Source organism: Peptoniphilus duerdenii ATCC BAA-1640 (genome assembly GCF_000146345.1).
Taxonomy (GTDB): Bacteria; Bacillota; Clostridia; order Tissierellales; family Peptoniphilaceae; genus Peptoniphilus_B; species Peptoniphilus_B duerdenii.
The window spans coordinates 155,328-270,670 of sequence record NZ_GL397071.1; the positions used below are offsets into that span (position 1 = coordinate 155,328).

Here is a 115,343-nt window from a genome sequence, read left to right on the forward strand (position 1 = left end):
GTAGGTTTTGTCGACGAGACGTTAATTTCCTCCCGCCCCCTCGTAAAAAAAAGATTTGAAGAAGAAAGATTATATTTTAAAGAAGTGTAGGATATTTATTTACATTTATTATAATATTTTTAATTCATCACTGTTCGACCTCACCAAGGTTATACCCGTTCGACTCACTGCGTTCGCTCAGGGTGACTGTAGTTGTGAGATTTATAGTAGCCTCTCGGCTGTGGAAGCAAAATGCTTCCGCTACGGGTGTGGATAATAAGTACAGTTACACTTACGCCTTACGGCTAAGTTAGGAAAATTTAGTGTCAAGGCTGATGGAAGCTGGTAGCTTCCGCTACAGAAATAATTCATATCTATTTTTCCCCATCCATTTGCCTAAATTCCATTATTATTATAAAATATACTTTAGAATTTTATTTTATGAGGAGATTTATGAAGAGATTATATATTTTTATTTTATCTGTTATTGTACTTACTTCTACATTTATAAATGTAGATGCCCGCTCTTTTAGCGATGTAGCTGAAAACGACTGGTTCTATTCCACCGTTTCAGAACTCACCGACAGAAGGATTGTAAAAGGCTATGACGATGGTACTTTTAAGCCTTATAAAGAAGTGACTTATGCTGAATTTTTCACTCTTATGACCAATGCGACTGGTCATTCTCAAGAACCTTTTACCATCGTACAAAGAAAGTGGTACTTAAATACTTTTAACTTCCTTAACCACAGCGGTGTTCCTGCCGATGAAGCTAAGGCGGATATGCCTATTTCAAGGGCAGAGATGGCGAGATTTACTTCTCTTATCTTAGAAAAGGTAGTTGGATATGAGTTTAGCTCTGGTTCTGTCTCTTTCACTGACGAAAAGGATATCGACAAGGATTACATCCAATATGTAAAGAATTTGGCTGCTGCAAATATTATAACTGGAGATGATTCTGGTAATTTCTTGCCGGACAAATCTCTAAATAGAGCCGAAGCTTCCCAAGTTATCAAAAAGATTTTAGAGCTTGTGAGAAATTAAAACAAAAAATTAAACGACTAGTAATAGTCGTTTTTTTTGCGAATTTTTAATTTTTCAGTGATTGTTTTCGTTCAAAACTTTATATATCCAGAACCAACTCCTATATCAAGACCTTCTAATATCGCTTTTTTTGCGTTCTTTTGTAGGCTTGTCTCTTCCGGATAGAAGGATTTGTCTTCTAGAACTTTTGAAAAAATCCTTTCTTCCGCTTGAGGTATGTTGAAGCTCATTTCTATGTTGGTAAACTTATCCCTAAATTTTACTATGTTTGAATCTTTATTAAGCACTCGATCTAAATTTAAAGAAAGAAGCCAAGACTTGCAATAAAAATATTTAATCCCTTGGTCCTTGTAAAATTCTCTTGCCAAATCCAGAGATTTTTCCACATCTTTTGGATCTAGTTTGCCGTCTTCTGGAATGTGAACAGATAAAAACTCTTCCCCTTCTCCAATGGGACCGAGATTTTTCTTCGCCCTAGTTTTCTCGTACTGAAGTCTGCCGAGCCTTATGACTTTTAAATCTAAACTTTCTGCGAGCCAATCGTGTTCATCGATTCCCCATACTCCATGCTTTTTCTTATAATCATTCGCCCAAATTCTAATGTCCTTCATTGAGTCCACGTATATTTTTTCCGGTATTTTTCTATTCATATATTCATTATAAGTATTTAGTGCAAGTTCCAAGTACACCTTCAGCGCCAAAAACGGCCCGTCTTTTTTATTTCTAATTATTGATTTGAAGCGAGAAAAGTCCTCGTAGTAAGACTTCTTCAAATCTTCTAAAGTTTTTTCTTTAAAATTATATGACTCAAGTTCTTTTACAAGTTCTTCATCTAGCCCAATTTTATTTTCTAATTCTCTTAAATCCATTTTGTCCTCATTTCTCTATCTAAATTATATATCAACGGAAATAAATTTTTAACTCCGAATCTTTATTTGCAAATTTTATAATAAAATCCCTTTACTTACAAAAATCCAACAAAAAAAGCAATCTCTCGACTGCTTTTTCTCTTTATTAATTTTAGTGAGCGAGGACTACCACATAGACTTCCGATGCTCCTGCTGCTTTTAGTGCCTTCGCCGCTTCTTCCACAGTTGCTCCTGTGGTTAAGACGTCATCTATTAGTAGCACCTTTTCTCCTTGTAGTTTTTCGCTTTCAAATGCGTCTTTTAAATTTAATTTTCTCTCTATAAAACTAAGTCCTATTTGATCCTTGGTGTGTTTTTTCTTTCTTAGGACTTCTCTTACTTCGATGCCCGTCATATTTTCTATTTCTTCTGCGATGAGTTTCAGTTGGTTGTATCCTCTTTTTAGATATGCGGCTCTCGTCATTGGAATATAGGTTAAGAAGTCTATCTTTGTAGATAGTTTTTCTCTAAATATTTCTTCTATTATTATTTCTGCAAATGTCTTGTAGAAATGGGTTTCGTCGTTGAACTTGTACCTCTTTATGATTTCTCTTAGGAATCTATTGTAATTTAAACAGATATTTATATCTGTTATTCCGTCTAGTTTTATCTTCGGAGTATCAAAGTCGAGGTTTGAGTAACAATCTTTGCATAGACCGGCTTTATATTTTGGATTTGTACAATTTTCACATCTAGATAAATCCATAGATTTTCCTCTTCTCCCAGGTGGTGATGATTTTATCTTTGAGACCTGTGTACCTTCTCATGACGTGGTTGTTGTTGACCATGATTTCTAGATATTTTCTATCTCCAACTAGCACAACCATTTCAGATGCCCTCGTGATTGCGGTGTAGAGTAAGTTTCTTGAAAGGAGCATAATCGGTGCTGAGTGTAGCGGAATTATCACCGCGCGAAACTCTGAACCTTGGGATTTATGAATTGTGCTTGCGTAGGCTAGTGTGAGCTCCGATAGATTTTCCATAGGGTACTCAACTCTTTTTATTTCGTCAAATACTACCCACATTTCACGATTTTCTCTATCGATGGATTCAATCATGCCGAGTTCACCGTTGAAGACGCCCATTCCTTCTTCTTGGTAGATTTCCGATTCGGAACTAAATTCCAAATTATAATTGTTTTTGATCTGCATTACCTTGTCATTTTCTCTAAAAGTTCTGCCAAAGGATGTGATTTCATCTCCTGACTTTGGATTTAGCGCTTCCTGCAAGGTCTTGTTCAAGTTGTCCACGCCGACTATACCCTTCTTCATCGGGCTTAGCACCTGGATATCTCTTATGGAATCGAGATTTTTAAATGCTGGAAGCCTATCTTTTACAAGATCTACGATGGTGTTTAAAGTTTCTGTAGGATCTGGACTTTCTATAAAGAAAAAGTCTTTGGATTTGTTGTCCAAAATCGGTCTTATTCCTTTATTTATTCTGTGGGCGTTCTCGATTATAAGCGAGCCTTCTTCCTGTCTGAAGATTTCATTTAAGTAGACCACATGAATTATTTTTGATTCGATGATGTCTTTTAAAACATTTCCTGCGCCGACAGACGGAAGCTGATCCTTGTCTCCCACGAGGACGAGCCTTATCTTTTCTGGTATAGCTTTTAAGATATTGTGCATAAGAAATAGATCCACCATGGAGCACTCGTCGACTATGAGCACGTCGCAATTCAGTTCTTCCATCTCCTGAATGCTTACTCCCGGTTTTATTTCCAAAAGTTTGTGGAGGGTTGACGCCGGTCTCTTGGTGGCTTCTTCCATTCTTTTCGCCGCTCTCCCCGTCGGTGCTGCGAGGCTCACCTTTAGTCCTTCTTTTTCACAGAGATCGATGATGGTTGTAAGGGTTGTGGTCTTACCTGTTCCTGGACCTCCTGTGATGACTGTGACTCCATTTTGGAGCGCTTCTTCCACAGCTTTTTTCTGATTCGTCGCAAGATGGATACCCTTTCTATCTTCTATTTCTTCGATTTCTTCTTCGATATTTAATTTTATCGGATACTTCTTCGATGCGAGTTTTGTAAGCACTCCCGCCACGAAATTCTCTGCTTTGTAGTAGTTGGTGAAGTAACAGCTGTCCACATCATCGATTCTCTCTATGTAAAAAAATCTATCGAAGGCGAGACTATTTATCTGACTTTCCACCTGCTCAATGGTGACTCCCAAAACTTGGGCAGATTTCTTCACGAGGATTTCCCTTGGAAGATAGGTATGACCTTCCAAGTTTCCTTGGGAGAGGGTGTACTTTATGCCGGATTTGATTCTAAATGGATCGTCCTTTTCAAAGCCGAGACTCATGGCGATTTCGTCGGCAGTTTTAAACCCGATGCCCTTTACTTCTTCTGCCAAGATGTATGGATTTTCTCTCACTATCTTTTCGCTATCGTCTTTAAAAACTTGGTAGACCCTCATGGCGAGGTTTGAAGTCATGTTTAATTTTCCGAAGAACATGATTACAGATTTTGCTTCCTTGGTCTCTTGGAGAGCTTCCATCATCTTTCCAAATTTAACAGGCCCGATACCTTCCACTTCTTTTAATCTCTCTGGAGTTTCTTCCAAAATCTTAAATGTTTCCATGCCGAACTTGTCATAGATAGATTTTGCGGTCTTCTCTCCTATATAGGGAATGAGTCCAGAGGATAGGTATGCTATGACTCCGGACTTGGTGTCGGGAAGTATCTCTTCAAAATGTTCAAATTTAAATTGTTCTCCATATTTGTTGTGAAAGACCATGTTGCCGCTGAATTTGTAGCGCAGACCTTCCTTGATGGTCATGCCATTTCCAGTTACAACTAGATCAGTATCTTCACTTATGGTTCGAAGAACGCACCATCCATTCTCTTCGTTTCTAAAGATGATACGCTCTACGATTGCTTCTATCTCTAACATAGTATCACTTCGCCAATCTTATTTTACTTTCCTTGCCCTGGTAGACGTATATGACTTCCAATCCTCCGTCCACCTTCTTTACAGATTTTATCTTAAAGAATTCTTTGGGCACTTCAATAGTCTCTGCAACTTTTTCCTTTATATATTCTTCGGTCTTCAGTTTCTTTTCGTTTATATAGTCGGTTACAAATGGAATGGTCTTCGTGGTGTAGTAACTATAACCGCAATATAGTAGAAATACGAGGATTGAAAGTTTTATTAATAAAAAGAATAGTCTTATTCCATTAGATACGAATGCAAATAAGTCCGCCAACGCTCTAAACGGTCTAAATCCTCTTTTGCGTTTTGGCTTTCTATAGTATTCGTATTCATCATCGTCATCGTAGTAATCATATTCATCGTCAGAGTCTCTGACTAAATCATCTATATGAGATTCATCCCTGTCGCCTCTACTAAATCCAATGAACTTCTTTTTATTTTTATTTTTATTCTTTTTTGGAGATTTTGGTCTTTCTTCGTAGTCGTCTAAATCTTCTTCAAAGGATTCCTCTTCTGATTCAGTTCTCATATTTTCCAGTTGCAGCTCTTCGTTTAATTTCCTTGCCACTTCATCCATTGGAAGTGTATCTTCTAATCTATCCTTCATTGCACATTACAAAGTGGCCTTCCTCCACTTCTACTAGGCAGTTTTTGCTATTCTTTCCACTGCAGTTAACTCTATGTTTACAATTTTCTTTTAATTTTATAAGCTCTTTTGAATTATCCTCGAGTTCGATTTTTTTATCCCAAGGATTCTGTTTCGGTATAGCTGAAAGAAGTCTCCTCGTGTATGGATGGACTGGATTGTTAAATATTTTTTCCGTCTTCGCCATCTCTACTACCTTTCCATGGTACATAACCACCACTCTGTCAGCGATATGTTCTACCACTGCAAGGTCGTGAGAGATAAATATCATGGAGAGATTCATCTTTTCTTTAAGTTCATTTAAAAGATTTATTATATGCGCCTGGATTGAGACATCTAGTGCTGATGTAGGTTCGTCTGCAATTATTAGTCTTGGATGAGGTGCCAGCGCTCTTGCTATTGCAATTCTCTGTCTCTGTCCACCGGAAAATTCGTGGGGATATCTATCGTAGGTGAAACTACTAAGTCCAGATAGTTCCATGGTCTCAAGGACTCTTTCTCTCAGTTCTTTTCCTCTTAATCCGCTTATATTTCTCGCACCTTCTGCTATTATCTGCCCCGTCTTCATTCTAGGATTTAGAGATGAATATGGATCTTGGAAAATCATTTGAACCTGTTTTCTATATTCTACCAGTTCTATGTTGGTCATGTCGAAAATATTTTTATCCATGTAGAATGCCTTGCCTTCTACTCCTTCGTAGAGGTTCATGATGCATCTAGCCACAGTACTTTTGCCAGAGCCACTCTCTCCTACTATTGCCAAGGTTTCATTTTCTTTTAAATCGAAGGATACCCCGTCCACTGCGCGGACTTCTCTCCCCTTGGATTTAAATACCATTGTCAAATCTCTTACTTCTAAAATATTACTCATCATAATCACCATATAAAAAACAGCTTACTTTGTGTTCGCCACCGACTTCTCTAGGCATTTGCCATTTACAAATATCCATCTCCTTCGGACATCTGGAATGGAATCTACAGTTGTCGCTAAACTCTTTTGGACTCGGTACAGATCCAGGTATATTGTAAAGAGTCTTTTGATCCGCACCAATAACTGGACGAGATTTCATAAGTCCAATGGTGTATGGATGTTTTGGATTTCTAAATATCTCTTCTACTGGTCCAGACTCGATAACTTTACCCGCATACATTACAACCACATAATCTGCAATCTCCGCAACCACACCAAGGTCGTGGGTTATAAATAGGATTGAGGTGTTATAGTCTCTCTTTAGATCCACCATAAGCTTTAAAACTTCCGCTTGAATAGTCACATCAAGTGCAGTTGTAGGCTCATCTGCTATAAGAAGTTTTGGATTTGCAGATAGCGCCATGGCAATCATTATTCTCTGCCTCATCCCACCGGAAAGCTGGAATGGATAGCTTTTGTACACAGTCTCTGGATTTCTAATTTCTACTTTTTCTATCATCTCTATGGATTTTTTCTTTGCTTCTTCTTTATTCATATTGAAATGGGTTTTGAAGACTTCATCCATTTGATATCCAATCCTAAGGGCAGGATTTAGAGATGTCATCGGCTCTTGAAAGATCATTGAGATTTCTCTACCACGGATCTTCCTTAAATCTTCTTCCGATTTATTAAGTAAATTTTCGCCTAAAAATTCTATTCTTCCTTCGATCTTCGAGTTTCTTCTGTCCATAAGTCTAAGAATCGACTTGGCGGTTACAGATTTGCCGCAACCAGATTCTCCAACAAGTGCAACAGTCTTCTTCTCAGGAATTTCAAAGTTCACCTGATCCACCACTTTTAACCAAGAAGAGTCAGTTTTGAAACTTATGCTTAAGTCTTGTACAGATAAAATCATTTTGCCCTCCTTAGTTTTGGATCCATTGCGTCTCTTAATCCATCTCCTACAATATTTAAAAGTAGAATGGTAATTGCGATTGCAAGCCCTGGAAACATGGACATATATGGATAGTCTCTAAAGTACATACGAGATTCAGAAAGCATGGAGCCCCATTCAGGATTAGGAGGTAAGACTCCCATACCGATAAATGAAAGGGACGCCGCTGATAGGATAGAAGTCCCTACTCCGATGGTCGCCTCAACTATTATCGGTGCTATACAGTTTGGCAATATGTGCACAAAGAGGATTCTCATGTGGCTCGCACCAGAAACCCTCGCAGATTCGATAAATTCTTTTTCTTTTAAGGACATAACCGTTGATCTTACTATACGAGCGTACCTTGGAACTGATGAAAGACTGACAGCTATGATTAAATTTTTCATTCCATTGCCAAGAGATGCAGCTATTGCAATTGCAAGAACTAGAGATGGAATAGAGAGTACGATATCCATAATTCTCATGACGATTCTGTCGAAGGTATTTCCGAAATATCCTGCAAATGCTCCGATGAGTGTACCTATTGCTCCAGCTATGATTACAGAAATAAATCCAATCTTAAGAGAAATTCTCGCACCGAAGATAATCCTTGAAAATATATCTCTTCCAAAATTATCTGTTCCCATTAAATTTTTGATATTTGGAGAGGTAAAGGCAGCTTCTGGATGTTGTTCAGAAAAAGTATATGGAGCTACATAGTCTGCAAAGATTGCAAGAAGAATGATAACTATTAAAAGATCCATAGCAATCCTTGAAACCCTTGATTTTCTAAATTGTTTTAAAGTTTCCATATTAATCCCTACCTATCCTTGGATCTATAAATCCGTACAAAATATCTACGATGATGCTGATTAAACTATAACAGATTGAAATCAAAATAACTCCACCTAAGACCACTGGAAGATCCCTCGTCTTTATGGATTCAACCATAAGTCTTCCGATTCCTGGAATTGAAAATACGGTCTCAGTTAGAACAGATCCTCCAAGAAGACCTCCTGCTTGAAGTCCAATGGTCGTTATAATTGGAATCATCGCGTTTTTAAGGGCGTGAATAAAGATAATCTTTTGTTTCTTTAGTCCCTTTGCAGTGGCGGTTTCTATATAGTCTTGATTTAAAACTTCTAGCATAGATGATCTCGTCATCCTCATTATGATTGCTGATGATTGAAGTCCCAGTGCAAATGCAGGCATGATCATCGCCTTGAAGCTTGAAAATCCTGATGGAGGAAGCCATCTGAGTTTTACAGAGAAAAGTAAAATAAGTAGAATTCCCGTCCAAAATATAGGCATGGCAATCCCAGCCATTGAGAATATCATTACAAATTTATCTACAAATGTTCCCCTATTCACAGCGGATAAAACTCCCAGTAAAATTCCAAAAAATACTGCGATTAGTAGAGAAAATCCTGTGAGTTTCAAAGTGTTTGGAAATACTGCAAGAAGAGTTTTAGTTACACTTGAACCAGAAATATATGAAGTTCCAAGATCAAATTTAAATATAAGTCCTTTTAAAAATCTAAGATATTGAGCGAGGAATGGATCGTTTAGACCCATCTTCTCCCTTAGAGCTTCGATTACTTCCTTTGGGGCATTTGGTCCCGCCTTAGCAAGGGCAGCGTCTCCTGGACTCAAGTAAAAGAGAAGAAAAACTATGAAACTTACTCCTATGACTGTGGGAATAAGCATCAGTATTCTTTTAAGCACACGTTTAGTCATAATTCACCTTTATTTAAAGAAAAGAGGGGAAGTCCCCTCTTTTTATTATTTTTCTACAGCTTCGAATCCAACTTTTCCAAATTTTTGTGCATAGGTTGGTGCAATATCAAAGCCAGTTACATTCTTTTTCATGCCTACCACTGTTTCACCATAGCAGATGTACATCCATGGTAGTTCTTTATTTACAAGTTCTTGAGCTTCTTTGTAGATAGCTCCACGTTTTGCGTCGTCAAATTCACGAGCACCTGCATCGATTAGTACATCAAGTGCAGCATTTCCGAAATCGTTGAAGTTAGGTCCGTTGCCCTTACCATCACTGTGGAATGGTTGATAAAATTCGTAATGGGTATCCTCTGCAGGAGTCCAGCTCATGATGAACATATCATCTTCTTTGTTTTTAAGAGCCTCAACAAGAGCACCCCATTCTAGTTTTACAATTTCAAGATTGATTCCGTATTCTGTAAGTTGCTCTTTCATCATTTGAGCAACGTCATTTCTCTGTTGATTATCATTTACATAGATCTTTATAGTTGTGCCTTCTGTCATACCAGCTTCTGCAAATAATCTCTTAGCTTCTTCTTTATCAACCTTAGTAGGCTCTATAGAGTCTGCAATTGAATATTTGAAGTTAGGGTTTACGTTTGATGTTGCACGCTTACCAACGCCTTGGTACACAGTTTTAAAGATGGTATCCATGTCGATAGCCTTGGTCATTGCAAGTCTCGCATTTATATTGTCAAACGGAGGCTTAACTGTGTTAAATGACACGAAGTGAACAGAGTTGTCTAACTTTCTATCAAGTTTAAGATCTGGATTTTCTTCAACTTTTTTAATGTCGTTAGGAGCGATTTGGAAAGCCATATCTACTCCACCACTTTCAAGTTCAATTATTCTTTGAGAAGCCTCTGGAATAACTTTAAACACTAAGTTTTCTATGCTTGGTTTGTCACCCCAGTAATTTTCGTTTCTCTTAAAAGTAACTGAATCTAGTTTAGTCCATTTATCTAGTACAAAAGGTCCTGTTCCAATAGGATTTTCACGGAAATTTTCGCCTTTTTCTTCCAAATCTTTTTGTGAAATTATGCTGCTTGCTGGATGGGCAAGAGCTTCAAGGATTGTAGCATCCGGTTCTTTTAATTTAATTTCTAAAGTTGTATCGTCAATCTTTCTTAAATTGTCTGTATCAATATTTTTGAAAATATATCCAAATTGATCACATTCAGCTACCCTCTTAAGTGAAAATATTACATTTTCAACAGTTAAAGGATCTCCATTAGAAAACTTAACACCTTCTCTAATCTTTATAACTAAAGTCTTATTGTCCGGTCTTTCCAAAGATTCAGCAAGTCCATTTACAAGATCTCCATTTGGAGCCTTATCCAAAAGAGTATCAAAGATTTGCTTCAAAATATTTTCTGAGAAAACATCGTTGTAATCAATTGGGTCAAGGGATGTACCATCAGCAGAAACTGCAACCCTAAAAGTATTTAGATCCGCCTCTTTATTTCCGCAACCCGTCATAAACAATAACAATCCAAAAACAACGATTAATAACCTCTTTTTCAATTTTTACCTCCTATTTACGACTGATAATTGCACCAAGAGCAGTGAATTTTTCCTCAATATTTTCATATCCTCTGTCGATATGATAAATATTTGAAATAGTAGTCGTTCCATCTGCAACTAGACCAGCTATAATAAGCGCTGCTCCAGCTCTAAGGTCCGTAGCTTCTACTTCAGTGCCTACCAGACTTCTAGTACCTTTTACAATAGCTTCTCTATCTATAACATTAATATTTGCACCCATTTTAGCAAGCTCTGCAGCGTGCATAAATCTATTTTCAAACACAGTTTCCTTCATAACGCAGGTTCCGTTTGAAATAGTCATAAGAGCCATGAACTGTGCCTGCATATCAGTTGGAAAACCTGGATAAGGAAGGGTCTTGATGTCGAAAGGATTTACGATTTTATTTCCTTTTACCCTTACAGAATCATCGTCAACTTCCACCTCAGCACCAGCTTCGATAAGCTTTGCAATAATAGGTTTCATATGGGAAGGAATGCAATTTTCTACTAGCACATCTCCACCGGTCATAGCAGCTGCCACCATAAATGTACCCGCTTCGATTCTATCAGGAATAATTTGGTGAGTTGCACCGCTTAGACTTTTAACACCTTTAATTCTTATGCTAGAAGTACCTGCACCCATAATTCTCGCACCCATCTTGTTTAAAAAAGATGCAAGATCTACAATTTCAGGCTCCATAGCCGCATTTTCTATTATAGTTTCACCTTCCGCCATAGTTGCAGCCATCATAATGTTTTGAGTAGCACCAACAGAAGGAAAGTCTAAGTAAATAGTTGAACCTATTAATTTTTCAGCAGAAGCGGTAATCTTCCCAGGTTCTTCCACAATATCCACCCCTAGAGCTCTAAAACCCTTTAGGTGAAGGTCTATTGGTCTAGCACCGATATTACAACCACCAGGAAGAGGATTAATAACCTTTCTCATGCGAGCAAGAAGTGGTCCCATAACCACAGAAGAAGCTCTCATTTTGCTCATAAGCTCGTAGCTAGTTTCATAAGCATTTAAATTTTTCGCATTGATTTTAAGAGTATGTTTGCCAAGGTGTTCAACCTCAACTCCGAGGCTCTTAATAACCTCGATCATTATACTTATATCCTTTAAATCAGGAACACCTTCTAGAATGGTCTCTGTCGTTCCAAGAATAGTCGCCGCAAGAATAGGAAGAGCAGCATTCTTCGCTCCAGATACTTTTACAGTACCATTTAAAGGTCCTGATTTTTTTACATAAATTCTTTCCATATATATCTCCTAATATAATTTCAACATTAAAAAAGCTCACAAGAGCTATATAAATTATATCATAAATTATCGTTAAATATTACAATATCGGCAAAAGCTTGTTATCTTTTAATATATACCCAAGTGTATTTGTAATATATTTATTTGAGATGGAATTAAATTTATATGGTTTGATTTTGGGTTAAATGGAATTTTAAATAAATTTTATTAAATGAGGTTATACTTCGCGTAAACCTTAAGGAAGGTAGTCACCATGAGCGAGTATTAGTCGAAGGATCTCTTAAAAAAACCAATTGCAAAGGCTGGTTAAATATAGGTCAGATCCTTCGACTCGGAAATAAATTTCCTCGCTCAGGATGACCAAGTGAAAGGGTTGCCCCTAGATTTGCATCAATTACTTGTATAGTTTTAAGACTTCACGTCTTCGACTGTAGAAGCAAAATGCTTCCGCTATGGCAATAATATATTTTTCTGCATTAAAATAATAATTACATTTACATAAAATAAAAAGCTCCAAAAGAGATTCCGTCTGGAAGAAACTCGTAAAATTCAAACCTAAGGAGACCGGCTGCAAATCGCACTGTTTGAGAGAAGCGAGCCTCTATTTGCAGGTCGACGTGGTTTAGAATTTTTGAGTTTCTGTAATCGGAATCGTCTTGGATCTTTTATTTTTGTTATGACTGCAGTTGAGAAGTCTTATAGCCTTTGGCTGTGGAAGCAAAATGCTTCCGCTACGGGTATGTATTAATTTGGTTTTTTATACGCCTTACGGCTAAGTAAAGAAAGTTTAGTATCAAGGTTTATGAAATATGGTTGCTTCCGCTACATATCCCAAAAATAAAAAAAACCTATAGTCTTTCTATAGGGCATAGAAAAAAGCATAAATTAAAACCAGTGGATTGTTTTAACTTATGCTTCCTATTCTTTTTATACCAATTCTATTATTGCTTTTTCTGCTGCGTCTCCTCTACGTGGTCCTACTTTGATGATTCTTGTGTATCCACCATTTCTGTCTGCGTATTTTGGAGCTATTTCGTTAAATAGTTTGGTTACTACGTCTTCGTCGTATATATATGCTAGTGCGAGTCTTCTTGAGTGAAGGTCGCCTCTTTTTCCTAGTGTTATCATACGCTCTGCCATTCTTCTTGTTTCTTTTGCTCTTGTTAGAGTTGTTTCTATTCTTCCTTCTCTTAGTAGAGATGTTACAAGATTTCTTAGCATTGCTAGTCTATGATCTGTAGGTCTTCCAAGCTTTCTAAGCTGTGCCATATAATCCTCCTTACTCTTCTTCTTGCTTTAAACCTAATCCTAGTTCTGCAAGTTTATTTTGCACTTCTTCAAGTGATTTTTTACCGAGATTACGAACTTTCATCATTTCTGCTTCTGACTTGTCTACTAGTTCTTCTACTGTGTTTATGTTTGCTCTTTTTAGACAGTTGAAACTTCTTACTGAAAGGTCTAACTCTTCCACCGTCATTTCAAGCACTTTTTCCTTACGATCTTCTTCTTTTTCCACCATTATATTTACGTCGCTTACATGTTCTGTTAAGCCTATAAATAGTTTTAGATGTTCTGTTAGGATCTTAGCTGCTAGTGATGTTGCTTCATCTGCTTTCATTGATCCGTCGGTTGTCACGTCGAGTACTAGTCTGTCGTAGTCTGTTCTTTGTCCTACTCTTGTGTTTTCAACTTTCCAGTTTACGTGTCTTACTGGTGTGAAGTTTGAATCGATTGGTATTACTCCGATTGTGCTTACTTCATCTTTTTTGAGTTCTGAAGGAACGTATCCGCGACCTCTTTCTATTTTCATTTCTATATAGACGTCTGCGTCTTCATTTAGTGTTGCTATGTGTTCTTCTGGGTTTACTATTGTTACTCCTAGTGGACAGTTTATATCTTCTGCGGTTATTTCGCCTGGTCCTTTTTTCTCGATTGTTACTAGTGCTTCGTCTATTTCTGTCATTTGTATAACTACACTTTTAATGTTTAAGATTATTTCTGGTACGTCTTCTAATACTCCTGGTATGGTTGCAAATTCGTGTTCTGCACCTCTTATATTTACAAATGATACTGACGCTCCCGGCAGTGATGATAATAGTACTCTACGGAGTGAGTTGCCTATTGTTATGCCATATCCACTTTCAAGAGGCTCCACTACAAATATTCCTTTTTTGCCATCTTCGCTTAGTTCTTGTATTTCTATGCTAGGCTTTTCAATTTCTATCATGGTACCCTCCTTCTTGGGTAATTAGATGATTAAACTCTTCTACGTTTAGGTGGTCTACATCCATTATGTGGGATTGGTGTTACGTCCTTTATCATTGTTACTTCAAGTCCTGTTGCTTGAAGTGATCTTATTGCTGCTTCTCTTCCTGAACCTGGTCCTTTTACATATACTTCTACTGATTTTAATCCATGTTCTTTTGCTTTTTCTGCTGCTGTTTGTGCTGCTTCTTGTGCTGCAAATGGTGTAGATTTTCTTGATCCTCTAAATCCAAGTTGACCTGCACTTGCCCAGGAGATTACATTGCCGCTCATGTCTGTTAGAGTAACCATTGTGTTGTTAAAAGATGATGCTATGTGAGCTTGTCCTTTTTCTATGTTTTTACGCTCACGTCTTCTAACTTTTGTTACTTTTTGTTTTTTAGCCATGACTCCTCCTTATTATTTCTTCTTAGATACTAACTTCTTAGGACCTTTTCTGGTTCTAGCGTTGTTCTTCGTATTTTGACCACGTACTGGAAGTCCTCTCATATGACGAATTCCTCTGTAGCATTTGATTTCACGAAGTCTCTTGATGTTCATTGCTACATCTCTTCTTAAATCTCCTTCTACATGGTATTTGTCTATTTCGCTTCTTATGCGAGCTACTTCTGCTTCTGTTAGGTCTTTGACTCTTGTGTCTGGATTAACTTCTGCATTCTTTAGAATTTCGTTTGATCTTGATCTTCCTATTCCAAAGATGTAAGTTAGGCCTATTTCAACACGTTTTTCTCTTGGTAAGTCAATTCCTGCAATTCTTGCCATTATTTACCTCCGTTAGCCTTGTCTTTGTTTGTGCTTAGGATTTTCGCAAATTACCATTATTCTTCCTTTACGTTTAATGATTTTGCATTTTTCGCACATCTTCTTTACAGATGGTCTTACTTTCATATAATCCCTCCTATTTTATAGGACTTATTTCTTTCTCCAAGTGATTCTACCTCTTGTTAAATCATATGGTGATAGTTCAACAGTTACTTTATCTCCTGGTAAAATCCTAATATAGTTCATTCTCAATTTTCCTGAAATATGTGCTAGTATTATATGCCCATTTTCAAGTTCTACTTTAAAGTTTGTATTAGGTAGGGCTTCGACTACGACGCCCTCTACTTCTATTACATCTTCTTTAGCCACGAAATACCTCCGTTTCTTTTAGTCTTTGTCTTAAGTTCTTATCTGATGTTACTTCTTCTAAGTCTATCTTTTCTTTTGATATTATTAGATGTGATACTTTTTTTAGTTTTGGTTTTTCTAGTTTTCTGGTCTTGCCGTCTACTATTTTTACCATTTTATCGTCTACTATCTCTTTTATGACAAAGACTTTTCCTTCATCTCGACCTCTTGTAGCTTTTACTATTTGCCCTAAGGTTAGTCTAGTTGTTTTTTCCATCTAGTACTTCTACGATTTCTTTTCTTATTGTGTCTATGTCTTCTTTGCCGTCTATGTTATCTAGTAGTCCTTGTGCTTTGTAGTAATCTATTAGTGGTGCTGTTTGTTCGAAGTAAACTTTGATTCTGGTCTTTACTGTGGCTTCAGTGTCGTCGTCTCTTTGGATTAAAGGACCTTGGTCTTTGTCGCACACGCCGTCTTCTTTTGGTGGGTTGTATTTTACGTGGTAGCTTGCTCCACAGGTTTTACATACCCTTCTGCCTACTGCTCTTTCTACTAATATGTCTGTATCTACGTCTATATTTAGTACTGAGTCTAGGCTTTGACCTCTTTCTTCTAGAAATGCGTCTAAGGATACTGCTTGTGCTACTGTTCTTGGGAATCCGTCTAGTAAAAATCCTTCTTGTACGTCGTCTTTTGATAGTCTATCTTTTACGATTTCTATTACTAATTCGTCTGGTACTAGTAGGCCTTTGTCCATGTAGGACTTAGCTTTTTTTCCTAGGTCGGTTCCGTTTTTTATATTTTCTCTAAATATATCTCCTGTTGAGATGTGTGGGGTTTTGAAGTTTTCAACTATGAAGTCTGCTTGTGTTCCCTTACCTGCTCCAGGAGGTCCTAATATTACGAGTCTCATATATTCTCCTTATTTTAAGAATCCTTTGTAGTGTCTCATTAGTAGTTGTTGTTCTAGGACTCTTGCTGTTTCCAATATTACTCCGACTACGATTATTATTGATGTTCCACCGTAGTTAAATCTTAGTTTTGCTACTCTTGTTAGAATTGTTGGCAATACTGTTAAGATTGCTAGAGCAATAGCTCCTGGTAGAACTAGTCTATTTACTACTCTTCCAAGGTAGTCACTGGTTGGTTTTCCTGGTCTTATTCCTGGGATAAATCCACCGTTTTGTTGTAAACTCTTGGAATATTCAACTGTGTTAAATTGAATTTGTGTGTAGAAGAAAGTAAAGAATATTATCATTAGTATTGATAATAGTACGTAGATCACAAGTCCTGGTCCACCTTGTGGTGTTAGCCATTTGATTACAAAGTCTTTGAACTTTCCTTCTCCTGTAAACATGATTATTGTTGATGGGATTGCAAGGATTGAGTTTGCAAAGATTATTGGCATTACTCCTGTCATTAGTACTTTGATTGGTATGTGAGTTGATTGTCCTCCATACATCTTTCTTCCTACTACTCTCTTTGCGTATTGTACTGGAATTCTTCTTTCTCCTTCATTTAAGGTTACTACAAAGAATACTATTGCTATTGCTAGTACAATGTATAGGATTAAAAATGCCCAGTGTGCTTGTCCTGCTCTTACTAGTAGGAATGATTGATATAAGTCTCTTGGCATTCTTACGATGATTCCTGCAAAGATTATGATTGAAATACCGTTTCCGATACCTTTTTCTGTGATTTGTTCACCTATCCAAATTAAGAAAGCTGTTCCTGCTACGATTGACATTATTACTACTGATTTTTGTAAGAATGTGTGTGCTTCTACTGCTTTTCTAAAGATTCCGAATGTGAATCCGATTGCTTGAACAAATGCGATTGCGATTGCTAAATATCTTGTATACTTAGCTATTGCTTTTCTTCCTGTATCTCCTTCTTTTGCTAGTTGTTCTAGTGAAGGGATAGCTATTGTTAGAAGTTGAAGTACAATTGATGCTGTAATATATGGTGTTATATTTGCAGCAAATATTGTATAGTTGCTGAAGTTTCCTCCTGCCATTAAGTCAAGGAATGTTAATACTCCTGCATTTTGGCCTGAGAATAGTTGTGATATTGCCTCTTTGTTCATGAAAGGCACTGCTATATGGGATCCTAATCTGTATATTAGAAGCATAAATAGTGTAAATAACATTTTGCGTCTAATTTCAGGTAGTTTCCAAGCATTTTTAAATGTCGTTAGCATTAAATCACCTCAGCCTTTCCTCCTGCTGCTTCGATTTTTTCAGCTGCAGATTTGGTGAAGTGTTGTGCTTTTACTTCAAGCTTAACGTTTATTTCTCCATTTCCTAAGATTCTAACGCCGTCCTTAGCCTTTTTAACTAATTTCTTTTCTAATAATACTTCTGGAGTTACTACGTCTCCGTCATTAAAGTAATCTGCTAGTACTCCAACGTTTATTTCTGCAAAGTCTTTAGCAAAGATGTTGGTGAAACCTCTCTTTGGAAGACGTCTGAATAGTGGCATTTGTCCACCTTCAAATCCTGGTCTAACTCCTCCGCCAGATCTTGCATTTTGACCTTTGTGTCCACGACCTGAAGTCTTACCTAGTCCTGAGCCTATACCTCTTCCTAGTCTCTTCTTAGCTTTAACTCCGCCGCCTTCTGCTGGTCTTAAGTCATGTAGCTTCATGGTTTGCACCTCCTTATTACTCTGTAACCTCTAGCATATAATCTACTGTTCTTATCATACCTCTGATTTCAGGGGTATCTTCTTTTTCTACAACCTGTCCGATTTTTCTAAGTCCTAGAGCTCTTACTGTTCTCTTGTGGGACTCAATTTTACCGATAGGGCTTTTTACTAATTTTATTTTAAGCATTTTATCCCCCTTATCCTAGTATTTCATCTACAGATTTATTTCTTAGTCTTGCAACTTTTTCTACTGTCATTAAGCTTGTTAATGCGTTCATTGTTGCGTTTACTATATTTCTACGGTTGTTTGATCCGATGTTTTTAGTTCTGATATCAGATACTCCAACTAGTTCTAGTACTGCACGCACTGCTTCTCCCGCGATAACTCCTGTACCTGGTTTAGCTGGCTTTAAGAATACTTTTCCTGCTCCTGCAACTCCAGTGATTTCGTGTGGGATTGTGGTTCCTACTAGATCTACTTTTACAAGGTGTTTTCTTGCGTCTTGGATTCCTTTTCTGATTGCTTCAGGTACTTCTAGTGCTTTTCCTGTTCCTACTCCAACGTATCCGTTTCTGTCTCCAACTACCACTAGTGCTGTGAATCTGAAGTTTCTACCACCTTTAACTACTTTTGCTACTCTGTTTATTGCTACAACTCTTTCTTCTAGTTGAAGCTCATCAGGATTAATTAGTTTGTGTTCCAATCTTTTGCCTCCTTACTAGAACTTAAGTCCGTTTTCTCTTGCAGCTTCTGCAAGGGATTTTACGCGTCCATGATATAGGTATCCAGATCTATCGAATACTACTTCTTCTATTCCTTTTTCTACTGCTCTTTTTGCAATAGCTGCTCCAACTGCTGCTGCTGCATCTTTGTTGTGAGTGTGATCTAGGCCTAGATCTTTATCTAGAGTTGATGCACTTGCTAGTGTAACTCCCTTAGTGTCGTCGATAATTTGTGCGTAAATATGGGCATTTGATCTAAATACACATAGTCTTGGGCAAGATGAGGTGCCAGAGATCTTGTTTCTTATTCTCTTATGTCTTTTTACTCTTGTAGACTTTTTATCGATTTTATTTATCAAAGCGTCCTCCTATTACTTACCAGTTTTTCCGACTTTACGTCTTATGATTTCATCTGAGTACTTAATTCCTTTTCCTTTGTAAGGTTCTGGTCTTCTGTATCCTCTGATGTGTGCTGCGTATTGTCCAACTTGTTGCTTATCTGAACCTGAAATTATAATTTTGTTTGGTGCTGGAACTTCTACTTCTATTCCCTTTGGATCTTCTAGTTCTAGTGGATGTGAGAATCCTAGTGTTAGAGCTAGTTTCTTTCCTTGTTTAGCTGCTCTGTATCCTGTACCTACTATTTCAAGTTCTTTTGTATATCCTTCTGTTACTCCCACTACCATGTTGTAGATTAGAGTTCTTGTTAGTCCGTGTAGTGCACGGATTTTCTTTTCATCATTTGGTCTTGTTACTTCAAGTACTCCGTCTTCTAGTGAGATTGTTAAATTTTCATTGAATGTTTCTTTAAGTTCACCTTTTGGTCCCTTAACTGTAACTGTATGTCCGTCAATGGTTACTGTTACGTTTGATGGGATCTCTATAGGTTTTTTTCCAATTCTTGACATTTATAGCCTCCTATTACCAAACGTAGCAAATAACTTCGCCACCAACGTTAAGTTCTCTCGCTGTTTTGTCTGTTATTATTCCTTTTGATGTTGAGATTATTGCAATTCCTAGTCCTCCTAGTACTTTTGGAAGTTCTTGTGAATTTGCATATACTCTTAGTCCTGGTTTAGAGATTCTCTTTAGTCCTGAGATTACTCTGTCTCCGTCTTGTGTATATTTAAGTTCTACTTTTAGCATTCCTTGCTTGTTGTCTTCGATGAAGTCAAAGGATTTGATGTATCCTTCGTCAAGTAGAATTTGTGCGATTTCTTTTTTGATGTTTGACGCAGGTACGTCAACTGTTTTATGTTTTGCATTATTGCTGTTTCTAATTCTAGTAAGCATATCTGCAATAGGATCTGTCATCATATAGTTTTCCTCCTTCGCTAAACTTACCAACTAGCTTTTTTCACGCCTGGGATTTGTCCCTTGTAAGCAAGTTCTCTAAAACATATTCTACAAATACCATACTTTTTAAGAACTGAGTGTGGTCTTCCACAAATTTTACATCTTGTGTATGCACGTGTAGAAAATTTCGGTTTTCTCTTTTGTTTAGCAATCATTGATTTCTTTGCCATTTTCTACCTCCCTTATCTGGCAAAAGGCATTCCCATTTTTTCAAGGAAAGCTTTGGCTTCTTCGTCAGTATTTGCTGTAGTTACTATTACAATGTCCATTCCTCTTATTGCATCTACTTTATCGTATTCAATTTCTGGGAATATTAATTGTTCTTTTAATCCTAAAGCGTAATTTCCTCTACCGTCAAATGCAGTAGGTTTTACTCCTCTAAAGTCTCTTACTCTAGGTAGAGCAACGTTCATTAGCTTATCTAGGAAGTCATACATTTTTTCGCCTCTTAGGGTTACTTTTGTACCTATAGCGTGTCCTTCACGAAGTTTGAAGTTTGCGATAGATTTTTTAGCTTTTGTTATTATTGGCTTTTGTCCTGTGATGATTGTTAAATCATTTACTGCTGATTCTAAAGCTTTTGGATTGTCTTTTGCTTCTCCAAGTCCAATGTTTACTATTACTTTTTCAAGTTTTGGTACTTGCATTACATTTTTGTATCCAAATTTATCCATAAGATAGCTTATTACTTCTTCTTGATATTTTTCCTTTAGTCTGGAAGTCATCCTCTACCTCCTTATTTAATGGTATTTCCGTCGGATTTTTTAAATCTAACTTTTTTACCGTCTTCTATTCTATATCCAAGTTTTGTTCCTTTTCCTGTCTTTGAATCAAAGTACATTACGTTAGATACGTGAATTGGTGCTTCCATTTCCACGATTCCGCCTGGATGTTGAGGTCCCTTTGGTTTTTGATGTTTCTTAACCATGTTTACCTTTTCAACTACTACTTTATCTTCCTTTGGAAAAGTCCTTAAAACTTTACCGGTACTTCCTTTGTATTTACCGGCTATTACTTTAACTGTGTCACCTTTTTTTATTCTCATAGTTTCCTCCTAATTAAAGTACTTCCGGTGCAAGAGAGATTATCTTCATAAAGTCTTTGTATCTTAATTCTCTCGTTACTGGTCCAAAGATACGAGTTCCTACTGGAGACTTGTCATCTTTGATTATTACTGCTGCATTGTCATCGAATTTTATATAGCTTCCATCAGGACGGCTAATTCCTTTAGATGTTCTTACGATAACTGCTTTTACAACACTGCCTTTTTTAACAACGCCACCAGGTGTTGCATTTTTAACTGAACAAACTACGATATCTCCAATATTGGCGATCTTTCTGTTTGTTCCTCCTAGTACTTTGATTACTAAAAGTTCTTTAGCACCGCTGTTGTCTGCAACACGCATTCTGCTTTCTTGTTGAATCATTAAAGAAATCCTCCTTCCTTATTTTGCTCTTTCTAGAATTTCCACTAGTCTCCATCTCTTATCTTTTGATAGTGGTCTAGTTTCCATTAGTTTTACTTTATCGCCTACTTGGCACTCATTGTTTTCGTCATGAGCTTTAAACTTACTAGTCTTTTTAAATCTCTTTTTATAGATGGGATGTGCAACAAATGTTTCTATAGCAACAGTTATAGTTTTGTCCATTTTGTCACTTACAACTGTTCCGATTATTGTCTTTCTATGGTTTCTTTCCATGGATTATGCCTCCCTTCCTAAGTTTAGTTCTCTTTCTCTTAAGATAGTCTTGCATCTTGCAATGTCTGTCTTAACTAGCTTTATACTTGATGGATTATCAAGTTGACCTGTAGCGAGTCTAAATCTTAGATTAAATAGTTCGTTTTTTAATTCTTCTACTTTATTTACAAGTTGTTCACTTGAAAGGCTTCGAATCTCTTTAGTCTTCAATTGATTCACCATCCTTATCTTTCATAACAAATTTAGTTTTGATTGGTAGTTTCATTGCTGCAAGTCTCATTGCTTCTCTTGCAATTTCTTCTGATACTCCACTCATTTCAAACAATACTCTTCCTGGTTTAACTACTGATACCCAGTAAGATGGTGCACCTTTACCAGAACCCATTCTTGTTTCAGCTGGTTTTTCTGTTACTGGTTTATCTGGGAAGATTTTGATCCAAATATTACCACCACGGCGGATATATCTTGTCATCGCACGTCTTGCTGCTTCTATTTGGTTTGCTGTTATCCATGCTGGATCTAAAGCTTGAAGGCCGTATTCACCATAGGTAAGTGTGTTACCTTTTTGTGCTTTACCCTTCATTCTGCCTCTGTGTACTCTACGGTATTTAACTCTTTTAGGCATTAACATATTGTGTTCCTCCCTTCTTACTAAGCTTCCTTGTTAGTGTTGTCTTTTCTACGGTTTTGGAAATTTCCTTTTCCTCTTCTATTTCTACCGTCACGATCGTTTCTTCTTTTTTTTCTATTATCTCTTTCGCGAGGTTGTCCGTTTCTTGCTTGAGGAAGAACTTCTCCCTTGTATAGCCAAACTTTTACTCCTAGTTTTCCGTAGGTTGTATCTGCTTCTGCAAATCCGTAGTCGATGTCTGCTCTTAGTGTTTGTAGAGGAATGGTTCCTTCTGAATATCCTTCAGTTCTTGCCATGTCTGCTCCGCCAAGTCTTCCAGATACTGCTGTTTTAATTCCTTTTGCTCCAGCTCTCATGGTTCTTTGGATTGCTTGTTTCATAGCACGTCTGAATGAAATTCTTCTTTCAAGTGCTTCTGCTATTGATTCAGCTACTAGCACTGCATCCATGTCTAGGTTCTTAATTTCTTCAACATTTACTACTACGCTTTTACCAGTTAATTTTTCTAGTTCTGCTCTTAGTTCTTCTACTCCAACTCCTCCACGGCCTATTACCATTCCTGGTTTACCGGTAGAGATTGAAACTTTTACTCTATTTGCAGCTCTTTCGATTTCTACTTTTGCGATTCCTGCTGCATATAGTTTAGTCTTTATATACTCACGAATTTTGTTGTCTTCGATTAGAAGATCGCTAAAATCTTTTTTGTTAGCATACCATTTTGAATCCCAGTCTTTTATAATGCCAACGCGAAGACCGTGTGGGTTAACTTTTTGGCCCATTTTTACCTCCTTACTCTCTTTCTGCTACGACTACGCCGATATGACTTGATCTCTTTAAGATTGGATAAGCCATACCTTTTGCTTTAGGACGGAATCTCTTCATAGTTGGTCCGTCATTTGCGTAAGCTTCTTTAACATAAAGATCGTCAGCATCTAAATTCAAATTATTTTCTGCATTGGCTACTGCTGAATTTAATACTTTTAAAAGCTCTTTTGCTCCACGTTTTGGTGTAAACATAAGTATAGCTTTTGCTTCTTCAACGCTTTTGCCACGAATTTCATCACATATATAGTGAACTTTTAGAGGTGAAATTCTTATATATTTTGCAATTGCTCTTGCTTCCATTTAAAAACCTCCTTATTTTCCACCAATGGTCTTTTCGGTTTTTCCAGCATGACCCTTGTAAGTTCTAGTAGGTACAAATTCACCTAACTTGTGTCCTACCATATCTTCTGTTATATATATTGGAACATGTTTTCTTCCGTCGTGAACTGCTATAGTGTGTGTTACCATTTCTGGGAAAATTGTTGAACGACGTGACCATGTTTTAATTACTTGTTTTTCATTCTTTTCGTTAAGTGCATCTACTTTCTTTAGAAGATGCTCATCAGCGAAAGGTCCTTTTTTAAGTGATCTACTCATTTTTCCCCTCCTACTTAGTTCTTCTTCTTATAATAAATTGGTTAGATTTCTTGTTTTTCTTTCTAGTCTTAAGTCCTAGAGTCTTCTTACCCCATGGAGACATTGGAGATGGACGACCAATTGGAGCACGTCCTTCACCACCACCGTGAGGGTGATCTACTGGGTTCATCGCTGAACCTCTTACGTGAGGTCTTCTTCCAAGATATCTGCTCTTACCTGCTTTACCTAGAGTTATAAGTTCGTGAGAGATGTTACTTACTTGACCAATTGTTGCTTTACAATTGATTGGTACCATTCTCATTTCTGTAGAAGGTAATCTTAGAGTTGCGTATTTTCCTTCTTTTGCCATAAGTTGAACTTCAGCGCCTGCAGATCTTGCAAGTTGTCCACCCTTACCAGGTAGTAATTCAACGTTATGAACAGTTGTACCAACTGGGATGTTCTTAAGTTCTAGAGCGTTACCGATTTTGATATCAGCGTGTTCTCCAGATTCAACAACATCTCCAACCTTTAGTCCATTAGGTGCTAAGATGTATCTCTTTTCACCGTCTGCATATGCAACAAGTGCAATGTATGCAGTTCTGTATGGATCGTATTCTATAGTTTGTACTTTAGCTGGTATATTATCTTTATTTCTTTTGAAATCGATGATTCTGTATTTTCTCTTAACTCCGCCGCCTCTGTGTCTAGAAGTGATTCTTCCGTGAGCGTTTCTTCCGGCAGTAGTATTAAGATTTACAGTAAGTGACTTTTCAGGAATGCTCCTTGTAACTTCTTCAAATGTAGCTACTGTCATTTGACGTCTAGAAGGAGTTGTGGGTTTATATCCTCTAATTGCCATTACTTAATCCCCCTTTATTAGTTCAAACCTTCAAAGAATTCAATCGGTTTAGATGAATCTTTAAGGGTTATAATTGCTTTCTTCCAAGAAGCTCTGTATCCACTAGTAGCTCCTTGTCTCTTTAATTTACCTCTAACATGCATAGTATTTACTCTTTCAATTTCTACTCCGAAGATGCTTTCTAGAGCACTTTTAATTTCAGGCTTAGTAGCAGTCTTTTTAACTTTGAAAGTGTACTTATTATGTTCCATGTCAGCCATTGATTTTTCAGTTATAATTGGTTCTATAATAATATCAAACTTACTCATTATTTAAACACCTCACTAACTGTTCCTAGAGCAGCCTTAGAAATAACAAGATTTTCATGTTTTAAAAGATCATAAACATTTATAAGTCTTGCTTCAGAAGCTTTAACTCCAGCGATATTTCTAGCTGATAGATTAACATTTCTGTCATGTTCTGCAGTAACAACGTAAGCACTCTTCTTAACGCCAACAGCATTTAAGAAATTCTTGAAGTCCTTAGTCTTAATGTTATCCATCTTAATGTCGTCAATTACGATAATTTCGTTTAAGTTTACTTTAGAAGTAAGCACAGACTTAAGAGCAAGTCTTCTAACTTTCTTAGGAGTAGTGTATGAGTAATCACGAGGTTTTTTCGCAAATACGATACCACCTTTTCTCCATTGTGGTGAACGGATACTACCTTGACGAGCACGTCCTGTACCCTTTTGTCTCCAAGGTTTTCTACCTCCACCTCTTACTTCTGCACGAGTTTTGCAAGCGTGAGTACCTTGTCTCTTGTTTGCAAGTTGGTTTTTAACAACTAGGTAAACTGCGTGTCTATTAATTCTATTTTCAGTATCGAAGTTTCCTTCTTCAACTAACTTTTCGATTTCTTCTTCAGTTAGCTCTTCTTTTAAACCAAAGATGTTTTCATCTAGTTCAATTTCTGAAACCTCAGCTCCAGTCATATCGAATACTTTAACTTTTGTCATGAAAACCCTCCTTACTTACCTTGTTTAACTGTTTCTTTAACAGTGACTTTTCCACGTTTAGGTCCTGGAATAGATCCTTTAACGAAGATTAAGTTTCTTTCTTCGTCAACTCTTACAACTAGTAGGTTTTGAACAGTAACTCTTTCGTTACCAGTCTTTCCAGCCATTCTGTGGTTCTTCCAAACTTTTCCAGGATAAGTTGCAGCTCCCATACCACCAGGCATTCTGTGGAACTTAGAACCGTGAGTTTCACGACCACGTCCGAAACCGTGACGAGTTACAACCCCTTGAGTTCCCTTACCTTTAGAAGTTCCTACAACATCTACGAAATCTCCTTCAGAAAAGATAGTAACATTTAATTCTTTTCCGATTTCATAGCTATCTAAATCATCAGTTTTAAATTCGTTAAGATATTTCTTAGGCTCAACATTAGCCTTTTCGAAATGTCCTTTAGTTGGTTTGTTTACCCTGTTTAGCTTAACATCGCCAGAAGCAACTTGAACTGCATTATAACCATCAGTTTCAACGCTCTTCTTTTGAACAACGACATTAGGCATAGCTTGAATAACTGTTACAGGAGTAACTGTACCATTTTCGTCAAAAAGTTGAGTCATGCCGACTTTTTTACCAATTAGAAATTTCAAATTTCTACACCTCCTAAATTTTACAGCGGATTACATCGTAATCTTATAAAGAACAATTATTAAAGCTTAATTTCTATATCAACGCCTGCAGGAAGATTTAACTTCATAAGAGCGTCAACGGTCTTTTGGTTTGGACCAAGAATATCGATAAGTCTTTTATGAGTTCTTTGCTCAAATTGTTCTCTAGAATCTTTGTACTTATGAACAGCTCTAAGAATAGTTACAACTTCCTTTTCAGTAGGAAGAGGAATAGGTCCTGAAACCTTAGCTCCAGTAGCCTTAGCAGCTTCTACAATTCTCTTAGCTGAATTATCAAGTAATTCGTGATCATAAGCTTTAAGCCTGATTCTAATCTTTTGTTTGTTTGACATTTTTACCTCCTCTTTGCGAAGGGGGTTATGGATAAACGCATCCTGGTGTATCCAGTGCGTAGGAAAATAACCCAGCCCGATTCTTCGGACTTCTCCGTCATAATTACCCCAAGGTCCTTTTCCCGAAAATCTTAGGCAACCTATGACATCATCGCAATTTTTTCATTAAACAAATACTTAAATATTATACAATAAAACGGCTAAAATTTCAAGTAATTAATGATTTTAAAATCAAAATAATCAGAAATTTTCCCGCATAAAAAAGCCTAGGAACACCTAAGCTTTAGATATAATACCATATGATTTGCAAAAAGTAAAACAATTAAGATGAAATTTTTGTGAAAAATAAAAATTTTAGCAAATCTATCTCGAAAAATATTTTTCTTCTATAATAGATTAGATTTTTCTAATCATTCAGGCTTAATTTTCAATATAGCTTAATAATAATTTTTTTTGTAAAATTTCGTTACTCATACTATCTACAAGAAATAATTTTTAAACTCTCTTAATGATGTAAATAATTATGGATAATAAAAAGACCAAATAAGATTCCTCTTACCGGTCTTTTATATTTTCGCTTATCGTTTCAAATTGTTAGGAGTTTTATAAGCTTTTTATTATTCTAGTACTGCTCCTCTGTTTGCTGATGATACCATTCTTGCGTATCTTACTAGGTATCCTTCTTTTACTTTTGGTTCAGGCTTAACTAGATTGTCTAATCTCTTCTTGATTTCTTCATCACTTAGTTCTATATTTACTGTTCTGTTTGGTATATCGATATCGATGATGTCTCCATCTTCTATAATCGCGAATGGTCCACCTTCCATTGCTTCTGGTGATACGTGTCCTATTGCTGCTCCTCTAGTTGCTCCTGAGAATCTTCCATCTGTTATAAGCGCTACATCATTGGCTAGGTGCATTCCTACGATTGCAGATGTTGGTGTTAGCATTTCTCTCATTCCTGGTCCGCCTTTAGGTCCTTCGTACTTGATTACTACTACATTTCCCTTTTTAACTTTTCCAGAGAAGATTCCTTCTGTCGCTGATTCCATGCTGTTAAATACTACTGCTGCTCCTTTGTGTTTCATCATTTCTGGTCTTACTGCTGCTGATTTAACTACACATCCGCCAGGTGCTATATTTCCTTTTAGCACTGCGATTCCACCTTCGTCGTTAAACGGTGTTTCTATTGGTCTTATTACTTCAGGATCTCTTGTTGCTTTGCCTTCTATGTTTTCTTTTATTGTCTTACCATTAATATTTTTAAGTGTGTTGTTTAGTAGGCCTTTTTTGTCAAGCTCGTGCATTACTGCAGGGATTCCGCCAGCCATGTGAAGGTCAAACATAAATTTGTCTCCAGATGGACTGATGTGACATAGGTTAGGTGTCTTCTTGGATATCTCATCGAATTTTTCTAGCGATAATTCTAATCCGCATTCGTGTGCAATTGCTGGTAAGTGTAGAGTTGTGTTAGTTGAACCTGCTATAGCCATGTCTACTACTATTGCATTTTTAAATGCTTCTTCTGTTACGATATCTCTTGGTCTGATATCTTCTTTTACTAGTTCTACTGATCTTTCTCCTGCCATCTTAGCTAGAGCGATACGATCTCCATAGTATGAAGGGATAGTTCCGTTGTATGGTAGTGCTAGTCCTAGTACTTCTGATAGACAGTTCATACTGTTTGCTGTAAACATTCCTGCACATGATCCGCATGATGGACACGCTGCGTGTGCGTATGCTTCCATTTCTTCTTCGTTCTTTTCTCCAAGTTTATATGCGGCTATTTGTTCTATACAAGTTGAATAGTCAGCTGTTTTATCTTTATAATATCCTGTTGCCATTGGTCCACCACTTACAACTATTGATGGTATGTTTAGTCTAAGTGCTGCCATGATCATTCCTGGCACTATTTTGTCACAGTTAGGAATTAAAACTAATCCATCTAGTCCGTGTCCTTTAGCCATCGCTTCAATGCTGTCCGCTATTAGTTCTCTTGATGCTAGAGGATAGTGCATTCCTTCGTGGCTCATTGTTATTCCGTCACACATAGCTATTGCTGGGAACTCTACTGGAATTCCGCCACCTGCTGCTACTCCAAGTTTTGCAGCATCTGCAATGCTTCTTAAGTGGAAATGTCCTGGAACGATTTCGTTAAATGAGTTTACAACTCCTATTAATGGCTTTCTTCCGATATCTTTTTCTAATTTTCCTGTTGCATATAGTAGTGATCTCGCTTCGATTCTTTCTGGTCCTTGATAAACCTTTTGACTGTTCATTTGTTTTTTCATATTAACCTCCAAAATTTTAAACCTTTTAATTTCTAACTAAAAATTTAAACCTATTAATCCATATACAATAGTAGCAACTATTGTCATGACTAAACCTACACAAAATTCGAATGGTAATAGTCTAAGTTTTTCTTTTATATCCATTCTTATACTACCTGCACTTGTGTGGAAGAAACTTCCGTGTGGTAGTCCGTCTAAAGTATTACTTCCTGCATGTATCATAACCGCTGCTTGTAGTGGTTTTACACCAAAGGATAGTATTGTTTCTCCAAATACTTGAGATCCAACTGTACTTCCTGCTGTTGCAGATGCGGTTGCCGCCCCCATAACTAAACCAGTAATCGGTGCTAATAAAAATCCTGATAGCCCTAACACTTCAACTATGTGTATTAATGACTCTTTTAATCCTGAGTTTGCAATTATTCCTGATAATGCTCCTGTTCCTAAAAGAAGTAGAATAACACCTGACATCATAGTTAATCCCTTTGAAGAAAACTCAACGAACTTCTTAGAATCTCCAGTAAGAATACAAGTGATTAATCCTCCTATAGGTAGAGCTATTAAAGGATCTATTTCAATTCCTGCAATTGGTCTAAGTGCCAATAATAGAATAGCTACTATTGGACCTGTTATTGCCGCAAATAGACTAGGTCTTCCTAATTCTACCGCTCCTTCTTCTTCTACAATAACAACTTCACTTCCAATTCCTAGTTTATGTACCAATTTTGTAAGAAGTATTGTAGCTATAAAACCGAATACTGCTGGAATTATTCCTCCTAGCATTACGGTTGTAAGAGGAACTTGAAAATAATCTGATAGAGCTATTGCTTGTGGATTTGGTGACATTACATTACCAGCGTGTGTTCCTCCACACATAGCCATCATTATCACTGACTTAGAGCAATTTGTTTTTTGCGCTATTAGCATCGCAATCGGTGCAACAGTTAAACAAGCTACATCTGCGAAAACTCCAATTGCTGTCAAAATAAATATAGATGCGATTATTGCTATTAGAGAATTTGCTTCTCCTAGTTTCTCGACAATGTTTTCCGCTATTACATCCGCCGATCCGGAATTTATCAAAGCTCCTGCCAAGACTCCCGCTGCCATAATTCTAAGTAGAGTTGGTGACATTCCTCCAGCTCCGCCAAACATGAGCGCAACTACTTCTTTAGCGTTTACTCCTCCAACTATTCCTCCGATTAATGCACCGAGGATCATACCGTATGCTGGTGGAGCTCCCATAACAATTACTATAATAGCTATTGCCAACGCAATAAGAGCGCCCGTTGTAGAAACACTTACCAAAACTATTCTCTCCCTTCTTAAAAGATTTTTTCGTTTTGAAAACGATTTAATTATATTTTGCCATTTATTTTTTCATTATGCAACACCATTTATTTAAAATAAAAAAACCGTTTCATTTTGAAACGGTTAAATATTATATTTCTTCATTTTTCTCCATAATGTAGATCTACTAATCCCCAATATCTCGCTTACTCTACTCTGGTTATAGTTTTCTTTTTGTAGTTGATATAGAATTGCTTCTTTCTCCATCTGATCTAGACTAACATCTCTACAAGGCTTGGTATCTTCATTTTTAATTTTATATAGATGTTCTAGATAGATCTCCTTTGTTATCAAAAGCTCATCTTCTTCCAAAATGCATCGTCTTAAAACCATCAATAGGTCGTCTAAATCTTCTTCTAATAAACTTTCATCATTTTCAAACATGTCATCTTGGATTTTTAAAGCTGCTGTTCCATATTTTTCCCTATATCCAGTTATATAGTTGTTAAATATATTTATTAGATCATCTTTTCTCTTTATGGTCCTAGGTATCATAATAGTTTTGCTAGGATCAACACTTTCTAAAAGATTAGAGTTCTTATCTAAAACAATTATAAGTATTCCGTCATAATTTTTATTTTTATTAGAAATTCCTTCTATTACTTCATAGCTTTTAATGTTTTTTAAGATTATATTTTTTGTATCATTTTTTATTGATTCAAAGTAGTTTTCAATTTCTATTTTGTCTCCATCTATTAGAATGGTTTCCGATTTATTAAGACTTAGTATATAATTTAGCACCTCATTAAGAGTGTATTCATTGTCTTTTTCTATAAATATAGCTTCATTTTTTTCAACCAACTTCTGCAATTTCAGGTATAAATTCTTCATAGCCTTAGACTTTTCAACTGGAATAAAATTATTGCCAATTTCAAATTCGTACACCCCTATAGGAAGGTTATCCTCTTCTTCAATTTTTTTAAATTCAAATAGATAGTATTTGTCATTCGAAATATTGATTGAAGTTACTCTTATATTAATGTCATCAATTTTAGTTTTAATTTCACTTTTGTGATTTCTTATTTCTTCATATTCATATATTAGGTTTATACATTTTTCATAGGAAACTGGTATTTTTTCAAAATTTTCTAGTTTTGAAAAGAATATTTTATTGTTTAAAATTACGCAATAATTACTTATGGTATTTGTTAAAAACCTAGATCTGATCACATCCATTTCATTGATCTTCTTGGTTTGTTTCAAAATCATAATCGCATATCCCAAGAAATTTTCTAAAGTTTCATAGCTAGTCTGAAATAAAACAGTGTTGAAATTTAGATCTTTAGCAAGCTTTATTGCAAGGGAGTCTCCCAAAATTTGTTGATACCCTTCATTTTTCAAATCAATGAGAAGTGAACTTAGCCCAACTTTGTCATTTATATAGTGTACTTTAAAATTTAAATTTAAAAGTTCTATTATTTCTAGAGCTCCATCTGTTATATTTGAATATGCGATTACAGATGTTTTTAAATCATTGTTCTTTGCAATTAAAATACTTTTTAATAGGTCGTTTCCTGATGGCTTCGCATCTATTATAGGAATATCCAAATGTTTTCTTATTAATCTAGCTGTTCCACCTCTGGATATTATAGCTTCGTATCCTCTCTTTTTAGCTTCTGTGGCAAGTTTAAGTCCATCATCAAGCATCCCTACTCCATAATCAATGTCAATATTTCCGTATTTCTTCATCAGCTTTTTAATTGGATTTACCATAGCTTCATATGTCGCAACAATATAAATTCTCACAATACCACCCCCTTTTCTATATACTTCTTATAAATTAATCCATTCTTACTTACTATATATTTCTGCTCCGACAAATTTAGAGCTCTTATAAGGATCTTTTGTGGTTCCTTCGCCGTCGGAATATTCATACTTTATTAATAGAAGCTCGTCATTTTCTCCCTTGCATATGTCGGAGATCATATTCTTCTTTTCGTTTGCGATTTTTATGAAACAGTCTTCTTTTCTATTGTATATAAATTGTTCTCCTATTTCTCTATTCATTATGGTTGGTACCATGTAATCTTCTGTCACGTCTTGGGCGTAGATTGCATAGTCGTAGATGTCTTCCTTATCCTTTGGTACTGCTGAATAGATTTCTTCAAGTTTTAAATCTTCTGTTATTCTATAAAGTATTGTCTTATCTTCTCCTGGTGCGTATGCCATGATAAATCCTGTTGGTTCTGAATCCAAAATCATTAATCCTTCTACAGTTATCTTAGTTTGTCCATTTTCATCTAGCAGCGTATATTTGCCTTCTTCTTTTGCAAATGTGTATGATTTGCCGCCGATTTCTTGGTAGAATCCACCATTTATCGGTTTTGAAAATTCTTTCTTTTCTATATTGTAGACGCTTGTATAGGTGCCATTTCCGTCCTTGGTTGGTAGTTCTAGTGCCACATTTTGATCTGTGATCATGATTCTTCCGATGAAGAGATTTTTTTCTTTTATAAATTTCTTTAGTTCTTCTGTTAGTGGAACTTCTGTCACTGTTTTATCCTTTACATTTAGGATTTTAAATCCATCTTGCGGTTTCTTCACATTTGCAAAGACTGCATAGCTTTGTGATTTGTTTAGTAAGTCCGCACCTCCTAGGTCTACTTTTTCTTTTTCTCCGGTTTCTAAGTTAAGGTAGAATATCTCGTTATCCTTAGTTGCTAGTACATTTTTATCTTCCAAATACTTTATTACCAAGATTTTGTCCATGTCTTTTTCTGCAACTTTTACTTCTTCCTTTTTAAAGCCCATTTTTTCTGGTGTCTTTATAGCTTTGTCAAATGTTTGGGTCGCTTTTTCTGTCTTTACTTCTGTTGGTTTTGCTGAGCCTGTTATTTTTCCGCATCCTGCCACTAATAACATCAGTGCTACAAGCGCAAATATCTTTATCTTTTTCATTTATTTTTCCTCTTTATTTATTAATTTTTCAAAATCATCATAGATTTTTCTTTCGTAACTATCCATGTAGCCAAGCGCCTTTTTTGCTAGTTCTTCTGGTACTCCATAGTACGCTTCTGCTATGGAGCCCACTATCGCCGCCAATGTGTCCGAGTCTCCTCCTATTGAGATGGCTGTCCTTATTGCGTCTTCGAAGTCTTTCGATTCTAAGAATATATATAGAGCTTCTGGCACTGTGCCTTGGCAGGTTTCGTCAAAGCCGTAGTTTCTTACCAGGTCTTCGTATTTAAAGTCCAGGCTATAATATTTTTCCATCTCTGTTTTTATTTCTTCTTTGCTACATTTATTTCTCGCCATAAATATTGCAACTGCTGTAGCCTCCGCTCCCTTTATACCTTCTTCGTGGTTGTGGGAAACTTTGGTCACTTCCTTTGAAAGAAATTTGACTTCTTCTAAATTATTAGCTACATATGCAACAGGGCTTACTCTCATGGCGGAGCCGTTTCCAAATGAATTGTATGGAACAGGTTCTTCTAACCAGTATCTAAACCTAGTTCCGTAGCTCATGTACGGATATTTATTTCCGATTTCAACCATTCTAAGAATTGCATTTGCTTCCAGTTCTGTCTTAGGATTTAAATCGTCTGCATTAAATTTTTCTCTTATTAATTTTAATTTTTCTTCTGAGATTTCTCTAGATAGATTTTTAAATCCACTTTCATTTCCCGTTTCCAATGTATCCATTAGAGCTCTTGCAACTGCCAAGGTCATGACGGAATCATCGGTTAGTCCCATATTGTCTTGGAAAAATTCAAAATTCTTGGTATTTATATTGTCAAATTCGTAGATTGAACCTACTATATCCCCAATGATTGCTCCTAACATTTCTCCTCCAATCTCATCACTTCTAAAAGTTCGTCTATGCTATCAATTCTATAGCTTGCATCTCTTCCTTCCTCCGGCTTTCCGTATCCATAGTTGCAAAAGATGGTGGTCATGTTGTTTTTCTGTCCGCCAACCATGTCGAAGAATCTGTCCCCAACTATGTAGTATGGCGCAGGATACTTGTGCTTCACAGATTTTAAAATTTCTTCCTTTGGAAGTTCATTGTACATCTGTGAGGTCAAAAATCCATCGAAAAATCTGTCCAATTTATAATTTTCTTTTACCTTTTCATAGTAGGCGTTTCTTGCATTGGAAATATATACCAAGGTGTAGCCACGTTCTTTAAGCTCCATTAGAGTTTCTTCCGTCTTTGGATAGAGTCTTCCAAGACCTTTATCCAAGTTGGAATTCATCTCTCTTCCTACAATGCTTGAAACGAAGTGAATGGTCTCCTTGTCATTGCCACCCATGACCATCTTCCACATATCGTCTGCGTTGTAACCGAGATAGGTGTGGTAGAGGTTCTCTTCCAATCCTTGGTAAGGTATCTTGTGTTCATCTAAGTACACCTTTGCCATATCTAGTGCTGGTCCGTAGATGTACATGGTTTCGTGAATAGTTCCGTCGAAATCAAAAAATATAGTTCCTTTTTTCATTTATCTCCTTATCCTAAATCTAAAAAATTAAGTTGTCTTAGCGCTTCAAACAAGATTATATTAGCAGAGTTTGCAAGGTTTAGACTCCTTCCAAAGTCTTTCAGCATCGGGATCTTTATCGCCATATCGTAATTTCCAAAGATCATATCCTCTGGCAATCCTCTCGTCTCCGGTCCAAACATTATGAAGTCTTCATCTTGAAATTCAACTTCTGTGTAGAGTTTCTTCGCCTTAGTCGTCGCCATGAAAAATCTGCCTTCTGGATACTTAGCGTATAGCTCCTCTACATTTTTATATATATTTATATCTACTAGGTCCCAATAGTCGAGGCCCGCTCTCTTTAAATGTTTGTCGTCTATTTCAAATCCAAATGGCTCTATAAGATGGAGCCTAGTGTGGGTTAGTCCACATGATCTAGCTATGGCTCCTGTGTTCCAGTGGATTTCTGGTTCATATAGTACAATGTTTAGTGACATTTTTCCTCCAATATTTCAATTGCGCATTTCACTCCGTCGATGGCGGAACTTATAATTCCTCCTGCATATCCTGCTCCTTCTCCGATTGGATATACATTTTCTATTGAGGATTTCATGTTCTCGTCTCTTATGATTCTAACTGGTGATGATGTTCTCGTTTCGCATCCTGTCAGAACCGCACCGTCTAAGAATCCTTCCATCTTCCTATCCATTTCAATAAGTCCTTCTCGAAGGGCTTCTGATATTTCTTTTGGATATATTTTCCAAAGATTTTCTATTTTAAATCCAGGTCTGTAACTTGGTTTTACATTTTCAAATTCTTTCGTCTCTCTCTTCTCTACAAAGTCTCTTGCAAGCATGACTGGTGCATGGTATTGCCCTCCGCCAAGGTCATAGGTCTTCTTTTCAATCTCTCTTTGAAAATACATGCCGCCAAGATTTCCATCGCCAAAGTCTCCTTCGTCCACAGTTACAACCACTGCAGAGTTTCCATTTTCAAGATCTCTCGCGTGGTAGCTCATTCCATTTACCACCACGGTGTTTTCTTCGCTCATTCCTGGAACTACCACTCCACCGGGGCACATACAGAATGTGTAGATGGATCTCTCGCCAGATTTTGCTCTCAGAGTGTAGGACGCTCTCGGTAGATCTTTGTAGTGTTCTTTGTACTGGGTTTTATCTATATATTCTTGGAGATGCTCGATTCTAAATCCCACTGCAAATGGTTTTGATTTCATCTCCATCTCTTTATTTAAATATTCGAAAGTATCTCTCGCAGAATTTCCAAGGGCAAGTACGATGTAGTCACTTAGGTAGCTGTTCTTCGTAGTTTTTATTCCAACTACATTTCTTTCGCCTTTAGAATTTTTTTCGTAAATAAATTCTTCAAACTTTTCGTTGTAGAAAAACTTAACTCCGATGGACTCCATGTACTTTCTCATATTTATTATGACTTGTCTTAGGACATCGGTACCTGCATGGGGCATCTTTTCGTAGAGAATATCTTCCGGAGCACCATGTTTAACTAGCACATCGAAGACATAGTGGCTCCTCTTGTCCTTGGAGCGAGAAGTGAGTTTACCATCGGAAAATGTACCTGCTCCTCCCTCTCCAAATTGGATGTTGGAGTCGACATTTAAAATTCCATCTTCCATTAGCCTTTCCACTTCTTCTGATCTAACTTCAATGGAGCTTCCTCTTTCGATTACATTTACCTTCGCTCCGTGTTCCGCAAGGAAGTAGGCTGCAAATAGTCCAGAAGGGCCTGCTCCCACCACTGTGACAGTCTTACCATTTCCGTTGGATGATGTCTCGAAGTTTTCTTCTTCAAAATCTTCCCAATCAAGACCCTTTAGTTTGATTCTGTCTCCCTCTACAAGGACTTGGTAGTTGTGGTAGACTTCGCGCCTTGCATCTATTGAATGTTTATATATTTTGTAGGTGAAGTTTTTCGATTTCAGTTTCTTTTCAAGTACTTCTCTTAAATCTTCACCGATATTTACTTTTATATTTCTTATTAAAATCATATTGAAACCATCTTCATCGTCTCGTAAAGTTTTCTGTTAAATTTATTCTTCGTTCTTAGGGCGGTGCCAATAGGTTCAGAAAAGATTCTGCCACCTCTTATTCCTATCGCTGCCGATTTATTTTCTAGTAGGCTCTCCACAGCGACAACTCCCATGGATGTAGCCATGATTCTATCTGCAGGACCAGGACTTCCTCCCCTTTGAATGTATCCAAGAATTGTCACTCTAGTTTCGATTCCCGTAAGCTTTTGAAGTTCTCTTGCAACTTCGTGAGCTTCTCCCGCACCTTCTGCAACGAGAATGATGTGGTGTCTCTTGCCACGATTCTTTCCTTCGAGCATCTTCTTTGCGATTTCATCCATGTTCGTTTCCATTTCTGGTACGATAATGGATTCCGCTCCGCCGGATATACCTGCATAGAGGGCAATGTCGCCACAGCTTCTCCCCATGACTTCCACCACATTTGCTCTGCCATGAGCTTCTGTGGTGTCCCTTATTTTTGAAATTGCATCTGTAACCGTTTCAACGGCGGTATAAAATCCAATAGTCGATTCCGTATATCCCATGTCGTTGTCAATGGTGCAAGGTATGACTGCAGTCTTTATTCCTTTTTTCTCAAGAGCCAAGGCTCCCTTAGCACTTCCATCTCCACCTAGAACTACGAGTTTATCTATATTATAAATTTTTAATTTACTTACCGCGCTCTCTTGACCTTCTTCTGTCTGAAATCTCTTGGAGCGAGAAGTCCCTAGGATGGTTCCGCCCTTTTGAATGATATCCGCAACAGAGGACAGATTTAGCTTTTCAATCTTACCGTCAATCAGTCCTTCGAATCCACCGTAGATTCCGTAGACTTCCATCCCTTTATAAATAGAAGTCCTCACCACCGCACGAATGGCTGCGTTCATTCCAGGCGCATCTCCACCGGAGGTCATAACTGCTATATTCATAACACACCTACTTTACTACAAACTTGTTTGGATCATTGTCGATTAGAGGTAGCACTTCGTACTTTAGCTCCTCAACCTTGTCCAAATCTATATACAAATCTTTTATTATCTTAAATGGGGTCTTCTTATTTTCATCATAGATGATGATTGGATTATTTCCCCTATACTTTCTAAATATGCCTGTGAGGGCACGATTGATTCCTTCGTCAAAACTTTTAACTGCGATGTAGAGAGTTCTGTTGTCCGATTCTTTCAAAGGCTCGATGGTGTTCACCAAGATCTTTGGCTCCTCAACATCAGAAGCACTGACTGTTCCTGTTACAGAGATGACCTCTTCCTCTTCTACTAGATATCCATAGTTTTGAAATACATTTGGAAAGACGATGAGCTCAATAGTGCCGAAGAAATCTTCCAATGTGGCAAAACACATCATCTTGTTGTTCTTTGTAATGAGATTTCTCTTTTGCTTTATGATTCCAGAAATCTTTACATTCTGTCCGTTTACAGGGTTTTCAAAAATCTTTGAAGTGTTAGTGCTGCTGTTGTTTTCTATTGCATTTCTATATGGATTTAACGGGTGACCGCTGGCGTAGATGCCGAGCATTTCGTATTCCATGTTAAGCTTCGTCTTTTCATCAAAATCTTTTAAGTTAGGCAGATCATCTTCGTCTGTCTTTTCATTAAACATGGAGAACTGTCCCTTTACATTGTTTTTGATTCCAGATTGAACAGATTCCAAAATTCTCTCATAAACAGCCAGGTACTTCGCACGATTTCCCGGTAGAAAGTCAAATGCTCCAGCCTTTATAAGAGATTCCAAAGCTCTCTTGTTTATTGCAGATGAATTTACTTCCACCACCCGTCTTATGAAGTCTGTCATGGAGGTAAACTTCTTTTCCTTTCTTGCTTCTACGATTGCATCGATGAAGTTGTCTCCCACATTTTTAACCGCTTTTAATCCGAATCTCACCGCATCTTCTTCAACGGTAAATTTATTTCTAGATTCGTTTACTGAAGGTGGAAGAAGTTTTATATTTAACCTCTTTAGCTCTTCTGCATAGAGTGCAACCTGTTTTGGAGAACTCATAAAGGAACTGATTTGTGAAGCCATAAATTCCTTTGGATAGTACCTCTTTAAAAACGCAGTTCTATATGCAACCACAGAATATGCAACTGAGTGAGATTTGTTGAATGCGTAGTTAGCAAAATCTATCATCAAGTCGTAGATTTCGTTGGCGCTCTTTTCGTCGACACCATTTGCAAGTGCTCCCTTTATAAGCACATTTCCCTCTTCATCTTTAAGTCCGTAGATGAAATTATTTCTCTCCTCTTCCATGACGGACATCTTCTTTTTACTCATGGCACGCCTTACAAGGTCCGCACGACCTAGACTGTATCCACCTATCTGTTGCACGATCTGCATAACCTGTTCTTGGTAGACGATACATCCGTAGGTTACGTTTAGTATCGGTTCAAGGGACGGATGAATGTAGGAAATTTTGGACGGATCGTGTTTTGATTCTATGAATCTAGGAATTTGAGACATAGGACCCGGTCTAAATAATGCGTTCGCCGCTACCAGGTCTTCAAAGGCATCCGCCTTTAGTTCCTTAAGAAACGCCCTCATTCCAGAGGATTCAAATTGGAATATTCCCAATGTGTTCGCATGTTTAAAGAGATCTATAACTTCTTTGTCATCAAAACCTTGGTCTTTAAAATCTATTTCTATTCCATAATTTTCCTTGACCATGTTCACAGCATCACGGATAACAGTTAAAGTTCTAAGTCCCAAGAAGTCCATCTTAAGTAGACCGAGTTCTTCTAGCTCCGTCATATTGAATTGGGTTAAAAGCTGCTCGTCGGTTCTCGCAAGAGGCACGTAATCCGTTACATCTCTGTTTGAAATTACCACACCAGCTGCGTGGGTGGACATATGTCTTGGAAGTCCTTCGACTTTTAGCGCCGTATCTATTATCCCCTTCACCTGCGGATCGTCTCTCATTGCATTTCTAAGATCCTCAGACATTTCAATCGCTTTATTTATGGTTATATTTAATTCTTGAGGAATCATCTTGGCAACTTGGTCCACCTTTGAGTAGGAAATATCCATTACACGACCTACGTCTCTTATGGCTCCCCTCGCCGCCATGGTTCCAAATGTGGCTATCTGTGCCACGTGATCCTTGCCATACTTTCTATTTACATACTCGATTACTTCTTCACGTCTTTCGTAGCAGAAGTCGATATCTATATCAGGCATGGAAACCCTCTCTGGATTTAAAAATCTTTCAAAGAGAAGATCAAATCTCAACGGATCCACGTCTATAATTCCCAGTCCGTAGGAAATGATTGAGCCAGCTGCAGAGCCTCTACCAGGACCGACCATAATTCCATTTTCTTTTGCGTAATTTATAAAGTCCCAAACAATTAAGAAGTAGTCTGTGTAACCCATGGAGATGATGGTGTTAAGTTCAAAATTAAACCTCTCCATAATCTTTTCGTCTAGGTTTTCGTATTTTTCTCTAAGCCCTTTTAGAGCAAGTTCTTTTAGATATTCGTCGTTTGTGTATCCATCTGGCACGTCGAACTTAGGTAGATGATAGTTGTGAAACTCGATGGTCACATTGCATCTTTTTGCTATTTCGTAAGTATTTTCTATTGCATCTACAAAATCCGGCAGAGCCTCTTTCATTTCATCTTCGCTCTTTAAATAGAATTCATCAGAAGGAAACTTCATCCTCTTTCCATCGGATAGAATAGTTCCAGTTTGGATACAAAGAAGCACATCGTGGGCTTTTGCATCTGATTTTTCTAAGTAATGCACATCGTTTGTCGCAGCAAGAGGTATCCCAAGTTCTCCACTTAAATTTCTAAGGTGAATATTCGCTTCAAGTTGCTCCCTAATACCATGGTTTTGAACCTCTAAAAAGAAATTGTCCTTTCCAAAAATATCTTGATATTCTAGAGCAGCTTTCCTTGCAGCTTCGAAGTCCCTATCCAAAATCTTTCTTTGCACTTCCCCTTGAAGACATGCAGAAAGGGCGATGATTCCCTCGCTGTATTCTCTCAAAACCTTCTTGTCCACGCGAGGTTTGTAGTAGAATCCATCTACCCAACCCTTAGAGACAATCTTCATAAGATTTTCGTAGCCCTTATTGTTTTCCGCAAGGAGAATCAAGTGGTACCTCTTGGAAGTCCTGTCTTTCACATTTAAATTCGTGGACGAAACATAGACCTCGCATCCCATGATAGGTTTCACCCCTTCATCCTTGCAAGCTTTATAAAATTGTATCGCCCCGAACATATTTCCGTGGTCAGTTATGGCAATAGAATCCATGCCGAGTTCTTTTACCTTCTTCGGCAATTCCTTGATCCTAGTAGAACCATCGAGCAAACTATATTCAGTATGCACGTGTAAATGTGTAAACATAAACTCCCTCTTACTCTATATCTTTTATCTTTCTTCTATTATATAAAAACAAGTATATAAAGACAAAGTTTTATTAAACCTTCTTTATAAAATTATATAGCCGCAAAATTTAAATCTCGCTAAAAAAACAAAAGAGCTTATAAAAAGCTCTTAAGAAATTATAAATTTATTTTCTATTAAATTTGCAAGACTACTTATCGCTTCATCTTCATCTGGACCGTCCACCTTGATTGTGATCTCTTCACCTTCAAATGCTCCAAGCGACATAATCCCTATGATGCTCTTGCCGTTTACCTCTTCTCCATCTAAAGAAAGTGTAATCTCAGATTGAAATCTATTTGCAGTCCTCACAAAAAGTGCCGCCGCTCTAGCGTGAAGTCCCTCTTCATTTGTAAGTACCAAATTCTTAGTCACCATCATATTCCCTCCTTAAATCATCAGCTATGTTTCGTATCTTTTTCATCCGATGGTTGACACCGCTCTTCCCAACCTTTGGATTTAGAAGCTCACCTAAATCCTTAAGAGAAGCATTTCTATTTACGAGTCTTAGTTTAGCAAGCTCATAAAGAGAATCTGGAAGAGACTCAAGGCCAATCATAGAATCAATATACATAATGTCATTTACCTGTTCAATAGATGAATTTACTATTTTTTCTAAATTTGCAGTTTCGCAATTTACCATTCTATTTACATTGTTACGAGTTTCCTTCATCGCCCGCACATTTTCAAATTCCAGCACACTGCCATTGGCACCGATGACCGTCAGCGTATCCGAGATCATCTCTGCCCCCTTTATGTAGAAGATAAATTTGTCAGATCTCTCAATAATATTTCCTGAAATTTGGTATTCATTAAGAATATTCTTTAAAATATCCGCAGCGTCCCTATTGGCAAACACCACTTCAAAATGGTAACCTCTCCTCGGATTAGTAACCGAGCCTGCCCCAAGAAAACAACCCCTCACAAACGCCTGCTTAGATTTTGAATCCGAAAGGTCCGGAGAAATTTCGTTATAAATTGAGAAATCTCCCTCGCCGTAACAGAAATTCAACAGTTTTCTAATGGCAGCATCATCACTTAAACTAATTGTGTAAATGTTTCTTTTAAGTTTAACATTCTTCCTTGCACTGGCATTTACATCGTCGGAATAAAAACTCTTAAGATGAGTAAAAATTCTCCTCGCCACCGGTGCATTTTCGGTGCTCAAACTTACCACGAGTCTTCCTTGTGCAATGGAGATGGATCCACAGGTACTTAGTAGTCCACAAAGCTCAGCGTCGACTAGGTAGTCCTCTTTTACGCTTACCTTTGCAGCTTCATTTTTAACACTCATAGAAAAACTCATATAACACCTCAATATAAACTACTATCATTATACAGAAGTTAAAGACAAAATAAAAGTGTTTTTAGCAATTTAATAATTTTTTTGAAAAGGTTTTTCTTTACGCGGAAGTTTACCCGTTCAAAAATCTTTTGTGTTTATCAAATAATTCTTATTAAAAATATGATCCAAATCACATTTTTATAAATTTATGACAATGTTTTCAACATTTTAGACTTCATATCCAATGCTTTTTCAAGAATAAATTGATCGGCAATAGTTTTTAAGCTTATAAATTTAATCTTTTCTTAATCGATTTATTTTTATAAAATAACTAATAATATTTTTCAAAATATTTTGTTATCTCAAATATTTCTAGTATAATACCATTGGAGGAATTTTAAATGAATATAAATAGAAATGATTTAATAGATATTTTAAAGGAAGAAGAAATCGACGAAAGACTTCTTAAAGAAATCGACGATTTTAGAAAATTTTATAAACTAGATGATTCTGTAATGGACCGTGTGGCTAGCCCAAGGTTTATCTACTACGGCAGTGACGTTTGGAACAAGGCAATCACCGCTATTCTCTCAGGATTTCACATTCTCTTATCCGGACCAAAGGCTACTGGGAAAAACGTACTATCTGAAAATTTGAGTCTACTTTTTAATAGACCTATGTGGACTGTGTCATTAAATGTTAATACTGATGCGGAAAGTTTAATCGGTTCAGATACTTTTAAGTCTGGTGAGGTTACTCTTAAGAAGGGTCCTGTCTATGAATGCGCAGAGTTCGGTGGATTTGGAATTCTTGACGAAATAAATATGGCGAAGAACGAAACTCTTTCCGTTATTCACTCTGCCCTAGACTATAGAAGGGTCATCGATGTGCCTGGATATAATCGTTTGAAGCTTCACGAAGCTACGAGATTTATCGCAACTATGAACCACGGCTACATCGGTACTAGAGATCTAAACGAAGCATTGGTTTCAAGATTTCTAGTTATTAATATGCCGACTATCGAAAAGAAATATTTGAAAAAGATTCTAAAGGTTGAAGGTGGACTTAAAGACGAATATGTAGAATTATTCTCTCAATTCTTCGAAGATTTGCAAGAAAAGTCTCTAAATTCTGAAATCAGTTCCAAGTCAATTGACCTAAGGGGACTTATCTCCGCATTGGAACTTATGAAGCGTGGACTTAGCATCAAGAATTCTCTCGAAATGGGTCTTATGGATAAATCCTTCGACTCCTACGAAAAAGAAATTGTAATGGATGTGTTCCGCACATTGTTTAGCAGCACTATAAATCCTGGTGATATATTTGTTAGATAAGATAAGAAGACAGAACCTGGTGTGGACCGTGTCGGAGGACTATCTGGCAGAAGGTTTTGAAATTTTCGAGAGAAATAGTTTCTACGAGGTTTCCCTCATCGCCTATGCCTACAAAGTCTACGACTTTAAAGCTTTTATAAATTTTGCAAAGGAAAATATTTTAAATCTCACCAATAGATTTGATATCATGACCATCGCCTTTCTAATTCTAGAAGAAAATTTAAAGGATGAGCTTCTAATAAAAAGACCCGGTCTTAAATCTTATAGAGAGGATTTTAAATCTTCTGCTATTCGTAAAAATCCCAAGAGTTTCGCAGATGAAATTCTAAAATGGTACTACGAAACGGAAGACGGATCCTATCCAAGGATTCACGAAAATATTGTAGAGATCTTAAAGAAGATTCGCGGTGTAAAAATTAAAAGTATTATGGATTTAATAGATATGCTTCTTAGTATTTTTAAATCCTACTTCCACGTTGAAAATTCTACTTCCATTGAAAAAATGGAAAAGACTTTAAAAGAAGCGAAGAAAAATCCAGAAATTTTAAAATCCAAACCGACATCGAAGAATTATTTGGAAGATTTCCAACTGGAAAAATATAATATTATGAGTTCCGAGTTCTTTGAAGAATCCTACGAAAATCTAAAGGTGGTCATGGAGACTGTGGAAGGAGAAACCGGAGAAAGCGACTTTCAAAAGACTGTAGAAAAACATTTTGGCAAAAATATTTTGTCCATTACGGACGAGCATATTTTGGAAAGCCAAGTATGCACAGGCATCCACAGAGGAATCAAAATCCACATGACTAAGGGCGATTTTCCAAGTGAAAGCTACTACAAGAGTCTAATCGATGACCAGAAATCTTCTAATAGAGAATTCTTCGAACTAAATAATCTCACCTACAAGAGAGGAATCACCAGTCTAAAAGAGACTATTAAAAATTCCCTTTTAAAAGAGTCTGAACATTATAAGATAATTTCAAGCTCTGGAGAAGTGGTTCCATCGAAACTTTGGAAGATAGATAGAACTAGCGACAATCGCGTGTTCAAGAAAGAATTTTTAAATGACTATGGGGAGCTTCGTGTGGATATACTCCTCGATTCGTCCGCATCTCAACACGAAAGGGCATCTGAAGTTGCAACCCAAGGGTATATAATTGCCCAGGCGCTTTCTGAATTAAATGTAAAGACTCGGGTGGTCGGATTTAACAATCTCTTCAACTACATGGTTTTAAATGTGTTTAGAGATTATGAAGACTCACAATACAAAAACTCAGAAATTTTTAAATATTATCCTTCCGGCTCAAACAGAGACGGACTCGCAATAAAGACCATGATTCACCTGATGAAGAAATCTTCTGCAGAGAGAAAGATACTTATCGTACTCTCAGATGGTAAACCAAATGACGAAGTAAATATAGCAAGCTTCGGCAAGAAGAAGCTGGATGCAGAAGACTATTTGGGAAATATGGCAATTTATGACACAGCCATGGAAGTTATGAATGCAAGAAACATCGGCATCAATGTCCTCGGAGTATTCACAGGAGAGCTAGAGGATCTAAATAGCGAAAAGATAATCTATGGCAATGACTTCGCCTACATTACAAAGATGAGTAGATTCTCTCAAATTGTAGGACTATTCTTTAAATCCGTGGCAAGTAAACTTGAATAAAAACTATTGACTGTTTTACTATGAAATTTTATGGACTTGAAGTTTTTAAATGATTTATAGTTTAACAGTCTTTTTTTACCGCTTATCCCAATATTTCTACCACTTATCGCAAAACAGATGAAACTGATTTACTAGCAGTCTATAATAATCATTAGGAGGTGGCTATGAAGGTTGAAATAATTATCGATGAATCCCTAGACGAAACTTCCGTCAAGATCTTCGCCAAGGAATATTCTAAAGAGATTGAAAATTTAAGAAATATGCTAGACGAAAACCCAATTGATAAAGTAGTAGCTTTTCGCGATGAAGAGGTGTTCATCCTATCCTTTGATGAAATAATTAGAATCTACGCAGAAGATAAAAATGTATTCGTAAAGACTAAGAGCGGAATTTATAAATCAAGGTTAAATGTTTCTGAATTTGATGCAAGGCTTGATAAAAACAAATTTATAAGAATATCAAGATCTGAAATAGTAAATCTTGATTATGTAAAGAGACTAGATCTATCTTTTACAGGTACCATAGCCGTGGAGCTTAAGAATGGAGATATAAGCTATGTCTCCCGTAGAAATCTAAAAGAATTTAAAAGGGTTTTGGGATTATAGGAGGATGTCATGAAAAATATAGAAAGAATTATTAAATCATTTATGATTGGGATTGGTGTCGGAGCTCTGATAGAAGCATTTATATCCCTAGGTATCGGAGAAAATATAGTGGGAGTTCCTGAGTTTGTAGAAAGTTTAAAACCAGGAAGTGCAAAGATTGTTCAATGCATGGTCTATGGTGGTTTTGGATTGGTGCCTGAACTTTTTTCAATAATTTTAAAGCTTAAAGAAAATCATACTGTACCTAAACAAATTATCCATTTTGCAGTGCTAACTATCTACTTTTTATGTGCCGCACATTATCTAAAATGGTTCGATGGTACAAGAGCCCTAATCTACTCACTAATAATCTTTGTAATAGTTTACTTAGTAATTACTTTTATCTACTATATTTTAGCAAAGAAAACTATTGATGATGTAAATAGAAAATTAGCAAATTAAAAGATTATTTTTATTACTAAATCACAAAAGACGAGGAAAATAAATCCTCGTCTTTTATTTTAATTTTATCCAATAATCATATTTAATATTAGTAGCGCCACAAGTCCTACCACCCAGGCGATAGTTGTTGTGATTGACCAGACTCTTATCTGTTCTTTTGGATCTTCTATTCCGATGGTTCTATTTACAACGTTGAAGAAACTATCGTTGAAGTAACTGAAGAATAGTGATCCAACGCAGGCTGATAGGGTCGCCATAACTGGATTTACATTTAGACTTGCCATTATAGGTGCGGTTATAGATGCCGCTGTTAGCATTGCTACCGTTCCGGATCCTTGAATAAATCTTATTATGGTTGCAATTATAAATGGAAGTAGTATATGTGGTACGTTTAAATCTTTTATGATTTCTGCAATGTGGTTACCTACTCCACTATCTCTTAGCACTTGTCCTAGGGCTCCACCTGCTCCAGTGATAAGGATGATTATTCCTGCAGATTCTATCCCAACTTCCATTACCTTTATAACTTCTCTTCTTTCCATATGAGATGCAAGGGTAAAGATTGCAAGAAGTAGTCCAATGGCAACTGCAACTATCGGCGTGCCGAAGAATTGGAAAAATACGCTTGCTTGTCCTGTCACTCCCAAAGCTTTTGAAACTGTAGATAGAAGTATCAAAATAATTGGAATTATTATAGGCATAAAAGATTTTGTAGCTGAAGGAAGTTCTTCATCGAGTTTTACTTCTGCTGCTCCTAAATTTTCTCCTCCTGCAGGTCTTATCCATTCACCATCTTCTCCTGGAATTTGGTAAATCTTATTTCCAAGCCATTTTCCATATGCCAATACTGCTAAAAGCATAGGCACTGCTATAATCATTCCATAGATGATTACAAGGCCGACATTTGCTCCGAAGATTCCCGCTGCTCCAACTGGTCCTGGTGTAGGTGGCACAAGTGAGTGGGTAATTACTAATCCTCCTGCCAAACAAACTGCAAGACTTACTATGGATTTTTTGCTAGCCTTTGAAAGAGCTTTTATAAGTGATGCAAGGATTACGAATCCTGAGTCACAATAGATTGGAATTGAAACTAAAAATCCTGTGATTGCTAGTGCTTCTTCCTCTTTATTGACTCCAAGTTTTTTAATAAATGTATTCGCCATGGTCTTTGCAGCTCCAGTAGCTTCAAAGATCTGTCCCATCATAACTCCAAATCCAATTATGATTCCTATGGAACCTAGGGTTGAACCAAATCCGGAACTGATTGCAGAGATTACCATTTCTTGTGGCATCCCACCTGCAATTCCTACGAATACAGCAGTTATTATTAGCGCCAAGAATGTGTGTATCTTGGTCTTTAAGATCATAATCATCAGAAATACTATTCCAACTCCAAGAGCGATTAGCATTCTCGTACCGTCTAAAACGAAATTCTCCATATGGTCCTCACTTATTTTATATTTTATTTATGGTTAAATTTTGGGGCGTACTTCGCCGCAAGGATTACTGCTTCAATCATTGAAACGGCAGACGCAATATTCTTACCTGCAACTGGATAAGCCGTTCCGTGGTCTACAGAAGTTCTTAAAAATGGCATTGAGTTTGTGATTGCAATAGTTCTGTAGAAGTCGTATGTCTTCGTAGCTATATGACCTTGGTCATGGTATAGAGAAAGAACTGATGAGAATGTTCCTTCAAGTGCCATGTGAAATACTGAGTCCGCTCCAATAGGTCCCACTACATCATATCCAAGCTTCCTAGCTTCTTTAATTGCAGGTTCGATTTCATTTACTTCTTCGTATCCAAATAGTCCGTGTTCACCGCAGTGAGGGTTAAGTCCTGCAACAGCCATAGTTCCTTCTACGCCAAGTTTCTTCATAGCTTCAGAACATCTTATGATGTAGTCAAGGACTCTGTCGTACTTAACCATTTCGATTGCCTTACTTAGACTTACGTGTCTTGAAAGGAAGAACACTCTTAAATTGTTCACTTCAAACATGGTAAGAGGATCATGAACTCCTGATACTTCTTCGAGCATTTCAGTGTGCCCGATGTATGGAACTTCTGCCGCTCTTAGTGATTCCTTGTTAATTGGAGTGGTTGCCATTGCATCTAGTTTTTTCTCCATGCAAAGTTGAGCGGTCTTCTCAACATATTTAAATGAAGCAAGGCCGCATCTCGCATCTACTTTTCCAAATTCATAGTCTGAATTTACAATATCTAGATCGAGCATATCGATGGTTCCTTCTTCAAACTTAGCTTCTTCAACTGAAGAAACTACATTTACCTTTAGTTTTGAGTTTGTGATTTCAATCGCACGATTTATAACGAAAAGATCTCCCACTAAAAATGGTCTAGATACTTCCCAAACTTTCTTTTCTTCAAATGTCTTAACGGTTATTTCCGGTCCAATTCCAGCCGGATCTCCTAGTGGTATTCCAATAATAGGTCTTTCCATAATTCCTCCTAATTTTCTTCTACTTCAGTGGAAAGTTTATTTAGGCAGACTTCCATAGTCTTTGCGTCTCCAACCATTCCACCTTTAGTTACTATTCTCAAATCATCAAACGCTCCGCCGGTTAACCTTCCATAGGCAACCAGTGGCTCTAGTTCTTCTCTAATTGTAATTCCGGCAGAATTTAAAAGTTTCACAAGTTCCACCGTAATATCTCCTCCGCTGGTGTAGACTCCTGCGAAAGAATGTTTGCTATTTAAAATTTCCTTGCCAATTTCTCCAAGTCCACTTGAGATTAAAATGGAAATCTCATCTATGGTAATATTTCTCTCTTTAGATATTTCTACCAGGTCAAGCCTCTTATCTCCTTCTTCAAAAGGTGTTGTCGTCACTAGAAGAAGATTGTTGTCCTCTAAAATTAAATCAGCTTTACTCGTCACACTCTTTATCTCCAAATCCCTCTTGTCTTCGTCAATGAGGTTTTTTGCAGAGACTTTTATGACTTTTACATCCTGATTATTTAGTAGATCTCTAATCTGTTTAATAGTTATATCTGTGACAGAACCGCAGATCATAAGCACCTTGCTAAGTAGATTTTCCTTATCCAAAATAGATCTTGCAATATGCATTGAAAATGGTCCCGGATCCACAGAGAAGAATTTGATATGAGATTCAAACACTGCTTTTCCGATTATCTCCAAATGACTATCTAAAACCGCATCAAATACCAACAGACTTATTCCTTCGTCGTAGTATTTTTTAATAAGTTGGGATAGATGTGTAGCTCCTTTTTCAATGTCCGAAAGATTTATGGACTTAATCTTTCCATTTAGTCCATCCTTTAAAATCTCCTCCACATTGTCGCTTGATACTGGCATCTTCGGATCTCTTCCCGCATCCGTATTGGTCAAAAGATTTCCTTCTACAAGCATAGTTCCATTTATAACAATTCTTTTACTGCTTGGAAATGCAGGGACACAAATCCCCATATATCCTGGAAGCTCTTCAAAAAAAGCATTTATTTCGTAGGAAATATTGCCCCTCATAGTAGAGTCTATTCTCTTCGAATAAAACATAGGATTTAAACTTTTCATATACTTTAGAGCTTCTTTTACACATTGGTATGCTTCTTCAGGATGAATAGCCCTTGAAAGTGTACTATAACTTACCACATCTATGTCTTCATTTACTTCTTCTGCAAAATCAATCATACTAAGAGCATTTAGCCCCACCTTTTTCAGTAGTGAACAGGTGGCGTTAGATCCAGTAAGATCGTCTGCAATGATTGCAAATTTTACCATTTAACTCTCCATAATTGTATTTGCCTTAATTATACCATCTAAAGATATTCATCTTCAATACAGTTAACACTTCTCATGAGTCTATATATTTTGCAAAAAAAATAAAAGGGGTGTTCCCCCTTTATTTTGTAAAATTTGGTATATTTGAAATCATGGTTACAAATTCACATCTCTTTAGTTTATTTGTCGGCTTAAAGGTTCCGTCTGGATAACCGCTAATAGTTTTATTTGAAACTAAAAGTTCGATTTCATTTAAATAATTTATATCCCTTTCATCCTTAAATTTATTTACATTTTCTTTGCCAGTTTTGTAATTGAAGAAATGAGCCATTACATAGGAAATTTCATCCCTTCTAGCTTCTGTTTCCAAATCTACATTTTGTAAAATATTTTTAGGAAGTCTTGAAAGGACGAATCTCACATCATCATCTCCCCAAGTTCCTTTTACGAATTTCGGATTACTATTTTTAACTACTGAAAGACCAACCAAATTTTTATCTCCAAGTCTTTTAATCATGGATAGAGCCTCTCTATAAGTAAGAGGTCTTTCCGGTTTAAAAGTTCCATCAGGATATCCCATAATTATCTGTTCTTTTACGAATCTTTCGATATTTTTTTCTGCCCAATGACCTTTTATATCAGATAGATTGGCACTCTTCTTAACATCTACTACATTTTCTGTCTTGAAAGTGGTGTTCTTTTTATCTGCGTTGAAATCTTCCATTTTAATTTTAGTCCTTGGAAAATCTGTGTAGTGGAATGGATTTTTACCAAAGCCTTCTATACCTTTTTCTAGAACCAATGTGTTATAGGTCTTGTAAGTTGCAACCATGTAACAGTTGTCACATCCATCTAGAGGATATTCCAACACCTTGTCCTCTGCTTGGATTACTCTGGCATCTCTCTCATATGGAGTGTAGATTTTATAAGTCGCTTCCAAATTATTTGTCTTAGCTGGAATGGTAACGAACTTTCTACCTTCATGCATGTAAAATCTCACCTGTTGCAATGCATTTGACGCTTCATTTAGAAGATTAAATCCCTTATTTTCTTTAATTTCGATGTAGTCAGAGATGTATGCAAAGTCTGTCGCCACAGTTCTATTTCCGTTTTTAATCTTTACCATAGCAGAAGCTTCCACTAGGTCCAAATCTTTTTCTGTGAAGTAAACAGTCTTTTCAGTTTCGAATTTCAAATTCATTCTACCAGTTGATTTTGATTTTGAAACTTCTACTTGAAGCTCACCACTATATCCATTAGGTAGGTTTGGAGTTGTGATTTCATATCCGTTATCAGTCTTTTTAAATCTCACTTCAGAAGCAAGTCTTCTTACAACATCATCGTCCCTAGTTTGATAAAAATCAGAAGTGCTCTTCGTTTCTTTTCCAACATTGTATGTGACGCTGTCTGAAGAAAGTGTAGTTCCATCGAAAGAAACAGATTCAATACTCATCTTATATTCTCCACCGTAGTATCCATAGCCCACAAATATCTTTTGTTCCCTATCAGATGTGGTGAAGTTGCCCAAATCTTTGGAATCACCATTGCCATAGTAAGAAATACTAACCCTTGATTTAAAATTTTCTGAAGCCTTAGGAATGATTGCATAGACCTCTCCTCTTTCAACTATGAAGTAGAAACCGTCCACATATTTTGAAGAGCTTCTGCCCACCATTTCATTCTTTGCAAGCTCCACTAAGTATCTAGGGTTTGCCCTATTATTTTCTTGTAAATTTTTATTTTCTGTAAATTTAAGCTCGATCCTATCCGCTGCAAATGCGTCGGAAGGAATAGAAATAAACATAGCTAAAACTAGAAAATATATGATCTTTTTAAAATTTTTCATAATCCACCTCTTACATCATATTTACCTAATTTTATCAATTATTAAACAGAGGCGTTCTTAACCAGAGTCTCAAGAAATTTGTTTTTGTTTATTTTCTTTATCCACCCTATGCTATAATGAATTTAAAAGGGAGGTAAATATGAAGAAAAAATTATTTGTAAGCATTTTGTTCATTAACTTACTATTCGTAGGTGTGATGGCAAAATCAGATGTCAACCTATTCATCGATGGCAAGCTTCAAGATGGCGATGTCATCGTAAAAGAGTCCAGAACTTTTGTACCACTTAGATTTATTTCTGAAACCCTTGGCTACAAAGTTGAATACTTCGATGAAACCAAGGCTATTAAAATTTCAAACGATACTGACGTAGTGGATCTAAAGGTAAATTCCAAAGACTTTGCAAAAAATGGCGAAGCAAGCGAAATGGATGTAAAGACATTTTTAAGCAACAATTATACTTTCGTTCCACTTAGATTTATTTCTGAAGCATTTGGAAAAGAAGTTGGTTGGGATGAACCTTCAAGATCTGTTTACATCGGCAAGAAGCCTGCAGAATTTCCAAAACCTGCACCTAAGGTAAGTTCAAATTATGTGGTTAAAGACTATCCTCAATACGGATTTAAACTACTTGTACCTAAGGATGTAGATGCAAAACTAGAAATAAAACCTAGCGAATATGATGAAGGTGTATCAGTTTATTCTAAGTATGTAAATGTGGAAGGTAAGAAGTATGGATATGATAATACCGGATTCTTAGGTTCTTACTACTTTATAACAGAAAAAGATGAATATGACACGAATTTTAAAACTATACTTAACGGAGAAAAAGGTTGCGTAGTTAGAGTAGACGCACAAGATTTTATGGAACCTACAGGACCTCTTGCCGATGAAATGTTAAGATCATTTAAACTATTTGACAGGATCATCCTAGTTCCATCAGGAAATAAGGTTAAGGAAATGAGCGGCACAACTGCAACACTTGACGGAGGTAAGTTCATCTACACGTTTGGAAATCCAAAAGTAACTGCTACCATAAACGAAAAAGATCTTATGAAGCTTCAACTCGAATTCTCCAAAGATGGAATTGAATTCTATGACGTTGAAAATTTCAGTTTCGGTGGAAGTGTAAGATTGGTCTACCAAGATGTTGCAACTAATGAAGATGCTTGCACAGTCGCCAAAAATGGCAAAATGTTCTTGTTGACCGATGAAGCAAGAGACGTTCAATACGAAGAAAACAAAAAAGCTTCCTACGATAAAGCACGATCTATTGTAATAAATAATATTAAATTTAAAATCTCTTCCGGAGAAAATACTCTAAATGGATTTACAAAAGGAATACTTCAATAGTAGAAAAATAAATAGAAATTAAAATAGCGGCTAGTCCGCTATTTTTTATTTAATTTTTTCTTTTTAATTTAGAATTTAATTTTCAAATGTTTTCTATGAAAATTATATGTTTAATAACTCATATATCGGGTATAAATTATCTAACATAATAATGAACAATGTTCATATTTTAAGTTGCCACAAAAAATTTTTTTAAGGGGGATACATAATGGCAAGTTTAACTAATAAAATGGGACGCAAGACTGCAGAGAAAATAATCGATAGTTCTATAAAAAGTTTTAACGATGACCCTCAAAAGGCTATGCTAAAGCTTTTGGATTACGGTCAAAAAATGAAAGTCTTTGATGATAGAAAGTTTGAAGATGCTAAGAAAAACGTAGAAAATATGGATCACAAATGGGTAAAGATGGCATTCGATGTATATGAACACACAGATCCAAATATTTTAAAACAGACAGCGCTAAATGTAGGATACCAAGCAGGGTTATACGGATCCCTAGTTCAAAGAAAGATTCGTAAGCGCCTGGGCACCAATGTACCTTGGACAATATTATTCGACCCTACCAGTGCCTGTAACTTAAAATGTACAGGATGTTGGGCTGCAGAGTACGGTCATAAATTAAATCTAACCTTTGAAGAGATGGACGATATCATAACCCAAGGCAAAGAGCTCGGCTGTTATTTCTATCTACTGACTGGTGGAGAGCCTCTAGTTCGTAAAGATGATTTGATCCGCCTTTGCGAAAAACACAACGACTGCGGCTTCCATGCATTTACAAACGGAACCCTAATAGACAAAGAATTCTGCGAAGAAGTAAAACGCGTAGGCAACCTTTCATTTGCAGTTTCTCTTGAAGGATTTGAAGAAGCTAACGATTTTAGACGTGGAGATGGAGTCTTTGAAAAAGTAGTTAAAGCTATGGAGCTTATGCGCGAAGAAGGTTTACTTTTCGGAATTGCAGTATGCTATACCTCAAAGAATTATAAGACAGTAACCTCAGATGAATTCTTACAGTTCGTTCAAGATAAGGGAGCTCGCCTTGCGTGGTTCTTCCACTACATGCCAGTAGGAAAAGATGCAGTGGTAGATCTAATGCTTAAGCCAGATCAAAGAAAGTACATGATCCACCGCATTCGTGACATAAGAAAGGATCCTAACGGTTTTCAACTATTCCCTATCGATTTCCAAAACGATGGAGAATTTATAAACGGTTGTATCGCCGGAGGCAAAAACTATCTCCATATAAATGCAAATGGAGACGTGGAACCTTGCGTATTCATCCACTACTCCTCAGCAAATATAAGGGACACCAGCATAAAAGATGCACTTGCTCAACCACTGTTCCGTCAATATCAACAAAATCAACCATTTAACGAAAATCATTTCAGACCTTGCCCAATGCTTGAAAATCCAGAGTTTCTACGTCATATGGTAGAGACTTCACAGGCTCACTCCACAGATTTAATCGCAAGCGAAAGCGCCGAAGAACTCTGTACAAAATGTGATGCCTATGCCAAGGAATGGCGTCCAATGGCTGAAGAAATTTGGAAGGAATATAATTCCGATTGGAATCAAGAGAAAGTAAATAAAAAAGACCACACCATTGTGCGTTGATAATATCCTATATAAATAATAATTATAGCGGCAGTTTTCGGCTGTCGTTTTTTTATACTATTTTATAAAACTCCGTTTAGAAATCTTCAGTATAAGTTTAATTATTTTAATTTTTATGTTAATTTAATTAATATTTTTAATTTAAAACTTAATTTTTTTTAATATTTATATTGCATTTTTGAATTTTAGTAGTACAATTAAGTTAAAGATGAAAGGAGAATCTTATGGCAAATAAAATTCCAGGCACTTGTCCTTTCTGTGGCAAGCCAACCGTTGCAACTAGAATCGAATGTAAACACTGTAATATTTCCATAGAAGGAGATTTCTATTTAACTAAGTTTAACCAGCTTACAGAAGAGCAACTTAAAATGGTGGAACTTTTCCTTGTTAGTCGTGGAAGTATTAAAGAAATGGAACGCATGATGGGAATATCCTATCCAACTGTGCGTAATAAATTGGAAGAAATAGTGGTGGCTCTAGGTTACCCAGAAGATACAGAGATAACTCTTAGTCGTTCAGAAGTTTTAGATAAACTGGATAAGGGTGAAATCACTTCTGAAGAAGCTGTAAATTTACTTAAACAAAGGAGGGATTAATTTGAAAGAACAAGATCAAATTCTAGAAATGTTACAAAAAGGAAAGATTACAGTAGAAGAAGCGAAAGAGCTTTTAAATGCTTTGGACTACGAAGAACCGATAAATAAGAAGAATAAAAATGTCATCTCCTTCGATGTAGATAAGGCGAAGGAAGGATTCCAAGGTATAGAAAAAAGCGTAAATGATTTTATAAAAACTACATTCGCAACTATTTTCGATAAGGATTTTACTTTCCAAATCAAAGGAAAATTCGACCTTTTCCAAAAACTATTTAAGGTAGATGTTTCTAATATGAAAAACCCAGAACTTTTTATTTACAATAGAAATGGATCTGTTCAGTTGGAAGAGTCTGACGATGATGAGCTAAATATAAATGTTAAAGTCCACTACAAAAATATGGAAAACTTCGAAGAAAGTGACTTCTTCACCTTTGAAAATGATGGCGAACACATTTCTTTTAAATCAAAAAAACCTAGCGAAAATGAGCAGTTCTACCTAGAAGTAGTGGCACAAATTCCAAGTAGAGAATTTTCAAATATTGTGGTAGATACTACCAACGCACCTATTTTTGCAGAAGATATTTTCGCGTCAAAACTTGATCTATCCACCACAAACGGAAAGATAATACTTGAGGATTCAAATGTAGACGAACTATCTATAACCACATCCAACGGACCGATTAATATAGAAGACACAAAAGGCTCAGTGGCAAATGTAAAATCATCCAATAGCAAGATTATTATGGAAGATATTTCTTTTGATGATTTTAAAGGTACAACTTCCAACGGCAAGATAAATGGAGAGAACTTGGACTTCTCCGATTTGAATCTACATACCTCAAACGGTTCTATCCTTTTAGAAAATCTTTCTACAGATCGACTAAAAAAAGCAAGTCTCAAAAGCTCCAACGGAGATTTGTCTATGGAACTTGGAAGTCTAAGACGCAGGGCAAACTTTGACCTCGCAACCACCTCCGGAAGAATCAATTTAAATATTCCCGTTGAGATGAAATCAAATTCCCAAAAGGATACCTACTCCTATAACAAACACATCGTCGCATCCACTACCCATTTCGAAGAAGAAGGAAACGCTATTGATTTCGTACTAGCAACAGCAAATGCAAATATAAATATTGAAGACAACAAAAACATAGACTAAAAAAAAAATACAAAATAAAAAGCAACGATTTGAGAAAATTTAAAAATTCTCTTCGTTGCTTTTTTATTTTATTCAGTTCTTATTGCATCCAGTGCGGATAGTTTCATTGCACGTCTAGCAGGTAGGTATCCTGAAAGAAGTCCAATTAGCGTTGAAAATCCTAGTGCAGTTAGGATAAGTCCTACAGAAATTATGGAAATCTTAGGCTCGAAGTTTACTGTTTCTCCACCCAGCTGTCCCATAAAGTACCCGGCGAAAAATTTGTTCGCAAGTACAGAGATAATAAGTGAGTTTACAACTGCGATCACTCCTCCGATAAGACCTATAAGGCTCGCTTCTAAAAGGAATAGGTTTTGAATATCTCTTATAGATGCTCCTATTACCTTCATGATTCCGATTTCTTTGGTCCTTTCGTAGATGGACATGATCATTGTGTTTGCGATACCAATAGCTGCAATTATAAATGAAATTGCTCCGATACCGCCAAAGACTGCCTGTACGATTCCTATCTGTTTATTGGCATTATCTAAGAATTCTTTCGTCATATTGTAAGGACGAAATCCCTTATCTTTAAGCGATTTTGTTACTGCGTCTACATTTTTTATATCATCCACTACTACTTTTATATTGTTGTAGTTCTTGGATTTTAATTTTACTTTGAATTGACTCGCCAAGGCTTTATAAGTTTCGATGCTCATAAAGAGACAATTTTGTTTTTGGTAGTCGTTTCCTTCTGTCATTTCTCCAGATATTCTAAGTTGAACTTGTTTACCGTCGCTTTGATTGTTTTGATTTCCATCCATCTCCATGGATCCCATATCTGACATTCTATCATCGTCACTTGTTGATTTTGGTTCAAATTTTGTGATGTAGATCTTTCGATTCATCAAAGATTTCTTTTCTGAAAAATAGTTAGGACGACTTCTATCGTAGAATTGATACTTAACCTGGGAACCTAAAATTACCACAGGATTTTTTTCTCCTGGCGCTATATATTTCCCATTTGCAAGCTCAATTCCATAGTCTTCCATATATTGAGGTGGCATCCCAACTATATCCACATAGCTAGCTTCTTCTCTTCCCATTTTTAGACTGACAGTAGCTTCGTACATAGGGATTACTGCCTTTATATGTTCTATTTCAGAAACTTCATTTATGGTTTGATTGTTCATCGGTTTCTTCTTTGGCTTTTGGTATCCCGGCTTGTCCATCTCTGGATCAAATCTCGTGAATTGACTATTTAGCTCTAGGACCCTCATGTCCCCCATATCCTCATAGAATTTGGAGTTCATAAATTTAAAACCACGACCGATTGAAATAATTATAATTATTGCCGTTGCACCGATTATTACACCTAGAACGGTCAGGAATGTCCTTAGCTTCCTCGAAGCCAGGTTTCCCGCCGCCATTTTGAATAAATCGCTAAACTTCATTAGATTGTTAGATCCTCATTTTCTTTTTTCTTTTTCTTGTAGATAAAGAATGCTCCACCGATTGCTGCAGCCGCTACTGCAAGCCCACCGAGTATTTTGAAGATACCTTTAGATGAACCTCCGCCCATGTCTTGGTTGTTCATGTCATTTTCATCCATTTTAGGCATATCTTCTACGGTGAATTCATATTCTTTCTTTACCTCTTGGGTAACTCCCATTGAATCTTCGAAGGTCCAAACGAGTTCAACCTTCTTTTGTCCTGGAGTATCAGGAGTTACATTTACCATAAAGGTATCTTGAGAGCCCGGTGCAAAAGCTCCTTTGTAGTATGATGGTGTATCGAACTTCAATCCTTCGCCCTTGATCTTAATCATTACGTTTGAAAGATTTGCCTTACCAGTGTTGTAATAATCTATTGAAAGTGGAGTTTCCCCTCCTACCATAAATTCACCTTGTGGTAGCACGTCTCCCACTTCAAGTTTAGCTTGTTGAACTACAGGCACACCAATTTGAGCGGTGTCTGTATATTTATTTGCCTTTGCATCTTCGTATTCAAAGTTTGCAACTACTGTATAAGTTTTTGCAGCAGTATCAGGAACGGTTGTAAAAGTAATTTCCTTTTCAATCCTTGCTCCCGGCGCGATGCTTGCAATGTAGAAAGTATTAGAAGAATCCACCGGTGTAAATACGGACGCGGTTGGCATAGCTCCACCAGTTTGTCCTCCGTTAGAATCTCCAGAACCTACAGACTCTTGAGTATCTGAAGTAAGGAAGATCTTGATATTTTTAACAGTCTTCTTCGCATTAGTGTTGAAGAATTTTAAATATAGTTTAAATGGCTTGCCCGCTTCAATAGTTTGTGGTTCTAAATAATAATCTTCGATTATAAGTTTAGGTGTAGATTCATTTACAGGTTTGCCGTCATTCTTTTCAACTGGAGCCTTTACAAATACTCCCACGATTTGACTTGTAGATTGAGCTTCCGCCTTTGTATCGTCTGTGTAATCAACCTTTAGTTCCACAGGATAGTTCTTAGTTTCTGCAGAAGGTGTAACCATAAAGTCGTAGGAGAAGTTTTTCTTTTCTCCTGGTGCAAGTTCTTTTAGTTGAATAATTGAAACGGTTCTAGAAGCAAGTCCGTTTTGGTCTTGGCTATTTGCTTGTACCTTTAGATTCTTAGCAGTAACCTTTCCTGTGTTTACAAGATCAAAGGAAATGGTGGTCTTTGCATTTCTATATAGAATTCCTGATGGGAATTTGATATTTCTAAATTCTAGAGCTGAAGGCTCTTGTTGTGATTTAGTAATATTGAATGAAAATTGATATTTGCCAGTCTTAGGCGCTTGTTCAGAAGTTTTGTCTTGTCCTGGTCCATATCCTGAAAATGTATAGTCAAGGTCTAGCATGTACGTTCCAGGGGCTGTGGATTTATCAGACTTTAAATTAAAAGTGATGTACTTAGTTTCTCCCGGGTTAAGAGTTGTAATATCAACAGTAGAAAGTCCGCTTGCAAGGGTGATCTTTTGTGATTCAAGTTTATCAATGGATAGTTTTATATTATTTGCAGGAGCATCACCAGTGTTTGTAACTTGGAATGGAACTTGGAATTCCTTGCCCGCTTCTTGTTCGTTTATCCAGAATGTTTCAACCTTTTTAATTTCTATTGCTGGGTTAACAGGTTTTGAAGGCGCAGTTATTTTTACATAGACAGTTTCTTGTTGAGTAAGAGTTTTAGTTCCTACCTTATATTGTAAATCTAAGGTAACAGGAACAGTTCCACCTTGAAATCCACTGTCAGCAACAATATCAAAACTTCCTTCTTGTTCAGTATTATCTTTTAAATTAAAGTATATTGAATTATCGCTTTTATAGACATATCCGTCTCCTTGGATATATACTTTGTCCGGATCTTTTATAGACGCTTTTATAATAAGATCTGTTACATCTTCATTATAAGTTTTATCTTTTTTAATTTTTACTTTAACATTGGCACTGCCATTGCTTAAAATATTTGTTGTTTGATTTACAGATACAACAATGCAAGGATTAACAATTTGGTTTGCTCCATTTGCATAAGTATTAATCGTAAATAGCATTATTAATGCCAGTAATATAGAAGTGAATTTTTTCATACTATCTCCTTTCTAGGTATCTTTGCGTCATTTTCTTCTATGCTTGTTATCATCCCGTCTCTCATGTCCACTATCCTATCTGCGTAGATGGATGTCTCTACGTCGTGTGTTACTATTATCAGTGTTTGATTGTTCTTACGAGCCATTTCGCACATGAGGTTCATTACTTCAAATGATGTGTTGGTGTCCAGATTTCCCGTTGGCTCGTCGGCAAAGATAATCTTAGGTGCATCGACAAATGCTCGGGCTATGGATACTCTTTGTTGTTGACCACCACTCATCTCGTTTGGTTTGTGGTGGAGTCTTTCTCCTAGTCCTACCTTTTCAAGTATATCTTTTGCAAGTTCATCTCTTTTTTTCTTAGGAACTCCTTTAAATATGAGTCCCAAACTGACATTGTCCATGGCAGAGAGATTTTTTATAAGATTGTAGGATTGAAAAATAAATCCGACATTTAATCTTCTAAATTTAGTTACCTGGCTTTCGCTTAGCTTCTCAATATGTATCCCGCCGATGGAGATCGTTCCTGAGGTTGGTTTGTCTAGTCCTGCAACCATATTTAGAAGTGTGGATTTACCTGAGCCGGAAGTACCTAGTAGACAGAGGATTTCTCCTTCGTATATATCTAGATTTATTCCGCCGAGGGCTACTACTTTTTCTGTGCCCATTTTATAGATTTTCTTCAGGTCGCGAATCTCTATAAGCTTCATATTACCACCTCTTGTTTTAGTATAACATAGCTAAGATTTTAATAGTTTACAAAAGTATTAAATTTGAGAATTCCTATCTGAAAATTTTGTAAAATTTTTATATTTTTATGTTGATGCTATCAGCAGACTGTTTCAACCAATCGGCTACGCCTCTTGGGAAACAGGTTGCATCACACCTGCTAAGACTCACTACGTTCGTCTTTAGATGTAGACGTATAGCATGTGTTTTTATTTTTTTGTTTTTGATGCTATCCGGATATCATGTGTTATCATTGTTATTTTTTGTAGTGGAAGTACCAGATGGAGACAGTCACCCTGAGCGGAAATGACGAAGCCAAAGGCTGAGTCATTGGAGTCGAATGGGTATAACCATGGCGGGGTTATGTATGGATGATTTCACTTGCCTTGACTAGGTTAAATATAGCTTATACCCGTTCGACTCACTTCGTTCGCTCAGGGTGACTGCAATTGTAAAGGTATTTTGTAATATTTTTTTGGAATAGATGGGTTAAATATAGGTCAGATCCTTCGACTTCGACGGCAAAAGCCGTCTTCGCTCAGGATGACTGTAGTTGTGAGGTTCATTGTAGCGTCGAAGCCCTAGCCGAAATCTTTGATTTCGTAGCAGGTCTCGTGCATAGTTCCAAAGAAGACGAGCATTGCGAAGGCTGATTTGCAGAACTCGACTGCCTCTCAGGATGACCAAGTGAAGGAGTTGACCTCATAATTTATTTAAATTTATATAAAAAAGGAATGTCCCTATAGGCAACATTCCTCTTATTTTATAATTTTTATTTTTAAAATGTATATTGAACGCCCTTATCTTGTAGTTGTCCAATTCTAGTATCTACTGATGGTTTTGCAAATTCAAAAAGCTTTATTCTATGAGGTCTGTTGTACTGTTTAGTTAGATCTAAATACTCACAAAGTTCATATCCAAGTCCTATATCATTTATAAATTCATCCGCCTCATATGTCTTTTTATGCACAAAGGATTTTAGTAGTAGATTTGATATAAAAGTCCATACAGATAAACAAAGTAGGGTAAATAAGAATAACATCGCTCCATCTCCAGCATCTGATCCGCCCAAAAATCTCTTTCTTCTACTACCTGTTAATGCATCTATAAAGCCTGAAAACATTAAGAAAAGACTTCCGAAGAAGATTATAATATTATTTCCAAGCAGTAATAGTATTGTGGAAGAACCTAGGTTAAACATTTTAAAAAGCTCACTCTTTACTTTAGCTTCCATTAAATTTGGATATTCCAATAACCCAGTAGATACAACCAATGTTTTTTGTCCGATTGCATATGCAAATGGATATTCCATTTCAGATACATAGATGTTAATATCGTCACTTAACGCAACTTCAGCATTTTTTAAATCTTCGATATACTTTCTAATTGGCACCTCTATCAAACTTTTATATTCCGCTCTTTTTACTTGACTTGCGTTTAGTATCTTTCTACAAATAGCGCTACCAAAGGCATACATGAAAAGTGCTAATAACACATAGTTACTAAAGAGCATTTCAATGAAAAAGCCTGCATCATCGGTGTTATCTGGAGAAATACCTACTATAATGACAAGTGGTAGTAGTATATATGCAATCACGCCATAATATTTGTTAATCCAAAGGTGCTTTAGATAATCTTTAATTTTAATTTTCATTTTTCCCTCCGCTGTATTTTTCAAAATATTTCTGACTTTACTTTAACCCATTACCTATAAAAAATCAATGTTTGACCAATATATTCGAATTACCTTTTTCATCGGAATCGACTTTGAGCTTTTATTTTTGATTGGACCTAGATATATGTCAGATTCTTCGAAGCCCTAGCCGAAATCTTTGATTTCGTAGCAGGTCTCGTGCATAGTCCCAAAGAAGCCAAACACAGTGAAGGCCGATTTGAAGAACTCGACTGCCTCTCAGGGTGACTGTAGTTGGGAAGACTTTTGTAGCCTTCGGCTGTGGAAGCAAAATGCTTCCGCTACGGGATATTTATATGTGTTTAAAATTTCTTACGGCTTCGCCTGAGGAAAGTGAGTTTAGTTTCTAGGTTTATGGAAGCTGATTGCTTCCGCTACAAAATTAAACCCTCCATTTAAGTAAAAGATATTTATTTAAAATAAAAAACCCCTGTTAGTCCAGGGGTCTTATAAAAAGTTTTTCTAGTTCACTTTCTTTTCTTCTCTTATTCTCTCTGATAGTAATGGAAGTATGGTGAATAGATCTCCAACTATTCCATAGTTTGCAATTTTCATTATCTTTGCATCCTTGTCGCTATTTATGGCTATTATTAGTTCTGATTCTTTCATTCCATTGGTATGTTGTAATGCTCCAGAGATTCCAACTGCTATATATAGTTTTGGTTTTACGGTCTTACCTGTTACTCCTACTTGGAGACTCTTATCTGCCCATCCGTTATCTACTATAGGTTTTGTAACTCCAAATTCTGCTCCTAGTGCCTTTGCAAAGTCCTTCACAACTTTTAGTCCTTCTTCGTCTTTTACTCCCATTCCTGCTGCGACGATCACTTCTGCGTCTTCTAAGCTTAGATGTTCATGTTCTTCGTCCTTTACGAAGGAAAGTATTTTGTTAAGTGGACTTTCTACTTCAATCTTTTCTTCTATTACTTCTGCTTTGTGTCCTTCATCGTGGAATAGTTCTACTCCGGTCTTGTTACCTACTGTTCCTATCTTAGGTGTGCTTGTGATTCTTATGTCTGATAAGAGTTTGCCGTCGAAGGTTGGTCTGATCCACATGATGTCAGATTTATCTTCTGTAAGTTTTATTTCTTGGCAATCTGCAACTAGTCCGATTTCTCTCTTAGCTGTGATTCTTCCGCCGATATCTCTTCCGTTTACTGATGATCCGATTAGCACTGCGTATGGTTCGTACTTGTCAATTAATTTATCTAGTGCATGGGCAGCTACCTTTGAGTCGAAGTTTTTAAATTTTTCATCTTCCACTAGGATTACTTTGTCTGCTCCATATCTTTCTAATTCTTCTATTAGTCCAGCTCTTTTTTCTGTAAATAGCACTGCAACTACTTGTCCACCTAGACCTTCTGCTAAATGTCTTGCGTTTGCTAGAAGTTCAAATGTTAGGTTTGTGATCTTTTGTTCAAATGTTTCACAAACTACCCAAATATTTTTACTCATATTCATAATTCACCTTAGATCCTTTTGTTGTCCTTTAGTATTTTTATGATTTCTTCTACTTTTTCTTCATCACTATTTTTTTCGATGATTAAACCCTTTTGTACTTCTGGTGGTGCAAATACTGATCCGACTACCGTTCTAGATCCCTTCATGCCCATCTTATCAAGATCGAAATCAATATCTTTTTCTGTCAAGATTTTTACTTCTTTAGTCACTTCTTCAGATTTCTTAGGATTTATATTTTTTCTAAGAGTGCTTACAAGGGCTGGCATCTTTACAGATTCTTCTTGAAGTCCGCCGTTTATTCTTCTCTTAGCTATGACTTCGTCGCCTTTTACTTCTACACTTTCCGCATAGGTTAAAGAGTTAAGTCCAAGTTTTTCTGCAAGTTGTGGTCCTACTTGTCCAGTGTCACCGTCGAGGGTTTGAGTACCTGTAAGTACTAAGTCAAATTCTCCTAGATGTTTTGCAGTGGTTGAAAGCACATATGAAGTCGCAAGTGTATCTGATCCTCTAACCGCCATGCTGGAGATGATGTAGATTTCATCTGCTCCCATTGAATAAGCAACTTCGAGTTCCCCTTTTATGAAGTCAGGTCCCATTGATGCAACCACAACCTTGCCACCGTGTTTCTTTTTAAGTTCGCAGGCTGTATAAATAGCTGCTAGATCTGGTGGATTTATTATGCTTTTAACTCCATCTCTTATAAGATTGTTGGTTTCTCTATCTATTTTGCAATCGGAAACTTTTGGTACTACCTTTGCAAATACTAATATATTCATAAATACCTCCATAATTTATATCATAATAGTATTATACCCCTCTTTATCAAGTGGAAGCAATTTTCTTAACCATATTAATAATTTTACTACCTTTTAATTTTCGTTCTTTTTAGATAGAATAGAAGAGAGGTGTAAGATGAGTAAAAAGAGTTTTTTTGATGGCTTAGAAGAAAAATGGCAAAAGGAAAAAAAGGTTCGTATTGCCGCTAGGAAGCGCCAAGCAAAATTAAAAGAAGATTTAAGAGAAGAAAATAGAAATCTGACCAAAGAAATGCGTTTTAAAAAACTCTATAAATTTTCTTATATCGTTGTGATATACCTACTTGCCCGTATGGCATTTAGATATTTTATGCATAAAGATGTATTTGTAGCTAATGATATTCTGTTTGGAATCATCACCATGGGTATCTATGCTCTTTATATTTTTAAATGGGCAAAGGAGAAAAAATAATGAAAATAATAGCTACTACTACATTCGGCTTAGAGGCGGTTTTAAAAAGAGAACTCATCGCCCTAGGCTACGATGTAACTACTGAAAACGGAAGATGTATCGTCGAAGGAGATCTAAGAGATATTGCAAAACTAAATCTAAATCTTAGATGTGCAGATAGGGTTTTGATCGAACTTTTAAATTTCAAGGCGACTACATTTGAAGATCTATACCAAGGAGTTTTGAAATTTCCTTGGCATGAAAATATATCCATAGACGGCAACTTTATCGTGCAAGGCCGTTCTAAAAATTCAAAACTATTCTCTGTATCTGACTGTCAAAGGATCACAGAAAGAGCGATCATTGACGTCATGAAAGAGCATTACGACATAGATTATTTTGAAAAATCAAAAGAGAGATACAAACTAGAAGTTGCTCTTCGTGATGATATAGCAAGCGTGACACTAGATACTTCTGGAGATGGACTTCACAAGAGAGGATACAGAGCTCGCAACTACAAGGCTCCCCTATCCGAAACTATTGCCGCAGCACTAGTTATGCTTTCGTATTGGAATCCGGATAGGATTCTTCACGATCCATTCTGCGGTTCTGGAACCATACTTATAGAAGCTGCCATGATTGGCAAGAATATTGCACCGGGACTCATGAGAAAATTCGACTTTGAAAAATTTAAATTCTTTGACGAAGAAATCATGAAAGAAGAGAAGAAACTCGCCTACGAAAGAATCGACTACGACAAAACTCTTAAAATATACGGCTCCGACATAGAACGCGGCGCAATAGAAATCGCAAAGGACAACGCAGAACTCTTGGGACTAGAAGAAGATATAACCTTCTTTGAAAAAGATATAAGAGATCTTATAATCGGCGACGATTACGGTGTCATCATCACCAACCCACCTTACGGAATAAGAATCGGAAAAGATGTTAAAGAACTAGAAAAAGAACTGGGACTTCTTCACAAATCATGTCCAACCTGGAGCGTCTACGCAATCTCAGGAGACGAAGATTTCGAGAAGAATTTCGGCAAAAAAGCAGATAGAAATAGAAAACTCTACAACGGAGGAATTAAAACCTACTATTATCAATACTTAGGACCTAAACCTAGGGGGTAGTTATGGAAAAACTTAGCTCTAAAATTAATTTAAATATCTTAAATGGAATAGCAGACCTAGTGAGAGTTTTGGATTCAAACAATCAAGTAATCTTCGTAAACTCTGCAATGGAAGAGCTAATGGGTGCATCTGCAAAGGAGATGACCTGCGAACCCGACGGAAGATACTTCTGCAACCTTTCCGTCGCAGAAAGGACGCTAAGGACAGGAGAGATCATCCAAAGAGAAGAATATATAGAAGGCAATTTCTATTCTGTAAAATGCTCCCCTATCTTTGACGGCGAAGAAATCGTCGCGGTGGTGGAAGTCTTTCGAAATATAACCATGGAGAAGAAACTTCAAAGGGAGATAATAAATAAAAACAAAGAGCTCGCAACAGAAATGAACGAAGCGAAGAAGATCCAAGTAGGTCTACTTCCCGAAAAGGGATTCATCGGCGGAACGATGATAGATTACCTCTACAGACCGTCCAATATTCTAAGCGGCGATATGTTCAACGTCTTCGAAATAAATAGAGATAACTTAGGAATCTATATTTCAGATACAGTAGGTCATGGATTTGCAAGTAGCCAGGTGACCATGTTTGTAAACTTCATGTTCAAAAGTCTCACCACCAAGGCACTTCTAAATCCAGCCACAGCACTAGAGGAAATAAAAAAGAAATTCAACTCCATAGACTTGGATGTAAATATTTACTTCACCTGTTTTTACGGAGTATATAATAGAAAAGAAAACACATTTAAATTTTCAAACGCCGGTCACAACCCTTGTCCAATCCTCTCACGAAATAGGACTAGTTACGAACTACTAACAGCAGGACTACCAATCTCAAGAATGTTTGAAGACGTAACCTACGAAGACAATGTAGTAGATCTCTTCTGCGGAGACAAACTACTCTTCGTAACAGACGGCATCCCAGAACTTAAAAATTCATCGGGAGAAACCTACGGGCTAAAGAGACTCGGAGATATACTAAATAGACATAATGTAGATGAACTACAAGAAATAAGAACAGATGTAGTCCACTTCACAGCGAAAGAACCAAAAGATGATATGACCGCAGTGCTAATAAAAATAATGTAAGCATCCAATGGGCATTCAGTTAGGGATTTATGGAAATCAAGTTTAACTGATAGCCTTTAAGTGGTGATAAAAGAAATAACGACCATACAAGAGTAGAAATGCTCCTGTGTGGTCGTTTTCTTTTTGCTTTGTTACTCAAGTACCGAATCGGTCTGCGGGATTATCAGCAATGTATAGTTCTATAATTATCAATGAGCGAATTCAAATCTTCAATACATCTTTTTATATCATTCGATGTAGTTGATTTATCAATTAATCCTGCCGATGAATGAGACAACGGATTTGCATTTCTTAAATAATGTGCGCGCTTAATTATTTCTTCAGAACCATCTATCTCTTTATAAAATGTTTTAAACGCTGGCTCTTTGTAAAAACCTTTGTAATTTGGTTTTTTACAAGTTGGATCATAATTATAATAAAATGCTAAATCAGCTGTAAAACGGTCAAAGTAGTTTTTATAAAATGCATATTCCGCCAATGTATTATGTCTTTTTTTCTCCACCCAATACATGAAATATAGGAAGTATGCTTTCCAGTCCTTATCAATAATGTGTATATAATCATTAATCCTCTTATTACAAAGTGTGGATAAAAAGCTATTCTTACAACAGTAATAGTAATAATTCTTAAGATTTGTACTATTCTCATTTAGAGCATCGAGCAAATCAATATGTCTAAACTCACTCTGAATTAAATAGGATATGGCAATTGATGTGTCATATGAATTCCAAAGTCCTTTTCGATTACGTTGAAACAACTGATTAAGCAATGCTTTTATAGCAGGCGAATTTTGAGTCTTCATTATCATTATAGATAAACGTTTTGGATCTATACTAATGAAAGAAACATCTGTGTTAATTAATTTACATATTGTGGATATTACTTTGCTGTCTTGAATTACTTCATCGCATTCGTAAATATAATGGTTATAAACTTCTGTTGGTGTAAATTCAATATCATCACTGCTAAAGTACTGTTCAATCATCAAATTGTAGTATTCAACATCAATGTAATCAGTTTTAAGTGCTAATAAAAGAGAATCTAGGAACTCTTGGAACTTACCCTCAAACAACTCCTCAATATCATGCTGGATACCATTGAAATATTCATCATATAATGATTTTTTAAGTTCACCATTGATTTCTATTGCAGGTTTCAGACAACACTTCTTTGCGTTAAGAGACAATCCGTACTCTTTTAAAATTGAAGAATATTCGTTTCTAATCTGGTTATAAGCATCGTGCAGCCTAACAATGTCATGAGAAGAATTAATCAAGATATACATATCATCAACATATCGAATGATTTTGAAATCACTGATACAATCTATTTTCTCTTTAATAAACTTGTATATTCGATTATCTATTTCATCCATATACACAATTGTTGCTAAATATGAAGACGCAGTGCTGTTTTCTATTGTTGGGAATTTCCCATCTCCGCAAAATAACAACAATTCTTTTATCATTTTCAATTGAGTAGGAGTGAAGCAAACATCTGCTAAATTACTTCTTTTGTCAATTTGATTAATAAGAATGTCAAGGTTTATATTCGGGAAGAAGTTAGTAATATCAGTTTTAATAAAATACTGGCAGTCTGAAATGTGGGCATTTATTAGCTTGTAAAACTCGTCATAATCCTGCTTATACTTCGCACGCATATAATCATAGTTTCCTGCATAAAAAGCATCAATATTCATATTTCTTACAGTCTGATAATGATTAGATATTTCTTTGCCTATAGCTTGTAATACTAAATACAAAACTGGAGATAAGAGACTTGAATCTCTAAAGCTCCCATCTCCCTTTTGAAGAAAGTTTTCGGATTGATGCATTGCTTCCGGAAACAATACAAACGCAGCTTTTCTTATGTATTTTTCAAAGAACTCTTCACTAGCAATATATTCTTCCTCATCTGCAGTGATTTTCGAAAAAGGAAACCACTGCAAATAGGACTTTTTACTACCTTCACTTAACTTAAAATACATTTGGCATGTCTGCTTCCATGTATCATATGTAATTCCAAACATACCTTGTATCTCTCCTTTATCCCGCAATTACATCTTCGATAATCTGCTTGACTTTCTTATTGCTTAACTGTATATGGAATGAAACAGTGTATCCATCACTAGTAAGTTGTTTGAAGAAAGCCTCTGCACATTTTATCTTAGCATCTTCAATTCCTCGAAGTGTGGATTTGTTTTCTACCAGCTTTGTTTCCACAATAATATTCAATTCCTTTGTTCCATCTTTATGCTTAACAACATACATAAAGTCTGGGCTATAGTTTTCGCCAACAATTGTAGGAATTGCAACACTTGATTTTGGTATTTTCCCGTAAACCACAACCTCATCAATGTCTGTCATTATATTTGCCTTCTCAAGAGGTGAGTCAAAAACAATCTTATCATACAGATATTTGTCAGAAGGTGTACCTTCAGCAAATTTCGTACCCACATTTCCTTGTTTAATAACATCTCTAGGTGTTCCGTCTTTGTAGGTCAATGCTGTTACAGTAACAGGCTGGGCAGAACGTTTATACTTAAAACGAGTTTGCATTTTCTCAATACGCCAATCTGTAAAAGCAGATACAATATTTGCTACAGAATACTCGTTTATGTATTCTTCAGGAATGCCCTTCTCCTTAGAAAGTTCACACATGGCTTTGTGAATTTCAGTAATAGGAATACTTGTCTGTTGACTGATTCTTTTCAAAAACTCATTATAAGGAATAGGACGTTTTATCGAATACGATACACCTGTATCATCCTTAACAACCATTGCATTTCCTTCTATAGCCACTTGATCCCTATGGCTATACAATGTTACGTTCCCGAAGGTACCAACTTTTCTTAAAATGTCATGTAATGCCTGTGGGATTTCATCTGTCAAATCTACATCATAGAATAAATAGTATTTCTGGTTAATGCGTTCCCATAACTCTTTTAATTCATAGTATACAGCTTTTCTTACATGAATTACCTCTTTCTTATTTTTGTTGACATCAGTAACCTTGTTGCTACCTACACCCGTAGCGAATTCTGGATAATCAGCATAAAAAGCATCTCTGTTTTCGGTACGAATCTCATAGTTACGATTGATGTATTTTTTACTCATCAATTCTATGAACAAATCATCTGGGTCAACGTCACGTTCTTTAGCAACCTTATCCAATGCATCTTGAGATAGAGTAAGCGTTTCTGGTAATTCACCATTAATTTCATCAACAAGTCTTTCAGCAAAATCAGCTTCAGTAAAGTCAACAATATAATTAAGCTTAAACTCCTCGTTAGAGATACGGTTACCATTTTCATCGACAGGAAGACGAAGTCCACGACCGACTTCTTGCAGTTTGCTATTATCACTTCCGCTGGAACGTAATTTTGCAATTGTGAATACATTAGGATTGTCCCATCCTTCTTTCAAAGTCCATTTAGAGAACAGGAATCTTCTTGTGTTGAATGAGCCATCTTCTTTACGGAGAGAAATAAGACCTTTCTTATTATGAAGGATATCAGCAACTTCATTTGCAATAGCTTCATCTGAGTCACTATTATCCTGTGCAAAATAACCGGCATGACAAGCAGGAATATCGGCTTTGCTTGCTTCAAGGTAGTCTTTGTATTCCTGTTCGTTATCCGGAAGTGTTAGTAATAATTCTTCGATTTTCTCAAGTAACAATCTTTCAAACATCATTTTCAGATAAGCGTCTTTGCCGTCTTCCGAATCACGGTAAGAAGTGATATCATCAATGAAAAACAGTGCCAGAGTTTTAATTTTGAATTGTCTTCCAGAGAAATTTTGACGTTCAGTTTCAAAATGTCTCTGAATTGCCAACTTCAGCATTTGTTCTTGATAAGATGAAGAATAAATATCTGTGTTGAATTCTTCACCTTGATATTTAACTTGTCCGTTTACCAATTCAATAAAGTTTTTTCCAATAGCATTGATCGTAAGTCCCTCGAAAGATGAATCTATTACAGAAAGCGAATCTCCCGGTGTCAGTGTATAAGTCTTTGTTTCCTCTCCACGTTTTTTAAATTGGAACGTAGCAGAAGTTTTTGATTCCACTGCCAACAATTTAACCTTTTCTTCCTTTTTGGATAAAGGTTCAAAATGCTCCTTTGCAATCCCTTTAATCAAGTTTAGATTGAAGGAATCGCAAGAATTAAGTTCATATACAAGGTTATTAAAGTCCTTAAAAGTTACCTTATTTCTTCCTTTACCAACAGTTGTATCCGGGAAGGTTGCTCCATAACGAATAATAATCTGTGGACATAATTCTTCAACAATTGTTTTATATGCTTTCTGCTCACGAGAAAATCTATGTGGTTCATCAATAATTACAACTGGCTTTGTTGCTTTTAGTGCATCAAAAGGTCTGTAAAATCCTTCAACCAAATAATCGTAATCTGATCGGGTAAGCATATTACCATTTGTCAGCAACTGCATATTAACAAGCAATACATAAATTTTGTTTGAATTCTGGCATGAGCCCGTTACAAAATCACGTACAGCAGGAGGCATAGCTAAAAAGCCTTTTTTCTTTTTCTTAGGACTCTCCAATACACCAAGTTCAATATCACAGTTATAGCCACACGCGTCAGAAAAATGATGCTTTACATAACTGTCATCAATAAACTGTGATGTGCCTGCCTTAATAGGAAGAGAGGGTACGGCAATAATAAACTTGTTAAAACCAAACTTTTTATGCATCTCATAAATTGTTTGTGTATATACATAGGTTTTTCCTGTTCCTGTTTCCATCTTAATATCAAGATTCAGGTAATCTCCGTCATCACGGCAGCCACGATAGTCAGCACGGATATTCTTTTGAACTTCCGTCAAATTATTAACCAAACGAAGTTCTTTTCTATCAAATGTTGGATTTTCATAGGTAAGGTTCGGCTTTACCATTGTGATTCCATCAAGGGCAGAAATTATGGCATCAACAGCTTTCTGTTGATGGTCCAATTCTCGTTCTAATATAAGTTCCAAAACCTGCACCTCCTTAATATCTGATATCCAAATTAATTTTAAGATTCTTTTCAGAATCACGGAGAATCTTTACATTTGTCTTTAAGTTTTCCATTTCAACATAGTTGAAGCTGTAACCGAAGAGAACTATATTTTGAGGGTTAAATGCTCCTTCTGTATTGTACTTCTCTACAAGGGCTTTGATGGCTTCTTCTGAAAGATCTGGATTAATAAGATATAAGTGGTTTTCACACCAATATGCTGTGTACCCAGCAAGGTCTACCATCTCACATTTATTTATAAATCCATAGTTGTCATGCACCAACCATGTAGTAAGTATCGTCGCAGTACCGAACTCATCATATACAGTTGTATCAATGATATATCCACTGTTGTCAAATCTCTCAATTTTATCAAGTGTATTTTGGCTAACCTCTGCTAAGGTGTAATGCTTAAAGCCAAGATCGGCTGTAGTGTTTGGATTTTCTTCTTTGATTTTCTTTGCAGAACGTAGGATTCGTTCGATTCCAAGATAATCAAGTGTATGAGGATGATTATTCTTATCTAAAAAGGAAATCAATTTTTTTGCATTTGCTTTGTCATCTCCCGTACTTGTTTCAGACTTTATATCAAGGTTTTCAGGTAATTGAATTGAAATCGTTTTAATATTCATACCCCTGCTATTAAGACGCATTGCGGCTTCTGCTGTTGTCGCTGAACCAGAAAAGAAATCAACAACTAGTAAATCTTGTTTTTGTAAGCATGAAAGTAATTTCATGATTAATAACACCGGTTTAGGATAGCTCATCAAGGATTGTTCTCCAAATAACAACCGTTGTTCCTCATCGGCATCTTCATTTGATCCCCAACCTGTTTTTTGTAAATTAGAGCTAATAACATCATAAGAGTATCCGGATTCGTCATTATCACCAACACGTAAAAGTAAATCTTTTAAGCCTTTGTATCTTGGCTCTTTTACAATTCTTCTTAAATACAAATCACGTGTAATATACAATTCTTTGTTTAAAGCATATTCAGTCATCGCGTCTTGACCATATCGCCAATTACTCTCGATTTTTAATTCTTCAGCTAAAACACCATCTTCTATTACCAAATCTGAATGAAGAACTAAATTCATTGTTGTATCAGAAATGATTTCGCCCGCATTCATACGGAAATTTTTATCTCGGTATTTACTTTCTATTCCTGCAGGAATCACACGGATATCCCTACCGTTAGATGCATTGACACAAGGATAGGTTTCTTCTTCACTGTTAATTTCACCAATTAACCCTGAAAACTCTTCTTTGCGTTTTGCATAAACCAAAATATATTCTTTTATGTTAGTAACGCTATCAGCTAAATAACTGCCTTTTTTCTTTTTCTCCCATACTAATTGCGCAACAAAATTCGTTTCACTAAAAATATCATCACATAATAATTTTAAATTGCCTTGTTCGTTATCATCTATAGAAATAAAAATAACCCCATCTTTATCAAGTAGATCTTTAGCTAACTGTAATCTTGGATACATAAACATCAACCACGCTGAATGTGACGCACTGCCCCTGTTTGTCAAATCGAGAATACGCTGAGATTGTTCCTCATCAATACTAAGTTTCTCAACAAGTTCTTCAACAGTAAAGTTAAACTTATCATTATACACAAATCCATCAGAACCTGTGTTGTAAGGTGGGTCGATATAAATGCATTTAACCTGTCCTGCGTACGATTTTAGAAGATGCTTCAATCCATCAAGGTTATCACCACTGATATATACATTTTCGCTGTTGACATTTTCAGGAAGACTGTTGTGTGCCTCATCAGGAACGATTACTGTTTCAGTATCAAGTGATGCTAGCATTTTTGCATAGTTTTTACCTAAAAACTTTAATTCGTATCCCTCATGGGAAATATCAATCTTATCCTTTAAGAACTCGGAAAATCTTACCATGTCAAAAGTACCATCGGCACAAAAGCATGATGGAAAATTTTCCTTCAAAATGTTTATTTCTTTCTGGTTTGGTGTAACTGTTTCATTCGCAGTCATAATATCTCTAATCATTTTGATTTACTCCTTACTTCAAAATCAATCCATGCCTCTTCTACATCTGAATAATCAACATCATTCTTAAGGCAGAACTCTTTTATATTTTTCATAGCATTAAGGTTAGGCTTTGCTTTGCCACCTTCCCATCTATTCACAGTAGAAAATGCCACCTGTACTTCTTTGGCAAAATCTTGCTGTGTCAAAAACATCGTTCTTCCTCCATTCTATACTCCAATACTTCCGATATATCACATTTAAAATACTTACAAATCCTACCAAGTATTTCCATACTCACATTCTCGTCCCGACCCATTTTTGCTATGGTATGAGGGGTTGTTTGTATGGCTTTTTGTAGGTCTAGCTTATTCATCTTTTCATCTATTAATTTTTTCCATAATTTATCATAGGAAAACCCAATAATCCACCTCGAATTAATCTTCTACTTTATACAGTTTTTCTATATTATTATATCACACATGATAACGTTACATTTATATATTAGGGCGGATCCATTTACATCTTCTCTAAATCTTTAAGATATCTTTATCCAAGAAAAAATATTTTAAAGATAATTTCCGAACTTAATTCACTATTTTAAAATAATTTGATTATTATTTAAAATATTTTTAAAAATTATATACTGCTAAAAATAGCGGTGCATTTTAATTTATACTTCTAATAATCCATTACTATGCTAATACTTTTTCGCAAATGTTTACAAAAATTTTTACTTTAGTGGTATAATTAAATTAACAATGTTATTTTATTGACATTTAAATTATTAAGGGGGACTATAATGGATTTTAATTTGGACAAACAGCACCTTCTATTACAACAAATGTATAGAGACTTTGCTGAAAACGAAGTAGAACCAATAGCAGCTGACATTGATATTTCAGAAGAAGTACCTTATGAAAATATCAAAAAACTTGCAAAGTACGGATTTTTCGGTATTCCTTTCCCAAAGGAATATGGCGGACAAGGAGCAGACTATGTCGCTTACGCTATGGCAATCGAAGAACTTTCTAAGAAATGTGCAACTACAGGTGTAATCGTATCAGCTCATACATCACTTTGTGCTGCACCTATCTATGAAAACGGAACTGAAGAACAAAAGAAAAAGTATCTTCCAGACCTACTATCTGGTAAAAAAATCGGAGCTTTCGGTCTTACTGAACCAGGTGCAGGTACAGATGCAGCAGGACAACAAACTATAGCTGTACTAGATGGAGATCACTACATCCTTAATGGTACTAAAATATTCATTACAAATGCAGGTTTTGCAGATGTATTTATCATAATTGCTATGACAGACAAGAGCCAAGGAACTAAAGGTATCTCAGCATTCATCGTTGAACGTGGATTCGAAGGATTCAGAGTTGGAGAACCTGAAGATAAGATGGGTATAAGAGCATCTTCTACTTGCGAACTTATATTTGAAAACTGTAAAGTTCCTAAGGAAAACCTACTTGGAAGAGAAGGTAAAGGATTCGGTCTTGCAATGAAGACTCTTGACGGTGGTAGAATCGGTATCGCTTCACAAGCTGTAGGTATTGCAGAAGGAGCAATCGACGAAACTATTAAGTATACAAAAGAAAGAAAACAATTCGGAAGAAGAATTTCTCAATTCCAAAATACACAATTCCAACTTGCTGATATGAAGACAAAAGCAGAAGCAGCTCAACTACTTGTATATAGAGCAGCAGACGCTAAGCAAAACAAAATACCATACTCACACTACGCAGCTATGGCTAAATTATTTGCTTCAGAAACTGCATCCGATGTAACCAGAAGATGCTTACAATTATTCGGCGGATACGGATACACCAAAGACTATCCTATCGAAAGAATGATGAGAGATGCAAAGATAACAGAAATCTACGAAGGTACATCCGAAGTAATGAGAATGGTTGTATCCGGCTGGATGGGAGTTAAATAGGAGGTAAATGATGAAAATAGTTGTTTGTATTAAACAAGTACCGGACACAAATGAAGTAAGACTAGATCCTGTTACCAACACTCTAATAAGAGATGGAGTTCCTAGTATCATAAACCCAGATGACAAATCAGGACTTGAAACTGCACTAAGAATAAAAGACGAACATGAAAATGTAGAAGTAACCGTAGTATCAATGGGACCTCCACAAGCAGAACTAGCACTTAGAGAAGCCCTAGCAATGGGAGCAGACAAAGCAATCCTAGTAACAGACAGAGCATTCGGAGGAGCAGACACCTGGGCAACATCATGTACAATCGCAGCAGCACTAGAACACCTAGACTATGATCTAATCATCACAGGACGTCAAGCAATCGACGGAGACACTGCACAAGTAGGACCACAAATGGCAGAACACCTTGGAATCCCACAAGTATCATACGTAGAAGATCTAGAACTAAACGGTGACCATCTAACAGTTAAAAGACAATTCGAAGATAGACACCACGTACTAGAAGTAAAACTACCATGCTTAATAACCGCACTAACAGAACTAGCAGAACCTAGATACATGTCAGTAGGCGGAATCTATGACGCATATGAAAAAGAAATAACAACTTGGGGACTTGAAGACATAAAAGACAAGCTAGACCTTGCAAACATCGGACTAAAAGGATCACCAACAAAAGTTAAGAGATCATATCCAAAACAAGGTAAAGGCAAAGGCGAGCTACTAAAAGATCTATCAGCAGACGAAGCAGCACAAGCAATAGTAGCAAAACTTCAAGAAAAGTATATAATCTAAGAGGTGAATCATGAGTAAAGACGTATATGTATTTATAGAACAAAGAGACAACCAATTACAAAAGGTTGGCATCGAGCTTCTAGGAAAAGCAAGAGAACTTGCTGACGATTTAGGCCAACAAGTAGTAGCAATGCTTCTTGGTGACAACGTAAAACAACACGCAGAACTTCTAATTCACCACGGAGCAGACAAAGTAATCGTAATAGAAGATCCAATGTTAAAAGAATATGTGACAGAACCATACGCAAAAGCAGTAGCACATATAATCAAAAAATATGATCCAGAAATCGCACTATATGGCGCATCATCAATAGGAAGAGACCTAGCACCAAGACTAGCAGCTAGAATCCACACAGGACTAACAGCAGACTGTACAGGACTAGAAATAGACGAAGAATCTAAAAACCTATTAATGACAAGACCAGCATTTGGTGGAAACCTAATGGCAACCATCCTATGCGAAGACTTCAGACCACAAATGGCAACAGTAAGACCAGGCGTAATGCAAGCACTACAAACAGACACAAGTAGAAAAGGCGAAGTAATAGAAGAAAAAGTAGACTTCGAACCAAAAGACATGAACGTAAAAATTGTAGACATCGTAAAATCTGAATCAAAGAAGAAAGACATCACAGAAGCAGCCATCCTAGTATCAGCAGGACGTGGAATAGGCGGACCAGAAGGATTCCAAAACCTACAAGACCTAGCAAAAGTACTAGAAGCAGAAATCTCATCATCAAGAGCAGTAGTAGACGCAGGCTGGACAACCAAAGATCGTCAAGTAGGACAAACAGGTAAGACAGTAAGACCAGAAGTATACTTCGCACTAGGAATCTCAGGAGCAATCCAACACGTAGCAGGAATGGAAGACTCAGACCTAATCATCGCAATCAACAAGAACGAAGGAGCACCAATCTTTGACGTAGCAGACCTAGGCATAGTAGGCGACATCAACGCAGTAGTTCCAAAACTAACAGAAGCTCTAAAGAGAGAAAAGAAACTAAAAGCAGAAATCGAATAAAATAAAATAACAAAAGAAAAACTATTGGCGAAAAACCAATAGTTTTTTATTTTTTGTAATATGTAAATTTTTGAATCTTTCTGAAAATAGTAATCTATAGAGATTCAAACCTACCATCTAGTCACCCAGAGCGAAAAACCAAAAGTTTAGAGTCGAACGGGTATGAAACCGAATATAAAATTTACAATAACTCACGAAATAATAATAATCATAAAATCATCAGCTATTTTTTAGTTCATCTTCCCTATCTTCAATAATTCTTTTAAATTCATTTAGGTCTTCAAGTTGAGCGTACTCTTTGATGAATAAAATTCCATTACTTCTGTAAGTCTGTATTTTTAATCTCTCTTTATTTTTACGTTTATATTCCCTATTCTTAGCGAGTTGCTCAGGACTTGTTTTGTATTCTTTTATTGTAATCACTCCCTTTCTGAGTTATAATGTATATAAATAGCATTGGGAAGAGGCTTTCACCTCTGTTCCATTAGGTTAATACTTGAATGATGACTACTATTAAGCTAATAATTGCAGCTATTAGCGTGAAAATACTTGTTATCAATTCAAGTATTTTTTTGTTGCTATTCATCTTTATCACCCTCTTTAGCAAGGTGATTTATAAGGTTTTACCAACTTTATGTTTTTATTTTAATCTATCTAATGGATACTTATGTTTTAGTCCTATAAGAAATTACATAACTCTCAAACGCTGCTTTTATGCGTGTTGTGCTTCCTGGTGTTTTAGTCCTATATGAAATTACATAACTCTCAAACGTTCCCTAGGTAGTACTCAATCTTATTAATGTTTTAGTCCTATATGAAATTACATAACTCTCAAACAACCAATGATTACACAGATTCTGCAAAACAGTTTTAGTCCTATATGAAATTACATAACTCTCAAACGAGGACTTAAACAAAGACCTTGTAACCATAGTTTTAGTCCTATATGAAATTACATAACTCTCAAACAGAGGTTAAAGGCTGGATAAAAGAAAAAGAGTTTTAGTCCTATATGAAATTACATAACTCTCAAACGAAGATTCGAACTATAACCCTGATATAGCTGTTTTAGTCCTATATGAAATTACATAACTCTCAAACTCGAACCAGTCGGATTTGACAAAGTTTAGAGTTTTAGTCCTATATGAAATTACATAACTCTCAAACAAGGTCTCTTGCGTATTCTCTCCTGTATGCGTTTTAGTCCTATATGAAATTACATAACTCTCAAACTTTAATCATTTATTTATCCTCTCTTTCTTTGTTTTAGTCCTATATGAAATTACATAACTCTCAAACCCCTTTTAATTGCATTAGTTGTATCTTTAAGTTTTAGTCCTATATGAAATTACATAACTCTCAAACTATAATTGAGACTAATATACATTTATTTTTGTTTTAGTCCTATATGAAATTACATAACTCTCAAACAAGTGCATTGTCCACTTCTTTCCATGCTTTGTTTTAGTCCTATATGAAATTACATAACTCTCAAACCCTCGTCAGTATCTCGACTCGTTTTATTTTGTTTTAGTCCTATATGAAATTACATAACTCTCAAACGTAGGTCAGGGAATGGAGGAAGAAATATCTGTTTTAGTCCTATATGAAATTACATAACTCTCAAACCCCTTTTAATTGCATTAGTTGTATCTTTAAGTTTTAGTCCTATATGAAATTACATAACTCTCAAACTAATTCTTATAGGTAAAGCCTGGTGCAATAGTTTTAGTCCTATATGAAATTACATAACTCTCAAACATATTAACGGCGATTATAAATCGAATGACGGGTTTTAGTCCTATATGAAATTACATAACTCTCAAACGAATTTCATATTTTAATAGCAATGAAAATAGTTTTAGTCCTATATGAAATTACATAACTCTCAAACCCTTGTTATGAACAATACGAACTTGCAAAGGTTTTAGTCCTATATGAAATTACATAACTCTCAAACTAAGGAGGTTAAATGTTAGAGTTTAGATATGTTTTAGTCCTATATGAAATTACATAACTCTCAAACTTACGAAATCAAGATCTAAAAAACCAAAAAGTTTTAGTCCTATATGAAATTACATAACTCTCAAACCTCATGGTTCACCATCAAAAGCAGGTCTATGTTTTAGTCCTATATGAAATTATATAACTCTCAAACTCGTCCGGCGTAAATGGATAAATACCAAGCGTTTTAGTCCTATATGAAATTACATAACTCTCAAACGGTCTTTCTTATTTGTTTAAATTCATTTGTGTTTTAGTCCTATATGAAATTACATAACTCTCAAACTACAATCATGTCTTGACCATACTTTTCATAGTTTTAGTCCTATATGAAATTACATAACTCTCAAACATATTCAACGACGTCATTGCTTACAAACATGTTTTAGTCCTATATGAAATTACATAACTCTCAAACACATTGCAAAAAGACTAATAGAGCCAAACAGTTTTAGTCCTATATGAAATTACATAACTCTCAAACACATAAATGTAGGGTACAAAGCAAGTCCTTGTTTTAGTCCTATATGAAATTACATAACTCTCAAACGCCCAGGCTTACAACCTCATCAGTTTTATAGTTTTAGTCCTATATGAAATTACATAACTCTCAAACCTCAAATTCGAAATCTGAGAGTTATTTAGATTTGACGTTTCTATATTTCACATAGGTCTTTATCTACTATTCTTAAGTTTTCAGAAGGTATGACTTCCCTTCTGATTGCGTTTTGTAGGGCTAAAACTTTAATATCATTGTATAGTAAAAATTTTTCTAATTCAACTAGCTCTTCTTCTGATAGAAAGCTATCTAGGTTTACTATTATATATACTTTTGTTTTTAGTAGTTCTGATGTTACTTTTATATATTCTATTAGTCTTTCTAATACTGAGTTCTTTTCATAGTCAAATTCTATTTCTATGGCTTTGAATAGATTTTGGTAGTTTATTCCTCCTGCTTTTAATGAAAATCTAGATCTATATATTAGTTCGTCTGTTATGTTTGCTATTATACTTTCTAGTTCCACCTTTTTTGTGTATACTTCCTGAGTGTTTAAGTCTTCTTCTAATTCAGAATACATTTTTTTAAGTATGTTTGCAGAGTTTGCTTCTAAGTTAAATATATCAAATATTATCTCTACATATTTTGTCATATCTACTGTTTTGTAGTCTTCTATTAGTTCAAATTCATCGCTTTCTATTTCTGTTGATTCTATTAATCCTTTTAAAAATATAGAAAAATATCGTATGTCTTCTACTACTAGTGTGTTTATGGTTTTGGATTTTATTTCTAGGGAGTTTTCTAAATACTTTGTTACTAGGTTCATAGTATTATTAGCCTCCTGTCGTCTGTTATATATTCTTCTGATATATCTCCTACTAGAATCTCCATCCTGGAGTATTGCTTTTCTGTTATCATAAACATCTGTACTAGTCCTTTTGGCGGTTTGTTTTCTCTTACTTTGTTAGCAATTAGCGTTGCCATGCTCTGATTTAATGCAATTTTTGAATATACAGACTCTTGCATCATCATAAATCCATTTTTTATCAAAAACTTCCTAAATATTCTGTAATTCTTTAAATCTTTTTCGTTTATTGTTGGAAGATCAAACATTACTATTATTCTCATATACCTATAACTCATAACTTGGAAACCTTAGTAGGGAGATGTCCCTATTATTTAGTGCGTCAAAAACTGATCTTATGTATATTTCTAGCGCTTGATTTATCCGACAATATTTGTTGTCTATGGTTACAAATTCGTTGATCAAGTTTATTAGTTCTATCTTTTGTTCTTTTCCAAATATTTTTATGTCATCAATATATACTGTGTTATCTACCAACACTCTCCATGGTTCTATTAGGTCGCTGGAAAAGTTGAACTGATTGAACATATTGTCATGAAATATTCCTATCTGCGTCAGATATCCATTTGATACTACTTGCCTATTTATAGATGCTAGAAGTATTGCGTATCCATAGTTTAGTGCTGCATTTATATTTGAATCGTCGCTTCTTGAAAAACTTTTTCCAAAAAGTGCATTGAAATATACTTTTGCTGCATGTCCTTCTCTATTGGTGGCATCTTTTAGTTCTACTTCTTCTATATATTTTTCTAACAGAGCGTATTCTGGTTTACCTGCTGCTTCAAGGAGATTTCTTTGATTTTTGATTTTTTGTTTTACTATTTGTTGCCATACTTCTCCTTTTGTATATTCATCCCATTTTATTTGTAGTCGTATTTTTTCGCTGGTGTTATAGGATGAATATAGGGGAGATACTTCTGCTGTTGGGTTTCTAGTTTCATCACAAAATATTAATTTTATTTTATTTTTTACTATCTCATTTAATAGTGCAAATGTAATTGATGCTTCTGTTGTGTTTACTATTATGTGGGAGATGTCTTTTAAATATATTTTTTGAACTTTGTTGCCATCCTGTCTTACGACAAGATGGCTTAATTTTAGTTCAAGTTTTGCTCTGTTATCTATTACTACTACTCGCCAGGTCATAGGTTTAGTAAGTCTACTTCATTTTCAAATAGACCTGTTATTGATTGGTTTATTAGCTTGCATTCTTTGTAATTTAATTTTTTTGGAATAAATACTACTCCTGTTTTTGCACTTAATCCAATTGATTTTAAATTGCATCCATTGTTATAGCTTTGGAATAGTAATATTATTTGATTTAACACGTCTATTTTTTCTTCTATTGAAATTTCTTTAAATTTATCTAATGCTTCTGAAATATTTTTAGCTTGGTTGTTTCTCTTATTTGAGTAAATTCCATTGTTCAATTTATCTGAAAGTGTTTTGTAAAGTTTAATTAATTCTTCTTCTTTTATATTGTCAAATGAAGTAACTTTGATATCTTTGTTATCTTTCTTTTTAACTAGGAATTTATCCATCTTTTTGATTAATTTTTGTTCTTCCTTATTCACTATCAATTGAACACTTCCTGCAATAGAAAGGCTATCTCCCGTTTTTCCTTTGATATTATATAAGAATCCATCCAATTTAATTAATGAGTTTATCTTTATCTTATCTTTTAGTATTTTTGGATCTTGTAACTCTAGGTTATCTTTTAAATATTTATCTACTGCTTCTGTATTTCCATATTTTTCTTGATTATAAACCATTATTGGGATTGTCTCTAAGGTCCTTTCTCTTCCTGCTTTGCCGTCTGATTCTATTAATGCAAAGTATGCGGAGCTTGCTTTATTGTATCCACCATATTTTTCTATATTAGATTTATTTGTGTTTTCTTTTTGTGGAATTTGACCCTTTCCTTTTCTCATTAGGTTTTGGTCGTAGAGTCCTCCTGTTCCAATATAGCTCATTCTGGTGAATCTATAGTTTTTGCCTTCTAGTTCCCTCTTTACTTTTTTGATCGTTGCTGCTTTTACATTTCCTTCGCTATCGTCTGCTATCCACGCTGTATAACTTCCACGTACTACGTCATACTTAAACATATTTTCTAGGTTGTAGCTTCTTACATTGTCCTTGTCTTTTATGAAGTTTAATGGATTTTTTGTAAATTTTGTATTGTATACATTTCCTACTACTATGTTTAGGTATGCGTCATGCATATGGTGTAGATCGTTTACTGTACGGCATTTTATTATGTCGAATTCCTGTCTAAATCTACTTGCGTTTTCTGCTTTTGAATATACGATTTCTGAGTCTTGACATATGTTCTTTAGTAGATTTGCTGTTTCTTTTGTCGCTTGTCTTGTCTCTACTATTTGTCTTTCTATAAATTCTGCTAGTTCTCTTTCTTCAAATGGTGTGCGACGAGTAAGTCTTGTGTATTTCTTTTGTCCTATTAGTCCCTTGTCGAAGAGTATCTTCCAAAATCCATATGCGTTTTTGTTTAATACTTTTTCTGGTATTGGGTATTGGTTTCCTTTTTCGTGGTTCAGATTCTTCTTTACGAGCACTCTGTTTTCCAATGAGTCATCATATATTTTTGATTTTGGATATATGTGGTCCTGGTCGTATATGTTATTGGATTTTAGATCAGCTAAATCTATCGGTTCCAAACTATACATACATCTTCCCAGTTGAGTGTAGTATAGATACAAGTTGTCCCATCTAAATTTGGATTCTTCCTCACTATTTATTTCGTTTAATAGATAGTTGTATCTTTCTTCTCCTATTTCATTTATGAATGCTTTTTTACCAAATTTATAGAATTCTAATAGCTTGTTCTTTCTGGATTCTTTTCTACTATTCTTAGCTTCTTTAGCCCTTGCCATTTCTATAAATATCTTCTTCGGATCTTTGCCTATTATCCTCTTGATTTCATCTACTACTCTCAAGCTTTGCCATAGCATCCTCTTCACTGATGGAGATAGGTAGAGTTCGTCCACCATTTCGTAGCATAGTTCTCTATTTTCTACTGGATTTAGCTTCTCAACTTCTTCTGTAAATGTGTAGTGGCCGCTCATAAGCTCCATTAGGTTTAGATTGTATTCACGCATAAAGTAGATGATGCTTCCTTTTTCTCCTGTAGTTTTATCTACTCCTTCTATTCCTGTTAAGAATCTTTTGCTTAGTCTTCCCCAATCTTTGTAGTTTAAGGCTGCTATTTTCTTTATTTCATCGTCGGTAAAATCATTTTTATATGCGGATTTGATTTTCTTTTTTAAATAGGTCTTGTCATCTTCGTAGAGTACAATAAGTTTGATTATTTCTTCGATTTTTATGCGATAGTCATCCCTATCTACTTTATCTCCTATTATATTTTTGAAATCAATATAGGAGTTTAGTCCTTGTTTGAAGTCTCCATCTGTTCCTGATAGCAATATATCTCCAGTTAGGTTGAATTCTTTTTTTAGAAGATTTGAAACTGCCTTTAGTGTTACCTTCTTTTTTGTCTTGAAAAGTTCTTCAAATATAGCTTTTTTCATCTCTTCTGTGATTAAAAATTCGTTTAATTTTAGATTGTTAAGCTCGTTTAAAACCATGAATTCATTGTATATAAGGGATGCTTTTGGAAGTACTTTTTCTTCTTTGAGATAGGTACATCTGCCTATTAGTCTATCTATAAATTCTTCTCTAGATGAGTCTAAGTCTACAATATCTTTGAAATTCCAAGGGGTGATCTTTGTGTTTTCTCTTTTAATCCAAGCATATTTTGAATCTGGATTTAGTGGTCCTACATAGTAAGGAATTCTAAATTCCATTATGGACTCTACCTTATCTTTGACTGTTCCATATTCATCTGATTCATTTAAAAAATCATAATATTTTGATTGATTGTCTAGAATCTTTTTAAGTTCCATGAGCTTTAGTTGATAAGGTATTACTCCATTGTCTGATGATTTTAGTTTAGGGATAAAGGTTTTAAACTCAATATCCGTAAGCATTTCATCTATTAATTTCAAATCTTCATTTTCTGATGAATTAAGTTTCGTTTCTTTTATAGTATCCAAATGTTTTTTGATAAATTTGTAGAAATCTTCTTGTTTAGTAAACTTGCTTGCCTTTGTCCTCTTGTTACTGGTTATGTTGGACTTGGTATAAGCCACATAGTTATCGTTTATTGACTTGTTTCTAAAAATATTTGCATATTCTGATGGTAGGTATTTTTTAATGATACGCTTTAAAGTTTTTAGATCTTTGCCATGTTTATTAAACTTTTTCACAAAGGCTTTTGAAATATATTTATTGCCATCTTTTGATTTATCTGCATCTTTTAGTAAGTTTTCCAAGATTGATGAGTCGTAGATACTTTTTAAAATATTTAAAAGAGAGATAGTATCTCCTAAAGCTTCTTCGTATTCTGAATATTTGTCATCAAATGCAGTAGTTGAAAAGTCAACGGATTTAACAGTAGTTTCTTCAAACTCTCCATCTTCAAATAAATCTACGAGTTTTTGAGAACTACCAATCATAATTGCAGAGATAGCCTTTAGAAATTTGGTATCTCCTACTATATTTTTTAATTCTTTTTTCTTATTTGTTTTGTTAAGCGTGGTATCTGTGATTATTTCTATTAAATCTTCGTTATTAAATTCTAAATCAATATTATATTCATCACGAAGGTGAATTTTTAAATCATTGATAGATTTATCAAATGAGTTCTTAGTATCGAACTTTTGTCCTTCAAATATAAAGTGTCCGCGGTTTTTTAATAGGTAGTGGCAAGCCAAGTACAGTAGTCTTATATCCTTTTTACCTTCATCTTCAATTAAATCCATAATAAGATGGTGAATAGTCGGATATTTCTTGTGATAATCCCTGTCTTTGAAATCTTTATCATTAAATAATGTATATTTTGATTTTAATTTTTCGTCCTTGTCTTCACGATATAGGTCACTGTTATCAAGTCTTAAAAAGAAATTTGGATCCACTTTAGAAATTTCTGTTGCAAATAGATCTTGCAAAAGATTGATGCGTTCTTTTCTACGATTAAGTCTACGCCTTGAACCTCTTTGTGTTCTTCTTTCTTCAGCAGTCTTAGCATCGTCAAAAAGACGAACTCCCCACATTTTTTTGCCGTTAAATTTTGGAATATTATAACTTTCATCGGTTACTGCCCAGCCTACAGATGCTGTACCAATATCAAGTCCTATGTAATATTCTTTTAAATTTTTCATAAATACCTCCTATTTATTGACAAAAGAATTTTTATGAGTTAGAATAAATATGAAATTACATGACGAGTTCAAATAAAATTTAATTGAAACCGCCGAAAGGCCGTGCGTGTGCACAACTAAACTTGGGTATCCAAGTTTTTTTATTTTATAGAAATTTTATCATAGTATTTTCTAACTCAGTCTTTACTTTATTATATCACTAATTAAGAATAGGCAAAGCTTTTCATCGTTAATAATAACTGTGTTAGATTAATTGCAAAAATAAATTAAACCGGAGATATACAAATCTCCGGTTTTTTCTTGTTTTATTTATTCTTCCCAAAATGTTCATTGAATAATTTCATTATTTCTATTTCCATTTCTAGTTCTTTTATTCTTTTTTGCATTTTCAGTTTTTTATCCTGTTCTTCCCAGCCTGACATACCTTTTGCTTTAAATTCCTTGACCCATCTATGGACGGTTTGCGGGTCTAAATCATATTTTTCACATATTTCTTTAATTGGAATATTTTTAAATTTCAGCATTACTATTTTATATTTAAATTCTGGTGTGAAGGTTCGTATTTTTTCTTTTGACATTTGTCTTTCTTTCTTTTATTTTATCAATCATATTTATAGTCTTATTATACCCGGTCCCTTCGCTCATTGATTATGTCCTTTAGTGTTCTTTTCTTTAAACAATTTCTCTAGGTAGTCGTCATCCTCATGATAGCCCGAATTTTGTTTGAGCGTAAACGCCAAGGTGGAAACAAAAGTTCGCACCTCTTAAAAGTCTCTCTCTGAATAAAATTTTTTAGAAAGTTGAAATGATAATAATATTACAAACGCCCAGATGACAAGCGCAACCATTGCACTGACAGTTTTATTCATAAAAACCATACGTAAAACTGTTTTAAACTGTTCGCCAAAAAATGTACCAATCAAACCCGCAATACCAACAAGCAAAAATGGAATCATCGCAAGAGTTTTTCCCTTTTTATACCCATGTTTAAAATAAATCGGATATTCTATAAAAATTATAAACAAGGAAACAGCTCCTGTAACCAGTGCTGCAAGCAATAAACCCTGTCTCCCATTCTCCATTGGCCATATTTTCGCTATAATCAGCGCCAACATTACACCAACTATAATCATTACTCCAACAAAAATCGCAGCAAGTAAGTATCTCCCAATTACAACATCTTTTGATTTAATTCCAAAGAGTTTATATAAAGGATCTATACCAGATTCTTCTCCTACTAAAAAAGGATAACCTGAGAAAAGCATGGCAAACATTTGAGCTATAGCCAGTACTGTGAAGGAATTTTTCGACAATACTCCATAGAAAGTTCCCAATGCTGTGAGTATAATCAAGTTCTTTATCGTCAAGTAAGGTCTAACAGACAATAGGTCTAATTTTAAAACTTTAATGATGTCCATTATTTTTTCCTCCCGTAAAGAATCATGATTCTATCAATCGAAATTTTATCTTCAACATAGCCTGGAGGTATGTTATTTATATCCGCACGTTTCACCAAATATTCCGTGCTGTATTCGCTTATCTTTCTTCCTAATACTGCATCTTCATCAATATTTTTTTGATTATTTGAATCACTCTTTAATATTATAAAATAATTTAGAAAATCATCTTTTTCCATAGATAACACAATTTTCCCATCATCAATAAAGATTATATAATCAGCGATAGCTTCAAGATCTTGTGTGATGTGTGTGGAAAATAAGACTGTGTGATTTTCGTCTTTCATATAATCAGAAATGATTTCTAAAAATTCCTCTCGCATGCTCGGATCTAAGCCACTTGTCGGCTCATCAAGAATCAATAATTCAGCTTTATGAGATAAGGCGATTGCAAGCATTAATTTTATTTTCATTCCTCGTGACAATTCTTTAACTTTTAATTTTCTGTCTATACCGAACTTGTTTAGACTCTGCCAAAATAAATTTTCGTCCCACTCGTTATATCCTACCATCATAGCTTTATTCACTAAATCCATATTCCAATCTTTTGCAAGAAAAGAATCATCCATAATAACACCGATTTTTTGATTTAAAGGTTCTGTGATTATATCATTATTTTTGAAAAGGATTGTTCCTTTAAAATGAATAAGCGAAAGAATTGATTTTATTGTCGTGGTTTTTCCCATACCATTCTTGCCAATGAAGCCCGTAACATATCCAGTCGGTATGGAAAAATTGACACTTTTTAATGAAAATTTAGGATATTCCTTACACAAGTTTTGTACCTCAATTTTATTCATTATATGAATCCCCCTGATAAATATATTGTATCAATTCTATAAGCTCATCTTGGCTAAGACTGATTGTTTTTGCAATTTGACACGCAGCAATTAAGTGTGTTTCTATTTCTTTTTGCTTTTCATCTTTTAAGATATCCGGATTCATAGGTGCCACAAAAGTACCTAAGCCTTGTCGTATTACAATAAAACCTTCCTCTTCCAAGGCGTCATAAGCTTTTTTAACCGTTAATATACTGACGTTGAGATCGCTTGATAATTGCCTGACGGAAGGTAATTGCTCATCTGGTGATACAAGACCTTGAACTATATTTTCCTTAATCGCATTCTTTATTTGTTCATAGATTGGAGTGCTGCTTCCGTTTAACAATAATATTTTCATAATTGTACCTCTTATATAACAGTATATAACAGTGCATAACTGTTGTCAAGATTTCATTGTCTCTAAACTTAATTTTCATTAAAAGTGTCAATAGGAGCTAAGACTTCACCACGCGTCGAAGCCCTAGCCGAAATCTCCGATTTCGTAGCAGGTCTTATGCAAAGAGTTCCAAAGAAGCCGAGCATTGCGAAGGCTGATTTGCAGAACTCGACTGCCATTCTCCCTCGTAAAAAAAGATTTGAAGAAAAAAGATTATGGTTAGGTTATTAATAAGATATTTATTTATATTCATTATAATTTTTAAAATTAATTCATTTGTGAAGACTTGACCCTCTGAGGTTAGACCCATTCGACTACAGAGCCTTCGGCTCTTCCGCTCAGGGTGACTGTAGTTGGGAGGGTTATTTGCGTTGAGATTCTTCGACTCATTACGTTCGCTCAGGGTGACGACCGTTGGGAAGCTTCCGCTACGAATTTTTCAACTCCATGCCATCTATTTCCCGTTCAAATAATCCATTGCTACTTTTACAAAGATTGCGGTGCCCATGTAGAATTTGCTTTCGTCAATATCAAATTTTGGGCTGTGGTGGGGATAGATTTTTCCGCATTCGTGGACTTTTGGATTGGATAATGCAAAGAATGTGCCCTTTGCTTCTCGTAGAAAATACGCCATGTCTTCTCCTCCGAAGGATGGTTCTTTTAAGTATTCTACTCTTTCATCTCCCAAGATTTCCCTTGCACATCCTGCCACATATTCTGTGAATTCTTCGTCGTTTATGACTGCTGGATATTTAAAATCGTACTCAACTTCCGCATCCATTCCGTATGCCTTGGCTATGTTTTCTGAAATATTTTTTATGTTTTCTGCTATATTTTTTCTAACTTCGTCATCAAAGGTTCTCACTGTTCCTTCTACAAATACTGTGTCTGGAATTATGTTTTGAGTGAAGCCTCCGTGGATTTGGCACACTGATAGTAGGACTTTTTCTGCTGGGTTTACCATTCTCGATACGATTTTTTGAAGTCCGTTTACTATTTCGCAGATACATGGGATTGGATCCTTTCCAAGGTGCGGTGTCGCTCCATGGGTGCCCTTTCCAATGACTGTGATTTTAAATCTGTCCATTGCTGCCATCATTTCTCCTGGCATAAATCCTACTTTACCCGGTTCTATCGGAAATAGTTGTCCGTTGTGTAGTCCGATTACCCTTTCTACTTTTGGATCTTCCATGCAGCCTTCTTCTATCATTGGCAGTGCTCCTCCAGGATATTCTTCTCCCGGTTGGAAAAATATTTTAACTGCGCCGTTAAATTTGTCTCTATTTTTATTTAATATGAGTGCTGCTCCCAATGCCATTGCAGTGTGTCCATCATGTCCGCAGGCGTGCATGCATCCATTTTCAGATTTAAATGGAAGTCCCGTCTCTTCTTCTATTGGAAGGGCGTCGCTATCTGCTCTTATTGCGATACATCCGCCTGGGTTTTTCCCATTTATCTCTGCTACAACCCCATTACCTTCCATCAGTTTTCTATATGAGATTTCATTTTCATCCAAAACTTTTCCGATGTATTCCATGGTTTTCGGTAAATTTAGTTGGAGCTCTGGAATTCTGTGTAGATCTCTTCTAAAATTTATTATTTCTTCTTCAATATTTTTTACTTCTTCTAATATATTCATTTTCATCACCTATGTAAATTATACCATTTAAAGTTTTATAAATTAATCGCAAAAAAAAGGGCTCGAAGCCCTTTCTTTCCATAAGTTAGCAATTTAAATTTAATTTTTTAGATTTTATAGAATCTAATCAATCTTTAATATCTACCCAACCACCATAGACGAATGTTTTGGTTTTATATATTTCATCTCGATTTACTAATCTCTGTCTGCTTAATTTACCTTCCATATTTCCTTCTGAGTACTCGATTTCATAAGGTGGTTCTACTTCAAGCGCAAATGTCTTTTCAACTTCAATATGTTTTTGATACCTTCCGTCTGATAGTTTTACTATATCCATCGGCAATTCTTCGGTATTCTTTTGAGCTTCTTTGGATTGGGCTTCAAATGCAGCGGCTACTTCTTTGTATTCCTTATCTTGGATCCAACCTCCGAATTTGTAGGTTTTGATATTTTTGTCGTAATCAATATCTACAAACTTCTGTCTTGAAAGTTTTCCTTCGAATTCTCCTTCTTTATATGGAATTTCGTCCAATATTTCTCCATCCATTTTGAAGCTTTTCGTAGTAGTTATATATTTTTCGTGTTTTTCTACATCGGAAAAGCTTAAACTTTTCTTATTCTTACTTTCTCCCTTTGCTGATATATAAGCAGGCACTGAAAATACTAATAGCAAGGCAAGAAAAATTATAAACTTTTTATTTTTCATTTTACCCTCCTATGCTAACTTGTTAATGTAATTATATATCTTTTTTTCTTTTTTGCAAATTATTTCATAAAAAAACTACCCTTTGTGGGTAGTTTGTTATGCTTCAAGCACTAATTTTTAGTTTTATCTTTACAGATTATTTTCTTTTTATTTTGCTCCATGTCATTAAAACTGCTGGTAGAACAACATATCCTACTATCATAGATATTATTGCAAACATATTTGCATGTGTTTGTCCGCTGTCATCTACTGTTGTAAATTGTCCAACCCAGTTGAATTTATATAGTAGCACAAGGGTAAGTCCTAGGGCTATTATAGGTATTATTACATCTGTTGCGAAGTTTCTCTTTACATTTGGCATTACTTCTTCTTTTTGTTTTCCATAGTAGAACATGATTATTGATATTGGTACAATTACGAATTGTATAAATCTTGATATTGAACTTATAATCATGATGCTAGCCATATTGAATTTGAATGCTAGTGGTATTACTACTGCTATGGTTATGGTTGTTAAGAATGATGCTATTGGGAATCCATTTTCTGTTCTCTTTGAGAATATCTTAGGTACTTGTCCTTGGTTTGACATAGATTCTAGGATACGTGGTGTTCCAAATGATGCTGCCACGTTGATACCGAACATTGATACCAATGCTCCGCCTATTATAAGATTTCTTATAATTCTATTTGAAAATACATCTGCAAGGGCTACTACTTCTTTAGATGTTACTAATGCTTCTGGGTTTATAGCCATTGCTATTCCAACGATTCCCATATATATTACTGCTATTATTCCAATTGCTAGTGGAATTGCTCTTGGTAGATTCTTTTCTGGTTCTTCCATGTCTTCTGATGCAGATGCGACACTTTCAAATCCTGTGAATGCATAGAATGCTGCTATTACTGCTGTTACCCATCCTGTTATATCTAGGTTTGATCCTAGCACTTGTCCTGCATCGTCTGTTAGGTTGTTTATTGCAGAGTAATTATTTTCTCCTAGGAATAGTACCATTACTAGTCCTACTATGATGGTGGTTACTAGTGCACCTACCTTACCTATGGTCGATAGGTTATTTATGATTTCGAATACTCTAGTTCCTAGTAGGTTTATGATCATAAGGATACCCATAAGTACCATAAATCCGATGGTTACTGTGGTTAGACTTTCGTAGTTAAGTCCAAATATTTTTAATACTGTTTTAACTACTGCTGTTCCCATTACACCCCAAGCTATGCCTGCGGCTACATATCTGGTTATACCTACATAGTATCCAAGGTCATCTCCAAATGCAGCTTTTGTGTAGGCGTAGGCTGCTCCCCCTTTAGATACATATTTTGCTGCTGCTGCAAATGTAACTGCTAAAACTGCTGAGAATATTGCTGCTAGCGCATATACCATAAGCGCTTTATTCCCTGATTTTGCAACAACTGAACCTGGTGATAAGAATATACCTGTTCCTATAATTGAATTGATTGTAAGTAGTACAATCGAATAGAATCCTAATTTTTTCTTCATGTTATCTCCTTATTTTTTTGCTTCTTCTACAAGTCTATTGAAGATTCCTTGCATACTTTCCATTACCATGTGTAACATTTCCGGATGGAATTGAACTCCTAGTAAGAATCTGTAATTTCTGTCTTCAACTGCTTCTATTATTCCATCTGGTGCTTTTGCTACTACTCTTAGACCTTCTCCAACTCTGTCTATTGCTTGGTGATGGAATGAGTTTACCATTAGATCTGTTTCTTTTAGAATTTCGTAAAGATGTGATTCTTCTTCCACTGATATTCTATGAGTAGGTAGGTTTGTGGTATGTCCTTGACTGTGTTTTAAATAGTTTAGTCCTGAGTAGGACAAATCTTGGAATAGATTTCCGCCGTAGGCTACGTTTATGATTTGAACTCCTCTACAGATGCCTAGGATTGGGATATTTTTTTCTTTAGCTTTTTTCAAAAGGCTTAGATCGAATCTATCCCTTCTTGGAACAACCACTCCTAGTTTTGGCATTGGGTCTTCTCCATAGAATTCTGGGCTGACATCTTGTCCTCCAGTTAAAATAAGTGCATCTATTGAAGAGATATATCTATCTATTACTTCTTCATCTTCTGTCATAGGTAGTACAATAGGTACTCCTCCAGCGTTTATAACTCCTGATATATAATCTTCGTTTACATATACTTTTTTATATCCTAAAAACATTTCTTTGTCGATTAGAAAGTTTCCAGATACTCCTATAATTGGTTTATTCATGCGTGCTCCTTTCTTAGTGTCTTGAATTGCAGTGTTTTTATTTTAACATAATATTTAATCTATTTAAATAATTTCGTTAAAATTTTTTCAAAAAAATTTCACAAAGCAAAAATTTTTTATCACATGTATTCTTTTTAATTCCACAGAATTTTTTTGAATTTAGATTAGAGGTTTATTTACATAAATTAAGGTATAAAAAAGCCCAGAAAATTTCTGGGTTCATATTATAACTAAATTTATTATTTACTTATGAGTGCAACTATGTATGGTCCTGCTATATCTACGATTATATAGAATAAGATCAAGGCTCTTAAATTTTGAAATACCAATTTTTCTACTTCATCTCTGTAATTTCTCTTGCCTTCTTCGTCGTCTCTTTTTATTTCTTGAAGTTTCACCTTGTTGTACTTATAAAGAGATATTAGCCAAGCTACAAATATTATTTCTCTCATATTGCTCCTCTATTCCAAAGATTATAAAAAACCCCTCCATCCTTATTCCGGATTTTGGGGTTCAGGTCATCGTGCCGCTGTAATTTATTTGCCTAATGCTTCGTCGATTTTCGCTTTGTCAAATCCTACGATTTCTTCGTCGCCGATTACTACTACAGGTACTCCTGTGTATCCCATCTTCATTAGTTCTTGTCTTGCAGCTTTATCTGTTTGTACATTTTTTTCTTCATATTCTAATCCTTTTTCTGCTAGGTATTCTTTAGCCATTACGCAGTAAGGACATGTACTTGATGTGTAAACTTTTATTTTTTCCATTATTTACCTCCATTTTTTTCTTCTATAACTCAATATACCCAATAATTTTTATTTTATTCAATGTTTATGGGACGCGTGTTCATATCCTCCTTCAAATAGTGAAAGAACGTGGTCGTCGTCTAATGAGTAATAGCTCTTTCTGCCAACTTTTCTTACTTTTATAAGGTCTCTACTCTTTAGAATTGCAAGTTGGTGAGAGATGGAAGATTGAGTCATTTCAAGTGTTTCTGAAATATCTGTTACACATAGTTCTCCCATGGATAGGGTGTAGATTATTCTAAGTCTAGTAGGATCTGCAAGTACTTTGAAAATTCCAGATAGATGATTCAATACTTTTTCATCTCTGGTAAATTTGTCTACTTCTTCTTTTATTTTTTCTAAGTCCATTTTTCTCCTCTATTCCTTTTAATCTTCTATTTTTGGAAAGTTTATCGATAGCACCATGAATTCCTCTGGGCTTAGGGTCTCTCCTCTTCTGTTTGCGTCTATTCCCGATATTTTCAGTGCTTCTGCTATTTCTGTCTTGGTTATATTTTTAAATCCATAGGTGGATAGGGCGTTTAGAATGGTTTTTCTTCTTTTGCTAAATGCGCCTCTTACCACTCTAAATAGTTTGTCTTTGTCTATGTCTTCTCTATGTTTTTTAATTTCTAGTTTTACTACCGCTGAGTCCACGTTTGGCTTAGGCATAAATACTGATTTCGGCACGCTGAATAGGTATTTTGGCTCTGCGTAGTAGTTTATAAACACTGATAGTGAGCCGTAGTCCTTGGTGCCTGCCTCTGCCGCAAATCTATTCGCCACTTCTTTTTGCACCATCACCGTTATGGATTCTACTTCTAGATCCGATTCTAAAATCTTCGTGATGATCGGAGTAGTTACATAGTATGGCAGGTTCGCCACCACTTTTATCGGTCCCTTTAGATAGGATTTTATCTCCTCTGTATCCAGTCTTAAAAAGTCGTCGTAGATTATTTTTACCCTGTCGTAGTTTAGAGTTTTTTTGTGGATGTCCACCAAGTTTTTGTCGATTTCCACCGCCAACACATTTGCTCCGCGAAGGAGGAGTTCTTCTGTAAGTGTGCCAACTCCTGGACCGATTTCCAGTACGTTTGAGCCTTCTTCCACTCCTGCTCCGTCGGCGATGCGCCTAACTATATTTCCATCTATTAAAAAATTCTGTCCCAAACTTTTGGTAAATCTAAATCCAAATTCTTCTAGGATTTGTACCAGTACGGAGGGTTTAAATAGTCTATCCATTTTTTCTTACCTCTTCAAGTTTTTCTAGCAATTCTTCTTCTTTTATCTTAAATGAGTTGAGTCTTTTCAAAAATATCTTTGCGTTTGCGTGACCGATGCCCAGTGCTTCTCCGAGTTTTTCCCTAAGCATTGAAGATTCTTTGGAACCGGTGAGACCAAGTCTTACAAGATCTCTATTGTCGTAGATTTCTTCGTACTCTTCTCTCAATGGTTTTGCTCGGCTTATTGCTTCTCTTATATCTTCTGGCTTTGCGTTTTCGACGCCGATGTTGCCGTCCTTTTCTCCTTTTTTTCTAGGAAGATAGGCGTGCTTCGCTCCGGGCACTGCTCTTTCTATATCTCTTCTGATCTTTTCTCCCGTGTGATCCGGGTCTGTGAAGATGATTATGCCCCTTCTCTTTTGAAGTTCTTTTAGGGTATTTAGAAGTTTCTTACCGAATCCAAAGCCGTGGGTGGTTATTACTTCTGCATCCACTGCTGCTTTTACCGCAGTTACATCATCTTTTCCTTCTACAACTATGACTTCCTTTATCATATGCCGTAAAACTCCTTGGTATTTTTTGAAGTTTGTTCAATGACTTCTTCTACATTTATACCCCTTAGACCCGCAATTTCTTCTGCCACATATTTTACAAACATAGGCTCGTTTCTCTTGCCCCTTAGTGGTACCGGAGCCATGTATGGTGAGTCGGTTTCAAGTAGAAGTCTATCTAGCGGCACTTCCTTTGCAACTTCTTTTGGAGTTACGGAATTTTTAAAGGTCACAGCACCACCAAGTGCTATATAGAATCCGAGTTTCATATACTCCCTCATCATTTCCACAGAGCTTGAGTAGCAATGGATGAGCACCTTCATGTCCAGATATTTTTCGTGAGCTTCTTTTAAGATGTCGAAGGTGTCCTTGTGGGCGTCTCTAGAGTGGATCACTATTGGAAGATTTAATTTCGACGCAAGTTCTATTTGCTTCTCAAACACTTCCCTTTGAATATCCCTAGGAGAGTTGTCGTAGTAATAGTCGAGACCAATCTCTCCTATCGCCACTACCTTTTTATTTTTAGCAAGTTCTATAAGTTCCTTTTCAATTTCATCGTCATAGCTACTTGCATCATGAGGATGGATGCCCACCACCGCATATATATTTTCATATTTATCCGCAAGATCCACAGAATTTCTAGAACTTACAATGTCTGCACCTATATTAAACACATATTCTATGCCGTGCTTTTCTAAATTTTTTATCAAAGAATCTCTATCTAGATCGAATTTCGGATCGTCTAAATGAGCGTGAGAATCTATCATCAATTAACCACTGCTCCATCTGGGATATCTTCCATTACAGTTGCAAGGGAAAGTTTGCCGTCTTCAGTTTGTGCAGCCATTAGCATTCCGTGAGATTCCACACCTCTGAACTTCTTAGGTTCAAGATTTGTAATTACAAGGATCTTCTTTCCTGTTAATTCTTCTTTTGTGTAATGGCTCTTGATATTTGAAACGATAACTCTTCTTTCGTCGCCAAGCTTTAGATTTAAAACGTAGAGTCTATCTGCGTTTGGATGGTCCTCAACAGATTCAACAAGAGCTACCTTTATCTTTACTTTACCAAAATCGTCAATGGTAATTGGTGCAGCTTCATCTTCTTTTGCTTCCTCAACTTTTTTCGCTTCAGGTTTCTTGCCACCAGCCTTTGCAATCCATTCTTCAAGATCTTTTTCTCGTTTATCTGCAAGAGCCTTATTTTCAGCGTCTAGCTTCTTGATTTCTTCTTGGATATCAAGTCTTGGGAAGATTACATCACCTTTAGTAACCTTTGCTCCACTTGCAAGAAGTCCAAATTCGCTAGCATCTTCAAGTTTGATTTCACCTTCAATGCCAAGTTGTCTTCTAATTTCTTTGGCGGTGTTGGTTAAGAATGGGCTGATCAAAATTGATACTATTCTTAGAGATTCAGCAAGATTGTATAGAACATTGTTTAGTTCGTCCTTCTTAGCTTCGTCTTTTGCAAGGATCCAAGGAGTAGTTTCGTCAACGTACTTGTTGCCACGTCTAACCAAGGTCCATATAGCTTCTAGAGCATCGGAGAATTGGTAAGTTTCCATAGCCTTTTCAACCTTAGAACGGATAGAAGTTGCAAGTTCGATTAAGCTATCGTCAAATTCAGTCTTAGCATCAGTCTTTTCGATTACGCCGTCGTTGTACTTTATAATCATGGAAACAGTTCTTGAAACTAAGTTTCCTAAGTCGTTTGCAAGGTCAGAGTTAAGTCTTGCCATGAATTTTTCCTTGGTGAAACTTCCGTCAGAACCGAAAGAAAATTCTCTTAATAAGAAGTATTTAAGAGCGTCAACACCGTAAAGTTTGATAATTGGTTCAGGATAAACTACGTTACCTTTTGATTTACTCATCTTGTCATTGTCAAATAGAATCCAACCATGACCGAATACTTGCTTAGGAAGAGGCATATCAAGTGCCATTAAGATTGCAGGCCAAATAATAGTATGGAATCTCATGATTTCCTTACCAACTAGATGTACATCAGCAGGCCAAAATTCATTAAATTGTTCGTCATTCCAACCGTAGCCAAGACCAGTCAAGTAGCATGAAAGAGCATCGATCCATACATATACGATGTGATTATCATCGAAAGGAACCTTAACTCCCCATTTAAAAGAACTTCTAGAAACAGATAGATCGTCAAGACCACCTTCGAGGAAGTTCTTAACCATTTCATTCTTTCTTGATTCTGGAACGATAAACTCAGGATGTTCGTTATAAAGCTCGATGAGCTTGTCTCTATACTTTGAAAGTCTGAAGAAATAAGCTTCTTCCTTAGCAAGGTGAGTTTCTCTACCGCAGTCAGGACAGGTGTGACCTTCCCCAAGTTGAGACTCAGTCCAGAAAGATTCGCAAGGAGTGCAGTAGTATCCTTCGTATTCAGACTTGTAAATTTCGCCCTTGTCATAAAGCTTTTGAAAGATGTTTTGCACATTTTTTTCGTGAATTTCATCGGTAGATCTGATGAAATAATCATAATCGATGTCCATAGTCTTCCAAAGAGCCTTTATATTATCCACGATATGATCGATGTATTCCTTTGGTTCCATGCCATATTCGTGAGCTTTTTGCATAAGTTTTTGACCGTGTTCGTCGGAACCAGTAGTGAAGTAAACGTCGTAGCCTTGAAGAATCTTGAACTTTTTAAGTGCGTCCGCCGCAACGGTACAATAGGTGTGACCAATGTGTAAATTGTCACTAGGATAGTAAATAGGTGTGGTTAAATAATATTTTTTACTCATAATTCCTCCCTTTTATCTGTAAAATAAAAAAATCCTCCGCTAGAGACGAAGGATCGTGGTACCACTCTAATTTGTCTAAAAGACCTCTAAAAATATAACGGTTTCAGCCGCCCTTTCGGGATAAAGTGAATCCATGTTCAGCAAATCATCCTTAGGTCTTCCACCAAATGACCATTCTCTGTAAAGAATAGAAAAGCTTACTCAAAACACTGTAAATTTTAAATATTCTAGAAACATTATACATTAAAGGCGGATTTATTGCAATATGTGGGTTTTTAACGTGAAGTAACTTAATAGAGATAATTGAAGGAAGACAGTCGCCCTGAGCGAACGAAGTGAGTCGAACGGGTATAACCCTGGTGAGGTAAGACATATATGATCCCCGTAGCGAAAGCTAACAGCTTCCACAGCCGGGCAGTCGAGTTCTACAAATCAGCCTTTATTTCATTCGGCTTCTTTGGAACTATGCACAAGACCTGCAACGAAATCGGAGATTTCGGCTAGGGCTTCGAAGGATCTCTTAAAAAGAAAATCCATTGAGTTAACTTGACCATCAGAGGTTATACCCATTCGACTCGGAAATAAATTTCCTCGCTCAGGGTGACGACCACCTATAAAATTCATTTAAAAGATAACCTTCTGGAGCACAGTCACCCTGAGCGGAAGAGCCGCAAGGCTCTGGAGTCGAACGGGTATAACTTCTGAAGGTCAAATAATTGCAAATAAAAATACTAATTAATACTGATTAATTCTCATGCTATCTGGATAGCATCTGTTTTAATATTTATTTAAATTTTAAAATTCTTTTCCATTGTGAATGAAAAAAACCCGCCACAATAAATAAAATTCATCTTCACAAAAAACTATGGAAAGTATACTTGACATTTGTTATGAAAATAATTATACTATATGTAAAGTTAACTTGTCATTTGATGGGAGGTAATTAAATGTGAAAAATAGACTTGAAGAAATTAGAAAAAGTCGAGGAATTACTCAAGAAGAACTGGCAAATATCCTTGAAGTGTCAAGGCAGACCATCGGTTCTCTAGAGAATGGAAGGTATAATCCTTCAATTATTTTAGCTTTTAAAATTGCTAAATTTTTTAAATTGACAATTGAAGACATTTTTATTTATGAGGAGGAAGAAAATGAATAGAAACAAAAATATTTTAAGAGATTTTATGCTAGTATTTTTAGGATTAGCATTAGTTTTAACCGGACTTTATCTTCACAAAAGCATCGATAGTGTAAATAAGACAGTCCTTGCTATTCCGTATTTATTTATCGGTATTGGATGTGGAGTTTTCGGACATTTCATGGGAAATATAATTAAATATTTCTCTACAAAAAATAACAAAGAGTTAATAAGACAACTTGAAATCGATAAGAATGACGAAAGAAACGTATTGATTGCAGAAAAGTCCAAGGCAAAAGCCTACGACTTAATGACCTATCTCTTTGCAGCCATGCTTATTATGTTTTCATTGATGGGTGTTGATAAGTTGCAAATAATAATACTAGTTGCAATCTATCTTTCTATACAAATATATGCAGTCTTTTGGCGTTCTAAATTTGAAAAAGAAATGTAAATGGAGGAGTTAAAAATGAACAAAAAAATAATATTGATAGTTTTAGTCATTGTATCTCTTGGGCTTTCAATTTATGGCTACATGGTTTTGCCAGAAACGGTAACTGTGCAAATAGATATGTCTGGAAATCCATCTAACTTTTATCCTAAAGCTTTAGCTATAGCATCACAATTATTATTATCCATCGGCGGCGGTATCGGATATTATTTTTCTAAAGAAAAAGAAAAGAAGTTTCTCGTCCTATCTATCGGTGGGATTATAATTTCAGTCATTACATTGGTTTATAATGTTTAAGTTTACTTATAAATTTACGAACAGCAAGTCAGTTGATTTGCTGTTTTTTTGTGGGATGCTCTACGTAGAGCATGATAGCTATTATGAATTTTATTTTGTTGAACTCGACTGCCTCTCAGGGTGACTGTAGTTGCATGATCTTTAAAACCTTTCAAAAAATAAAAAAAATGGGGCTTTTACGCCCCACGCTAGTTTTATTAATCTAATTTTGTTTCTAATATTTTTTCTTTGTTGTTTTTCGCATGTTTTAATACGAATACTACGTATAGTATTGCTAAAACTGCTCCTACTACATAAGATCCAGTGTATGACATTGGGTCTATTGCAGGATTCCATTTTGATAGGAATCTTTCTTCTAGTCCTAATCCTATCTTCATGTGTGAAATATAGGAGAATACTATAAATGTGTAGAAGATTCCTGGGATCAATGGCATAATCCATTTCTTTCCATTTACATAGAGGTAAACTGTTGCTACTCCTAGTGCAAATAGTGCTACGAATTGGTTAGTAAATCCGAAGTATCTCCATAGTAGGTTGAATCCTCCTGGACTTGATTTTGCAAAGTATAGGATTCCAAATGCTGGGATAAATATTGCTAGTGAGATAGAGATTCTCTTTGCCCAGCTTCTTTGTTCGATTCCTAGTTCGTCTGCAATTATAAGTCTTAGTGCTCTGAATGCGGTGTCTCCAGATGTAATAGGTAGTACTATAACTCCTACTACTGCTAGCATACCACCGATGTTACCCATGAATGCACGTGATACTTCTCCTACCATTGCTGTTGCGCCTGTGTCAAGTGGTGCTGTTCCATTTGAGAATAGAACCATTGCTCCACCTGCCCAGCACATAGCTATGAATCCTTCCATAACCATTGCCCAGTAGAATACGAATTTACCTTCTTTTTCATGTCTTACTGTTCTAGAAATAAGTGTTGATTGAGATCCGTGGAAACCTGATAGTATACCGCAGGCTACTGTTACAAAGAATGCAGGGATGAACTTTTGTCCACCTGGATGCTTAGCTAGTAGTCCTTGTCCTTCAAATGCAAGGTGTCCTGATCCTTTAGTAATAATACCAAAGAAGATTCCAACTGCTGAGATAATTAGGAATGCTCCAAATAGTGGATAAATCCTACCGATAATAGCATCTATTGGGAATAGTGTTGCTATTATATAGTATAAGAAGATACATGCGTAGATGATCCAAATTACGCTTCCACTTGGGTCTTTTCCAAGAATATCTTTTGCGATTAAGTCTCCAGGAGTGTATACGAATACTACCCCTGTTAGTAGTAGTAGGATACCTATTACTACGTTGTAGAATTTTCTAGTATTATTGCCTAAATATTTACTTACAAGTTTAGGGATTTGTGCTCCCCCGTTTCTCATGGAAATCATACCGTTGAAGTAGTCATGAGCTGAACCACCGATTATGTTTCCGATAGGTATTGCAATAAATGCAATAGGTCCAAATAGAATACCTTGGATAGGTCCAAGTACAGGTCCTGTACCTGCAATGTTTAATAATTCTATAAGGAAGTTTTTGTTTTTGCTCATTCCGACAAAGTCCATACCGTCTGCTTTTGCAATTGCTGGTGTTTCTCTATCGTCTGGTTCTATTTGTCTTTCACATAGATTAGAGTAGAAATATCCACCTACAAACAATATGACAAGTCCGATTAAAAATAATGTCATAATTACACCTCTTAATATTAAACTAGCTATCTTTATAGTATCACTATACAGTTCTAAATGCAATCGTTTAACTGGGTAAATCGTCGCATTTTGTGATAATCATGTTATCAATTTAACAAAATAAAAGCTTCCTCTAAAGTATACCGTTATAGACGATTTTTTACTTTTTAGGAAGCTTTATAATTTTTATTATTTATTTAAACTATTCTAATTTATTTATTTTTTTCTTTTTTTACTAGGAACTCATCTATTTCATCGACTTTTAAAACAAATGTAAATATGAAGTAGACTGCTCCTGCTATCGCAAGGGCTATTAAAAATCCGAGTTTATCTCCAAAACGAGATGCTGCAAATTTAAAACTTATTGCTGATGCTGCGCCCATAGCTGCAGATGAAACTAATATCTTTATGATATTTACAAAGGTCTTTCTATCTATGAGGCTTCCCACCTTTTTCTTAAGTGGTAGGATAAGTAAAATTCCTCCGAGAATAAATGATACAGATGTTGCTAGTGCCAGTCCTTCCACTCCTCTACTCTTAACCAAGATTAGTGAGAGTATCGCGTTTATAACTACCATTAAGACAGAGTTTATAACTGGAGTCTTTGAGTCATCTAAGGTATAAAACACCCTTGATATTATTTCTCGAAGCCCGATTCCTATTAGTCCTATGGCGTATAGGGCAAGTACTGGTTTGGTTTTCATTGCGTCTTCAACGGTGAACTTACCACCGACAAATAGTATCTCAACTATCGGTCCTGCAAATATAAATAGTCCAACCGTAGCAGGAATCACTAGAAACATAATGGTTGAAAGTCCCATTAATGTAGATTTTTTTAGATCTTCATAATTATTTAGGGATGCGTGTCTTGCCATTTGTGGGTACACAGCTGTTATTACAGATGTAATTACTATGCCTGTCACGAATCCTTGAATCTTATATGCGTAGTTTAGAATTGAGACTCCGCTTTCGATATCTGATGCGAGAGCCTTTGAAATCATAAAATTAAGTTCAATTACAGAGGTAGACACGATGATTGGAAGGATCATGCTCATCATCATCTTTAGATGTGGATCCTTGAAATCGATCAAAATTCTATGTCTGTATCCTTCCTTTTTTAAATAAGGAAAGAAGATTATATATTGGAAAATAAATGAAATCAAAATTCCAATTCCGAGGTAGTTGTAGCCGTTTTTGTAGGCGAAGTACATAAATCCCATCATCAGTAGGTTTTGCAAAATTGCATGAACTACCGAAACTACAAATCTTCTCTTAATCTGTAAGTATGCCTTAAACACGCTCATCATCGAAGTTACTGAAAGTGATAGAAGTCCCATCCTCGTCATAAAGATGCTAAGGCTTAGCTTTTCTCCTTCGAATCCTGGCGCCATCAAAACCACAAGTTGTTTTGCAAAAATCACAAGTATTATAGAAATAATCCCTGTAATTAAAAATATTAAATTTGTAAAGCTAGCTGTGAATCTATCGGCGTAGTCCTTGTCATTTTTTTCTATGGCTTGGTTGTACATGGGGATAAATCCATTGGCAGTTGCACCGCTTATGACATTGGTAAACGCCATAGGAATTTGAAAAGCAATCAAAAATGCATCCGCCACCACGGAAAGTCCAAAGAAGTATGCAAGGGTCTTCTCCCTCAAAAGTCCAAATACCTTTGAAATTATAGTTACGATCATTAATATATATGAAGTTCTCATTTTATCTCCTTTAATCTCTGTCTATCTATTATACCATTTTAAAATTAGAAATAAAAAATAGATGAGATTTTTTTGGATTCTAGTATGAAAAATCTAAAAAGAACCTAAATTTTATTATTCAGGTTCATTTTGTTTTCTATACTTACTAGGACTAAGTCCTGTGAAATCTTTGAATGCTCTGTTGAAGTTAGATGGGTTCTGAAAATTTAGATCATTGCTTATTTCTAGTATGGATTTATCCGTGTTTAGAAGCAAGTCCTCTGAATATATTAGTTTTAATCTTTGGATATACTTCATCGGCGTGTATTGGAAGGATCTTGTGAACTTTGTGTTTAGAGTAGATTTTGATATTTTAAATTTTTTCGCTAGATGATCTAAGTTTAGATTTTTATCCAGGTTTTCTTTCATATATTGCTCTACTTCTTCCATTAGTTTATCCCCTCCTGCCGTGAAATAATTGGTCTTACTTGGATTTATGCCAACTTTTCCTATTCTATATATGAGTTCCAAGGATTTTAATTTTATAAGCAGCATATCTTTTTCTTTAAGCGCTTGGATCAGTTCATTTGCAAGTTTTACCAAATCTTCGTTTTTAATGGCACATCCCATGTCTTTTACATTTTTAAATTTATATATAAATTCTCCGATGTATGGAAAGTATGGGGAATTTTTATCCAAGATTTTATCTGCTATTACTATGTTAAATGCAGTGGTTCGATGGCTTGTGGTGGAAGAAAATTTTGAATTTGGTATTGATTTTCCTACGAAAATTTCATTTGTAGTTATGAGGACCTTGGTATTATTTATGTAGGTGAAATGATTGCCTTCATAGCAGTATCCTATCCTATAGCCTCTGTTCCCATCCGTCGAAGAATTATTAGCATTGTATTTCTTCTTTAGACTGATGTAGAGTACAAAGACCCCCGGAAATATTTCGTAAGAGGTCATCTTATTTTCAGGGCTTTCTAAGCCTATATAATTTATAATTCTAGGATCCTCTGTGGGAAATTCTTCGAACCCCCAGGATTTAAGTCTATTTTCTTTCATACAAACTCCACTATATTTTCCTTCGAATTTTTTATAAATTCATAGTCATGACTTATGACGATTATGGTCTTTCCTTCATCTTTCATCTCTTTTAATATGTCTATTAGTCTTTTCATATTTTCAAAACACAGTCCAGATGTAGGTTCGTCGAGCACCACGATTTCCTTTGGACTTGCCATTGCTAGTCCCAGAGCGAGTCTTTGTTTTTCTCCTCCAGATAACTTCTGTGGGTGGCTTTCTCTCCTATTCCAGAGTTCTAGTTTCTTTAATATTTCTTCAATCTTTTTTTCGTCATCTGTTACTATCTTCATCTCCGTTAAAACGGATTCTGTAAATAGCTGGTAGTTGACATCCTGCATCACTAGAGAAATATAGTCTCCATGGTTTTTTATTCTTTTATTTTTGTAAAATACTTCGCCTTTTTGCTTCTTATTAAGACCGCAAAGATTTCTTATAAATGAAGATTTGCCAATTCCATTTGCTCCTATTATGAAATATATCCCCGGATCAAAGCTCATTGAAAAATCAAATAGCTTTGGATTTTTTTCATATTGGCAGGTAAAATCTCTACATACAAGTGATTTTTCTTCATCGAAACTGTGGTCGAATAGGTTCTTTACTTCGTAGCTTTTACTTGTAAGTTCTTCTTTTTCTATGTCTTTAAGGGTTCTAAGTCTGTGCTTTTCAAGTATTTCTTCTGAGATTCTATCTTTACTATAGGATAAAATTTTCCGATTTTCAATTATAAGTAGTCTGTCCATTATTTCTTTTAAATAGTAAAGCCTGTGCTCAGCGATGATTATTATCTTGCCCAAGGATTTTAAAACCTCTAGGCAGTGGGTCAATTTTTCTATGGATTCTCTGTCTAAGGATGCGGATGGTTCGTCGAAAATATATATTTCATTGTCCATAACCGCCACAGAATTTATAGCTATTAGTTGTTTCTGCCCTCCAGATAGTTTGAATAAATCCTTGCCTAAAAGATCCTGACTATTTAGTAGTTTTGAAAAATATTCTATCTTTTCATAAATTTTCTCCCTAGAAACATTCCTGTTTTCTAGTGCAAATGCGATTTCGTCTAGGGAATTAATGGCGTAGAATTGATTTTTTGGATTTTGAAAGACTGTTGAGATGAATTTTGATCTGTCGGTTATATCCATCTTCAAAATACTTTCTTCATCAAATAAAAGATCCCCTTCCATCTTTGCCTTGTCAACTTCTGGTATAATTCCATTTATAGTCTTGATTAGAGATGATTTACCACATCCAGATCTGCCTGTGATGACATTTATAGATCCCTTTTCAAATTTTAAATTTATATCTTCAAGTATTCTATTTTCTCCCTCATCTTCTTTGAATGAAAGTGAGAAATTCTTAAATTCTAGCATATTTTTATCCTTATAAATAATATTATTATACAAATTCCGAAACTAAGTAGGACATAGTCCGCCGTTTTAAGCCTTGCACTTGATATGGAAGACCTCTCTTTATTCATTTTCATGCCTCTTGTCATGGCAGATATTGCAACATTGTCCGCTGTTTGAGATACAATCATAAGTAATGGCACAAATCTATATTCCAGTATCTTCGCTGGATTTTTAAAGAAATTTTTCATCGTAAGTCCATGCATGTACATAGCTTCCCCGATGATTTTGTAATCTTCTTTTATAGAATAGAAAAATCTAAACATGACAGAAATTGGTATGATTATGTAGTCTGGAAATTTGATTTTCTTTAGAGAATATACTAGATCGCTCATCTTTGTAGTTGAAACGGTGTAGTAACCCATCATCACTCCCGGAAGTATTCTAAGTATTATTCCGCAGTAGAGATTAAAAACCATCCCTAAATAAGAATTTGGATACTTGGATGCTACTATCTGTCCTACTACCGCTATCCCAGTATAAAAAAGTCCCTTACCAATAAGGGACCATTTTTTATCTAGGATTGCAAGTAGGTATGGAAATATAGCTAACAAAATTCCAAGGTATTTATAATTCATACCGATGGAGCCTTCTGTGGCAGATAATCCTATGATGATTGTCAAAAATAATTTTGTCCTAAAATCAATTTTCATTAAGCCATTCCCGCTTTTTTAAAATGTTTATTTAAGATTTTAATTCCAATGGTACATCCTATATATCCACCGAGCATACCTAGTAGAACTATAGGTATAAAGGACCAGTTTGGCATAACAGATAACATTTTTTCTGCATATTCAGCCCCATAATTTCTATCGATTAAGGATTGTACAAAGGCATCTCTAGCAAAATAAATTGGTATTAAATTTACAGCTGCAAACATCATAAAGACTGTATAGGTTAGTCTTGCAGTTTTTATTGATTTATAGCCTCCCTTTTTTAATATCATCTCACAAATTAAGGATAAGGCAACTATTGCAGAAAAAACTATTGCACCATGACCTGACATTGAAAATGCAAGTCCAGATACTATTCCCATAATTAAGACCATTCCAAATTTATCTATCTTTGTTGAATAAAGCATAAATACAGGTCCTGAAACTAAACCGCAGGCAAATGGAACTAGTGGCATAAGTACAGGTATAAAACCTATCATACCTCCACACCAGGTTGCCATTACAGTTAATAGTGAAAATACTCCTGCATTTATTAAATCTCGAATTCCAAATTTATTCATTTTTTCCTCCTTAATATATAAATTCTTCAGATTTTTTAGATGATTCAATCATCTTTTGGTAGGTTTTGCTACTTTTTATAAGTTCATCGTGTTTTCCAAAATCTTCTATCTTCCCATCTTTCATAACTATGATTTGATCTACATTTCTGATGGATTTCATCCTATGGGAAACTATCATCACCGTCTTATTTTTAATTAATTTATTTAGAGATTCTTGGATATATTTTTCATTTTCCACATCAAGTGATGCCGCAATTTCATCTAGTAGGATTATTTCTGCATCCTTTAAAAATGCTCTTGCTATGGATATTCTCTGTCTTTCACCACCAGATAAGTTAGAACCATTTTCGCCGATTTCCGTATCGTATCCATTCTCAAGTTTCTTTACAAACTCGTCACAGCTAGCGAGCTTTGCAGCTTCTAGCACTTCTTCGTCACTTGCAGTAGGTCTGCCGAGCCTTATATTTTCCATTACAGAACCGTTAAATAAAATTACATCTTGGAACACCATGGAAATATGTTTAAATAAATCTTCTGTTCTCGATTTATTTATTTCTTTTTTATCAATTAAGATTTCTCCTCTGTCATAATCATAGAGCCTTGCCACCAATTTTATTAAAGTGGACTTCCCACAACCAGATGGACCAACAAGAGCAGTAGTTTTTCCCTGCAAAGCCTTAAATGAAATATTATCTATGACTTTTTTATCATCGAGATAAGAAAATTCTACATTTTTTCCTTCTATATCAAATGATTTAAATTCCGTTTCTCTTCCCGGTTGGATTTCTTCTGATCTAAGTGCCTTTATCTTTTCTATTGGAGAATCCATGTACATTAACTCTCCATAAAATTGGTTAAAGGCAGCAACTCCATCAATTAATCTTGCTGAAGCAAATAGGTAGCCTGCAAAATACAAGATATTTATTTCTCCATTTATCAAGCTATTTAATCCAACATATATTGCAAGGGCTAGGGATAAGTTTGCCACAACCGTTGCAGAAACAATGGGGATAACTTGTCCCAGTTCTGACTTAATGTGTTTCTTTTCTAAGGACCTAACAAAGTCAATGCCACTTTTTTCCTTTTCTTCAGTCAAATTGTAGGATTTGATTTCAGTGGATAGATCTATTAGTTCTTGGAACATCTTCGAAGACTTTCTCTGTTCTTTGTAGTAGGTCGCCGTCGCCTTCTTTTGGATTTTGGTGGAAGTCAAATTCAAAATAGCAGAAATATAAATTGGAGCTATAACTGCAAGACCAAGCTTTACATTTCCAATTAGCAACAAAATGGAAATAATAACTAGGTTTATTATAAAGCCATAAAAACCTGAAACTGCATGAGAAAGACCATGCTCCATTGCCTCAACATCCTTCATAATCGTTTGAGAAAAATCAGTTAAATCTCTTTTTGAATAGAAACTAAGGGGAAGGTCCTTTATAATTTCAGAAAGTTCAATCCTTAAATTTGCAGATTCTTTATAGGTTTCATTATAGGTTGTGATGTAATCTTTATTTATTACGAAAATCATTATAAGGGCAATTACTATATATGCAATGACAGAAATCTTAAGATTAAACTCTCCCAGACCCAAGAGACCTTGCATTACATACATAAGAAGAAACATAGGAAGCATGTAGGATAGACTCTTTAAGGCAGAATATTTAGTTGCAACGATGGTTCCTTCTGCACCCTTGTCTGTAAGTGCAAATCTATCTTTTAAATAGTTCTTCATAGATCAACCCTCCATTCATTTGCTTCATTGTACATTTCAATAAACTTCTTATATCTGCTATCTTCCTTCATAAGTTCATCGTGGCTTCCTCTCTCTAGAATTTTTCCATCTTCTACCAGTAGAATTTCGTCCACTCCACGAATCGAAGAAAGTCTATGAGCAATCATAATTGCCGTCCTATCTTTTATAAGCTCCTTAAATGCAATCTGTAATTCATATTCATTTTCCGGATCTGCAGCTGCAGAAGCTTCATCAAGGATAATTATTTTTGGATCTTTCAAAAATATTCTCGCAATGGAGATTCTCTGTTTCTCGCCACCAGATAGATTTATCCCTTCAGCACCTATTATCGCATCGTACTTGTCTTTGAACTTATCTATAAAGTCATCACAGCGGGCAAGCTTTAAGGCTTTGTAGACCTCTTCATCATCTGCATCTTTATTTGCGAGTTTTACATTTTCAAAAATCGAAATTCCTTGGAATAGTTTAGGATTTTGAAAAACTATACCGATATTTTTCATCAAGCTTTCTCCATCGTAGGAAGAAATATTTCTGTCGCCGATTAAAATTTCTCCAGAATCCACAGGATATAGTCCAGAGATTAACTTAGCAATGGTAGACTTACCAGATCCAGAGCTACCTACAAGAGCATATACTTTGTTCTCGTCAAGATTTAAAGAAAAATTATGTAAAATCTTATTCTTGTCATCGTATGAAAAATCAACATTTTTAAAGATTATATTCTTCTTTTGTAAATCTTTTTGTGTACCAAAAACTATTTCTTTTTCTTTCATCTCTGTGAACAGATTTTCAAGATTATCTACAGCAGAGTTAGCTTGAAAAACATACATGGAAACATACATAATCTTCATTAGATCTACGAAAAATAATCCCATAAATAAAGTGAAAAATAGAATTTTTGCTGACCAGATATTAGGATCTTGTCCTTTTGAAACCATAAATATCGCTAGAAAGACTGGCGTGATTATAAAAATATTTAAAAGCCATTGGAAAAGGACATAGGGAATCCTGCAGGACATCGAATATTTGTAGACCATGTCCTTATAGACCATGATTGAGTCGTAAAGTTTTGTAAAACCGATAAGTGGCGTGTTGAAGATCTTCACCACTGGCATTCCTCTTACATATTCCACAGCCCCAGCATTCATTTCATCTAGCTTCTCCATGTACTTCTTCATAAATGATTGGTCTCCTATCATTTTGTAGAGTAAGTACATACTGAGTAGAATGATGATTACAAAAAATATTCCAAGATAGATGTCAATTGCAAAGGTCAAGGCTATCATAAGTATAGGAGTTAAAGCTGCCATAGTTTGATCTGTTATGAGGTGAGCCACAATCATATGTGTTTGTTCCACATTGTTGTCGATTATCTTTCTTACCTCACCAGAGTTATGGGTGTCAAAAAAAGTATTTGAAGCCCTAAGTAGATGCCTAAGTCCTTTTTCACGAAGCCTAGTTTCAAGCCTAAATCCAGCTAAGTGACTCATCCATGTCCCGCCAAAGTAGAAGATACTACAGCTGGCAAAGAGAACTAGAATTTTTATAGAGAAAATCTTAAGGTTCATTAGATCTTCTCCACAAAATACATCTCTAAGCAAGATCCAGATTAAATAATAAGCATAAAACTGTAATAAATTTCCAACTGCAGCTAGCATCGCCGCAAGTATTCCATGGATTTTTCTTTCAGGCATATAGGAAAATAATTTCTTATAAAGTTTCATATTAACCTTCTTTCTATGTGCTATTTGATAATTAATATTAATATATCTTCTTTTTTTTCTATTGTCTAGTCAAAAAAAATTATTCTGTCAAAAATTTCAAATAAAATATGATTGTCTTTAAATTTTTGTAACAAAAAAGACGATAGATTTCTACCGTCTTATTTCCAATTAATTTTTAAAATTTGGATATTATTCTATTTTAAAATCTCAATTATTTCTTCTTGAGCTGCCTTGCCTTCTGGAAAGAAGGTCAGAAGTGGATAGCAGTGGCAGAGACCTTCGCCTAGATGCATCTTGTAAGGCACTTTGTACTTGTCGTAACTATCTGCAAATGACTTTGCAAAGGCGTAGATTACTTCGTGAGTTCCATAATAAAAATGGGTCATCGGGAAGTTTGAAAAATCTCCTGCCGGTCCATAGATCATGTATTCGGGAATATCTTCTCCTTTTGTGGATATGTGTTCAACATTGTACAAGTAGTCCGGTGCGATTATCGCATCCTTGTCCCGCAAATCTTCCGCCATTTTCTTTTCTCTCTCAGTGCGAAAGACCGCTCCAGGGGACACGGCTACGATTAATTTAGGCATAGGCAAGTTGCCAACATCATTGTTATATAGAAGCACCCCCAACGCATTTACCGCTCCAGAAGAAAATCCTATAAAAGAAATATTCTCTTCTGAATAATATTTAAGCATATTTTCGTAGGTCTTGTAGAGAAATTCATAGGTCACCTTGATGGAGTTGTCTATGCAAAGCGGATAGTAGGAGAACCACACATCTTTTTTCGTTTCCTTTGCGAGCCTCTTTACAAATTTCAAATCCCTTTTGTCTGGGCAGGTTATATTTCCTCCACCATAAAGAAATAGAATGGCACTACCTGCTTTTTCTTCGTTATTCTTGACGATTAGATTCTTGTATCCGTCGATTTCTTCTACCTCGTAGATAAAATCTCTGTCCGTCGGCACGGTAAATGGATGTTTTGCGTTCGCCTTTCTCGCGTAGTTTAAAATTTTATCTTCCGGAAGTAAGAATAGCTTCTTTGCTCCAGATAGTTTGACCAATGTTTCTGCGAACTTATATGTAAAACTCATACTACTTCCTCCCTTTAAACTTTGATAATTATTATTAAATAATTATATTGCAAAATTTTTTCACCGTCAATAATCTGTGTTTATCTTTAAGCTTCAGTCCTAAAAATTTATAAAATAAAAAACTGCCACAATTGTAGCAGTTTATTTTTATTCGATTTCTATTTAATCTCTTCTTATTACTTCTACCATATATCCGTCTGGGCATGTTACGAAGTAGTATCTTGGTTTTTCTCCTTATTTAAATACGTCTCTTTCTTCCATTTCTTTTATTTCTTCGTCGGTGTAGTTAAGTGATTTCAATATCTTTTCTGTGTCTATACCGATTTCTTTACCTGGATGATCGTAGATGGCAGGTGTTTTGTAAAGTTTTATTGGGTTTGCAAATTGTTTGTTCGTTGTGTTTTTAACTTTGAACTCGATTACCATTCCCCTGCCCTTTGTATGTGGATCTTCTAGCACTTCTTTTAAGTTTAAGACTCCTTCTACGCAGGCATCTAGTCCGTTAAAGATATCCATCCATTCTTTAAAAGTCTTTTCTTTTATTCTACTTTTGATTTCTTCTTTTATAGAAGCGTCGTAGGCGGATTTATCTTTTAGATCTTCTCTATCTATTGCCTTTGTAAATATTTGCCAAAACTTAGGTTCAAGACTTCCTACTGAGATAAATCTATCATCCTTTGTTCTGTAGAAATCATAGCAAGAGCCTCCGTTTAAGAAGTCTCCCTCAGGCGTTGGAAGTGCTCCTCCTCCCAAGTATCCATTTCCGTATAGAGAGTTAAGTGGGATCAGTCCATCCATCATGGAGATGTCGATGTATTGTCCCTTGCCTGTTTTAGTTTTATAATTTAGAGCAAGAAGTATTCCTATTATTGCGTTACTTGCACCACTTGCAAGGTCACCTAGCTGGGTTGAGTATAGCACTGGTCCTTCTTCTTTTCTGCCTGAAGATGCCAAGATTCCTGACTTAGCCAAGAAATTTATATCGTGACCTGCTCTATTTGCCATCGGTCCATCCTGTCCGTATCCAGTGATTGAGCAGTAGATTATTTCTGGGTTCACTTTTTTTATATCTTCGTAAGAAAGTCCCAAGGATTTCATTACTCCTGGACGAAATTGTTCTACCACTACATCCGCATCTTTTGCAAGCTCTTTTACTATTTCCACCGCTTCCTTGGATTTTAAGTTAAGTGATATGGTGGATTTATTTCTGTTTAACCAGAGTTGATTCTGTGATATCCCTTCCACTTTTGGTTCTGCTTCCAAAACTAAATCGTGTTTGGATTTTGAGCTTATTTTTATAACTTCTGCTCCAAAATCTGCAAGCACCATGGTTGCATATGGTCCTGGCAAAAGAGTTGTGAAGTCTAGAATCTTTACATTTTCCAGTGCTTTCAATTTATCTTTTCTCCTTCGTATTCGTCGATGCTTCCTAGACTGTGAACATTTGTGTATCCTAGCTTAGTTAGTGCTTTTGCACCTTTGTCTGAGTCTTCCTTAGTTCCTGAGTAGACGTAGATATTTTGTTCTTTGTCTAGTAGATTTGTTTGGCTTAGCTCTTCTATTTTTTCAAATGGAATGGAGATTGCCCCTTCAATATGACCTTCGTTATAGCTGTCTATGTCCCTTAGGTCAACTATTACCATGGAGATATCTTCTAGAAGATATTCTTTTAGGTCGTTGATATTCTTTTCGTCAACGGCTATATCTTCATCTTCGTTTTCTGGATTTTCTTTTTCTTCTACTATGGTATTTTTATTTGTATCTTTGTTTTCGCTTATATTTTTGTAAAATAAGTATCCTAAGAATCCTAGTGCTGCAATAAGTATTACTATCAATATGTTTTTTAGTGCTTTCATCTTTTCCTCCTTGTGTTTTTTGGAGCGCCTAAGAGGGATTGAACCTCCGACTTTCAGTTTCGGAAACTGACGCTCTATCCACTGAGCTATAGGCGCTTATAAAAAAAACGGGCGTAAAACCCGTTTAATTCTCTTAGTCAAGAAGTTTTGAAACAACTCCTGATGCTACTGTTCTTCCACCTTCACGGATTGCGAATCTTAGTCCTTCGTCCATTGCGATTGGTGTGATTAGTTCTACTTTGAATGTTGCGTTATCTCCTGGCATTACCATTTCTAC

At 35.7% G+C, this 115,343-nt stretch carries 117 protein-coding genes, 1 tRNA gene and 1 CRISPR repeat array (1 of these 119 only partly in view); of the genes, 18 read left to right on the forward strand and 100 right to left on the reverse strand.

The genetic code is table 11. From position 1 onward, the window contains the following. Positions 1 to 432: 432 nt before the first annotated feature. The gene (locus HMPREF9225_RS00605; protein WP_008900973.1) at positions 433 to 1,023 is read left to right on the forward strand and encodes an S-layer homology domain-containing protein; all 591 of its coding nucleotides are present in this window, start codon (positions 433 to 435) and stop codon (positions 1,021 to 1,023) included. A 71-nt stretch (positions 1,024 to 1,094) separates the two neighbouring features. Here the strand turns inward: HMPREF9225_RS00605 and HMPREF9225_RS00610 are convergent, their stop codons facing one another. From HMPREF9225_RS00610 to whiA, 52 genes are all read right to left on the reverse strand, one after another. Beyond that, positions 1,095 to 1,892, reverse strand: a complete 798-nt coding sequence (locus tag HMPREF9225_RS00610) for an acyltransferase domain-containing protein (RefSeq protein ID WP_008900974.1) — start codon at positions 1,890 to 1,892, stop codon at positions 1,095 to 1,097. 151 nt (positions 1,893 to 2,043) lie between these two features. Continuing rightward, the gene (locus tag HMPREF9225_RS00615) at positions 2,044 to 2,637 is read right to left on the reverse strand and encodes a ComF family protein (RefSeq protein WP_008900975.1); all 594 of its coding nucleotides are present in this window, start codon (positions 2,635 to 2,637) and stop codon (positions 2,044 to 2,046) included. After that, on the reverse strand, positions 2,624 to 4,828 hold the full coding sequence (recD2, locus tag HMPREF9225_RS00620) for an SF1B family DNA helicase RecD2 (protein ID WP_008900976.1): 2,205 nt from the start codon (positions 4,826 to 4,828) through the stop codon (positions 2,624 to 2,626). Before recD2 ends, HMPREF9225_RS00615 begins: the two co-directional genes overlap by 14 nt. A gap of 4 nt (positions 4,829 to 4,832) precedes the next feature. Next, positions 4,833 to 5,474 (reverse strand): hypothetical protein, encoded by a 642-nt coding sequence (locus HMPREF9225_RS00625; protein ID WP_008900977.1) that lies wholly within the window; start codon positions 5,472 to 5,474, stop codon positions 4,833 to 4,835. Then, a complete protein-coding gene (locus tag HMPREF9225_RS00630; protein ID WP_050748276.1) occupies positions 5,464 to 6,384 on the reverse strand; it encodes an oligopeptide/dipeptide ABC transporter ATP-binding protein in 921 nt (306 codons plus the stop codon). Before HMPREF9225_RS00630 ends, HMPREF9225_RS00625 begins: the two co-directional genes overlap by 11 nt. After that, the gene (locus tag HMPREF9225_RS00635; protein WP_008900979.1) at positions 6,377 to 7,339 is read right to left on the reverse strand and encodes an ABC transporter ATP-binding protein; all 963 of its coding nucleotides are present in this window, start codon (positions 7,337 to 7,339) and stop codon (positions 6,377 to 6,379) included. The genes HMPREF9225_RS00630 and HMPREF9225_RS00635 overlap by 8 nt, the downstream gene beginning before the upstream one ends. Further along, positions 7,336 to 8,169, reverse strand: coding sequence for an ABC transporter permease (locus HMPREF9225_RS00640; protein ID WP_008900980.1), 834 nt, complete (start codon positions 8,167 to 8,169; stop codon positions 7,336 to 7,338). The genes HMPREF9225_RS00635 and HMPREF9225_RS00640 overlap by 4 nt, the downstream gene beginning before the upstream one ends. Position 8,170: 1 nt before the next feature. After that, positions 8,171 to 9,094 carry an ABC transporter permease gene (locus tag HMPREF9225_RS00645; RefSeq protein WP_008900981.1) on the reverse strand — a complete coding sequence of 308 codons (924 nt, stop codon included), beginning with the start codon at positions 9,092 to 9,094 and terminating at the stop codon, positions 8,171 to 8,173. Positions 9,095 to 9,139: 45 nt separating this feature from the next. Beyond that, positions 9,140 to 10,660, reverse strand: coding sequence for an ABC transporter substrate-binding protein (locus HMPREF9225_RS00650; protein ID WP_008900982.1), 1,521 nt, complete (start codon positions 10,658 to 10,660; stop codon positions 9,140 to 9,142). A gap of 10 nt (positions 10,661 to 10,670) precedes the next feature. Beyond that, entirely contained in the window at positions 10,671 to 11,921 is a 1,251-nt protein-coding gene (murA, locus tag HMPREF9225_RS00655; protein WP_008900983.1) for a UDP-N-acetylglucosamine 1-carboxyvinyltransferase, read from the reverse strand. A 927-nt stretch (positions 11,922 to 12,848) separates the two neighbouring features. After that, positions 12,849 to 13,190, reverse strand: a complete 342-nt coding sequence (gene rplQ, locus HMPREF9225_RS00660) for a 50S ribosomal protein L17 (RefSeq protein WP_008900984.1) — start codon at positions 13,188 to 13,190, stop codon at positions 12,849 to 12,851. 10 nt (positions 13,191 to 13,200) lie between these two features. Further along, complete coding sequence (locus HMPREF9225_RS00665) at positions 13,201 to 14,148, reverse strand: DNA-directed RNA polymerase subunit alpha (RefSeq protein ID WP_008900985.1); 948 nt, start codon at positions 14,146 to 14,148, stop codon at positions 13,201 to 13,203. Positions 14,149 to 14,177: 29 nt separating this feature from the next. Beyond that, complete coding sequence (gene rpsK / locus HMPREF9225_RS00670; RefSeq protein ID WP_008900986.1) at positions 14,178 to 14,573, reverse strand: 30S ribosomal protein S11; 396 nt, start codon at positions 14,571 to 14,573, stop codon at positions 14,178 to 14,180. A 12-nt stretch (positions 14,574 to 14,585) separates the two neighbouring features. Beyond that, positions 14,586 to 14,948, reverse strand: a complete 363-nt coding sequence (gene rpsM, locus HMPREF9225_RS00675) for a 30S ribosomal protein S13 (protein ID WP_008900987.1) — start codon at positions 14,946 to 14,948, stop codon at positions 14,586 to 14,588. A gap of 12 nt (positions 14,949 to 14,960) precedes the next feature. Further along, positions 14,961 to 15,074, reverse strand: coding sequence for a 50S ribosomal protein L36 (gene rpmJ, locus HMPREF9225_RS00680; protein WP_008900988.1), 114 nt, complete (start codon positions 15,072 to 15,074; stop codon positions 14,961 to 14,963). Between the two features lie 24 nt (positions 15,075 to 15,098). Continuing rightward, positions 15,099 to 15,317 (reverse strand): translation initiation factor IF-1, encoded by a 219-nt coding sequence (gene infA, locus HMPREF9225_RS00685; RefSeq protein ID WP_008900989.1) that lies wholly within the window; start codon positions 15,315 to 15,317, stop codon positions 15,099 to 15,101. Continuing rightward, complete coding sequence (locus tag HMPREF9225_RS00690; protein ID WP_008900990.1) at positions 15,310 to 15,573, reverse strand: KOW domain-containing RNA-binding protein; 264 nt, start codon at positions 15,571 to 15,573, stop codon at positions 15,310 to 15,312. The genes infA and HMPREF9225_RS00690 overlap by 8 nt, the downstream gene beginning before the upstream one ends. Continuing rightward, on the reverse strand, positions 15,557 to 16,210 hold the full coding sequence (locus HMPREF9225_RS00695) for an adenylate kinase (protein WP_008900991.1): 654 nt from the start codon (positions 16,208 to 16,210) through the stop codon (positions 15,557 to 15,559). The genes HMPREF9225_RS00690 and HMPREF9225_RS00695 overlap by 17 nt, the downstream gene beginning before the upstream one ends. A gap of 9 nt (positions 16,211 to 16,219) precedes the next feature. Next, the gene (gene secY / locus HMPREF9225_RS00700) at positions 16,220 to 17,497 is read right to left on the reverse strand and encodes a preprotein translocase subunit SecY (RefSeq protein ID WP_008900992.1); all 1,278 of its coding nucleotides are present in this window, start codon (positions 17,495 to 17,497) and stop codon (positions 16,220 to 16,222) included. Continuing rightward, on the reverse strand, positions 17,497 to 17,943 hold the full coding sequence (gene rplO / locus HMPREF9225_RS00705; RefSeq protein WP_008900993.1) for a 50S ribosomal protein L15: 447 nt from the start codon (positions 17,941 to 17,943) through the stop codon (positions 17,497 to 17,499). The genes secY and rplO overlap by 1 nt, the downstream gene beginning before the upstream one ends. A 16-nt stretch (positions 17,944 to 17,959) precedes the next feature. Then, a complete protein-coding gene (rpmD, locus tag HMPREF9225_RS00710; RefSeq protein WP_008900994.1) occupies positions 17,960 to 18,130 on the reverse strand; it encodes a 50S ribosomal protein L30 in 171 nt (56 codons plus the stop codon). 10 nt (positions 18,131 to 18,140) lie between these two features. Continuing rightward, entirely contained in the window at positions 18,141 to 18,647 is a 507-nt protein-coding gene (gene rpsE, locus HMPREF9225_RS00715; RefSeq protein ID WP_008900995.1) for a 30S ribosomal protein S5, read from the reverse strand. A gap of 15 nt (positions 18,648 to 18,662) precedes the next feature. Continuing rightward, positions 18,663 to 19,025 (reverse strand): 50S ribosomal protein L18, encoded by a 363-nt coding sequence (gene rplR, locus HMPREF9225_RS00720; RefSeq protein WP_008900996.1) that lies wholly within the window; start codon positions 19,023 to 19,025, stop codon positions 18,663 to 18,665. A 12-nt stretch (positions 19,026 to 19,037) separates the two neighbouring features. After that, entirely contained in the window at positions 19,038 to 19,574 is a 537-nt protein-coding gene (rplF, locus tag HMPREF9225_RS00725) for a 50S ribosomal protein L6 (protein ID WP_008900997.1), read from the reverse strand. A 13-nt stretch (positions 19,575 to 19,587) separates the two neighbouring features. Continuing rightward, positions 19,588 to 19,983 (reverse strand): 30S ribosomal protein S8, encoded by a 396-nt coding sequence (gene rpsH / locus HMPREF9225_RS00730; protein ID WP_040551244.1) that lies wholly within the window; start codon positions 19,981 to 19,983, stop codon positions 19,588 to 19,590. A gap of 23 nt (positions 19,984 to 20,006) precedes the next feature. Beyond that, positions 20,007 to 20,192, reverse strand: a complete 186-nt coding sequence (locus HMPREF9225_RS00735) for a type Z 30S ribosomal protein S14 (RefSeq protein ID WP_008900999.1) — start codon at positions 20,190 to 20,192, stop codon at positions 20,007 to 20,009. Between the two features lie 12 nt (positions 20,193 to 20,204). After that, a complete protein-coding gene (gene rplE / locus HMPREF9225_RS00740) occupies positions 20,205 to 20,747 on the reverse strand; it encodes a 50S ribosomal protein L5 (RefSeq protein ID WP_008901000.1) in 543 nt (180 codons plus the stop codon). 11 nt (positions 20,748 to 20,758) lie between these two features. Then, on the reverse strand, positions 20,759 to 21,067 hold the full coding sequence (gene rplX, locus HMPREF9225_RS00745) for a 50S ribosomal protein L24 (protein ID WP_008901001.1): 309 nt from the start codon (positions 21,065 to 21,067) through the stop codon (positions 20,759 to 20,761). 13 nt (positions 21,068 to 21,080) lie between these two features. Continuing rightward, positions 21,081 to 21,449, reverse strand: a complete 369-nt coding sequence (gene rplN, locus HMPREF9225_RS00750) for a 50S ribosomal protein L14 (protein WP_008901002.1) — start codon at positions 21,447 to 21,449, stop codon at positions 21,081 to 21,083. Positions 21,450 to 21,467: 18 nt separating this feature from the next. Beyond that, a complete protein-coding gene (gene rpsQ, locus HMPREF9225_RS00755) occupies positions 21,468 to 21,722 on the reverse strand; it encodes a 30S ribosomal protein S17 (protein ID WP_008901003.1) in 255 nt (84 codons plus the stop codon). A 3-nt stretch (positions 21,723 to 21,725) separates the two neighbouring features. Next, positions 21,726 to 21,932, reverse strand: coding sequence for a 50S ribosomal protein L29 (gene rpmC / locus HMPREF9225_RS00760; protein WP_023059538.1), 207 nt, complete (start codon positions 21,930 to 21,932; stop codon positions 21,726 to 21,728). Beyond that, a complete protein-coding gene (gene rplP, locus HMPREF9225_RS00765) occupies positions 21,922 to 22,353 on the reverse strand; it encodes a 50S ribosomal protein L16 (protein WP_008901005.1) in 432 nt (143 codons plus the stop codon). Before rplP ends, rpmC begins: the two co-directional genes overlap by 11 nt. A gap of 20 nt (positions 22,354 to 22,373) precedes the next feature. After that, positions 22,374 to 23,132, reverse strand: a complete 759-nt coding sequence (gene rpsC / locus HMPREF9225_RS00770) for a 30S ribosomal protein S3 (protein ID WP_008901006.1) — start codon at positions 23,130 to 23,132, stop codon at positions 22,374 to 22,376. Between the two features lie 10 nt (positions 23,133 to 23,142). Continuing rightward, on the reverse strand, positions 23,143 to 23,478 hold the full coding sequence (rplV, locus tag HMPREF9225_RS00775) for a 50S ribosomal protein L22 (RefSeq protein WP_008901007.1): 336 nt from the start codon (positions 23,476 to 23,478) through the stop codon (positions 23,143 to 23,145). Between the two features lie 12 nt (positions 23,479 to 23,490). Next, a complete protein-coding gene (rpsS, locus tag HMPREF9225_RS00780) occupies positions 23,491 to 23,775 on the reverse strand; it encodes a 30S ribosomal protein S19 (protein ID WP_008901008.1) in 285 nt (94 codons plus the stop codon). Positions 23,776 to 23,785: 10 nt separating this feature from the next. After that, the gene (gene rplB, locus HMPREF9225_RS00785) at positions 23,786 to 24,616 is read right to left on the reverse strand and encodes a 50S ribosomal protein L2 (RefSeq protein WP_008901009.1); all 831 of its coding nucleotides are present in this window, start codon (positions 24,614 to 24,616) and stop codon (positions 23,786 to 23,788) included. A gap of 17 nt (positions 24,617 to 24,633) precedes the next feature. Continuing rightward, positions 24,634 to 24,924, reverse strand: coding sequence for a 50S ribosomal protein L23 (gene rplW / locus HMPREF9225_RS00790; RefSeq protein WP_008901010.1), 291 nt, complete (start codon positions 24,922 to 24,924; stop codon positions 24,634 to 24,636). Then, on the reverse strand, positions 24,924 to 25,613 hold the full coding sequence (rplD, locus tag HMPREF9225_RS00795) for a 50S ribosomal protein L4 (protein ID WP_008901011.1): 690 nt from the start codon (positions 25,611 to 25,613) through the stop codon (positions 24,924 to 24,926). The genes rplW and rplD overlap by 1 nt, the downstream gene beginning before the upstream one ends. An 11-nt stretch (positions 25,614 to 25,624) precedes the next feature. Further along, a complete protein-coding gene (gene rplC / locus HMPREF9225_RS00800; protein WP_008901012.1) occupies positions 25,625 to 26,257 on the reverse strand; it encodes a 50S ribosomal protein L3 in 633 nt (210 codons plus the stop codon). 59 nt (positions 26,258 to 26,316) lie between these two features. Next, a complete protein-coding gene (rpsJ, locus tag HMPREF9225_RS00805) occupies positions 26,317 to 26,628 on the reverse strand; it encodes a 30S ribosomal protein S10 (protein ID WP_008901013.1) in 312 nt (103 codons plus the stop codon). Positions 26,629 to 27,245: 617 nt separating this feature from the next. Next, complete coding sequence (gene ilvD / locus HMPREF9225_RS00810; RefSeq protein ID WP_008901014.1) at positions 27,246 to 28,919, reverse strand: dihydroxy-acid dehydratase; 1,674 nt, start codon at positions 28,917 to 28,919, stop codon at positions 27,246 to 27,248. Positions 28,920 to 28,955: 36 nt separating this feature from the next. Next, positions 28,956 to 30,227 carry a GntP family permease gene (locus HMPREF9225_RS00815; protein WP_008901015.1) on the reverse strand — a complete coding sequence of 424 codons (1,272 nt, stop codon included), beginning with the start codon at positions 30,225 to 30,227 and terminating at the stop codon, positions 28,956 to 28,958. 126 nt (positions 30,228 to 30,353) lie between these two features. Then, positions 30,354 to 32,015: a sigma-54-dependent Fis family transcriptional regulator gene (locus HMPREF9225_RS00820; protein WP_008901016.1), complete on the reverse strand. Its 1,662-nt coding sequence runs from the start codon at positions 32,013 to 32,015 to the stop codon at positions 30,354 to 30,356. Positions 32,016 to 32,060: 45 nt separating this feature from the next. Then, a complete protein-coding gene (locus tag HMPREF9225_RS00825; RefSeq protein ID WP_008901017.1) occupies positions 32,061 to 33,167 on the reverse strand; it encodes a hypothetical protein in 1,107 nt (368 codons plus the stop codon). Beyond that, positions 33,168 to 34,052, reverse strand: a complete 885-nt coding sequence (locus HMPREF9225_RS00830; RefSeq protein ID WP_008901018.1) for an ADP-ribosylglycohydrolase family protein — start codon at positions 34,050 to 34,052, stop codon at positions 33,168 to 33,170. After that, complete coding sequence (locus tag HMPREF9225_RS00835) at positions 34,046 to 34,708, reverse strand: HAD family hydrolase (protein ID WP_008901019.1); 663 nt, start codon at positions 34,706 to 34,708, stop codon at positions 34,046 to 34,048. The genes HMPREF9225_RS00830 and HMPREF9225_RS00835 overlap by 7 nt, the downstream gene beginning before the upstream one ends. A gap of 8 nt (positions 34,709 to 34,716) precedes the next feature. After that, on the reverse strand, positions 34,717 to 35,184 hold the full coding sequence (locus HMPREF9225_RS00840) for a tRNA (cytidine(34)-2'-O)-methyltransferase (RefSeq protein WP_008901020.1): 468 nt from the start codon (positions 35,182 to 35,184) through the stop codon (positions 34,717 to 34,719). Beyond that, positions 35,175 to 36,710: an NAD(P)/FAD-dependent oxidoreductase gene (locus tag HMPREF9225_RS00845; RefSeq protein WP_008901021.1), complete on the reverse strand. Its 1,536-nt coding sequence runs from the start codon at positions 36,708 to 36,710 to the stop codon at positions 35,175 to 35,177. Before HMPREF9225_RS00845 ends, HMPREF9225_RS00840 begins: the two co-directional genes overlap by 10 nt. After that, on the reverse strand, positions 36,707 to 37,660 hold the full coding sequence (gene pfkA, locus HMPREF9225_RS00850; RefSeq protein WP_008901022.1) for a 6-phosphofructokinase: 954 nt from the start codon (positions 37,658 to 37,660) through the stop codon (positions 36,707 to 36,709). The genes HMPREF9225_RS00845 and pfkA overlap by 4 nt, the downstream gene beginning before the upstream one ends. A 7-nt stretch (positions 37,661 to 37,667) precedes the next feature. Further along, a complete protein-coding gene (locus tag HMPREF9225_RS00855) occupies positions 37,668 to 41,090 on the reverse strand; it encodes a DNA polymerase III subunit alpha (RefSeq protein ID WP_008901023.1) in 3,423 nt (1,140 codons plus the stop codon). A 150-nt stretch (positions 41,091 to 41,240) separates the two neighbouring features. Further along, a complete protein-coding gene (locus HMPREF9225_RS00860; protein WP_008901024.1) occupies positions 41,241 to 41,507 on the reverse strand; it encodes an HPr family phosphocarrier protein in 267 nt (88 codons plus the stop codon). Beyond that, entirely contained in the window at positions 41,497 to 42,423 is a 927-nt protein-coding gene (gene whiA / locus HMPREF9225_RS00865; protein ID WP_245526529.1) for a DNA-binding protein WhiA, read from the reverse strand. Before whiA ends, HMPREF9225_RS00860 begins: the two co-directional genes overlap by 11 nt. A gap of 392 nt (positions 42,424 to 42,815) precedes the next feature. Between whiA and HMPREF9225_RS00870 the strand changes: the two genes are divergently transcribed. From HMPREF9225_RS00870 to HMPREF9225_RS00885, 4 genes are all read left to right on the forward strand, one after another. Further along, positions 42,816 to 43,748, forward strand: coding sequence for an AAA family ATPase (locus HMPREF9225_RS00870; protein ID WP_008901026.1), 933 nt, complete (start codon positions 42,816 to 42,818; stop codon positions 43,746 to 43,748). Beyond that, positions 43,738 to 45,420, forward strand: coding sequence for a vWA domain-containing protein (locus HMPREF9225_RS00875; protein WP_050748277.1), 1,683 nt, complete (start codon positions 43,738 to 43,740; stop codon positions 45,418 to 45,420). The genes HMPREF9225_RS00870 and HMPREF9225_RS00875 overlap by 11 nt, the downstream gene beginning before the upstream one ends. Before the next feature lie 164 nt (positions 45,421 to 45,584). Then, positions 45,585 to 46,025, forward strand: coding sequence for a LytTR family DNA-binding domain-containing protein (locus HMPREF9225_RS00880; protein WP_008901028.1), 441 nt, complete (start codon positions 45,585 to 45,587; stop codon positions 46,023 to 46,025). A gap of 9 nt (positions 46,026 to 46,034) precedes the next feature. Continuing rightward, positions 46,035 to 46,466, forward strand: a complete 432-nt coding sequence (locus HMPREF9225_RS00885; RefSeq protein WP_008901029.1) for a DUF3021 domain-containing protein — start codon at positions 46,035 to 46,037, stop codon at positions 46,464 to 46,466. A gap of 65 nt (positions 46,467 to 46,531) precedes the next feature. On the opposite strand, the gene HMPREF9225_RS00890 is transcribed toward HMPREF9225_RS00885, so the two are convergent. The 4 genes from HMPREF9225_RS00890 to HMPREF9225_RS00905 all read right to left on the reverse strand — a co-directional run bounded on the left by HMPREF9225_RS00890 (position 46,532) and on the right by HMPREF9225_RS00905 (position 52,068). Then, positions 46,532 to 47,905 carry a GntP family permease gene (locus tag HMPREF9225_RS00890; RefSeq protein ID WP_008901030.1) on the reverse strand — a complete coding sequence of 458 codons (1,374 nt, stop codon included), beginning with the start codon at positions 47,903 to 47,905 and terminating at the stop codon, positions 46,532 to 46,534. A 23-nt stretch (positions 47,906 to 47,928) separates the two neighbouring features. Beyond that, a complete protein-coding gene (pdxA, locus tag HMPREF9225_RS00895) occupies positions 47,929 to 48,924 on the reverse strand; it encodes a 4-hydroxythreonine-4-phosphate dehydrogenase PdxA (RefSeq protein WP_008901031.1) in 996 nt (331 codons plus the stop codon). 8 nt (positions 48,925 to 48,932) lie between these two features. Further along, positions 48,933 to 50,222 carry a four-carbon acid sugar kinase family protein gene (locus tag HMPREF9225_RS00900; protein WP_008901032.1) on the reverse strand — a complete coding sequence of 430 codons (1,290 nt, stop codon included), beginning with the start codon at positions 50,220 to 50,222 and terminating at the stop codon, positions 48,933 to 48,935. 121 nt (positions 50,223 to 50,343) lie between these two features. Then, the gene (locus HMPREF9225_RS00905) at positions 50,344 to 52,068 is read right to left on the reverse strand and encodes an S-layer homology domain-containing protein (RefSeq protein ID WP_008901033.1); all 1,725 of its coding nucleotides are present in this window, start codon (positions 52,066 to 52,068) and stop codon (positions 50,344 to 50,346) included. A gap of 139 nt (positions 52,069 to 52,207) precedes the next feature. On the opposite strand from HMPREF9225_RS00905, the gene HMPREF9225_RS09710 reads away from it, so the two are divergent. The 4 genes from HMPREF9225_RS09710 (at position 52,208) to HMPREF9225_RS00925 (ending at position 56,789) form a co-directional block, all read left to right on the forward strand. Next, complete coding sequence (locus HMPREF9225_RS09710; RefSeq protein WP_008901034.1) at positions 52,208 to 53,419, forward strand: copper amine oxidase N-terminal domain-containing protein; 1,212 nt, start codon at positions 52,208 to 52,210, stop codon at positions 53,417 to 53,419. Positions 53,420 to 53,627: 208 nt separating this feature from the next. Continuing rightward, positions 53,628 to 55,034: a radical SAM/SPASM domain-containing protein gene (locus HMPREF9225_RS00915; protein WP_008901035.1), complete on the forward strand. Its 1,407-nt coding sequence runs from the start codon at positions 53,628 to 53,630 to the stop codon at positions 55,032 to 55,034. 224 nt (positions 55,035 to 55,258) lie between these two features. Further along, entirely contained in the window at positions 55,259 to 55,630 is a 372-nt protein-coding gene (locus tag HMPREF9225_RS00920; protein WP_008901036.1) for a DUF2089 domain-containing protein, read from the forward strand. Position 55,631: 1 nt separating this feature from the next. Continuing rightward, positions 55,632 to 56,789: a DUF4097 family beta strand repeat-containing protein gene (locus HMPREF9225_RS00925; protein WP_008901037.1), complete on the forward strand. Its 1,158-nt coding sequence runs from the start codon at positions 55,632 to 55,634 to the stop codon at positions 56,787 to 56,789. A 68-nt stretch (positions 56,790 to 56,857) separates the two neighbouring features. Here the strand turns inward: HMPREF9225_RS00925 and HMPREF9225_RS00930 are convergent, their stop codons facing one another. The 6 genes from HMPREF9225_RS00930 to HMPREF9225_RS00955 all read right to left on the reverse strand — a co-directional run bounded on the left by HMPREF9225_RS00930 (position 56,858) and on the right by HMPREF9225_RS00955 (position 65,013). Continuing rightward, positions 56,858 to 58,222, reverse strand: coding sequence for an ABC transporter permease (locus HMPREF9225_RS00930; protein WP_008901038.1), 1,365 nt, complete (start codon positions 58,220 to 58,222; stop codon positions 56,858 to 56,860). Then, entirely contained in the window at positions 58,222 to 60,354 is a 2,133-nt protein-coding gene (locus HMPREF9225_RS00935) for a COG1361 S-layer family protein (protein ID WP_008901039.1), read from the reverse strand. Before HMPREF9225_RS00935 ends, HMPREF9225_RS00930 begins: the two co-directional genes overlap by 1 nt. Beyond that, a complete protein-coding gene (locus HMPREF9225_RS00940; RefSeq protein ID WP_008901040.1) occupies positions 60,351 to 61,064 on the reverse strand; it encodes an ABC transporter ATP-binding protein in 714 nt (237 codons plus the stop codon). The genes HMPREF9225_RS00935 and HMPREF9225_RS00940 overlap by 4 nt, the downstream gene beginning before the upstream one ends. Before the next feature lie 797 nt (positions 61,065 to 61,861). Beyond that, positions 61,862 to 62,737, reverse strand: a complete 876-nt coding sequence (locus tag HMPREF9225_RS00945) for a M48 family metalloprotease (RefSeq protein ID WP_040551245.1) — start codon at positions 62,735 to 62,737, stop codon at positions 61,862 to 61,864. Positions 62,738 to 63,238: 501 nt separating this feature from the next. After that, entirely contained in the window at positions 63,239 to 64,237 is a 999-nt protein-coding gene (locus tag HMPREF9225_RS00950; RefSeq protein ID WP_008901042.1) for an electron transfer flavoprotein subunit alpha/FixB family protein, read from the reverse strand. An 8-nt stretch (positions 64,238 to 64,245) separates the two neighbouring features. Further along, positions 64,246 to 65,013, reverse strand: coding sequence for an electron transfer flavoprotein subunit beta/FixA family protein (locus HMPREF9225_RS00955; protein WP_040551246.1), 768 nt, complete (start codon positions 65,011 to 65,013; stop codon positions 64,246 to 64,248). A 136-nt stretch (positions 65,014 to 65,149) separates the two neighbouring features. Here HMPREF9225_RS00955 and HMPREF9225_RS00960 point away from each other — a divergent pair, with 136 nt between their 5' ends. Genes HMPREF9225_RS00960 through HMPREF9225_RS00970 form a run of 3 tightly spaced genes read left to right on the forward strand, consistent with a single transcriptional unit; the run spans position 65,150 to position 67,661 of the window. Continuing rightward, positions 65,150 to 65,464, forward strand: a complete 315-nt coding sequence (locus HMPREF9225_RS00960) for a hypothetical protein (protein ID WP_008901044.1) — start codon at positions 65,150 to 65,152, stop codon at positions 65,462 to 65,464. Then, the gene (locus tag HMPREF9225_RS00965; RefSeq protein ID WP_040551247.1) at positions 65,464 to 66,579 is read left to right on the forward strand and encodes a THUMP domain-containing class I SAM-dependent RNA methyltransferase; all 1,116 of its coding nucleotides are present in this window, start codon (positions 65,464 to 65,466) and stop codon (positions 66,577 to 66,579) included. Before HMPREF9225_RS00960 ends, HMPREF9225_RS00965 begins: the two co-directional genes overlap by 1 nt. Positions 66,580 to 66,581: 2 nt before the next feature. Then, complete coding sequence (locus HMPREF9225_RS00970; protein WP_008901046.1) at positions 66,582 to 67,661, forward strand: SpoIIE family protein phosphatase; 1,080 nt, start codon at positions 66,582 to 66,584, stop codon at positions 67,659 to 67,661. Between the two features lie 163 nt (positions 67,662 to 67,824). On the opposite strand, the gene HMPREF9225_RS00975 is transcribed toward HMPREF9225_RS00970, so the two are convergent. From HMPREF9225_RS00975 to HMPREF9225_RS00995, 5 genes are read right to left on the reverse strand one after another with little or no spacing between them, the layout of a single operon-like run. After that, positions 67,825 to 69,690 carry an AbiA family abortive infection protein gene (locus HMPREF9225_RS00975; RefSeq protein ID WP_040551248.1) on the reverse strand — a complete coding sequence of 622 codons (1,866 nt, stop codon included), beginning with the start codon at positions 69,688 to 69,690 and terminating at the stop codon, positions 67,825 to 67,827. Positions 69,691 to 69,706: 16 nt separating this feature from the next. Next, on the reverse strand, positions 69,707 to 72,658 hold the full coding sequence (locus tag HMPREF9225_RS00980; RefSeq protein WP_040551249.1) for a type III restriction-modification system endonuclease: 2,952 nt from the start codon (positions 72,656 to 72,658) through the stop codon (positions 69,707 to 69,709). A 13-nt stretch (positions 72,659 to 72,671) separates the two neighbouring features. Next, a complete protein-coding gene (locus tag HMPREF9225_RS00985; RefSeq protein ID WP_008901049.1) occupies positions 72,672 to 74,702 on the reverse strand; it encodes a site-specific DNA-methyltransferase in 2,031 nt (676 codons plus the stop codon). Beyond that, entirely contained in the window at positions 74,699 to 74,896 is a 198-nt protein-coding gene (locus HMPREF9225_RS00990; protein WP_008901050.1) for a helix-turn-helix domain-containing protein, read from the reverse strand. The genes HMPREF9225_RS00985 and HMPREF9225_RS00990 overlap by 4 nt, the downstream gene beginning before the upstream one ends. Then, positions 74,887 to 75,105 carry a helix-turn-helix domain-containing protein gene (locus tag HMPREF9225_RS00995; RefSeq protein ID WP_040551250.1) on the reverse strand — a complete coding sequence of 73 codons (219 nt, stop codon included), beginning with the start codon at positions 75,103 to 75,105 and terminating at the stop codon, positions 74,887 to 74,889. The genes HMPREF9225_RS00990 and HMPREF9225_RS00995 overlap by 10 nt, the downstream gene beginning before the upstream one ends. A gap of 378 nt (positions 75,106 to 75,483) precedes the next feature. Here HMPREF9225_RS00995 and HMPREF9225_RS01000 point away from each other — a divergent pair, with 378 nt between their 5' ends. Genes HMPREF9225_RS01000 through HMPREF9225_RS01010 form a run of 3 tightly spaced genes read left to right on the forward strand, consistent with a single transcriptional unit; the run spans position 75,484 to position 78,449 of the window. Continuing rightward, positions 75,484 to 76,626, forward strand: a complete 1,143-nt coding sequence (locus tag HMPREF9225_RS01000) for an acyl-CoA dehydrogenase (protein WP_008901052.1) — start codon at positions 75,484 to 75,486, stop codon at positions 76,624 to 76,626. Positions 76,627 to 76,636: 10 nt separating this feature from the next. After that, positions 76,637 to 77,428 carry an electron transfer flavoprotein subunit beta/FixA family protein gene (locus HMPREF9225_RS01005; RefSeq protein WP_040551251.1) on the forward strand — a complete coding sequence of 264 codons (792 nt, stop codon included), beginning with the start codon at positions 76,637 to 76,639 and terminating at the stop codon, positions 77,426 to 77,428. A gap of 10 nt (positions 77,429 to 77,438) precedes the next feature. Continuing rightward, the gene (locus tag HMPREF9225_RS01010; RefSeq protein WP_008901054.1) at positions 77,439 to 78,449 is read left to right on the forward strand and encodes an electron transfer flavoprotein subunit alpha/FixB family protein; all 1,011 of its coding nucleotides are present in this window, start codon (positions 77,439 to 77,441) and stop codon (positions 78,447 to 78,449) included. Positions 78,450 to 78,668: 219 nt separating this feature from the next. On the opposite strand, the gene HMPREF9225_RS01015 is transcribed toward HMPREF9225_RS01010, so the two are convergent. From HMPREF9225_RS01015 to metG, 20 genes are all read right to left on the reverse strand, one after another. Further along, entirely contained in the window at positions 78,669 to 78,872 is a 204-nt protein-coding gene (locus HMPREF9225_RS01015; protein ID WP_008901055.1) for a hypothetical protein, read from the reverse strand. Between the two features lie 246 nt (positions 78,873 to 79,118). Further along, positions 79,119 to 81,069: direct repeats of the CRISPR family, unit length 36 nt; unit sequence GTTTTAGTCCTATATGAAATTACATAACTCTCAAAC. Between the two features lie 40 nt (positions 81,070 to 81,109). Next, positions 81,110 to 81,778 carry a type II-A CRISPR-associated protein Csn2 gene (gene csn2, locus HMPREF9225_RS01020; protein WP_008901056.1) on the reverse strand — a complete coding sequence of 223 codons (669 nt, stop codon included), beginning with the start codon at positions 81,776 to 81,778 and terminating at the stop codon, positions 81,110 to 81,112. Then, complete coding sequence (gene cas2, locus HMPREF9225_RS01025; protein ID WP_008901057.1) at positions 81,775 to 82,095, reverse strand: CRISPR-associated endonuclease Cas2; 321 nt, start codon at positions 82,093 to 82,095, stop codon at positions 81,775 to 81,777. The genes csn2 and cas2 overlap by 4 nt, the downstream gene beginning before the upstream one ends. Beyond that, positions 82,085 to 82,963: a type II CRISPR-associated endonuclease Cas1 gene (cas1, locus tag HMPREF9225_RS01030; protein ID WP_008901058.1), complete on the reverse strand. Its 879-nt coding sequence runs from the start codon at positions 82,961 to 82,963 to the stop codon at positions 82,085 to 82,087. Before cas1 ends, cas2 begins: the two co-directional genes overlap by 11 nt. Next, on the reverse strand, positions 82,960 to 87,054 hold the full coding sequence (cas9, locus tag HMPREF9225_RS01035; protein ID WP_008901059.1) for a type II CRISPR RNA-guided endonuclease Cas9: 4,095 nt from the start codon (positions 87,052 to 87,054) through the stop codon (positions 82,960 to 82,962). Before cas9 ends, cas1 begins: the two co-directional genes overlap by 4 nt. A gap of 305 nt (positions 87,055 to 87,359) precedes the next feature. Beyond that, positions 87,360 to 87,632: a transposase gene (locus HMPREF9225_RS01040; protein ID WP_008901060.1), complete on the reverse strand. Its 273-nt coding sequence runs from the start codon at positions 87,630 to 87,632 to the stop codon at positions 87,360 to 87,362. A 186-nt stretch (positions 87,633 to 87,818) separates the two neighbouring features. Further along, complete coding sequence (locus HMPREF9225_RS01045; RefSeq protein ID WP_008901061.1) at positions 87,819 to 88,472, reverse strand: ABC-2 transporter permease; 654 nt, start codon at positions 88,470 to 88,472, stop codon at positions 87,819 to 87,821. Further along, the gene (locus HMPREF9225_RS01050; RefSeq protein ID WP_008901062.1) at positions 88,472 to 89,311 is read right to left on the reverse strand and encodes an ABC transporter ATP-binding protein; all 840 of its coding nucleotides are present in this window, start codon (positions 89,309 to 89,311) and stop codon (positions 88,472 to 88,474) included. The genes HMPREF9225_RS01045 and HMPREF9225_RS01050 overlap by 1 nt, the downstream gene beginning before the upstream one ends. Further along, a complete protein-coding gene (locus HMPREF9225_RS01055; protein WP_008901063.1) occupies positions 89,304 to 89,690 on the reverse strand; it encodes a GntR family transcriptional regulator in 387 nt (128 codons plus the stop codon). Before HMPREF9225_RS01055 ends, HMPREF9225_RS01050 begins: the two co-directional genes overlap by 8 nt. Positions 89,691 to 90,183: 493 nt before the next feature. Continuing rightward, on the reverse strand, positions 90,184 to 91,368 hold the full coding sequence (locus HMPREF9225_RS01060) for a M20 metallopeptidase family protein (RefSeq protein WP_040551252.1): 1,185 nt from the start codon (positions 91,366 to 91,368) through the stop codon (positions 90,184 to 90,186). A gap of 127 nt (positions 91,369 to 91,495) precedes the next feature. Next, positions 91,496 to 92,074 (reverse strand): hypothetical protein, encoded by a 579-nt coding sequence (locus HMPREF9225_RS01065; RefSeq protein WP_008901066.1) that lies wholly within the window; start codon positions 92,072 to 92,074, stop codon positions 91,496 to 91,498. Positions 92,075 to 92,210: 136 nt separating this feature from the next. Next, positions 92,211 to 93,590 (reverse strand): APC family permease, encoded by a 1,380-nt coding sequence (locus HMPREF9225_RS01070; RefSeq protein ID WP_008901067.1) that lies wholly within the window; start codon positions 93,588 to 93,590, stop codon positions 92,211 to 92,213. Positions 93,591 to 93,599: 9 nt separating this feature from the next. Beyond that, complete coding sequence (locus tag HMPREF9225_RS01075) at positions 93,600 to 94,325, reverse strand: gamma-glutamyl-gamma-aminobutyrate hydrolase family protein (protein WP_008901068.1); 726 nt, start codon at positions 94,323 to 94,325, stop codon at positions 93,600 to 93,602. A gap of 239 nt (positions 94,326 to 94,564) precedes the next feature. After that, complete coding sequence (locus HMPREF9225_RS01080; RefSeq protein WP_008901069.1) at positions 94,565 to 94,777, reverse strand: hypothetical protein; 213 nt, start codon at positions 94,775 to 94,777, stop codon at positions 94,565 to 94,567. 84 nt (positions 94,778 to 94,861) lie between these two features. Next, positions 94,862 to 95,092, reverse strand: a complete 231-nt coding sequence (locus HMPREF9225_RS01085) for a glutaredoxin family protein (protein WP_008901070.1) — start codon at positions 95,090 to 95,092, stop codon at positions 94,862 to 94,864. Between the two features lie 57 nt (positions 95,093 to 95,149). After that, the gene (locus tag HMPREF9225_RS01090) at positions 95,150 to 95,479 is read right to left on the reverse strand and encodes an ArsR/SmtB family transcription factor (RefSeq protein ID WP_008901071.1); all 330 of its coding nucleotides are present in this window, start codon (positions 95,477 to 95,479) and stop codon (positions 95,150 to 95,152) included. 18 nt (positions 95,480 to 95,497) lie between these two features. Next, a complete protein-coding gene (gene rsmA, locus HMPREF9225_RS01095) occupies positions 95,498 to 96,352 on the reverse strand; it encodes a 16S rRNA (adenine(1518)-N(6)/adenine(1519)-N(6))-dimethyltransferase RsmA (RefSeq protein ID WP_008901072.1) in 855 nt (284 codons plus the stop codon). After that, positions 96,345 to 96,887: a ribonuclease M5 gene (rnmV, locus tag HMPREF9225_RS01100; protein WP_008901073.1), complete on the reverse strand. Its 543-nt coding sequence runs from the start codon at positions 96,885 to 96,887 to the stop codon at positions 96,345 to 96,347. Before rnmV ends, rsmA begins: the two co-directional genes overlap by 8 nt. Continuing rightward, entirely contained in the window at positions 96,884 to 97,651 is a 768-nt protein-coding gene (locus HMPREF9225_RS01105; RefSeq protein WP_008901074.1) for a TatD family hydrolase, read from the reverse strand. The genes rnmV and HMPREF9225_RS01105 overlap by 4 nt, the downstream gene beginning before the upstream one ends. Then, positions 97,651 to 99,645 (reverse strand): methionine--tRNA ligase, encoded by a 1,995-nt coding sequence (gene metG / locus HMPREF9225_RS01110; protein ID WP_008901075.1) that lies wholly within the window; start codon positions 99,643 to 99,645, stop codon positions 97,651 to 97,653. Before metG ends, HMPREF9225_RS01105 begins: the two co-directional genes overlap by 1 nt. A gap of 949 nt (positions 99,646 to 100,594) precedes the next feature. On the opposite strand from metG, the gene HMPREF9225_RS01120 reads away from it, so the two are divergent. From HMPREF9225_RS01120 to HMPREF9225_RS01130, 3 genes are read left to right on the forward strand one after another with little or no spacing between them, the layout of a single operon-like run. After that, entirely contained in the window at positions 100,595 to 100,801 is a 207-nt protein-coding gene (locus HMPREF9225_RS01120) for a helix-turn-helix transcriptional regulator (protein ID WP_008901077.1), read from the forward strand. After that, the gene (locus tag HMPREF9225_RS01125; RefSeq protein ID WP_008901078.1) at positions 100,794 to 101,234 is read left to right on the forward strand and encodes a hypothetical protein; all 441 of its coding nucleotides are present in this window, start codon (positions 100,794 to 100,796) and stop codon (positions 101,232 to 101,234) included. The genes HMPREF9225_RS01120 and HMPREF9225_RS01125 overlap by 8 nt, the downstream gene beginning before the upstream one ends. Before the next feature lie 15 nt (positions 101,235 to 101,249). Continuing rightward, entirely contained in the window at positions 101,250 to 101,528 is a 279-nt protein-coding gene (locus HMPREF9225_RS01130) for a hypothetical protein (RefSeq protein ID WP_040551253.1), read from the forward strand. 197 nt (positions 101,529 to 101,725) lie between these two features. Here HMPREF9225_RS01130 and HMPREF9225_RS01135 read toward each other — a convergent pair whose 3' ends face one another. The 13 genes from HMPREF9225_RS01135 to HMPREF9225_RS01195 form a co-directional block, all read right to left on the reverse strand. Further along, positions 101,726 to 103,222, reverse strand: coding sequence for a carbon starvation CstA family protein (locus tag HMPREF9225_RS01135; protein ID WP_008901080.1), 1,497 nt, complete (start codon positions 103,220 to 103,222; stop codon positions 101,726 to 101,728). 212 nt (positions 103,223 to 103,434) lie between these two features. After that, positions 103,435 to 104,937 (reverse strand): murein biosynthesis integral membrane protein MurJ, encoded by a 1,503-nt coding sequence (murJ, locus tag HMPREF9225_RS01140; protein WP_008901081.1) that lies wholly within the window; start codon positions 104,935 to 104,937, stop codon positions 103,435 to 103,437. Positions 104,938 to 105,051: 114 nt separating this feature from the next. Further along, positions 105,052 to 105,984 carry a helix-turn-helix domain-containing protein gene (locus HMPREF9225_RS01145; protein WP_008901082.1) on the reverse strand — a complete coding sequence of 311 codons (933 nt, stop codon included), beginning with the start codon at positions 105,982 to 105,984 and terminating at the stop codon, positions 105,052 to 105,054. After that, positions 105,981 to 107,372: an ATP-binding cassette domain-containing protein gene (locus HMPREF9225_RS01150; protein WP_040551254.1), complete on the reverse strand. Its 1,392-nt coding sequence runs from the start codon at positions 107,370 to 107,372 to the stop codon at positions 105,981 to 105,983. Before HMPREF9225_RS01150 ends, HMPREF9225_RS01145 begins: the two co-directional genes overlap by 4 nt. Further along, positions 107,366 to 108,061 (reverse strand): energy-coupling factor transporter transmembrane component T, encoded by a 696-nt coding sequence (locus HMPREF9225_RS01155; protein WP_008901084.1) that lies wholly within the window; start codon positions 108,059 to 108,061, stop codon positions 107,366 to 107,368. The genes HMPREF9225_RS01150 and HMPREF9225_RS01155 overlap by 7 nt, the downstream gene beginning before the upstream one ends. Beyond that, positions 108,061 to 108,642: an MptD family putative ECF transporter S component gene (locus tag HMPREF9225_RS01160; RefSeq protein ID WP_040551255.1), complete on the reverse strand. Its 582-nt coding sequence runs from the start codon at positions 108,640 to 108,642 to the stop codon at positions 108,061 to 108,063. Before HMPREF9225_RS01160 ends, HMPREF9225_RS01155 begins: the two co-directional genes overlap by 1 nt. A gap of 10 nt (positions 108,643 to 108,652) precedes the next feature. After that, positions 108,653 to 110,374 carry an ABC transporter ATP-binding protein gene (locus HMPREF9225_RS01165; RefSeq protein ID WP_008901086.1) on the reverse strand — a complete coding sequence of 574 codons (1,722 nt, stop codon included), beginning with the start codon at positions 110,372 to 110,374 and terminating at the stop codon, positions 108,653 to 108,655. Beyond that, positions 110,371 to 112,119, reverse strand: a complete 1,749-nt coding sequence (locus HMPREF9225_RS01170) for an ABC transporter ATP-binding protein (protein WP_008901087.1) — start codon at positions 112,117 to 112,119, stop codon at positions 110,371 to 110,373. Before HMPREF9225_RS01170 ends, HMPREF9225_RS01165 begins: the two co-directional genes overlap by 4 nt. 194 nt (positions 112,120 to 112,313) lie before the next feature. Continuing rightward, the gene (locus HMPREF9225_RS01175) at positions 112,314 to 113,210 is read right to left on the reverse strand and encodes an alpha/beta hydrolase (protein WP_008901088.1); all 897 of its coding nucleotides are present in this window, start codon (positions 113,208 to 113,210) and stop codon (positions 112,314 to 112,316) included. A 234-nt stretch (positions 113,211 to 113,444) separates the two neighbouring features. Continuing rightward, positions 113,445 to 114,605: a CaiB/BaiF CoA transferase family protein gene (locus HMPREF9225_RS01180; protein WP_008901089.1), complete on the reverse strand. Its 1,161-nt coding sequence runs from the start codon at positions 114,603 to 114,605 to the stop codon at positions 113,445 to 113,447. Next, positions 114,602 to 115,066 carry a rhodanese-like domain-containing protein gene (locus tag HMPREF9225_RS09715; RefSeq protein WP_008901090.1) on the reverse strand — a complete coding sequence of 155 codons (465 nt, stop codon included), beginning with the start codon at positions 115,064 to 115,066 and terminating at the stop codon, positions 114,602 to 114,604. The genes HMPREF9225_RS01180 and HMPREF9225_RS09715 overlap by 4 nt, the downstream gene beginning before the upstream one ends. Before the next feature lie 20 nt (positions 115,067 to 115,086). Next, a tRNA-Arg gene (locus HMPREF9225_RS01190) sits at positions 115,087 to 115,162 on the reverse strand. 37 nt (positions 115,163 to 115,199) lie between these two features. Further along, positions 115,200 to 115,343 carry part of the coding region annotated (locus HMPREF9225_RS01195; RefSeq protein ID WP_008901091.1) for an EF-Tu C-terminal domain-related protein on the reverse strand (this coding region is incomplete at its 5' end). 171 nt of the annotated region lie beyond the right edge of the window, so 144 of the 315 annotated nt are shown.

Coding starts and splice junctions, on each gene's coding strand:
- HMPREF9225_RS01155 (WP_008901084.1), bottom strand. CDS start 108,061: ATGAAAATTGATTTTAGGACAAAATTATTTTTGACAATCATCATAGGA.
- rpmD (WP_008900994.1), bottom strand. CDS start 18,130: ATGCTTAAAATAAAATTAGTAAAAAGCCCTATCGGTAAAATTGAGTCC.
- rplX (WP_008901001.1), bottom strand. CDS start 21,067: ATGAGAATAAAAAAAGGTGACACAGTTAAAGTAATAGCCGGTAAATAC.
- HMPREF9225_RS00665 (WP_008900985.1), bottom strand. CDS start 14,148: ATGATAGAAATTGAAAAGCCTAGCATAGAAATACAAGAACTAAGCGAA.
- HMPREF9225_RS01165 (WP_008901086.1), bottom strand. CDS start 110,374: ATGAAGAACTATTTAAAAGATAGATTTGCACTTACAGACAAGGGTGCA.
- HMPREF9225_RS00885 (WP_008901029.1), top strand. CDS start 46,035: ATGAAAAATATAGAAAGAATTATTAAATCATTTATGATTGGGATTGGT.
- pdxA (WP_008901031.1), bottom strand. CDS start 48,924: ATGGAAAGACCTATTATTGGAATACCACTAGGAGATCCGGCTGGAATT.
- rplN (WP_008901002.1), bottom strand. CDS start 21,449: ATGATTCAACAAGAAAGCAGAATGCGTGTTGCAGACAACAGCGGTGCT.
- HMPREF9225_RS00645 (WP_008900981.1), bottom strand. CDS start 9,094: ATGACTAAACGTGTGCTTAAAAGAATACTGATGCTTATTCCCACAGTC.
- HMPREF9225_RS09710 (WP_008901034.1), top strand. CDS start 52,208: ATGAAGAAAAAATTATTTGTAAGCATTTTGTTCATTAACTTACTATTC.
- murA (WP_008900983.1), bottom strand. CDS start 11,921: ATGGAAAGAATTTATGTAAAAAAATCAGGACCTTTAAATGGTACTGTA.
- rpsJ (WP_008901013.1), bottom strand. CDS start 26,628: ATGTCAAACAAACAAAAGATTAGAATCAGGCTTAAAGCTTATGATCAC.
- HMPREF9225_RS01135 (WP_008901080.1), bottom strand. CDS start 103,222: ATGACATTATTTTTAATCGGACTTGTCATATTGTTTGTAGGTGGATAT.
- HMPREF9225_RS00945 (WP_040551245.1), bottom strand. CDS start 62,737: ATGAAAATTAAAATTAAAGATTATCTAAAGCACCTTTGGATTAACAAA.
- HMPREF9225_RS01005 (WP_040551251.1), top strand. CDS start 76,637: ATGAAAATAGTTGTTTGTATTAAACAAGTACCGGACACAAATGAAGTA.
- HMPREF9225_RS00900 (WP_008901032.1), bottom strand. CDS start 50,222: ATGGTAAAATTTGCAATCATTGCAGACGATCTTACTGGATCTAACGCC.
- HMPREF9225_RS00615 (WP_008900975.1), bottom strand. CDS start 2,637: ATGGATTTATCTAGATGTGAAAATTGTACAAATCCAAAATATAAAGCC.
- HMPREF9225_RS00975 (WP_040551248.1), bottom strand. CDS start 69,690: ATGTTTGGAATTACATATGATACATGGAAGCAGACATGCCAAATGTAT.
- HMPREF9225_RS00735 (WP_008900999.1), bottom strand. CDS start 20,192: ATGGCAAAGAAATCAATGATTGCTAAACAAAAGAGAAAACCGAAATTT.
- HMPREF9225_RS00860 (WP_008901024.1), bottom strand. CDS start 41,507: ATGGTGACTAAGAATTTGGTACTTACAAATGAAGAGGGACTTCACGCT.
- csn2 (WP_008901056.1), bottom strand. CDS start 81,778: ATGAACCTAGTAACAAAGTATTTAGAAAACTCCCTAGAAATAAAATCC.
- rplV (WP_008901007.1), bottom strand. CDS start 23,478: ATGGAAGCAAGAGCAATTGCAAAATATATAAGAATTTCACCTCTAAAA.
- murJ (WP_008901081.1), bottom strand. CDS start 104,937: ATGAGAACTTCATATATATTAATGATCGTAACTATAATTTCAAAGGTA.
- rpsQ (WP_008901003.1), bottom strand. CDS start 21,722: ATGGAAAGAAACCATAGAAAGACAATAATCGGAACAGTTGTAAGTGAC.
- HMPREF9225_RS01090 (WP_008901071.1), bottom strand. CDS start 95,479: ATGGACTTAGAAAAAATAAAAGAAGAAGTAGACAAATTTACCAGAGAT.
- HMPREF9225_RS00965 (WP_040551247.1), top strand. CDS start 65,464: ATGAAAATAATAGCTACTACTACATTCGGCTTAGAGGCGGTTTTAAAA.
- HMPREF9225_RS00840 (WP_008901020.1), bottom strand. CDS start 35,184: ATGTCACTAAACATTGTACTATATGAACCAGAAATCCACTGGAACACA.
- HMPREF9225_RS00695 (WP_008900991.1), bottom strand. CDS start 16,210: ATGAGACTCGTAATATTAGGACCTCCTGGAGCAGGTAAGGGAACACAA.
- HMPREF9225_RS00630 (WP_050748276.1), bottom strand. CDS start 6,384: ATGAGTAATATTTTAGAAGTAAGAGATTTGACAATGGTATTTAAATCC.
- whiA (WP_245526529.1), bottom strand. CDS start 42,423: ATGAGTGTTAAAAATGAAGCTGCAAAGGTAAGCGTAAAAGAGGACTAC.
- rplW (WP_008901010.1), bottom strand. CDS start 24,924: ATGAGTAAGTTTGATATTATTATAGAACCAATTATAACTGAAAAATCA.
- rpsK (WP_008900986.1), bottom strand. CDS start 14,573: ATGGCTAAAAAACAAAAAGTAACAAAAGTTAGAAGACGTGAGCGTAAA.
- HMPREF9225_RS00940 (WP_008901040.1), bottom strand. CDS start 61,064: ATGAAGCTTATAGAGATTCGCGACCTGAAGAAAATCTATAAAATGGGC.
- HMPREF9225_RS09715 (WP_008901090.1), bottom strand. CDS start 115,066: ATGAAAGCACTAAAAAACATATTGATAGTAATACTTATTGCAGCACTA.
- HMPREF9225_RS00905 (WP_008901033.1), bottom strand. CDS start 52,068: ATGAAAAATTTTAAAAAGATCATATATTTTCTAGTTTTAGCTATGTTT.
- HMPREF9225_RS00640 (WP_008900980.1), bottom strand. CDS start 8,169: ATGGAAACTTTAAAACAATTTAGAAAATCAAGGGTTTCAAGGATTGCT.
- HMPREF9225_RS01145 (WP_008901082.1), bottom strand. CDS start 105,984: ATGAAAGAAAATAGACTTAAATCCTGGGGGTTCGAAGAATTTCCCACA.
- rplB (WP_008901009.1), bottom strand. CDS start 24,616: ATGGCAATTAGAGGATATAAACCCACAACTCCTTCTAGACGTCAAATG.
- HMPREF9225_RS00970 (WP_008901046.1), top strand. CDS start 66,582: ATGGAAAAACTTAGCTCTAAAATTAATTTAAATATCTTAAATGGAATA.
- HMPREF9225_RS01055 (WP_008901063.1), bottom strand. CDS start 89,690: ATGAAAATATTATTGTTAAACGGAAGCAGCACTCCAATCTATGAACAA.
- HMPREF9225_RS00870 (WP_008901026.1), top strand. CDS start 42,816: ATGAATATAAATAGAAATGATTTAATAGATATTTTAAAGGAAGAAGAA.
- HMPREF9225_RS00950 (WP_008901042.1), bottom strand. CDS start 64,237: ATGAATATGAGTAAAAATATTTGGGTAGTTTGTGAAACATTTGAACAA.
- HMPREF9225_RS01175 (WP_008901088.1), bottom strand. CDS start 113,210: ATGAGTTTTACATATAAGTTCGCAGAAACATTGGTCAAACTATCTGGA.
- HMPREF9225_RS00935 (WP_008901039.1), bottom strand. CDS start 60,354: ATGAAAAAATTCACTTCTATATTACTGGCATTAATAATGCTATTTACG.
- ilvD (WP_008901014.1), bottom strand. CDS start 28,919: ATGAAAAAACAAATGAACAGTCAAAAGGTTTATCAAGGACCAGAAAGA.
- rplP (WP_008901005.1), bottom strand. CDS start 22,353: ATGTTAATGCCTAAAAGAGTTAAATACCGTAGAGTACACAGAGGCAGA.
- HMPREF9225_RS01050 (WP_008901062.1), bottom strand. CDS start 89,311: ATGAATAAAATTGAGGTACAAAACTTGTGTAAGGAATATCCTAAATTT.
- HMPREF9225_RS01045 (WP_008901061.1), bottom strand. CDS start 88,472: ATGGACATCATTAAAGTTTTAAAATTAGACCTATTGTCTGTTAGACCT.
- HMPREF9225_RS01000 (WP_008901052.1), top strand. CDS start 75,484: ATGGATTTTAATTTGGACAAACAGCACCTTCTATTACAACAAATGTAT.
- HMPREF9225_RS01150 (WP_040551254.1), bottom strand. CDS start 107,372: ATGCTAGAATTTAAGAATTTCTCACTTTCATTCAAAGAAGATGAGGGA.
- HMPREF9225_RS00930 (WP_008901038.1), bottom strand. CDS start 58,222: ATGAAGTTTAGCGATTTATTCAAAATGGCGGCGGGAAACCTGGCTTCG.
- cas2 (WP_008901057.1), bottom strand. CDS start 82,095: ATGAGTTATAGGTATATGAGAATAATAGTAATGTTTGATCTTCCAACA.
- HMPREF9225_RS01105 (WP_008901074.1), bottom strand. CDS start 97,651: ATGATAGATTCTCACGCTCATTTAGACGATCCGAAATTCGATCTAGAT.
- cas9 (WP_008901059.1), bottom strand. CDS start 87,054: ATGAAAAATTTAAAAGAATATTACATAGGACTTGATATTGGTACAGCA.
- HMPREF9225_RS01085 (WP_008901070.1), bottom strand. CDS start 95,092: ATGGAAAAAATAAAAGTTTACACATCAAGTACATGTCCTTACTGCGTA.
- HMPREF9225_RS01170 (WP_008901087.1), bottom strand. CDS start 112,119: ATGAAACTTTATAAGAAATTATTTTCCTATATGCCTGAAAGAAAAATC.
- rpmJ (WP_008900988.1), bottom strand. CDS start 15,074: ATGAAAGTAAGACCATCTGTAAAGAAGATGTGCGAAAAATGCAAAATC.
- rplO (WP_008900993.1), bottom strand. CDS start 17,943: ATGAAGCTACATGACTTAAGACCAGCAGAAGGCGGCGGAGTTAAAGCT.
- rplD (WP_008901011.1), bottom strand. CDS start 25,613: ATGACAAAAGTTAAAGTATTCGATATGACTGGAGCTGAGGTTTCAGAA.
- rpsC (WP_008901006.1), bottom strand. CDS start 23,132: ATGGGCCAAAAAGTTAACCCACACGGTCTTCGCGTTGGCATTATAAAA.
- secY (WP_008900992.1), bottom strand. CDS start 17,497: ATGCTAACGACATTTAAAAATGCTTGGAAACTACCTGAAATTAGACGC.
- HMPREF9225_RS01070 (WP_008901067.1), bottom strand. CDS start 93,590: ATGAAGAAAAAATTAGGATTCTATTCGATTGTACTACTTACAATCAAT.
- HMPREF9225_RS00985 (WP_008901049.1), bottom strand. CDS start 74,702: ATGATTAGAGATATTATGACTGCGAATGAAACAGTTACACCAAACCAG.
- rpsH (WP_040551244.1), bottom strand. CDS start 19,983: ATGATGACAGATCCTATTGCAGATATGCTTACTAGAATTAGAAACAGC.
- rnmV (WP_008901073.1), bottom strand. CDS start 96,887: ATGATAAAGGAAGTCATAGTTGTAGAAGGAAAAGATGATGTAACTGCG.
- metG (WP_008901075.1), bottom strand. CDS start 99,645: ATGAGTAAAAAATATTATTTAACCACACCTATTTACTATCCTAGTGAC.
- HMPREF9225_RS00845 (WP_008901021.1), bottom strand. CDS start 36,710: ATGATTTTAATAAGAAATATAAAAGTAAATATCGGTGAAGATTTAAGA.
- HMPREF9225_RS00880 (WP_008901028.1), top strand. CDS start 45,585: ATGAAGGTTGAAATAATTATCGATGAATCCCTAGACGAAACTTCCGTC.
- rpsM (WP_008900987.1), bottom strand. CDS start 14,948: ATGGCAAGAATTGCAGGAATTGACTTACCAAGAGAAAAACGTGTTGAA.
- HMPREF9225_RS01060 (WP_040551252.1), bottom strand. CDS start 91,368: ATGAATATATTAGAAGAAGTAAAAAATATTGAAGAAGAAATAATAAAT.
- HMPREF9225_RS00990 (WP_008901050.1), bottom strand. CDS start 74,896: ATGTTTTTGACACAGCAAGATTTTGCCAAAGAAGTACAGGTGGCATTT.
- HMPREF9225_RS00635 (WP_008900979.1), bottom strand. CDS start 7,339: ATGATTTTATCTGTACAAGACTTAAGCATAAGTTTCAAAACTGACTCT.
- HMPREF9225_RS01010 (WP_008901054.1), top strand. CDS start 77,439: ATGAGTAAAGACGTATATGTATTTATAGAACAAAGAGACAACCAATTA.
- HMPREF9225_RS00915 (WP_008901035.1), top strand. CDS start 53,628: ATGGCAAGTTTAACTAATAAAATGGGACGCAAGACTGCAGAGAAAATA.
- HMPREF9225_RS00960 (WP_008901044.1), top strand. CDS start 65,150: ATGAGTAAAAAGAGTTTTTTTGATGGCTTAGAAGAAAAATGGCAAAAG.
- cas1 (WP_008901058.1), bottom strand. CDS start 82,963: ATGACCTGGCGAGTAGTAGTAATAGATAACAGAGCAAAACTTGAACTA.
- HMPREF9225_RS00920 (WP_008901036.1), top strand. CDS start 55,259: ATGGCAAATAAAATTCCAGGCACTTGTCCTTTCTGTGGCAAGCCAACC.
- pfkA (WP_008901022.1), bottom strand. CDS start 37,660: ATGAATATAGCAGTTATGACCTCCGGTGGAGATGCGCCTGGAATGAAC.
- HMPREF9225_RS00855 (WP_008901023.1), bottom strand. CDS start 41,090: ATGTTTACACATTTACACGTGCATACTGAATATAGTTTGCTCGATGGT.
- HMPREF9225_RS01075 (WP_008901068.1), bottom strand. CDS start 94,325: ATGAATAAACCAATTATAGGAGTATCTGGAAACTTTCTAATCGACAAA.
- HMPREF9225_RS01040 (WP_008901060.1), bottom strand. CDS start 87,632: ATGTCAAAAGAAAAAATACGAACCTTCACACCAGAATTTAAATATAAA.
- HMPREF9225_RS00830 (WP_008901018.1), bottom strand. CDS start 34,052: ATGTTAGGAGCAATCATTGGGGATATAGTAGGTTCAATCTACGAATTT.
- HMPREF9225_RS00955 (WP_040551246.1), bottom strand. CDS start 65,013: ATGAATATATTAGTATTTGCAAAGGTAGTACCAAAAGTTTCCGATTGC.
- HMPREF9225_RS01160 (WP_040551255.1), bottom strand. CDS start 108,642: ATGAATAAATTTGGAATTCGAGATTTAATAAATGCAGGAGTATTTTCA.
- HMPREF9225_RS01080 (WP_008901069.1), bottom strand. CDS start 94,777: ATGAGAGAAATAATATTTGTAGCTTGGCTAATATCTCTTTATAAGTAC.
- rpsS (WP_008901008.1), bottom strand. CDS start 23,775: ATGAGTAGATCACTTAAAAAAGGACCTTTCGCTGATGAGCATCTTCTA.
- rplF (WP_008900997.1), bottom strand. CDS start 19,574: ATGTCAAGAATTGGAAAAAAACCTATAGAGATCCCATCAAACGTAACA.
- HMPREF9225_RS00625 (WP_008900977.1), bottom strand. CDS start 5,474: ATGAAGGATAGATTAGAAGATACACTTCCAATGGATGAAGTGGCAAGG.
- recD2 (WP_008900976.1), bottom strand. CDS start 4,828: ATGTTAGAGATAGAAGCAATCGTAGAGCGTATCATCTTTAGAAACGAA.
- HMPREF9225_RS01065 (WP_008901066.1), bottom strand. CDS start 92,074: ATGAAAAATAAAAAGTTTATAATTTTTCTTGCCTTGCTATTAGTATTT.
- rplE (WP_008901000.1), bottom strand. CDS start 20,747: ATGACTTCCAGACTAAAGGAAAAATATCAAGAAGAAGTAATAAGCTAT.
- HMPREF9225_RS00825 (WP_008901017.1), bottom strand. CDS start 33,167: ATGAAAAAGATAAAGATATTTGCGCTTGTAGCACTGATGTTATTAGTG.
- HMPREF9225_RS01125 (WP_008901078.1), top strand. CDS start 100,794: ATGAATAGAAACAAAAATATTTTAAGAGATTTTATGCTAGTATTTTTA.
- rsmA (WP_008901072.1), bottom strand. CDS start 96,352: ATGGATAGACTATTTAAACCCTCCGTACTGGTACAAATCCTAGAAGAA.
- HMPREF9225_RS00890 (WP_008901030.1), bottom strand. CDS start 47,905: ATGGAGAATTTCGTTTTAGACGGTACGAGAATGCTAATCGCTCTTGGA.
- HMPREF9225_RS00610 (WP_008900974.1), bottom strand. CDS start 1,892: ATGGATTTAAGAGAATTAGAAAATAAAATTGGGCTAGATGAAGAACTT.
- HMPREF9225_RS00835 (WP_008901019.1), bottom strand. CDS start 34,708: ATGAAAAAAGGAACTATATTTTTTGATTTCGACGGAACTATTCACGAA.
- HMPREF9225_RS00690 (WP_008900990.1), bottom strand. CDS start 15,573: ATGGAAAAAACAACTAGACTAACCTTAGGGCAAATAGTAAAAGCTACA.
- HMPREF9225_RS01130 (WP_040551253.1), top strand. CDS start 101,250: ATGAACAAAAAAATAATATTGATAGTTTTAGTCATTGTATCTCTTGGG.
- HMPREF9225_RS00605 (WP_008900973.1), top strand. CDS start 433: ATGAAGAGATTATATATTTTTATTTTATCTGTTATTGTACTTACTTCT.
- rplQ (WP_008900984.1), bottom strand. CDS start 13,190: ATGGCACAGCTTAGAAAGCTTGGAAGACCTACAGATCATAGACTAGCA.